The 115,343-nt window shown below is 40.2% G+C and carries 83 protein-coding genes and 3 pseudogenes (1 of these 86 cut by a window edge); 53 read left to right on the top strand and 33 right to left on the bottom strand.

What is annotated here, in order from left to right; translation table 11 throughout:
• The 8 genes from RMY64_RS03715 to RMY64_RS03680 form a co-directional block, all read left to right on the top strand.
• Window positions 1–173: the final stretch of a DUF3110 domain-containing protein gene (locus tag RMY64_RS03715; RefSeq protein ID WP_322672603.1), read on the top strand. It extends 274 nt beyond the left edge of the window; only the last 173 of its 447 coding nucleotides appear in the window; its start codon lies beyond the left edge, outside the window; it ends in the stop codon at window positions 171–173.
• Window positions 174–329: 156 nt separating this feature from the next.
• Window positions 330–1,256, top strand: coding sequence for an N-acetylmuramic acid 6-phosphate etherase (gene murQ / locus RMY64_RS03710; RefSeq protein WP_322672604.1), 927 nt, complete (start codon window positions 330–332; stop codon window positions 1,254–1,256).
• 606 nt (window positions 1,257–1,862) lie between these two features.
• Entirely contained in the window at window positions 1,863–3,062 is a 1,200-nt protein-coding gene (locus RMY64_RS03705) for a response regulator (protein WP_322672605.1), read from the top strand.
• A gap of 494 nt (window positions 3,063–3,556) precedes the next feature.
• Window positions 3,557–3,919: a response regulator transcription factor gene (locus RMY64_RS03700; protein WP_322664528.1), complete on the top strand. Its 363-nt coding sequence runs from the start codon at window positions 3,557–3,559 to the stop codon at window positions 3,917–3,919.
• Window positions 3,920–4,043: 124 nt separating this feature from the next.
• Window positions 4,044–4,517: a chemotaxis protein CheW gene (locus RMY64_RS03695; RefSeq protein WP_322685189.1), complete on the top strand. Its 474-nt coding sequence runs from the start codon at window positions 4,044–4,046 to the stop codon at window positions 4,515–4,517.
• 115 nt (window positions 4,518–4,632) lie between these two features.
• Window positions 4,633–7,941 carry a GAF domain-containing protein gene (locus tag RMY64_RS03690; RefSeq protein WP_322699332.1) on the top strand — a complete coding sequence of 1,103 codons (3,309 nt, stop codon included), beginning with the start codon at window positions 4,633–4,635 and terminating at the stop codon, window positions 7,939–7,941.
• Window positions 7,942–8,124: 183 nt separating this feature from the next.
• Window positions 8,125–8,493: a four helix bundle protein gene (locus tag RMY64_RS03685; RefSeq protein WP_322699331.1), complete on the top strand. Its 369-nt coding sequence runs from the start codon at window positions 8,125–8,127 to the stop codon at window positions 8,491–8,493.
• Window positions 8,494–8,531: 38 nt separating this feature from the next.
• The gene (locus RMY64_RS03680; protein ID WP_322699330.1) at window positions 8,532–12,152 is read left to right on the top strand and encodes a response regulator; all 3,621 of its coding nucleotides are present in this window, start codon (window positions 8,532–8,534) and stop codon (window positions 12,150–12,152) included.
• 54 nt (window positions 12,153–12,206) lie between these two features.
• On the opposite strand, the gene RMY64_RS03675 is transcribed toward RMY64_RS03680, so the two are convergent.
• From RMY64_RS03675 to RMY64_RS03665, 3 genes are read right to left on the bottom strand one after another with little or no spacing between them, the layout of a single operon-like run.
• A complete protein-coding gene (locus RMY64_RS03675; RefSeq protein ID WP_322672610.1) occupies window positions 12,207–12,935 on the bottom strand; it encodes a Uma2 family endonuclease in 729 nt (242 codons plus the stop codon).
• Window positions 12,936–12,989: 54 nt separating this feature from the next.
• Window positions 12,990–13,883 carry an ABC transporter permease gene (locus RMY64_RS03670; RefSeq protein ID WP_322672672.1) on the bottom strand — a complete coding sequence of 298 codons (894 nt, stop codon included), beginning with the start codon at window positions 13,881–13,883 and terminating at the stop codon, window positions 12,990–12,992.
• Between the two features lie 60 nt (window positions 13,884–13,943).
• The gene (locus RMY64_RS03665) at window positions 13,944–15,029 is read right to left on the bottom strand and encodes a spermidine/putrescine ABC transporter substrate-binding protein (protein WP_322672611.1); all 1,086 of its coding nucleotides are present in this window, start codon (window positions 15,027–15,029) and stop codon (window positions 13,944–13,946) included.
• 355 nt (window positions 15,030–15,384) lie between these two features.
• Between RMY64_RS03665 and RMY64_RS36760 the strand changes: the two are divergent.
• From RMY64_RS36760 to RMY64_RS03655, 4 genes and pseudogenes are all read left to right on the top strand, one after another.
• Window positions 15,385–15,678, top strand: a pseudogene (locus RMY64_RS36760) (extracellular solute-binding protein); the annotation flags it as partial.
• 199 nt (window positions 15,679–15,877) lie between these two features.
• The gene (locus RMY64_RS36755; RefSeq protein WP_416211820.1) at window positions 15,878–16,075 is read left to right on the top strand and encodes a PAS domain S-box protein; all 198 of its coding nucleotides are present in this window, start codon (window positions 15,878–15,880) and stop codon (window positions 16,073–16,075) included.
• The gene (locus RMY64_RS03660; RefSeq protein WP_416212132.1) at window positions 16,057–20,871 is read left to right on the top strand and encodes an AAA family ATPase; all 4,815 of its coding nucleotides are present in this window, start codon (window positions 16,057–16,059) and stop codon (window positions 20,869–20,871) included. Before RMY64_RS36755 ends, RMY64_RS03660 begins: the two co-directional genes overlap by 19 nt.
• Window positions 20,872–20,946: 75 nt before the next feature.
• A complete protein-coding gene (locus tag RMY64_RS03655; protein WP_322699329.1) occupies window positions 20,947–26,778 on the top strand; it encodes an AAA family ATPase in 5,832 nt (1,943 codons plus the stop codon).
• Between the two features lie 321 nt (window positions 26,779–27,099).
• Here RMY64_RS03655 and RMY64_RS03650 read toward each other — a convergent pair whose 3' ends face one another.
• Entirely contained in the window at window positions 27,100–27,540 is a 441-nt protein-coding gene (locus RMY64_RS03650; protein ID WP_322699328.1) for a hypothetical protein, read from the bottom strand.
• A gap of 93 nt (window positions 27,541–27,633) precedes the next feature.
• On the opposite strand from RMY64_RS03650, the pseudogene RMY64_RS36750 reads away from it, so the two are divergent.
• The 5 genes and pseudogenes from RMY64_RS36750 to RMY64_RS03625 form a co-directional block, all read left to right on the top strand.
• Window positions 27,634–27,738, top strand: a pseudogene (locus RMY64_RS36750) (hypothetical protein); the annotation flags it as partial.
• Window positions 27,739–27,797: 59 nt separating this feature from the next.
• Window positions 27,798–33,698: an AAA family ATPase gene (locus RMY64_RS03640; RefSeq protein WP_322699326.1), complete on the top strand. Its 5,901-nt coding sequence runs from the start codon at window positions 27,798–27,800 to the stop codon at window positions 33,696–33,698.
• Between the two features lie 158 nt (window positions 33,699–33,856).
• Window positions 33,857–39,796: an AAA family ATPase gene (locus tag RMY64_RS03635; RefSeq protein WP_322699325.1), complete on the top strand. Its 5,940-nt coding sequence runs from the start codon at window positions 33,857–33,859 to the stop codon at window positions 39,794–39,796.
• 73 nt (window positions 39,797–39,869) lie between these two features.
• Window positions 39,870–45,653 carry an AAA family ATPase gene (locus RMY64_RS03630; protein ID WP_322699324.1) on the top strand — a complete coding sequence of 1,928 codons (5,784 nt, stop codon included), beginning with the start codon at window positions 39,870–39,872 and terminating at the stop codon, window positions 45,651–45,653.
• Window positions 45,654–45,968: 315 nt separating this feature from the next.
• Window positions 45,969–47,867, top strand: coding sequence for a PAS domain S-box protein (locus RMY64_RS03625; RefSeq protein ID WP_322672616.1), 1,899 nt, complete (start codon window positions 45,969–45,971; stop codon window positions 47,865–47,867).
• Between the two features lie 98 nt (window positions 47,868–47,965).
• Here the strand turns inward: RMY64_RS03625 and RMY64_RS03620 are convergent, their stop codons facing one another.
• Window positions 47,966–49,093 (bottom strand): ABC transporter ATP-binding protein, encoded by a 1,128-nt coding sequence (locus RMY64_RS03620; RefSeq protein WP_322672617.1) that lies wholly within the window; start codon window positions 49,091–49,093, stop codon window positions 47,966–47,968.
• Between the two features lie 309 nt (window positions 49,094–49,402).
• Here RMY64_RS03620 and mrdA (RMY64_RS03615) point away from each other — a divergent pair, with 309 nt between their 5' ends.
• From mrdA (RMY64_RS03615) to RMY64_RS03605, 3 genes are all read left to right on the top strand, one after another.
• Window positions 49,403–51,250 carry a penicillin-binding protein 2 gene (mrdA, locus tag RMY64_RS03615; RefSeq protein WP_322699323.1) on the top strand — a complete coding sequence of 616 codons (1,848 nt, stop codon included), beginning with the start codon at window positions 49,403–49,405 and terminating at the stop codon, window positions 51,248–51,250.
• Between the two features lie 341 nt (window positions 51,251–51,591).
• Window positions 51,592–53,430, top strand: a complete 1,839-nt coding sequence (mrdA, locus tag RMY64_RS03610) for a penicillin-binding protein 2 (protein ID WP_322699322.1) — start codon at window positions 51,592–51,594, stop codon at window positions 53,428–53,430.
• A 31-nt stretch (window positions 53,431–53,461) separates the two neighbouring features.
• Window positions 53,462–53,800: a hypothetical protein gene (locus tag RMY64_RS03605; RefSeq protein ID WP_322699321.1), complete on the top strand. Its 339-nt coding sequence runs from the start codon at window positions 53,462–53,464 to the stop codon at window positions 53,798–53,800.
• A gap of 56 nt (window positions 53,801–53,856) precedes the next feature.
• Here the strand turns inward: RMY64_RS03605 and RMY64_RS03600 are convergent, their stop codons facing one another.
• The gene (locus RMY64_RS03600; RefSeq protein WP_322685204.1) at window positions 53,857–54,660 is read right to left on the bottom strand and encodes a M15 family metallopeptidase; all 804 of its coding nucleotides are present in this window, start codon (window positions 54,658–54,660) and stop codon (window positions 53,857–53,859) included.
• A gap of 102 nt (window positions 54,661–54,762) precedes the next feature.
• Here RMY64_RS03600 and RMY64_RS03595 point away from each other — a divergent pair, with 102 nt between their 5' ends.
• Window positions 54,763–55,680: an AEC family transporter gene (locus RMY64_RS03595; RefSeq protein WP_322699340.1), complete on the top strand. Its 918-nt coding sequence runs from the start codon at window positions 54,763–54,765 to the stop codon at window positions 55,678–55,680.
• Window positions 55,681–55,711: 31 nt separating this feature from the next.
• Here the strand turns inward: RMY64_RS03595 and tsaB are convergent, their stop codons facing one another.
• The gene (gene tsaB, locus RMY64_RS03590) at window positions 55,712–56,368 is read right to left on the bottom strand and encodes a tRNA (adenosine(37)-N6)-threonylcarbamoyltransferase complex dimerization subunit type 1 TsaB (RefSeq protein WP_322699320.1); all 657 of its coding nucleotides are present in this window, start codon (window positions 56,366–56,368) and stop codon (window positions 55,712–55,714) included.
• Between the two features lie 160 nt (window positions 56,369–56,528).
• Window positions 56,529–57,062, bottom strand: a complete 534-nt coding sequence (locus RMY64_RS03585) for a 6-aminohexanoate hydrolase (protein ID WP_322699319.1) — start codon at window positions 57,060–57,062, stop codon at window positions 56,529–56,531.
• A gap of 11 nt (window positions 57,063–57,073) precedes the next feature.
• Between RMY64_RS03585 and RMY64_RS03580 the strand changes: the two genes are divergently transcribed.
• The gene (locus tag RMY64_RS03580; RefSeq protein WP_322699318.1) at window positions 57,074–57,244 is read left to right on the top strand and encodes a hypothetical protein; all 171 of its coding nucleotides are present in this window, start codon (window positions 57,074–57,076) and stop codon (window positions 57,242–57,244) included.
• Between the two features lie 32 nt (window positions 57,245–57,276).
• Here RMY64_RS03580 and RMY64_RS03575 read toward each other — a convergent pair whose 3' ends face one another.
• Window positions 57,277–57,525: a Ycf34 family protein gene (locus RMY64_RS03575; protein WP_118167283.1), complete on the bottom strand. Its 249-nt coding sequence runs from the start codon at window positions 57,523–57,525 to the stop codon at window positions 57,277–57,279.
• A gap of 86 nt (window positions 57,526–57,611) precedes the next feature.
• Between RMY64_RS03575 and RMY64_RS03570 the strand changes: the two genes are divergently transcribed.
• Window positions 57,612–58,916 carry a CCA tRNA nucleotidyltransferase gene (locus RMY64_RS03570; protein WP_322699317.1) on the top strand — a complete coding sequence of 435 codons (1,305 nt, stop codon included), beginning with the start codon at window positions 57,612–57,614 and terminating at the stop codon, window positions 58,914–58,916.
• Between the two features lie 499 nt (window positions 58,917–59,415).
• Entirely contained in the window at window positions 59,416–59,799 is a 384-nt protein-coding gene (locus RMY64_RS03565) for a response regulator (protein WP_322672626.1), read from the top strand.
• On the opposite strand, the gene RMY64_RS03560 is transcribed toward RMY64_RS03565, so the two are convergent.
• A complete protein-coding gene (locus RMY64_RS03560) occupies window positions 59,780–60,184 on the bottom strand; it encodes a DUF2294 domain-containing protein (protein ID WP_322672627.1) in 405 nt (134 codons plus the stop codon). The two genes, RMY64_RS03565 and RMY64_RS03560, sit on opposite strands and share 20 nt — an antisense overlap.
• A 530-nt stretch (window positions 60,185–60,714) precedes the next feature.
• The gene (locus RMY64_RS03555) at window positions 60,715–60,870 is read right to left on the bottom strand and encodes a hypothetical protein (RefSeq protein ID WP_409882213.1); all 156 of its coding nucleotides are present in this window, start codon (window positions 60,868–60,870) and stop codon (window positions 60,715–60,717) included.
• A 241-nt stretch (window positions 60,871–61,111) separates the two neighbouring features.
• Between RMY64_RS03555 and RMY64_RS03550 the strand changes: the two genes are divergently transcribed.
• A complete protein-coding gene (locus tag RMY64_RS03550) occupies window positions 61,112–61,594 on the top strand; it encodes a tetratricopeptide repeat protein (RefSeq protein WP_322672628.1) in 483 nt (160 codons plus the stop codon).
• Window positions 61,595–62,150: 556 nt separating this feature from the next.
• Window positions 62,151–62,486: pseudogene (locus RMY64_RS03545) on the top strand (hypothetical protein); the annotation flags it as partial.
• Between the two features lie 97 nt (window positions 62,487–62,583).
• Here the strand turns inward: RMY64_RS03545 and RMY64_RS03540 are convergent.
• From RMY64_RS03540 to sufB, 6 genes are all read right to left on the bottom strand, one after another.
• Complete coding sequence (locus tag RMY64_RS03540; RefSeq protein ID WP_322699316.1) at window positions 62,584–63,327, bottom strand: hypothetical protein; 744 nt, start codon at window positions 63,325–63,327, stop codon at window positions 62,584–62,586.
• A 239-nt stretch (window positions 63,328–63,566) separates the two neighbouring features.
• Window positions 63,567–64,196 (bottom strand): Uma2 family endonuclease, encoded by a 630-nt coding sequence (locus RMY64_RS03535; RefSeq protein WP_322699315.1) that lies wholly within the window; start codon window positions 64,194–64,196, stop codon window positions 63,567–63,569.
• A 268-nt stretch (window positions 64,197–64,464) separates the two neighbouring features.
• Window positions 64,465–65,727: a cysteine desulfurase gene (locus tag RMY64_RS03530; RefSeq protein ID WP_322672632.1), complete on the bottom strand. Its 1,263-nt coding sequence runs from the start codon at window positions 65,725–65,727 to the stop codon at window positions 64,465–64,467.
• A gap of 15 nt (window positions 65,728–65,742) precedes the next feature.
• A complete protein-coding gene (sufD, locus tag RMY64_RS03525) occupies window positions 65,743–67,113 on the bottom strand; it encodes a Fe-S cluster assembly protein SufD (RefSeq protein ID WP_322672633.1) in 1,371 nt (456 codons plus the stop codon).
• Window positions 67,113–67,904 (bottom strand): Fe-S cluster assembly ATPase SufC, encoded by a 792-nt coding sequence (gene sufC / locus RMY64_RS03520; RefSeq protein ID WP_322672634.1) that lies wholly within the window; start codon window positions 67,902–67,904, stop codon window positions 67,113–67,115. The genes sufD and sufC overlap by 1 nt, the downstream gene beginning before the upstream one ends.
• Before the next feature lie 89 nt (window positions 67,905–67,993).
• Window positions 67,994–69,433 (bottom strand): Fe-S cluster assembly protein SufB, encoded by a 1,440-nt coding sequence (sufB, locus tag RMY64_RS03515; protein WP_229459601.1) that lies wholly within the window; start codon window positions 69,431–69,433, stop codon window positions 67,994–67,996.
• Window positions 69,434–69,843: 410 nt separating this feature from the next.
• Between sufB and sufR the strand changes: the two genes are divergently transcribed.
• Together sufR and RMY64_RS03505 are read left to right on the top strand one after the other, a co-directional pair.
• Window positions 69,844–70,527, top strand: coding sequence for an iron-sulfur cluster biosynthesis transcriptional regulator SufR (sufR, locus tag RMY64_RS03510; protein WP_322672635.1), 684 nt, complete (start codon window positions 69,844–69,846; stop codon window positions 70,525–70,527).
• Window positions 70,528–70,614: 87 nt separating this feature from the next.
• Window positions 70,615–70,875, top strand: coding sequence for a hypothetical protein (locus RMY64_RS03505; RefSeq protein WP_322672636.1), 261 nt, complete (start codon window positions 70,615–70,617; stop codon window positions 70,873–70,875).
• 231 nt (window positions 70,876–71,106) lie between these two features.
• Here RMY64_RS03505 and RMY64_RS03500 read toward each other — a convergent pair whose 3' ends face one another.
• Window positions 71,107–71,739, bottom strand: a complete 633-nt coding sequence (locus RMY64_RS03500; protein WP_322672637.1) for a hypothetical protein — start codon at window positions 71,737–71,739, stop codon at window positions 71,107–71,109.
• A 357-nt stretch (window positions 71,740–72,096) separates the two neighbouring features.
• A complete protein-coding gene (locus RMY64_RS03495) occupies window positions 72,097–72,423 on the bottom strand; it encodes a YbjQ family protein (RefSeq protein WP_196528493.1) in 327 nt (108 codons plus the stop codon).
• A gap of 650 nt (window positions 72,424–73,073) precedes the next feature.
• On the opposite strand from RMY64_RS03495, the gene RMY64_RS03490 reads away from it, so the two are divergent.
• Window positions 73,074–73,754, top strand: coding sequence for a tetratricopeptide repeat protein (locus tag RMY64_RS03490; protein ID WP_322672638.1), 681 nt, complete (start codon window positions 73,074–73,076; stop codon window positions 73,752–73,754).
• 2 nt (window positions 73,755–73,756) lie between these two features.
• Here the strand turns inward: RMY64_RS03490 and RMY64_RS03485 are convergent, their stop codons facing one another.
• A complete protein-coding gene (locus RMY64_RS03485) occupies window positions 73,757–74,659 on the bottom strand; it encodes an ABC transporter ATP-binding protein (RefSeq protein WP_322672639.1) in 903 nt (300 codons plus the stop codon).
• 259 nt (window positions 74,660–74,918) lie between these two features.
• Here RMY64_RS03485 and RMY64_RS03480 point away from each other — a divergent pair, with 259 nt between their 5' ends.
• From RMY64_RS03480 to RMY64_RS03460, 5 genes are all read left to right on the top strand, one after another.
• Window positions 74,919–76,520, top strand: coding sequence for an alkaline phosphatase (locus RMY64_RS03480; RefSeq protein ID WP_322672640.1), 1,602 nt, complete (start codon window positions 74,919–74,921; stop codon window positions 76,518–76,520).
• Between the two features lie 92 nt (window positions 76,521–76,612).
• A complete protein-coding gene (locus RMY64_RS03475; RefSeq protein WP_322672641.1) occupies window positions 76,613–76,957 on the top strand; it encodes a type II toxin-antitoxin system HicB family antitoxin in 345 nt (114 codons plus the stop codon).
• 2 nt (window positions 76,958–76,959) lie between these two features.
• Window positions 76,960–77,178: a type II toxin-antitoxin system HicA family toxin gene (locus RMY64_RS03470; RefSeq protein ID WP_099101175.1), complete on the top strand. Its 219-nt coding sequence runs from the start codon at window positions 76,960–76,962 to the stop codon at window positions 77,176–77,178.
• Window positions 77,179–77,271: 93 nt separating this feature from the next.
• Entirely contained in the window at window positions 77,272–78,459 is a 1,188-nt protein-coding gene (locus tag RMY64_RS03465) for an AAA family ATPase (RefSeq protein ID WP_322672642.1), read from the top strand.
• An 8-nt stretch (window positions 78,460–78,467) separates the two neighbouring features.
• Entirely contained in the window at window positions 78,468–78,992 is a 525-nt protein-coding gene (locus RMY64_RS03460; RefSeq protein ID WP_322699314.1) for a hypothetical protein, read from the top strand.
• 44 nt (window positions 78,993–79,036) lie between these two features.
• Here the strand turns inward: RMY64_RS03460 and RMY64_RS03455 are convergent, their stop codons facing one another.
• Together RMY64_RS03455 and RMY64_RS03450 are read right to left on the bottom strand one after the other, a co-directional pair.
• Entirely contained in the window at window positions 79,037–80,395 is a 1,359-nt protein-coding gene (locus RMY64_RS03455) for a sensor histidine kinase (protein ID WP_322672675.1), read from the bottom strand.
• 514 nt (window positions 80,396–80,909) lie between these two features.
• A complete protein-coding gene (locus tag RMY64_RS03450) occupies window positions 80,910–81,512 on the bottom strand; it encodes a hypothetical protein (protein ID WP_322672676.1) in 603 nt (200 codons plus the stop codon).
• Between the two features lie 213 nt (window positions 81,513–81,725).
• Here RMY64_RS03450 and dacB point away from each other — a divergent pair, with 213 nt between their 5' ends.
• From dacB to RMY64_RS03420, 6 genes are all read left to right on the top strand, one after another.
• Window positions 81,726–83,195: a D-alanyl-D-alanine carboxypeptidase/D-alanyl-D-alanine-endopeptidase gene (gene dacB / locus RMY64_RS03445; protein ID WP_322699313.1), complete on the top strand. Its 1,470-nt coding sequence runs from the start codon at window positions 81,726–81,728 to the stop codon at window positions 83,193–83,195.
• Window positions 83,196–83,224: 29 nt separating this feature from the next.
• The gene (locus RMY64_RS03440) at window positions 83,225–84,127 is read left to right on the top strand and encodes an LD-carboxypeptidase (RefSeq protein ID WP_322699312.1); all 903 of its coding nucleotides are present in this window, start codon (window positions 83,225–83,227) and stop codon (window positions 84,125–84,127) included.
• Between the two features lie 258 nt (window positions 84,128–84,385).
• Entirely contained in the window at window positions 84,386–85,045 is a 660-nt protein-coding gene (locus tag RMY64_RS03435; RefSeq protein ID WP_322691657.1) for a glycosyltransferase family A protein, read from the top strand.
• A 73-nt stretch (window positions 85,046–85,118) separates the two neighbouring features.
• On the top strand, window positions 85,119–85,490 hold the full coding sequence (locus RMY64_RS03430; RefSeq protein ID WP_322699311.1) for a glycosyltransferase family 4 protein: 372 nt from the start codon (window positions 85,119–85,121) through the stop codon (window positions 85,488–85,490).
• Window positions 85,462–85,764, top strand: coding sequence for a glycosyltransferase (locus RMY64_RS03425; protein WP_322699310.1), 303 nt, complete (start codon window positions 85,462–85,464; stop codon window positions 85,762–85,764). The genes RMY64_RS03430 and RMY64_RS03425 overlap by 29 nt, the downstream gene beginning before the upstream one ends.
• A gap of 52 nt (window positions 85,765–85,816) precedes the next feature.
• Window positions 85,817–87,136 (top strand): ABC transporter substrate-binding protein, encoded by a 1,320-nt coding sequence (locus tag RMY64_RS03420; protein ID WP_322699309.1) that lies wholly within the window; start codon window positions 85,817–85,819, stop codon window positions 87,134–87,136.
• A gap of 106 nt (window positions 87,137–87,242) precedes the next feature.
• On the opposite strand, the gene RMY64_RS03415 is transcribed toward RMY64_RS03420, so the two are convergent.
• Together RMY64_RS03415 and RMY64_RS03410 are read right to left on the bottom strand one after the other, a co-directional pair.
• Complete coding sequence (locus tag RMY64_RS03415; RefSeq protein WP_322699308.1) at window positions 87,243–87,866, bottom strand: hypothetical protein; 624 nt, start codon at window positions 87,864–87,866, stop codon at window positions 87,243–87,245.
• 33 nt (window positions 87,867–87,899) lie between these two features.
• Window positions 87,900–88,637, bottom strand: coding sequence for a hypothetical protein (locus RMY64_RS03410; protein WP_322672652.1), 738 nt, complete (start codon window positions 88,635–88,637; stop codon window positions 87,900–87,902).
• 807 nt (window positions 88,638–89,444) lie between these two features.
• Here RMY64_RS03410 and RMY64_RS03405 point away from each other — a divergent pair.
• The 3 genes from RMY64_RS03405 (at window position 89,445) to RMY64_RS03395 (ending at window position 92,683) form a co-directional block, all read left to right on the top strand.
• Window positions 89,445–90,128, top strand: coding sequence for a PEP-CTERM sorting domain-containing protein (locus tag RMY64_RS03405; RefSeq protein WP_322699307.1), 684 nt, complete (start codon window positions 89,445–89,447; stop codon window positions 90,126–90,128).
• 330 nt (window positions 90,129–90,458) lie between these two features.
• A complete protein-coding gene (gene hemE / locus RMY64_RS03400) occupies window positions 90,459–91,520 on the top strand; it encodes a uroporphyrinogen decarboxylase (protein WP_322672654.1) in 1,062 nt (353 codons plus the stop codon).
• A 209-nt stretch (window positions 91,521–91,729) separates the two neighbouring features.
• Window positions 91,730–92,683 carry an NAD(P)-dependent oxidoreductase gene (locus RMY64_RS03395; RefSeq protein ID WP_322685231.1) on the top strand — a complete coding sequence of 318 codons (954 nt, stop codon included), beginning with the start codon at window positions 91,730–91,732 and terminating at the stop codon, window positions 92,681–92,683.
• Between the two features lie 8 nt (window positions 92,684–92,691).
• Here the strand turns inward: RMY64_RS03395 and RMY64_RS03390 are convergent, their stop codons facing one another.
• The gene (locus RMY64_RS03390; RefSeq protein WP_322672656.1) at window positions 92,692–93,405 is read right to left on the bottom strand and encodes a hypothetical protein; all 714 of its coding nucleotides are present in this window, start codon (window positions 93,403–93,405) and stop codon (window positions 92,692–92,694) included.
• A gap of 328 nt (window positions 93,406–93,733) precedes the next feature.
• Here RMY64_RS03390 and RMY64_RS03385 point away from each other — a divergent pair, with 328 nt between their 5' ends.
• The 3 genes from RMY64_RS03385 (at window position 93,734) to RMY64_RS03375 (ending at window position 96,199) form a co-directional block, all read left to right on the top strand.
• Complete coding sequence (locus tag RMY64_RS03385) at window positions 93,734–95,332, top strand: B12-binding domain-containing radical SAM protein (protein ID WP_322691497.1); 1,599 nt, start codon at window positions 93,734–93,736, stop codon at window positions 95,330–95,332.
• Window positions 95,333–95,436: 104 nt separating this feature from the next.
• Complete coding sequence (locus tag RMY64_RS03380) at window positions 95,437–95,784, top strand: hypothetical protein (protein WP_322672658.1); 348 nt, start codon at window positions 95,437–95,439, stop codon at window positions 95,782–95,784.
• Between the two features lie 82 nt (window positions 95,785–95,866).
• Complete coding sequence (locus RMY64_RS03375) at window positions 95,867–96,199, top strand: hypothetical protein (RefSeq protein ID WP_322672659.1); 333 nt, start codon at window positions 95,867–95,869, stop codon at window positions 96,197–96,199.
• 74 nt (window positions 96,200–96,273) lie between these two features.
• Here RMY64_RS03375 and RMY64_RS03370 read toward each other — a convergent pair whose 3' ends face one another.
• The 6 genes from RMY64_RS03370 to RMY64_RS03345 form a co-directional block, all read right to left on the bottom strand.
• Entirely contained in the window at window positions 96,274–97,116 is an 843-nt protein-coding gene (locus RMY64_RS03370) for a 2-isopropylmalate synthase (protein ID WP_322699306.1), read from the bottom strand.
• A gap of 234 nt (window positions 97,117–97,350) precedes the next feature.
• Window positions 97,351–97,611: an alpha/beta fold hydrolase gene (locus tag RMY64_RS03365; RefSeq protein ID WP_322699305.1), complete on the bottom strand. Its 261-nt coding sequence runs from the start codon at window positions 97,609–97,611 to the stop codon at window positions 97,351–97,353.
• A 58-nt stretch (window positions 97,612–97,669) separates the two neighbouring features.
• Window positions 97,670–99,730 (bottom strand): ribonuclease R family protein, encoded by a 2,061-nt coding sequence (locus RMY64_RS03360; protein ID WP_322699304.1) that lies wholly within the window; start codon window positions 99,728–99,730, stop codon window positions 97,670–97,672.
• 159 nt (window positions 99,731–99,889) lie between these two features.
• The gene (gene rpsR / locus RMY64_RS03355) at window positions 99,890–100,105 is read right to left on the bottom strand and encodes a 30S ribosomal protein S18 (protein WP_012411240.1); all 216 of its coding nucleotides are present in this window, start codon (window positions 100,103–100,105) and stop codon (window positions 99,890–99,892) included.
• Window positions 100,106–100,107: 2 nt separating this feature from the next.
• Complete coding sequence (gene rpmG / locus RMY64_RS03350; RefSeq protein ID WP_094351774.1) at window positions 100,108–100,302, bottom strand: 50S ribosomal protein L33; 195 nt, start codon at window positions 100,300–100,302, stop codon at window positions 100,108–100,110.
• 43 nt (window positions 100,303–100,345) lie between these two features.
• Window positions 100,346–100,903, bottom strand: coding sequence for an RDD family protein (locus RMY64_RS03345; RefSeq protein ID WP_322685236.1), 558 nt, complete (start codon window positions 100,901–100,903; stop codon window positions 100,346–100,348).
• Window positions 100,904–101,211: 308 nt separating this feature from the next.
• On the opposite strand from RMY64_RS03345, the gene RMY64_RS03340 reads away from it, so the two are divergent.
• Both RMY64_RS03340 and glp read left to right on the top strand, forming a co-directional pair.
• Complete coding sequence (locus RMY64_RS03340) at window positions 101,212–101,853, top strand: PEP-CTERM sorting domain-containing protein (RefSeq protein ID WP_322699303.1); 642 nt, start codon at window positions 101,212–101,214, stop codon at window positions 101,851–101,853.
• Window positions 101,854–101,890: 37 nt separating this feature from the next.
• Window positions 101,891–103,156, top strand: coding sequence for a gephyrin-like molybdotransferase Glp (glp, locus tag RMY64_RS03335; RefSeq protein WP_322699302.1), 1,266 nt, complete (start codon window positions 101,891–101,893; stop codon window positions 103,154–103,156).
• A 234-nt stretch (window positions 103,157–103,390) separates the two neighbouring features.
• On the opposite strand, the gene RMY64_RS03330 is transcribed toward glp, so the two are convergent.
• Complete coding sequence (locus RMY64_RS03330; protein ID WP_322699301.1) at window positions 103,391–104,623, bottom strand: cysteine desulfurase-like protein; 1,233 nt, start codon at window positions 104,621–104,623, stop codon at window positions 103,391–103,393.
• Between the two features lie 166 nt (window positions 104,624–104,789).
• Between RMY64_RS03330 and RMY64_RS03325 the strand changes: the two genes are divergently transcribed.
• Entirely contained in the window at window positions 104,790–104,933 is a 144-nt protein-coding gene (locus RMY64_RS03325; protein WP_322699300.1) for a hypothetical protein, read from the top strand.
• A gap of 187 nt (window positions 104,934–105,120) precedes the next feature.
• Window positions 105,121–105,342, top strand: a complete 222-nt coding sequence (locus tag RMY64_RS03320; protein ID WP_322672668.1) for a DUF4327 family protein — start codon at window positions 105,121–105,123, stop codon at window positions 105,340–105,342.
• A 706-nt stretch (window positions 105,343–106,048) separates the two neighbouring features.
• On the opposite strand, the gene RMY64_RS03315 is transcribed toward RMY64_RS03320, so the two are convergent.
• Window positions 106,049–106,309 (bottom strand): hypothetical protein, encoded by a 261-nt coding sequence (locus RMY64_RS03315; protein ID WP_322691508.1) that lies wholly within the window; start codon window positions 106,307–106,309, stop codon window positions 106,049–106,051.
• Window positions 106,310–107,446: 1,137 nt separating this feature from the next.
• On the opposite strand from RMY64_RS03315, the gene RMY64_RS03310 reads away from it, so the two are divergent.
• The 3 genes from RMY64_RS03310 to RMY64_RS03300 all read left to right on the top strand — a co-directional run bounded on the left by RMY64_RS03310 (window position 107,447) and on the right by RMY64_RS03300 (window position 115,094).
• Window positions 107,447–111,346: a PAS domain S-box protein gene (locus RMY64_RS03310; protein WP_322699299.1), complete on the top strand. Its 3,900-nt coding sequence runs from the start codon at window positions 107,447–107,449 to the stop codon at window positions 111,344–111,346.
• Window positions 111,347–112,073: 727 nt separating this feature from the next.
• Window positions 112,074–112,466 carry a beta-lactamase hydrolase domain-containing protein gene (locus RMY64_RS03305; RefSeq protein WP_322672670.1) on the top strand — a complete coding sequence of 131 codons (393 nt, stop codon included), beginning with the start codon at window positions 112,074–112,076 and terminating at the stop codon, window positions 112,464–112,466.
• A gap of 204 nt (window positions 112,467–112,670) precedes the next feature.
• Entirely contained in the window at window positions 112,671–115,094 is a 2,424-nt protein-coding gene (locus RMY64_RS03300; RefSeq protein ID WP_322699298.1) for a sucrose synthase, read from the top strand.
• The last annotated feature ends 249 nt before the right edge of the window (window positions 115,095–115,343 follow it).

The raw sequence follows: 115,343 nt of genomic DNA, 5'->3' as shown, positions 1-115,343 counted from the left end.
TAGTTGTAACTCCCCCAGAACTTAACGTCGAAAAAACTGACTGGCAAGAAGATGCCCAGAAGGAGGATACTGTTGAAGACACTTTCCCTCTCAATCAACAGCCGCTAGAAGAACCAGAATTGTCTGATTCTGAATTAGAGAAGATGCGTCGCAAATTGGAAGGGTTGTTGTAAGTAGTCATTAGTCATTAGTCATTAGTCATTAGTCATTGGTGATTAGCCATTGGTCGCTAACTGACTAATGACAACGGACATAGATAGATGCCCAAAGAAAGGGCGGCGTAGGCTAGAACAAAAGACAAATGACAAATGACAAAGGACAAATGACAAATGACAAATTTGCAAGAACGCGGGCATCTTTTAACTGAGCTGGTCAATCCTAATAGTCTGAACTTAGACCAGCTTAGTTCCCTAGAATTGGTGGAGTTGTTTAATGACGAAGACCAAAAGGCTGTCGCAGCAGTTGCAGCAGCGAGAATTCAGTTAGCAGAGGCAATTGAGCGCACCGCAGAGCGTTTGCGTCACGGAGGACGCCTATTTTATATCGGTGCGGGTACAAGTGGCAGGTTAGGGGTGTTAGATGCTGCTGAGTGTCCACCTACTTTTTGTACACCCCCAGAGTTGGTACAGGGGATTATTGCTGGTGGTGCTGGCGCACTAGTACGCAGTTCTGAAGATTTAGAAGACAGTATTGAAGATGGTGAGGCTGCGATCGCTGGGCGGCACATTACCCAATTAGATGTCGTAGTTGGCATTACTGCTGGTGGGACAACGCCTTATGTCCACGGTGCGCTTCATGCTGCTCGTCAGCGAGGAGCCATAACTATTTTTATCGCCTGTGTTCCTGCTGAACAAGTTAGCTTTGATGCCGATATTGACATTCGCCTATTAACAGGCCCAGAAATAATCGCCGGTTCAACTCGCCTGAAAGCGGGTACAGCTACTAAATTAGCTTTAAATATCCTTTCTAGCGGCGTAATGGTTAAACTAGGCAAAGTTTATGGCAATCGCATGGTGGATGTAGCAGTAACAAATCAAAAATTACGCGATCGCGCTTTGCGAATTTTGCAAGACCTCACAGGTTTAAGTCGGGAAGCTGCTGGTTTTTTACTAGAACGTAGTGGTAAATGGGTTAAGCTGGCGTTATTGATGCACTGGACTGGTTTGGAAAAAGACGAGGGCGATCGCCTTCTTTCAGAACACCAAAGTAATCTCCGGGCAGCTATTATCAGCTATCAAAACCACAAGCAACCTTGAATAAGTTGTCTAAATAAATACTTTATAATCTGGCTGCTACTTGTTTTAGTAGCACGCCTTTTTTTAAGAATAATATTCACTAGAAAAACTGAAATTAATTAACATAATTAAGAATAGTAAATTTAAATAAATATTTTAACCTATGTTGCCAATGTGAATAACAAAAGTAAAACTCTTTAGAGACTGCTAGTATTTTGTAAACTAAAATTCAGAATTTATACGGATATGATTCAGTATGAAAATTCTTAAAATGATATATAAATACATCATAATCTCGACTATGGCAACCTACTTTAGTCATAAATATTAGCAGAAAAGTAAACTCTGCCAATAAAGACTCTATGCTAGATAAATTATTTACTAGCAATAGTTTTGTCATGTTAACATCTGTCTTGCTTTTAATAATCTTGATTTAGACTGCTATATACCAAATGCATTTGCACTTATTCACAGCTATATAGCTAGAAGACTGTGACGGAAGTGTTGCCTACCTTTGACAAGTGACTTAAGAAACTTGTCTGGTTAATTGACATGGTAGGTAGATTTACGCTGTGCTCTATTAGTATCGGTTTTTAATAGCTAGCTTTTTAATAAAAGGAACAAACTATGCCCCATCAAGAACTTATTTCAAATAACCTAGTAAATGAATTTAAAACTTGTACTCAGTTGCAATACAATGGCAAGTTAAATATTAAGAGTTCCAAGGGCAGCCAATGGACTTTTTACTATCGATTGGGACGGATAGTTTGGGCAACAGGCGGAACTCATCCCTTCCGACGTTGGCGTAGACATATAGCCCAGAATTGTCCCCAGATTGATGTTGATAAGTTGCAGTTACCGATGCAAGACCTATCAATTGATTACTGGGACTATAAACTGATAGAAGTATTTTATAAAAAACAGAAAATTCAGAGAGAACAGATTCAATCTATTGCGGAAAATACAATAGCAGAACTATTATTTGACCTAGCTTTGCAAGGAAACTTTGCTTCTCTAAGTTGCAATCGCAACCAAGAAGTTATCTTAGAAACCCCAATGAGCTTCACGAGTTCAGAAATGTCTGTAAAGCACATGCAAGACTCATGGAAAATTTGGTCAGAAGCAGGTTTAGCAAATTTTTCTCCTGACTTAGCACCAATTCTACGACGACCAGAACAACTTGAGCAGATGGTAAGTCCATCTGTCTACAAAAACTTTGTGAATTTAATCAATGGCAAATTCACTCTACGAGATTTAGCCATGAAAATGAAACAAAGTGTATTGCCACTGACCCGTTCATTGCTTCCTTATATCCTTAAAGGAATCATCGAATTGATAGAAGTACCTGATTTGCCTTTAAGAATTACTGAAGTTAATAATAACTCTACTACCACCCAAGCAAAAAAGCGAATTGCTCCACTAGTAGCTTGCGTCGATGATAGCCCTCAAGTATGCAAAATGGTAGAGGATATTGTCACTTCCAATGGATTGAGATTTATCAAAATTCAAGATGCTGTACAAGCTCTACCAACCCTGATTCAGGATAAACCAGACCTGATTTTCTTGGATTTGATTATGCCAGTTGCTAGTGGTTACGAAATTTGTACTCAGCTACGACGAATATCTACCTTTTCCAACACACCAATAATTATATTAACAGGCAGTGATGGCCTTTTAGATAGAGTTCGTGCCAAAGTAGTTGGTTCTACAGATTTTCTCACTAAACCTGTAGTGGCTGATAAGGTAATGAGTATAATACGTAAATATTTACCTACACAAAGCGTATCCAGCGATAAGAGAAAGTCTAGTTTAGAGGTTTGTAATTAGAGAGACTTAGAAGTAATTTTTGGTTTTGAATTATTCCTCAAAAGTTAGAGACTTTTATACCTCAGTAAGAATTAAGTTATTGAGGTTAAAAAACTTTAGATAAAGTCTATAGTTCCAATTATTTATTTGTCAACTAGGTTGGAATTTTATATATAAAATCACCTTTAATTTTTTCCTTATCAATCATGTTTCAAGTTTGAAAATTCAATCCAAGCTTGAAAGTTTAAATTAGTTTGTCAAACTATTTTATATTAAAAATTTTATCTAAGATAATGTTTATTACGTACTTTTTCGGAGGTTGATAAATAAAGATTGAATCAAAATTAAACAAATACAATTTTTTGTATTTATAGCAGTCCTATTTGATTTGTGAAATATTGGTTAGGGCAAAGGGGTTAGGGCTAGTCTCTAGTCCCTTCCATGTCTTTTTGAGGAATCATTGAGGATTTGTATATTTTGTTTACACTTTGAGAAAAAGTTAACGAGTAATTGCCATGAATACTGTTTTAGTTGTTGAAGATGGCTTAACAGATATGGAAATAATCAGCCGTTACTTGCAACAGGCAGGTTATTCTGTGATTAGCGCCACTAGTAGTGAAGAGGCTCAAGACAAAATAGATAAAAATAAGCCAGATTTAATATTTCTCGATGTAATTTTACCAGGGAAAAGTGGCTTTGAAATTTGCCGAGAACTAAAAAATAATCCCGATACTAGCAAGATACCTGTGGTTTTTTGCTCTACAAAGAATAGTGATGTAGATAAAATTTGGGGTAATATGTTGGGCGCTGATGGTTATCTATCAAAACCGATCGATCGCGACGAACTAGTGGTAATTTTAAAGCGATTACTTAATTAGTAAAAATCTCATAAGTCAACAAATCATAGAAGTTACTATTTTTTAGATAGAATATCTCCAAAAATCAACAATAAATGCAAATAGTGGCTAGAGATAAATCATCAAGGACAAAGGATCGATAGCTTTGGAAACCCAGCAAAAGTTTTTAAGTTTTAATTTGGGAGTAAGTGATACAGCCGTCATTTCTCTACAACACATCACAGAAGTTTTGCAAGTATCATTACCAGAAGTATGTGGTGTTCCTCAGATGCCAAGCAGCATTTTAGGTATTTATAACTGGCGTGGTGAGATGCTTTGGTTAGTTGATTTAGAGGCAATGTTAGGTTATCCTCCTATTTCGCAAGGGCCAAATTTACTTTCAAAAATGATGGCAATTGTTCTGGAAAATAAGGGTAAGTATTTGGGACTTTTGGTACGACAGCTAATAGATATTGAATGGCTAGATACTAAAGAAATGAAACCTGTAACTGCTGAATTATTTTATCCTAAACTATCACCTTTTTTACAGGGATACTTTATTAATGATTCAGAGAATATAATTTTTAATTTGGATGCGAAAACTATTCTTCAAGCTCCAGCATGGGGGATTCATAATTGAATATTTAGTAAGATGTAATTTTTGAAAACTCCTAATTCTTAATCAGCAAATACCAAATAAATATTGCTTGCCACATATCCATTTATTACCCATCACAATTTTGAGGTTTAATCAAATGACATTTTTGTATAACAACAGCCATGATAACGAGCATTTAATTTCTGAATTAGAAAATCAGAATGGTAGCGCTAATATAGCAAATATTGCTAGTAGTGAAATGTCTTTGTTAAGTGCGATCGCTCAAGAATTTAAAACTTGGCGGCGACAGATGAAAGATATCGCAACTCACATGCGCCAAGCCCCAAACATTGATACATTCCTTAAAATTACTGTAGCACAAATTAGAGAAAAGATTGGCTGCGATCGCGCCTTAATTTATCAGTTTACTTCGCGAGAATCAGGTAATGTTTTAGCCGAATCAAGAACATTAGGTTGGACTCCAACTTTAGGCGAAAATATTCCCGGAATTATTTTTGGTCTATATACCAATCAAGACTATGTAGAAGCTGTAGTTATTGACGATATCAATCAGATTCAACTTACCCCTTATCAAAAGCAACTGCTAGATAAATTTCAAATTAAAGCTAGTTTGAGTTTACCGATTGTAGTAGAAGGTAAAGTGTGGGGCTTACTAGCAGTCAATAATTGCTACTCAAAGCGGCAGTGGCAAGAAGTAGAAATTAGCCTACTATCTCAACTGACAACAGAACTGATTTACAAATTACAAAGCTTTGAATTCCAAAAAGAACAGCAACAGCGGCTACTAGCAAAAAAATCGGTAGCTAAAGTCATCGACAAAATTCTGCGGGTATCAAATGTTGATAAGCTTTTTCAAACAACTACTCAAGAAGTACGCCAATTACTAAAATGCGATCGCGTCGGTGTCTATCGCTTCAAACCTGACTGGAGTGGTGAGTTTGTTGCTGAGTCAGTGGGTAATGGCTGGATAAAAATGGTCGGCCCTGATTTTTACATGGTCTGGGAAGATACCCACTTACAAGATACTCAAGGAGGACGTTATGCCAAGGGTGAAAGCTTTGTAGTTAATGACATTTATCAAATGGGCCATTCTCAATGTCACATTGACATTTTAGAGCAGTATGAAATGAAGGCTTACATTATTGCACCCATATTTGCTGGAGAAAAATTATGGGGTTTGTTAGCAGCTTATCAAAATTCTGGGCCTCGTGATTGGCAACCTTGGGAAGAAACCTTTGTAACTCAAATTGGGTTGCAATTTGGTGTAGCTATCTCACAAGCGGAATATCTCGAACAAGTGCAGAAAAAATCTAACCAACTAGCTCAAATAGTTGAACAAGAGAAAGTTTTCACTAAGATAGTCAACCGCATCAGACAATCTTTAGACGTAGAAAGCGTCTTCAAAACAACCACTCAAGAAGTGCGTCAATCACTACAATGCGATCGCGTTGCTGTCTATCGTTTTAACCCTGACTGGGGTGGTGAATTTGTGGCTGAGTCTGTGAGTACTGGTTGGACAAAACTGGTAGGCCCTGATATTAAAACCGTTTTGGATGATACCTACTTGCAAGAAACTAAGGGAGGTCGGTATGTCAGAGGTGAAAACTTTGTCGTTAATGACATTTATGAAGTAGGGCTAGCTCCCTGCCATATTGAGATTTTAGAGCAGTTTGAAGCCAAAGCTTATATCATTGTTCCGATATTTTTTGGGGATAAATTGTGGGGATTGCTGGCAGCTTATCAAAACTCTAGCTCCCGTGAATGGCAAAGCTGGGAAGTGAACTTTTTGGTTCAGACTAGCTTGCAATTTAGTTTAGCTAAATCACAGATAGACTATTTGGAATTAGTGCGAGTTAAATCTGAGAAACTAGCTCAAATAGCAGAACAAGAGAAAGCTGTTACCAAGATCAGTAACCGCATCCGGCAATCTTTAGATGTAGAAGAAATCTTCAAAACAACTACTCAAGAAGTCAGACAATTACTGCGATGCGATCGCGTTGCCGTGTATCGCTTCAATCCTAACTGGAGTGGTGAATTTGTCGCCGAGTCAGCAGGTCATCTTTGGGTAAAACTGGTAGGCCCCGATATCAAAACCGTCTGGGAAGATACCCACTTACAAGAAACTCAAGGAGGTCGATATGCCCAAGGGGAAAACTTTGTTGTAAATGATATCTATCAGGTAGGTCATTCTCCTTGCCACATTGAAGTTTTAGAGCAATTTGAAGCCAAAGCTTATGTAATTGTTCCTGTATTTGCTGGCGAACAATTGTGGGGATTGCTGGCAGCTTATCAGAATTCGGGAACTCGTGATTGGGAAGAATCAGAAGTTACTTTGTTAGCACGTATTGGCAGCCAGTTAGGACTGGCATTACAACATACCGAATATTTGCAACAAGTACAAGCGCAGTCAGCAAAATTAGCAGAAGCAGCAACACGAGAAAAGGCAGCCAAGGAGTTACTACAACAACGATCTATTCAACTCTTAAAAGCCCTTAGACCCGCTCTCAACGGCGACTTAACAGTACGCGCGCCGATTACAGAAGACGAACTAGGCACGATCGCTGATGCTTACAATAATACTCTGCAAGCACTGCGGCAAATTGTTGTTCAAGTACAAGGGGCTGCTCAACAAGTTGCCCAAACTTCTAGCAATAGCGAGTCTTCATTAGCGGGACTAACCAATCTAGCACAACAACAGTCTGAGGACATTACCGCAGCTTTAGGTGACATTCAACAGATGGTGGACTCTACTCAAGCTGTAGTAGCGAATGCTGAGTTAGTACAACTAGCAGTGCAAAAAGCCAATCAAACTGTAGAGTCTGGCGATACTGCCATGAACCTGACTGTCAAAGCAATCCAAGGAATTCGTGAAACCGTTGCTCAAACCAGCAAAAAGATTAAACGCCTCAGCGAATCCTCACAAAAAATCTCCAAAGTGGTGAATTTGATTGGTAATTTTGCCACACAGACAAACGTACTCGCTTTGAATGCAGCCATTGAAGCTACTCGTGCTGGTGAATATGGCAAAGGCTTTGCAGTTGTGGCTGATGAAGTCCGTTCTTTATCTCGCCAATCAGCAGCAGCAACCATCGAAATTGAAAAATTAGTTCAGGAGATTCAAGCAGAAACCGGAGAAGTTGCAGTAGCGATGGAAACTGGTATTCAGCAAGTAGTAGAAGGTACAAATCTTGTTAGTGACACTCGCCAAAACTTAAATGCGATCGTTTCTGCAACTGCTGAAATTAGTCAGCTAATCGAGCGAATTACCGCAGCGACTCAAAAACAAATGGCGCAGTCTGTAACAGTAACTAAATCAATGCAAGATGTTGCAGAGATTGCCGATAAAACTTTTGCGGAATCTCAAGAGATTGCGACTGTGTTCCAAGATTTATCAGGCATGGCGCAAGAGCTATTAACAACTGCTAGTAAGTTTAAAGTGAAATGAAACATAGTTAGGAGTTAGGGTTAGGAGTTAGGAGTTAGGAGTTAGGAGTTAGGAGTTAGGAGTTAAGAGTTAGAAGTTATTAGGTCAAAGCATTAATTATATAAAACACTGTTTTATTGGCAAATATAAAATATTTTGACTTAATTATTTTTAATTTTTTAGTTAAACAGAGGAGAAGAGTAATTGGCAGAGAGCATTATTCAACAGAAAAGTTTTAAATTTGCTTTAGAAATTATTAACCTATATATTAAACTGCAAGAGCAACGGGAATATGTGCTTTCTAAGCAATTACTACGAAGTGGGACAAGTATTGGCGCTAATGTTGAAGAGGCTAGCGGTGGTCAGAGTAGAAAGGATTTCTTGGCAAAAATGTATATTGCATACAAAGAAGCTAGGGAAACCAAATACTGGCTACGTCTACTACAACAGTCCAAACTAGTAAAGATTGATTTAACTAATGAACTAATCTATGCAGACGAAATCATTCGGATTTTGAGTTCAATAGTCAAGACAACTGAAAAATCACTTGGTCGATCAACTCTTGACTCCTAACTCCTAACTTTTAACTTCCCACACCCCACTCCCTACTTATGATTACAGATAAGGAAATTCGCCAACAAGGTTACATCTACTTTCTAGCTGAAGCCCCAGAATTAGTCACAATTATTGAACAAGAACTATTTAGCTTGTCGGAAGATTACAGTATTGCTAAAATTCACAATCTAATGCGAGCTACTCATACACTGAAAGGTGGTGCAGCTAACGTTGGGCTAGAATTAATTAAGACGATCGCCCATTTTTTAGAAGATGTATTTAAGGCCTTGTACAACCCAAAAGTGGTAGTTGATGCAGAATTACAAACACTTTTATTACAAGCTTATGAGTGTTTGAGTATAGCATTAAATACTGAGCTAATAGGGAGTACTGTTAATGATGAAGAACTGCTTCATCGAGCAACTTCAGTGTTCGCGCAGTTGCAAGAAAAGCTGGGTGATGCATTTGGTGCTGAATCTCATATCCCCACTTCTGAAGAATTGGGATTTGATATTGTGCAATCTGTTTTTGAAGTAGGAGTAGAACAACGTCTAAACAGTATTGCTGACATTATTAACAATCCACCAAATAATGACAAATTTATCGAGTTTTTACACTCTCAAGCTGAAGTATTTCTGGGCTTGGCAGAATCTTTAAATTTACCTGGATTGGGAGAAATTTCCCAAACTATTCTCTCAGCATTGCAAGCAAATCCCAGCCAGGTACAGCAAATTGCAGAAATTGCCCTAGTAGATTTACAACAAGCAAAAAAATTAGTATTAGCAGGCGATCGCACATCTGGTGGAGAACCTTCATCAGGTTTACGAAAACTCGCAGTGGTGGAAAATAATGAGTTATCTGAAAAATTAGTAAATAATTCATTCACTGATAAATTTATCATTGATGAAGAACAATTTTATCAGTTTCTCACTACATTTGATAACAATAAGAGCGAATCTGTAAAACCAAAAACTGCCAAGTTTTATTTAAAAGTAATTCGCTACATTTATGGCTGGTTTAATCACCAGATGCAAAAACCAGAAGCGGAACTCAGTTTGACTTTACTAGTTCCCAACTTAGAAACAAAAAATCTGCTTAATTATATCGAAAACTGGCTGAAAGACTTTCTTGATTTTGTTCAGGATGAAGAAGATAGTCAAAGTCTTTGTATTTATCGACGTGGCATAATCTTAATTATTCTATTTGCAGTTGCAAAATTTCAATATTCTCTGAAAGCATCTGATAGCCACCTTTCAGCAATTAAATTATTACAAAACCAAATTCACAAATTAGCAAAAGAATATAAAAATTATCCTCCTGTTACTAGCGAAGAGAAAAATTGGCTTGATAGTCCCAAGTTACAAAACCTGTTAGTGATTAAAGAGATTGTATCTTCTCAATCAACTGATAACTTGCTAGAAGCAATATGGGGAGAAGAAACTAGACAAAATCTTGCTTTTGAAATCGTAACAACCCAGACTGATAATTATTCAGTAAAGCTTGATTCATTAACTGTCAGCGAGCAGATAATTATAGACGTTTCGGAAACAGCTATTGAAGTCATGCCTGAGATAGCTACACAAATCAACAAAGAAATAGAAGAGAAATCACAGTACGATCAAACTAAAAACTTTCGCCAACCTTCATTTATTCGGGTAGATACAGAGAGACTGCAACACCTCAATTATCTAGCAGGAGAATTGCTGATTTCCCAAAAACGGCGTAGTTTACAAGATGAACAAGTCAAAGAAATAATTGAGCAATTAGTACAGCAACTTACTAGACACCAAACAACTTTAAATGAGTTACGCGATTTACCTTTACAAATACAAAATATTACATCAGGACAAACGCAAAGTTTTGCAGTGGATTTTGACTCTTTAGAAATGGATGTATATACAGAATTTCACATGACATTGCATGAAGCAATAGAAGAAACACTGCAACTACAAGAAACCACAGAATCTCTTGACTTGCTTTTGACACAAGCTACCCAAATTAGCGATCAAAAAGAGAATTTAACTCTTAATATTATAGATAGCTTAGTCGAAGCACGAATGTCGCCTTTGGGCAATATTCTGAATCGTTTCCCCCACATGGTAAATAAATTGGGGAATGTTCATGCCAAACTTGTTGAATTGAAACTTACCGGTAGCGAAGTATTGGTAGATAAAGCGATCGCCCAAAAGCTCTACGATCCTTTGTTACACTTAGTGCGTAATGCTTTTGACCACGGTATTGAAGCTCCGCAAGTTCGCCGAGAGCTTGGTAAACCAGAAGAAGGTTTAATCGAAATCTGCGCTTATCATCAGGGTAGCCAAACTATTATCGAAGTTCGAGATGATGGTCAGGGATTGAATTTAGATAGAATTCGCAGAAAAGCTGCCGAACTTTATCCCATACAAACTGAAGAAAAAACTAGAAACTATGCTTCTAGTCTGGCTGAACCTGAACTTTTAGATTTGATATTTTCGCCTGGATTTACTACTGCAAAGAAAGTAAGTGAAATTTCTGGGCGCGGTATGGGTTTAGATATTGTGCGTACTCAAATGCACGCGCTCAACGGCTCGATTTCAGTTCAATCCTTACCCAACCAAGGAACAATATTCATCCTCAAAATTCCTTTTTCTATGACTACAGAGAAGTTAATGCTAGTTCAAGCCAAAGGTGTTGTTTATGGTCTGATGTTGGACAGTATCGAAAAAATATTGATTCCCTCTGAACAACAGATTAAAGAAATTGAAGGTAAAAAAGTCTTATATTTGAATATAGATAATGATGAGACTATGGTCAGTCTTCGTCACCTTTCAAAGTTGATTAATTATAATAGTTCATTCACTAATAATGAGACTTCATACAATATTTCAAATAATCAAAACCAAAACATAGCAAAGAATCCGGTGCTTTTGCTACAGCGAAATCAGGGAAAGGTTGCTTTAGAAGTTGACCAAATAATCGGCGAACAAGAACTGGTAATCAGACCTTTAGGAAATGCGATCGCACCGCCAAAATACATTTATGGTTGTAGTAGTTTAGCTAATGGTAATCTCATCTTAGTAATTGATGCTTTGTTGTTGATCAAATCTAGCGAAATCCAACAAACAACACTTGATATCAGGGCGCTACCAGTAGCTTCTCCGTCAAATATAAAAGCTTTACCAATATCAGGGCATACTTTTTCATCTACACCATTACTTGCGGCATCGACTTCTACAACAACTATAGAAACCCAACTCAGTTATTCCCAAGAGCCAGATTATAAATCACCAAAAGTTGTTTTAGTAGTAGATGATGCAATTAGTCTCCGGCAAACTCTCTCTCTAACTCTCCAAAAATCTGGCTATCAAGTAATACAAGCTCAAAATGGTGTAGAAGCTCTAGAAAAATTGCAGTTACATCCTGAAATTCAAGTTGTCGTCTCTGATTTAGAGATGCCACGAATGAACGGTTTTGAGTTATTGAGCAATTTCCGCCAATACCCAAATTTAGCAAAAATACCTGTAGTTATTCTCACATCTCGCAGCGCTGAAAAACATCGCCAGCTTGCTAAAGAATTAGGTGCAAAAGCTTACTTAACTAAACCTTTTTTAGAGCATGAGTTTATCTCTAAAATTAAGGAGTTAATTAACAATAATATAGATGCTTTAGATCATTTACTTATAGTGAAAAATAATTAACAATTTTTAATTACGAATTACGTTAGCGTAGCGGTAGCGAGTCCACGAGCGTCATTACGAATTATCAGGTAAATTATTTGGATCTACACCCAGAGAACGTAAATATTGCGCTAATTGTTCAGCCCTTTGCCGTTCTTGTTCAGCCCGCGATCGCTCTTGTTGTGCCTGTTCTGCATCTGTCAAATAGCGCTTTCCTTGCTCGTCATACCAACATAAAAACTCCTGTTGTATGCCGCCAATTACAGTTTGGTGTCGCCCAATACCTAAACCCACCTCTGGCATCAAATAAGGTTCACCTATTTGTAATTGGTAGTTTCCATTGAGCAACTTATACACTTCCAAGGGTTGATGTTGGTCGCGTCGCCAAAACTCAGGGTTATAAATTACGTAGTACAATACACCGAGTTTTCTATATATGTCTAGCTTTTCGTCGTATTCACCTCCTGGAGTATGGGATACCATTTCTAATGTGAATATTGGAACTATCCCATTTTCTTCCCAAACTGCGTAACTTTTGCGTGATTTACCACCCTTTTTCCGTTCTACTCCCAGACTTAAAAAAGCATCTGGGACTACAGGTACTCTGGGATTTACTCCTGTGGTGTGATACACTCCCATATCTACTCCGAAGTACCAATCCATGCGATTTGCCCAAATGGAGTTAAGTAAGAAGAGTAAAATATTGGGCAAAAAGTTTTGATCTTCGTTATCCACTGGGGTATCGTCTGAACAGGGAAGTTCATCGGTAGTTGGTAACGCATTTTTGAGATCGGGTGAGAGCATAACCGTTGTCTCGCTGGCGTTTGATGCCTTTATTATAAATGAGTGACCAAAATTTTAACGTTTGGGTGTAGCTTCCCCAAACTTAATTAAAAGTGCGATCGCAATACTAACAAGCAAAATTAACGTCATACTCAAGGCTGAACCAAATCCCCAATTTTGGGTTGCTCCAAGAAACTGATTATAAACTAATCGCGCCGCCGTCATACTAGAAGCACCACCGAGTAATTCTGGATCGACAAAATCCCCCAATCCTGTGATAAATACAAGCATGGAAGCAGCCGCAATTCCCGAAAAAATTTGCGGTACGGTTACTTGGAAAAAAGTTTCCACCGGATTTGCACCTAAATCAGCCGCAGCTTCTAGCAACCGCTTGTCTAGCTTTTCGAGAGAAGCATATAAAATTAAAACCATATAAGGTAATAAGCTGTAACTCATACCAATAAATACAGCTTGACTCTGATTAAGTAATTGCAAAGTAGGCAAGCCTAAATTGCTAAGTAAACTGTTTAATAAACCAGAAGGACGAAGAATTGTAATCCAAGCATAAGAACGAAGTAAGGAAGAAGTCCACAAAGGTAGAACAAAGCCTAATAGCAGTAAATTTCGCCAACGCTGCGGTGCTATCTGAGCAATCCAATAGGCGACGGGGAAACCCAAAATTAAACAAATTATCGTAGTGCCAAACGCAAAAAATAGCGATCGCCAAATTACTTGCACGTAAAGGGAGTCAAATATTCGGATGTAGTTTTTGAATCCGTTGGGATTAACCAAATCTCCCGGTCGGATATCTGCAACTAAACTTAACTCGAAAATAATCAAAGCTGGCAGCACCAACAAAAGTAATAACCAAATCCCAGATGGTGCAAGCAATACCAAGGGTTGCAACCAATTTCTAACGGGATGCTGCAATTTTTCTATTTGAGAAATATCATTTTTTTCCAAATTAATCACTCCTAACTCCTGTACAGACGCGATTAATCGCGTCTCTACTCTTAACTCCTAACTCTTTTAACTGCTAGTTAATTGAGTCCAATAACGATCGTAAACCTCTTCAAATTCTCCTACAGGTGTAACACGTTCACAATTTTTTAACAGTGACTCTGGCGGAAACAAATTAGTGTTGTTTTGGATTGTTTTTGGTAATTGCTCAAATCCGGCGCTATTCGGCGTAGAAATATTCAGGCGTTGAGTGATTTGGGCTGCGATTTCTGGTTGCAAAATCATGTTAATCCAAGCATAGGCTCCAGCTTGGTTGGGGGCTGTTTTGGGAATTACAATAGTGTCTGTCCATAATGAAGAACCACTACGAGGAATCACATATTTGAGTTTAGGGTTTTCTTGAGAGATTTTCACTGCATCTGCCGAATAACACATTGCCAATAGCAAATCTCCGGCCAGAATTTGATTTTGCCAAGCGTCGGTGTCAAAACGGGCGATCGCAGGTTTTAGAACTTTCAATTTTTCATAAGCTTGTTTGATTTCTTGTTCATTTTTTGAGTTATAAGAATAACCGAGCATTCGTAACGTTGCACCCATCACTTCTCGAACATCATTGAGCAAGGTCATCCGCTGATTAAGTTGCTCTTGATTTTGCCAAAGGTAATCCCAGTCTTGTGGTGCATCTTTTATTTTTTCGGAATTGTAAAGTAAACCTGTTGTCCCCCAGTTAAAAGGGATACTGTAGCGGTTATTGGGATCGTAACTAGGATTTTGAAAGCGAGGAAATAAATTCTCTAGACCGATTAAGCGATCGTGATTTATTTCTGTTAGCAAACCTTTGTCTACCATCTTCTGCACCATATAATCAGATGGATTGATGATGCTGTAAGTGCCACCGCCTCCAGCTTGCAATTTAGCCAGCATGACATCATTGGAATCATAGACATCTGCCAGCACTTTTATGCCAGTTTGGGCGCTAAAAGTTTTTAGTAATTGATTGTCAGTATATTGCGTCCAGGTAAAGATATAAAGTTGGTCGCGCTGACTATTGGTATTAGAATTAGCACGTACTTCAGCCAGCCTCCAGCCACAACCACCTAAAGATAAGCTAGAAAGTGCTGCCACCCCTTTCAAAAATTGACGTCTGTTAGTCATTAAGTTAATAGTTAATCATCTTTTGTATTGTTGTCGATTGATTCTAAATATGGCTTTAATTGGAGTGCCCATAGGTAGTTTAAAGATTAACTTAAGTGTATCTACCTGTGCAACTGTTAATAAGTTACTGCTATTAGCTAGTTTTAGGTATGGTTTTTAATCAAGCTTGAGTTATAAAAATTAACAAAGCGAGCGATACCTTCTCTACGAGACGCTACGCGAACGGTGAGCTTCGCTAACGCCAAATTATCAAGGAAACTCGGTGTGGCAAGCTGAACTACACTTCTGTACTAGCAAAAATCACAGGGTTTGTCCTTACCTTACCAGTTAAAACTGTGACAGGAGTTTTGGATTCATAACTGTAAGGAGGAATCATCCAAATGTCTACGATCTAGAAGATTTAACTAATCGTGTTCAGTCTGACTCAGCCTTGCAATGGCAGGATATTGCTCCTATTTTTCGAGATGTGAGTGCAAGGTATAAACAGCGGATTTACGCGATACCGTTGGATGGTGATTTTCACATGGTTTACTATCGCAGCGATCTCCTTAAAACCGCTGGATTAGAGCCTCCGACAACTTGGGACGATTATCTGGCGATCGCCAAACAGTTTCATGGCAAAGACTTAAATAATGATGGTACACCAGACTACGGCTCTTGTATGGCAAAAGGCCCTCGCTTTGCCGGTTACTTGCTGTTTACCTCAATTACTAGTTCCTGGCTGCAATCTCAGGGAACAACCCAAGGAGGATTTTTTGACCTGGAAACCATGAAACCTTTGGTTCGCAATCCAGCGTTTGCTAAGGCGCTGGATATCTATAAAAAAACGATGGACTTTGGCTTGCCTAATGAAGCAAACTTGGATGGATACGAGCAAGATGCCTTTACGCGATGCCAAGGGAAATATCTTCGGCATTTTATCAGTGACAGAAGACATTACCGAACGTCACCAAGCACAAGAAGAACTCAAACAACAAAAACAAAATCTAGAAGAAGCACTAGCAGAACTTCAAGGCGCCCAAGTGCAATTGGTGCAACAGAAATGATGCTAGTTGCTGGATTTTCCGGCATTGGCAAAACCGCAGTTGTCAACGAAGTGCATAAACCAATTGTGCGCCAACGCGGCTACTTTATCAAAGGCAAATATGACCAGTTCAACCGCAATATACCCTTCAGTGCCTTTGTGCAAGCATTCCGCGATTTAATAGAGCAATTATTAACCGAAAGTGATGTCCAACTAGGGCAATGGAAAAATAAGATTTTAGAGGCGGTTGGTGAAAATGGGCAAGTCATTATTGAAGTAATTCCCGAACTATCAAGAATTATTGGCGAACAACCACCAGCAGCAGAACTATCAGGAACAGCAGCCCAAAATCGTTTTAACTTACTCTTTCAAAAATTTACTCAAGTCTTTACCAGTGCATCACATCCCTTAGTAATATTTTTAGATGATTTGCAATGGGCAGATTCAGCATCGCTGAATTTAATGCAGTTATTAATGGCTGATACAGGTCATCTTTTCATTATTGGTGCGTACCGCGATAACGAAGTCAATCCAGCACATCCATTAGTATTGACTTTGAATGAAATTGCTAAATTACAAGCAACAATTAATACAATTATTTTAACACCATTAAATCAAGCCACAGTCAATCAGTTAGTTGCTGACACACTCAAATGTTCAGAAAATCTAGCATGGCATCTTTCTGTATTGATTTATCAAAAAACTAAAGGAAATCCATTTTTTGCAACACAGTTTCTCAAAGCATTGTATCAAGATGGATTAATCCAATTTGACTTTGAGTTAAGCTGTTGGCAATGCAATATATCAGAAGTGACGGCTCAAGCCGTTACAGATGACGTTGTAACTTTTATGAGTTTGCAACTGCAAAAATTCCCACACTCGACTCAAGATGTCTTGCAGTTAGCAGCTTGTATTGGTAACTCTTTTGATTTAGCAACTTTGGCAATTGTTTCGCAGCAATCGGAAATTGACACGGCTGCGGCTTTGTGGAAAGCTTTGCAAGAAGGGTTGATTTTACCAATTGGTGATGTTTATAAATTTTATGTCTGGCAAAAAACCCTTGCTGATACATCAGAAAATCAACTGATTGTTACATACAAATTCTTACATGACCGAGTACAGCAAGCAGCCTATTCCCTGATTCCTGATGACCAAAAACAGACGACTCATTACCAAATCGGACAACTGCTGCTGCAACAGATTTCCGCACAAGCTAGAGTTGACCGCATTTTTGAAATCGTCAATCAATTAAATTACGGCACGGCTTTAATTAGCGAACAAACTCAACGCTCGGAACTAGCACAACTTAATTTGATTGCATCTCGCAAAGCCAAAAATTCAACCGCCTATCAAGCAGCGCGTGAATATGTCACAGTGGGATTGTCTTTGTTGGGAGGAAATACTTGGCAGCAACAGTATGAAATGACCCTTGCCTTGCATGAATTAGCGGCGGAAGTGGCAATGCTAAATGGTAACTTTGAGGCGATGGAACAGTTCATTGATACTGTCATTCAACAGGCAGATTCCTTACTAGAAAAGGTTAATGTCTACTGCATTAGAATTCAATCTCATATTTCCCAAAGTAAATTGACTTGTGCGATCGCGATCGCCCAGCCAGTCTTACAACAGCTTGGTGTCAGCTTTCCCCAAACACCGACACCATCAAATCTTCAACAGGAAATCCAAGAGATTGAGGAACTGATTGGAGATAGGCAAATTGCCGATTTGGTTCACTTGCCACAGATGAGGGATGCAGAAAAACTCGCTACTCTGAAGATTGTCAATATCATAATCCCAGCAGCTTACCTCTCTGGCTCTGCGCTGTACCCATTGTTGAATAGTTTGTCCGTTAAACTCTCAATTCAGTACGGTAACACATCGACTTCTGCTTTAGGCTATGCGACCTATGGCAGTATTCTCTGCAATTTCTTACAAGCCGTAGATACAGGATCGCAATTTGGTTCCCTAGGACTCCAGATTATTTCAAAACTCGATGCCAAAGCAAGTAAAACAGATGTTTTGATGATCTTGGGGATATTTGTTGTACACCGCAAATCTCACATTAAAGAAACACTACCCCTCTTGCAAGAGGGTTATACCAGTGCCTTAGAATTTGGAAACCTGATACTTGCTGGATATAATGGGCACACTTTTTGTCTCAATTCTTTTTGGTGCAGTCAACCCCTGGCTACCTTAGAGCAGGATATTTGCGCCTACTGCCATAGTTTGATGCAAATAAATCAATTGACAACCGCAAATTATTGTCGGATTTATTGGCAACCGGTTTTAAATCTGCTAGGAGTTGCAGAACATACCACCTTTTTGTCTGGAAAAGCCCTTGAAGAAACAGAATTTCTCCAGCAGCTACAGTCTACCAATGATGGATATGGATTGTATATTTTCCATTTGTATAAACTAATGCTTTGTTTCTTGTTTGGAGAAATTGAGCCAGCGAAAAATCATGCTATTGAAGTCAGGCGCTATTTTATGGCTGGTGCGGGATTAGTCAGCGAACCAGTATTTTATCTTTACGATTCGCTGCTGACTTTGGCACAATTGAATCCACAGTTAGATGCAACATCAGCAGCATTGCAGAGTGTAACAGAAAACCAAACCCACTTACAGCAATGGGCGCATCATGCACCCATGAATTACCAGCATAAGGTGGATTTGGTAGAGGCAGAAAAATACCGAGTATTAGGCAAGAATTATGAAGCAGGGGATTATTACGATCGCGCTATTTCTTTTGCTAAAGCCAACGGCTACCTCCAAGAAGAAGCCTTAGCTAACGAACTGACAGCTAAATTTTACCTGGCTTGGGGTAAAGCAAAAGTTGCCGCAGGCTATATGCAAGAAGCTTACTATTGTTACGCCAAATGGGGTGCAAAAGCCAAAGTTGCCGATTTAGAAAAACGCTATCCGCAACTACTTGCCCCCATATTACAGCAAACTCGTTCGGCCTTTTCAATTAACGAAACCATCTTCGCTTTGGGAACTGTCACCTCCACTTCTACGAGTTCTAGCAGTAGTGTCTCAGATATCCTAGATTTAAAAGCGATTCTCAAAGCCTCTCACACTATCTCCAGTGAAATCGAACTGGAGAAACTGCTTGCATCGTTACTGAGAATCGTCATCGAAAATGCCGGGGCTGATAAATGCGTGTTAATGCTGTTGCGAGACAGTCGCCTGTTGATTAAAGGGTCAATGACTTTGGGAACAGAACCAGTAGTGTTGCAGAAAATTCCTGTGGAGGAGAGTCAGGATATTCCCCACAAGCTCATTTACAAAGTCTTGCACAACAGTCAGACTATTGTCCTGCTGGATGCAACAGCAGATTCCACCTTAGCCAACGACCCCTATATCATACGCCAGCAGCCCAAGAGTATTTTGTGTAGCCCGATTTTGCATCAAGGCAAGTTGAGAGGCATTTTATATCTAGAAAATAACTTAGCAACGGGGGCATTCACCAGCGAACGCATCGAACTACTCAATTTACTATGCGCTCAAGCTGCAATTTCCTTGGAAAATGCCCAACTTTACGAACGTTCCTTAGAATATGCCCAACAGCTAAAACAGTCATTCGCCGAATTGAGTGCCGCCCAGTCTCGCTTCCACAACTTAGTAGACAACGTGCCTGGGGTGGTTTTTCAATACCAGATGAGTGCTGATGGAATCCTATCGTTAAACTACATCAGTGCTGACTGTTACAATTTGTACGAAATTACGCCAGAGCAAGCTGCTGCCGATGCGAAGTTTTTTGACAAAATGGTACATCCTGATGATGTGGCTTCTTACCAGGAATCAAGTACTGACACCGTTCAAACTGTATCTCACTGGCGCTGGGAGGGGCGAATCGTCACTCCATCAGGAATCGTCAAGTGGATTCACGGCGAATCTAGAATTGAACGGCGTGTGGATGGAACGCTAGTTTGGGATGGATTGTTTTTGGATATTAGCGATCGCAAGCAAGCAGAACTGGCATTGCAACAAGCTCAATTACAAATTGTTCAAAGTGAGAAAATGTCTGCGTTGGGTAACTTAGTTGCTGGTGTCGCCCATGAAATGAATAATCCTCTCGGTTTTATTGCTGCCAGTCTCAAACAAGCTAAACCAACGTTTACTGATATTATCGAACACTTAAAACTCTATCAAGAAACTTTACCAAACAAGAGCGAAGAAATTCTCGACCATGAGTCAGAAATTGATTTGGAATATAGCTTATCAGACTTGCCCAAAATGCTTGATTCCATGACTATGGCATGTGACAGGCTCAAAAACATCAGCACTTCACTCCGCACTTTCTCTCGTGCTGACAAAGACTACAAAGTACCGTTTAATATTCACGAAGGTATTGATAGTACCATTCTCATTCTCAAACATCGTCTGAAAGCCAACCCTGAACGTCCGACGATTGAAGTTGTCACTAACTACGGTAATTTACCTCAAGTTGAATGCTTTCCTGGGCAATTGAATCAGGTATTTATGAATATCTTAGCGAATGCTATTGATGCATTAGAAGAATCGAATCATGGACGTAATTTTGAGGAAATCAAAGCCAATTCCAACCGAATTACAATTACCACTTCAATAGTAGAGAAGCTCGTGAAAATTGCCATTGCAGATAACGGTAAGGGGATGAGTGAAGAAATCAAACAAAAGATTTTTGACCATTTATTTACTACGAAATCTGTGGGGAAAGGTACGGGGTTAGGGTTGGCGATCGCCCGACAAATCGTCGAATCAACCCACGGTGGCAAATTGAGTTGCAATTCTGTTCTGGGTCATGGTACAGAATTTCTCATTGAAATTGCAATGTAAATCTTTGCTGTTGTTTATCAAACACTTAATCTATCTGGGAACACTATATCTGTAAATCTCACTCTTTGAGCAGTTATGGTCAGCACTCTTGTTAGGATTCCCGGATATCACATAACTGAAGAACTCTACAATGGTTCGAGAACGCTGGTTTATCGAGGGTATCGAGAGAGTGACTCTTTACCAGTAACGATCAAACTGCTGAAAAATCCCTATCCGAGTTTTGGCGAACTCTTGTCGTTTCGCAATCAATACACCATTGCTAAAAATCTCAACTCACCGCTAATCGTCCAAAGCTATAGCCTTCAAGCCTATGAGAATGGCTATGCGCTGGTAATGGAAGATTTTGGCGGGATTTCTCTCAAAGAATGGGAACTCACAGGGAATCTACAATCTCTACAGGAGTTTCTAGAAATTGCGATCGCTCTGTGCGACACCTTAAATTTACTCTACCACGAGCGCATCATCCACAAAGACATTAAACCCAGCAATATATTAATTAATCCCGCAACCAAACAAGTTAAATTAATTGACTTTAGTATTGCATCTTTACTACCACAAGAAACGCAGACAGTAATCAATCCTAATGTATTAGAAGGGACACTTGCTTATATTTCCCCCGAACAAACAGGCAGAATGAATCGGGGGATTGACTATCGCACAGACTTATATTCACTCGGCGTAACTTTCTACGAATTACTCACGGGAGAATTACCTTTTGCATCAAACGATCCGATGGAGTTAGTGCATTGTCATATTGCAAAACTTCCACTGCTAGTATATGACATTAACCGACAAATCCCATTTGTACTCTCGGAGATTGTCAATAAATTAATGGCGAAAAACGCCGAAAATCGATATCAGAGTGCGTTGGGATTAAAGTTTGATTTAGAAAATTGTTTAACTCAGTTACAAGTTTCGGGTAAGATTGAGAGCTTTGAAATAGCGAGTAGGGATGTGTGCGATCGCTTCATCATCCCCGATAAACTTTATGGCAGAGACATGGAGGTTCAAACTCTCCTGCAAGCATTTGAGCGAGTCAGCCTTGGCACAACAGAAATGATGCTGGTTGCTGGGTTTTCGGGGATTGGCAAAACTGCTATTGTCAACGAAGTGCATAAGCCGATTGTCAGACAACGCGGCTACTTTATCAAAGGCAAATTTGACCAGTTTAACCGCAATATCCCGTTGAGTGCCTTTGTACAGGCATTCCGAGATTTAATGGAACAATTGTTAAGCGAAACTGATGAGCAACTAGCGCAGTGGAAAGAGAAAATCCTCTGTGCTTTAGGTGAAAATGGGCAAGTCCTAATTGAAGTCATTCCCGAACTAGAGCAGATTATCGGCAAACAACCAGCAGCCCCAGAACTCAATGGTAGTGCCGCCCAGAACCGCTTCAACTTGGTATTTGTAAAATTCATTGCCGCGTTCGCTACACTAGAACATCCGTTAGTGATATTCTTCGATGACTTGCAGTGGGCAGATTCAGCTTCACTGAGTTTAATGCAAGTGTTGATGAGTCAAAGCGAAGTGGATTCCCTGCTAACAATCGGGGCATACCGAGATAACGAAGTCTTTCCCAGCCATCCGCTAATGCTGATACTGGAGGAGATGAAGAAAGCTGAGGCAACTATCAGTACCCTTACCCTCACCCCGTTAAGTCAATCTCAGATCGATTGTTTGGTTGCCGACACCCTCAGTTGTTCCACAGTTCTAGCACAACCCCTGGCAGAGTTAGTTTATCAAAAAACCAAAGGCAATCCCTTCTTTGCTACCCAATTTCTCAGAGCTTTACATCAGGAGAACTACATTACATATAACCTGCAAGTTGGACACTGGCAATGCGATATGGTGTCGGTGAAATTGCTCTCGCTTACTGATGATGTGGTTGAATTCATGGCGCAGCAATTACAAAAGTTGCCACAAACCACTCAAGAGATACTGAAGCTGGCTGCTTGTGTGGGGGCACAGTTCGATCTGGAAACATTGGCGATCGTTTCAGAACGATCGCCAACCGATGCAGCCACAGCATTGTGGAAAGCTTTGCAGGAAGGCTTGATTTTACCCACAAGTCAGATTTACAAGTTTTTTCAGGATGCCCAAAAGTCCCAAGGGGAGACAGTTAATCCGACCTATCGGTTCCTGCACGATCGCGTCCAACAAGCTGCTTATTCTCTGATTCCTGACGACCAAAAGCAAGCGACTCATCTCAAAATTGGGCAATTGCTGTTGCAAAATACTGCACCTGAAGCCATAGAACTGAATGTTTTTGATATTGTTAATCAGTTGAACAATGGAATTGCTCTGATAAATCGGATCGCCGATCGCTATGAGTTAGCGCAGTTGAATCTGATTGCTGGCAAAAAAGCAAAAGTTTCCACAGCTTATAAAGCAGCCATTAAATACTGTGCGATCGGTATGGAAATGCTTCCCGAAGATAGTTGGCAAACTGCCTACGACCTCACGTTTAAGCTTTATCGGGAATGTGCAGAATGCGAATACATCACAGGACGCTTTGACGAGGCAGAACGACTCTTCCATCAGGCATTACAGTACGTCGAGAATAAATTCGAGCTAGCAGACATTTATGGGCTGCAACTAGCTCTGAGATCCAATCAGGGAGAGAATTTACTCGCCGCTTATGAAGCTGCACTGAGTGGCTTGAGTGTTATGGGTATGAGCATTCCGGCAACCGATGCAGGTCAGCAAGCGCTAATTGCAACTACACTCCAGGAAATTCATTCCAAACTGGCAACTGTGCAACCCGCAGATTTATTCGATCTGCCTGCGATGACCGATCCGGCGAAGAAAGTATGTATGTCAATCCTCCCCGATTTATGGGGAGCTGCTTATGTTGGTGGCAATCAAGCGCTGACAATTCTCAGCATCCTGTTAATGGTTCAGACTTCATTCACCTATGGCAATGCCGAAAGTTCGGGTTGCGCTTATTGTTTGTATGGGATGATGCTCACAATTCAGGGAGACTATCGAAGTGCTTATGAGTTCGCTACTTTAGGGCAAAAGCTCGATCGCCAATTCAATAGCACCAAGTTCATTCCTAAAACCAATAACGTTTTTGGTCATACAATCAATCCCTACAACAGACCACTGGTGGAAAACATCGCAGTTTACCAACAATCTGTTCAGATTAGTTATGAAACAGGTGACATTGGGTTTGGCATTTGGGCAGTAATATGTCTGATTTGGACAATGCTGCTGAAGGGCGATTGCTTATCAGAGGTGTATGCCGAAACCGAGAAATACTTGAGCTATGTGCAACAAGTAAATAATGCGAACATGACGCTGACATTTAATCTCCAACAGCAATTTCTTTTGCACCTGCAAGGTTTATTAGAAGAACCCGATCTGCTAGTCGATCGCGGCGATCGCCAGATTGTCTGTCTTGATGCTTGGCAAAAGAATAATTTTGAAGCTGGGATCAATTGGTATTGCTTCTTGAAACTCCAGCTATTGTACTTGTACGGTCGCTATGCCGATGCCCTGGAAGTTGCTGCAATTGCTGAAAAAACCCTGGCTTCTAATCTTGGTCTGTTTCCGATCGTTTTATTCCACTTCTATTACCCACTTAGTTTAGCCGCGCTTTATCCCCAAGCAACACCAGAGAATCAACAACACTACTGGAATGTGATGCAGCAGCACCGCCAGCTTCTAGAAACCTGGGCCGAGACTTGTCCAGAGAACTTTTTGCATCAATCGCTGTTGCTTGGGGCTGAAATGGCAAAAGTTTCTGGTAATTACGCAGATGCGATCGCCTGTTACGATCGCGCCATTACCGCAGCCAAAGAAAATCACTTTAGCCAAATTGAAGCACTCGCCAACGAACTAGCAGCAAAGTTTTACCTGGAATGGGATAAGGAGCGGATTGCTCAGGAGTATATGATTCAAGCTTACTATGGCTATGTTCGTTGGGGAGCCAAAGCCAAGGTTGCTGATTTAGAAAAACGCTATCCTCAACTACTTGCTGCGATATTACAGCAAACCCGTTCTCCCCTTTCCATTAACGAAACCATCTTCGCTTTGGGGAGCGTTACATACACCAGTTCGGCCACTTCTAGCAGCAGTTCTGATTCCCTAGATTTAGCAGCTGTTCTCAAAGCTTCCCAAACTCTTTCAGAGCAAATCGAACTTGAAAAACTGCTTTCATCGTTGCTTAGAATCGTCATCGAAGATGCAGGGGCGGATAAATGCGTGTTGATGTTGTTGCGAGACGATCGCTTGTTGGTCAAAGGGTTAATTGTTGAGGGGTCACAACCAATTGTATTGCAGCGCATTCCCATTGAAGAGAGCCAAGATATTCCCCTGAAGCTGATTTACAAAGTCAAGCACAACAGGCAGACTGTTGTCCTGGTGGATGCGACAGCAGATCCCACCTTAGCCAACGATCCATATATTGTTCGTCAACAGCCCAAGAGTATCTTGTGCAGTCCGATTTTGCGTCAAGGCAAGTTGATGGGCATTTTATATCTAGAAAATAATTTAGCAATGGGAGCGTTCACCAGCGATCGCGTCGAACTGCTGAATTTAATCTGCGCTCAAGCTACCATTTCCCTAGAAAATGCCCGACTCTACGAACGTTCCTTAGAATATGCCCAACAGTTAGAGCGATCGCTTGCCGAATTGAGTGCGAGTAACTCTCGCTTTGAGAAACTTGTAGATAATGTTCCTGGGGTTGTTTATCAGTATCAGATATTTGCTGATGGTGCAATGTCTCTCACCTATATGAGTAGAGAATGTTATGAACTATACGAAATTACAGCCGAACAAGCGATCGCTAATGTGCAGCTGCTCCTGGAGAGAATGCATCCAGATGATGTCGCAAGTTACCAGCAGTCTGTTATTGACTCAATGCAAACCTTAACTTCTTTTGACTGGTCAGGGCGAATTATTACACCATCTGGGATGATTAAATGGATTCACTCCCAAGCCCGAATAGAACAAAAAGCCGATGGAACTATAGTTTGGGATGGATTCTTGTTGGATATTAGCGAACGCCGAAAAGTAGAACTTGCTTTAGAGGAAAAATCGCTCTTATTACAACAGGCGCTAACCGATTTGCAAAACGCCCAATTACAAACGATCCAAAGTGAGAAAATGTCTGCTTTGGGTAACTTAGTTGCTGGTGTTGCTCACGAAATGAATAATCCTTTGGGCTTTATTGCTGCTAGTCTGCAACAAACTCAACCCATCATTGCCGATCTTACCGAACACCTGAAACTCTATCAAACAACTTTCCCAAATAGCAGTGAGGAAATTATTGACCATGCCGAGCAAATTGATTTGGAATATAGCTTAGAAGACGTATCTAAGGTAATTGAATCTATGACGATGGCGTGCAACAGGCTGAAAAAAATCAGCACTTCACTCTGCACTTTTTCTCGTGCCGATCAAGATTATAAAGTGCTATTTAATATTCACGAAGGTATTGATAGCACCCTTCTGATTCTCAAACATCGCCTCAAAGCTAACCAACAACGTCCAGCTATTGAAGTGATAACTAACTATGGGAATTTACCGCCAATTGAATGTTTTCCTGGTCAATTAAATCAGGTGTTTATGAATATTCTTGCTAATGCTATTGATGCAATAGATGAGTCGAATATTGGACGCAGTTTTCAGGAAATTCAAACAAATATTAATTGCATTACAATTAATACTTCACTAGCAAATAGTGTTGTAAAAATTACCATTGCTGATAATGGCAAAGGAATAAGCGAATCAGTTAAACAAAAGATTTTTGAGCATTTATTTACTACAAAAGCTGTGGGAAAAGGTACGGGGTTGGGGTTGGCGATCGCTCGACAAATCGTTGAATCAACCCACGGCGGTAAATTGAGTTGCAACTCTGTTCTTGGTGAAGGAACAGAATTTCTCATTGAAATTCCGGTGTAAATTTTTATTCTTGTTTCTAAATAACTTGAAATATCTGGGAACACTATATCTGTAAATCATCACTCCTTGAGCAGTATGGTCAGCACTTTTGTTAGGATTCCTGGATATCGCATAACTGAAGAACTTTACAATGGTTCGAGAACACTCGTTTATCGAGCAGTTCGAAAAACCTACTCAGTACCAGTAGCGATTAAACTACTGAAAAATCCTTTGAGCAAATCATAGGATGTGTTCCTAACGTATCAAGAACTGCTATTCTATTTTCAAGAATTGGTATTAATTGGGAGTTTTTAGCATCAGTTGAGGGATTAAAAATTAGAGTTACTCCTTGATGGCATCATTGATGACATTAAATGCTCCTGAGGGATCATTGGGATTAATAAATATTCCTCTTAAAGGATAACCGTCTTTGACGACAGTAATTCCTGGTAAAGGTGGGTATATAGGAGGTGCAATAACACTCCTGTAGAGGAATCCATTTTCTTCAACGCTGCCTACAGCAAGTTTGTATTTATCACCATAAGCCTTTTCAACTTCTAATTTTAACTTGGCTTTGACATTTTCAGCGTCAGGGGACTTATTTGAAACCAAAACTACAACAGTAATCTTGTCAGATACTAATACTTGACTTTCAAGATTATCCGGATTAACGGTTACCCAAGTAGCCGCCATTGCTGGAGATGTCAAAAACATCAAGGTACTTACAACTACAACCAAGAACACTGATATTAATCGTCGTCCGATTTTAGTAATAGTTTTCATGATTTCCTCTATGCGAGTGAAAAACTTCGTCAATAATTTAATATGACTGAAAGACAAAGGCAAGGACAGTTAAGACAGTTAAGACACTTAAGCAAATCTTTAGAAAAATTTAATAATTGCGTTGTGGGACAAGTTCTTAAGAAAACGGGAGGCCGGGTAGATCCTAAATTAACGAATCAATTGATTGATAAAAAGTTGGGTAAACAACTTCAGACATCTGGGAATACTAAATCCGGAAGTCTTAAAGATTTAGCAGTATGGTTAGCACTCTTGTCAATATTCCTGGATACAAGGTTAGCGAAGAACTCTACAATGGTTCTAGAACCATTGTTTATCGAGGGTATCGAGAGACTGACTCATTACCTATAGTTATTAAACTGCTGAAAAATCCTCATCCGAGTTTTGGCGAACTCTTGTCGTTTCGGAATCAGTACACCATCGCTAAAAATCTCAACTCACCCCTAATAGTCCAAACTTATAGCCTAGAACCCTATCAAAATGGCTATGCGCTAGTGATGGAAGACTTTGGGGGGATTTCCCTCAAGGAATGGGGAATCAAGGGAAGGGGAAAATCTCTACAGGAGTTTCTAGAAATTGCGATCGCACTATGCAATACCTTAGATATACTCTACCACGAACGGATTATTCACAAAGACATTAAACCTAGCAATATTCTGATTAATCCCGAAACCAAACAAGTTAAATTAATCGACTTTAGTATTGCATCTTTACTACCACGAGAAACCCAAACGCTAGTCAATCCCAATATCTTAGAAGGAACACTCGCTTATATTTCCCCAGAACAAACAGGAAGAATGAATCGGGGGATTGACTACCGAACTGATTTTTATTCTTTGGGTGTGACATTTTACGAGTTACTTACAGGAAATTTACCTTTTGCATCAAACGAGCCAATGGAATTGGTGCATTGTCATATTGCTAAACTTCCACAAATTTTAAAAAATAGAGAAGATATTCCCCAAGTTATTTGCGATATTGTGATGAAATTGATGGCAAAAAATGCCGAAGATCGATATCAAAGTGCCTTGGGACTGAAGTTTGATTTAGAAAAATGTTTGTCTCAGCTACAAGTTTATGGTAAGATTGAAGCTTTTGAAATTGCACAGCGTGATGTGTGCGATCGCTTCATCATTCCTGATAAACTTTATGGACGAGAAACCGAAATATTAACTTTACTCCAAGCTTTTGAGAGAGTCAGTCTTGGTGCAACAGAAATGATGCTGGTAGCAGGTTTTTCAGGAATTGGAAAAACTGCGGTTGTCAATGAAGTTCATAAACCGATTGTTCGCCAACGCGGTTATTTTATCAAAGGCAAATATGACCAATTTCAACGGAATATTCCCTTTAGTGCATTTGTACAAGCATTCCGGGATTTAATGGGGCAATTGTTAACCGAAAGTGATGCACAGATTCAGGAATGGAAAAGCAAGATTTTAGATGTTGTTGGGGAAAATGGACAGGTAATTATTGAAGTCATTCCCGAATTATCAAGAATTATTGGCGAACAACCACCCGCCATACAATTATCAGGAACAGCAGCACAAAATAGATTTAATTTATTATTTCAACAATTTACCCAAGTTTTTACCAGTGTCGAACATCCATTAGTGATGTTTTTAGATGACTTGCAATGGGCAGATTCGGCATCATTGAAGTTAATGCAGCTATTAATGGCTGATACAAAACATCTTTTGTTAATTGGTGCGTACCGTGATAACGAAGTAAATCCAGCACATTCATTAATGTTGGCTTTGAGTGAAATTAAAAAAAACAAAGCGACGATTAATACAATTACTTTAGTACCACTGAGTCAACTCAAAGTTAATCAATTAGTTGGTGACACACTTAAATGTGCAGAAACTTCGGCATGGACTCTTTCTCAATTAATCTATCAGAAAACTCAAGGAAATCCGTTTTTTGCAATCCAGTTTCTCAAAGCATTGCATCAAGAAAATCTGATTCAATTTGATATTGAGTTAGGCTGTTGGCAATGTGACATTACCCAAGTGATGACTCAAGCCGTTACAGATGATGTTGTTGCCTTTATGGGTTTTCAATTACGAAAACTAGCGCTATCAACTCAACAGATGTTACAGCTAGCTGCTTGTATTGGGAATCAGTTTGATTTAGCAAGTTTGGCAATTGTTTCTAAACAATCTCAAATCGAAACGGCTGCGGCTTTGTGGAAAGCATTACAAGAAGGGTTGATTTTACCTAATGGTGATGTTTATAAATTTTATCAACAAGAGTCATTAGTCATTGGTCATTTGTCATTAGACAAAAGCGAACAAATGACCAATGACCAAGGACAAATGACAGTTTCTTACAGATTTTTACACGATCGCGTCCAACAAGCCGCTTATTCTCTGATTCCCGATGACCAAAAACAACTGACGCACTTAAAAATTGGACAATTGCTTTTAAGTGTAATGAGCGAGACAGAAAAAGAGGAAAAAATCTTTGAAATTGTCAATCAATTAAATAAAGGAGCCGATTTAATTGTTGTAGAAACTGAACGTGAGGAATTAGCAAAGCTAAATCTAGTTGCTGCCCAAAGAGCTAAATCTGCAACCGCTTACGTTGCAGCAATTGAATACGCCACTAAAGGTATACAACTTCTTCCAACAAGTTGTTGGCAGCAATGCTATGAACTAACGTTAGCTCTGCATGATTTAGCCGCAGAAGTAGCCTGTCTGAGCGGTGATTTTAGGCAAATGGAGCAGATAGCTGACGAAGTAGTGCAAAATGCTCGTCAATTACTAGACAAAGTGAAGGTCTATGAAGTGAGAATTTTGGCCGAGGTAGCCCAGAGTCAACAGCCCAAAGCTATTAAAACCGCTCTTTCGATTTTGGAATTATTTGGAGTATTGTTTCCAGAGCCGACTGACGCAGATATTACTGAAAGTTTGCAACAGACTCAAGATGTATTAAAAGGACAACATTTAGAAGATTTCTTGGAACTGCCGGAAATGACAGACTTCCAAGCCCTGGCAACAATCCGAATTTTAGCGGCGGTGACAGCAGCAGTCTATCAAGCGGTTCCAGAATTACTGCCATTAATCGTGTGTAAGCAGATTAGGTTATCAGTAGAATACGGTAATGCTGCGGTATCAGCACAGGCTTATGCTTGGTATGGAGTAATTTTGTGTGTTATTGGAGAAATAGACTTAGGCGATCGCATTGGTGAACTGGCAATGGGACTACTATCACGCTTCCAAAGCAAAGAATTTAAAGCCAGCACGATTAACATGGTTTATCCCTTCGTGAAGCCTTGGAAACATCATATTCAAAATTCACTTGCTCCTTTACTCGACGGATACCATAGCGGTCTGGAGATGGGTACTTTAGAATATGCTGCCTACTGTGCCTACAATTACTGTTCGCTTTCCTTTTTTCTCGGAAAAGATTTATCAATCCTAGAACCAGAGATGAAGGTTTACAATCAGGCATTGGCTCAACTCAAACAGGAAGTTGCTCATAATTATCTGAGAGTCTTTTACCAATCCGTCTTAAATTTACTCGCCGAGAGCAAGTGTCCTTGGGAAATTCAAGGTGTAATCTATGACGAACAAATCATGTTGCCCTTGCATCAGCAGGCAAACGATCTTTACGCAATGGGAACACTGTATATCAATAAATTAATTCTTTGTTACTTGTTTAATGAGTGGGAACAAGCTATCAAAGTGGCGGCTGATGCCAAACAATATTTAAGTGGAGTATCCGGCTGTTTTATGGTTCCGGTGTTTCACTTTTACGATTCATTGACTCACCTGGCGATGTTACCCAACGCTCAAGGTAAAGAATGCCTCCCCCAGCAAGTTGTTGACAACCAGAAGAAGCTGGAACAATGGGCAAACCATGCACCCACAAACCATTTACACAAATTTTATTTGGTTGAAGCAGAGCAGTATCGGGTATTGGGGCGGATGTATGAAGCAATGGATTACTACGATCGCGCGATCGCCTCTGCAAAAGAAAACGCATATATCCAAGAAGAAGCACTAGCGAATGAACTTGCTGGCAAATTTTACCTCAACTGGGGCAAAGAAAAACTCGCCCAAGCATATATGCAAGAAGCATATTACTCTTACGCACGTTGGGGGGCAAAAGCCAAGGTTGCCGATCTGGAAAGACGCTATCCGCAACTGCTAGCCCCTATCCTCCAGCAAACCCATTCTCCTTTCTCCACTAGCGAAACAATCTTCTCGTTAGCAAGTGTTACACCCACGAATTCCGGCACTTCCCACAGTAGTAGTGTTTCTGTTGCTTTAGATTTAGCTGCTATTCTCAAAGCCTCTCACACTCTTTCCGGCGAAATCGAATTTGAAAAACTGCTTTCATCGTTGCTTGAAATCGTCATTGAAAATGCTGGGGCTGATAAATGCGTGTTTATGCTGTTGCGAAACGATTCGCTAGGCGATACCAAAGGCGAACGTCTGCTAATTAAAGGGTCAATTACCGTGGGGATGCAGCCAGTAGTGTTACAACGCCTTCCCGTTGAGGACAGTCAAGACATTCCCCTGAAGCTGATTTACAAAGTGAAGCACGATAGACAGACTGCTGTGATAGTTGATGCGATCGCCGATCCGACTTTAGCCAACGACCCCTATATCATACGTCAGCAGCCGAAAAGTATCTTGTGTAGCCCGATTTTGCATCAAGGTAAATTGATGGGCATTTTATATCTAGAAAATAATTTAGCAACAGGGGCGTTCACAAAAGATCGCGTCGAACTGCTCAACTTGCTGTGTACTCAGGCGGCAATTTCTTTAGAAAATGCCCGACTTTATGAACGTTCCTTAGAAAATGCCCAACAGCTAGAGCGATCGCTTGAGGAGTTAAGCGCCGCCCAGTCTGTCTTGCAAGCATCCCAGCAAAAACTCCAGTTATTGGTTCAGCAAACTCCATTAGCAGTTATAGAGTGGGATACCAATTTTCAGGTTACTGACTGGAACCCAGGCGCAGAAAGAATCTTTGGCTACAGCAAACAAGAGGCTTTGGGTTGTGACTTCAAATTCATCATTCCTGAAATAATTCAAGTAGAAATGGAGCGAGTCAGCGTCGAAATTATATCGCAGGAGGGCGGCAATTACAGTATCAATGAAAATATGACAAAGGATGGTAAAATTATCATTTGTGCTTGGTATAATAATCCGCTTGTAAATGCAGATGGCGAGTCAATCGGAGTTGCTTCCCTAGCAGATGATATTACAGAACAACAAGTTGCGCTACGCGATCGCAAAGTTGCTGAAGTCCAACTTCAACAAAAAGCACAAGAGCTAGAAACTGCTTTACAAAACCTGCAACAAGCACAATTACAAATGGTGCAAACTGAGAAAATGTCTGCACTAGGTAATCTTGTGGCAGGTGTAGCTCACGAAATGAATAATCCCCTTGGTTTTATTGCTGCTAGTCTCAAACAAGCGAAACCTACTATCGCTGATATTGTTGAACATCTCAGACTATATCAAGAAAGTTTACCCAACAAAAGCGATGAAATCGAAGACCACGCCGAAGAAATCGACTTGGATTATAGCTTAGAAGACTTACCCAAGATGATTGATTCTATGTCTATGGCGTGTGACAGGCTAAAGAACATCAGCACCAGTTTGAGAACTTTCTCTCGTGCCGATCAAGACTACAAAGTACCTTTCAATATCCACGAAGGCATTGATAGCACAATTTTAATTCTCAAACATCGTCTCAAGGCCAATGAACAACGTCCGGCGATTCAAGTTGTTGCAAACTACGGTAATTTACCTCAAGTAGAATGTTTCCCCGGTCAATTAAATCAGGTATTTATGAATATTTTCGCTAATGCTATTGATGCATTAGATGAATCTAATCATGGACTCAGCTTTGAAGAAATTAAAGCCAATCCTAACTGCATTACAATTACAACCTCAGTCGAAAATAATCTAATTAAAGTTTCCATTACTGATAATGGCAAAGGGATGAACGAATCAGTTAAACAAAAAATATTTGACCATTTATTTACGACAAAAGCTGTTGGTAAAGGGACGGGTTTAGGGTTGGCGATCGCTCGTCAAATCGTTGAAGAAACCCACGGTGGCAAATTAAGTTTTAATTCGGTTCTGAGTCAGGGTACAGAATTTACGATTGAAATTCCGGTATGAATCTCGGATACTCCTTGTTCGCGCCGCGTTTCGTAAAGAATGGATGGGATTAGCGCCAATTTTCTTTGAGTCTAAATCCTGAAAATTTCAAGTCGTGGAGCGACGGGTTCGCTTGATATCTGGGAACACTATATCTGGAGTCTTAAAGATTTAGCAGTATGGTTAGTACGAGAGTCAATATTCCCGGATATCAGGTTAGCGAAGAACTCTACAATGGTTCTAGAACCATCGTTTATCGAGGGTATCGAGAGACTGACTCATTACCCGTAACGATCAAACTGCTGAAAAATCCTTATCCGAGTTTTGGCGAACTTTTGTCGTTTCGCAATCAGTACACCATAGCGAAAAATCTCAACTCACCTCTAATCGTCCAAACTTATAGCCTAGAACCGTATCAAAATGGTTATGCGTTGGTAATGGAAGATTTTGGGGGGATTTCTCTCAAGGATTGGGGAGTGGGGAGAAACTTAGAATCTTTGATAGAGTTTTTAGAAATAGCGATCGCACTGTGCAACACCTTAGATATATTGTATCGCGGCCGGATTATTCATAAAGATATCAAACCCGCCAATGTTTTAATTAATCCAGACACAAAACAAGTTAAATTAATTGACTTTAGTATTGCATCCCTACTACCACGGGAAACTCAAACACTGATGAATCCCAATGTCTTGGAAGGGACACTTGGTTATATTTCTCCCGAACAAACAGGAAGAATGAATCGGGGGATTGATTACCGGACTGATTTCTATTCTTTAGGTGTCACTTTTTATGAACTACTTACGGGTGAGTTACCGTTCCATTCAAACGATCCGATGGAGTTGGTACATTGTCATCTAGCAAAACTTCCACCATCTCTTCAGGAAGTTAAAAATGAACAGATTCCGCAAGTGTTGTCAGATATTGTCATGAAATTAATGGCAAAAAATGCTGAAGACCGCTATCAGAGTGCATTGGGATTGAAATTTGATTTAGAAACTTGTTTATCTCAACTCCAAGAAACTGGTGAAATTAAAAGTTTTCCAATTGCTCAACGGGATCTGTGCGATCGCTTTATTATCCCTGATAAACTTTATGGACGAGAAACAGAAGTAGAAACTCTCCTGCAAGCATTTGAGCGCGTTAGTACAGGTGCGACAGAAATGATGCTGGTGGCTGGTTTTTCGGGTATTGGGAAAACCGTTGTAGTTAACGAAGTTCATAAACCAATCGTCAAAAAACGCGGTTATTTTATCAAAGGGAAATATGACCAATTTCAACGAAATATTCCCTTTAGCGCTTTTGTGCAAGCCTTCCGCGATTTAATCGGGCAATTATTAACCGAAAGCGATGCTCAAATTCAGCAATTTAAAACCAATATTTTAGCGGCTGTAGGTGATAATGGACAGGTAATTATTGAAGTTATCCCGGAATTAGAAAGAATTATTGGTCAGCAACCACCTGCTACAGAATTATCAGGAACTGCCGCCCAGAATCGGTTTAATTTATTATTTCAGAAATTTACCCAAGTCTTTACCAGTGAAAAACATCCATTGGTGATGTTTTTAGATGATTTACAATGGGTAGATTCAGCATCGTTGATGTTAATACAGTTATTAATGGCTGATACCAAACATCTTTTCTTAATTGGTGCTTATCGTGATAACGAAATCAACCCAGCACATCCATTAATGTTGACTTTGAATGATATCCAAAAAACAGCAGCCACAATTAATACGATTACTTTAGCGCCTCTGAGTCAATCGCAAGTAAATCAATTAGTTGTAGATACACTGAAATGTACAAAAGATTCGGCATTACCTGTTTCTCAATTGGTATTTCAGAAAACTCAAGGTAATCCGTTTTTTGCCATCCAGTTTCTCAAGGCACTACACCAAGATGGGTTAATTGAATTTAACTTTGAATCAGGATATTGGCAATGTGATATTACCCAAATCAATCAGCAAGCAGTTACAGATGATGTTGTGAATTTCATGATATTTCAATTACAAAGACTGCCTAAATCAACTCAAAAAGTGTTGCAGTTAGCTGCTTGTATTGGCAACCAATTTGATTTAGCAACTTTGGCAATTGTTTCGCAAGAATCAGAAATTGAAACGGCTGCTAGTTTATGGAAAGCTTTACAAGAAGGGTTGATTTTACCGATTAGTGATGTTTATAAGTTTTATCAAGATTCGTCATTGGTCATCCCTTCTCTACGAGACGCTACGCGTAGCTTGCTTCCCCGTAGGGGTACGGCTCCGCTCAGGGCGAGTGGTCAGTCGTCATTAGAAAAAAGCGAACGAATGACAAAGGATAAAGGACAAAGGACAGCTTATTATAGATTTTTACATGACAGAGTACAACAAGCTGCCTATTCTCTAATTCCCGATCGTCAAAAACAAGCAACTCATCTCAAAATTGGTCAATTACTTCTCCAAAATTCCTCTCAAATAGAACAAGAAGAAAAACTGTTTGATATTGTTGGACATTTGAATTTAGGGCAAGAGTTAATCACTCAATTAAGCGAACGAGAAGCCTTGGCTCGGCTTAACTTAGCAGCAGGAGATAAAGCCAAAAATTCTACCGCTTACGCTGCTGCTAGAGCCTATTTACAAACTGGAATTGAGCTACTTACAGCGAATTGCTGGCAAGAACAATATGAATTGACCCTGAGTCTCTACGTTGCCGCCACCGAAGCCGCCTACTTGAATGCTGACTTTGATGGCATGGAACAGATCGCAGTACAGGTGTTGAAATCAGCCCAGACGATTTTAGACAAAGTTAAAATTTACGAAATTCAAATTGCTGCCCAGACTGCCCAGACCAGAATATTAGAAGCGATCGCAGTTGGCAGAGATGCACTCTTTCAATTGGGGATTGAACTCCCCACTGCACCTGACGAAGCCAAAATTGGCAAAGTACTACAGACTGTAGCCAGCCTTCAAAGCGGCAGAGGGATTGAAGAATTAGTCGATCTACCTATCATGAGCGACCGCCAAACTCAGGCAGCTATGCAACTCTTAGGAATATTATTTTCACCGATTCTACAGGCAATGCCCGGATTACTGCCCATACTGAGCGCAACGATGGTGAGTTTATCACTCCAGTTTGGGAATGCACCTGCATCAACGGTGGGGTATATGATTCACGGTATGGTGTTGTGTGCCTTTTTGTCAGAAGTGAAAACAGGCTATAGCTTTGGGCGATTAGCAATGAATTTGCTTGACCGATTTAATGTCGGGGAATTCAAGTGTAAGATTCTACTTCTGTTTGCGGCCTGGATTCAACATCATCAGGAATCTCTCAGGGCAACGATGCTGACGATGAAAGATGGCTATGCGACTGGTATGGAAACTGGTGATTTTCTCAACGCTGGCTATAACTCGCTCAATTACTTCATTGCCAAACTTTTTGCTGGGGTAGAACTGGACATTTGGGAACCCGAAATAGCAGGTTACAGGGCTGTCTTAGTGCAGGTAAAACAACATTCTGCCCTGACTTATTTGGATATGATGCAGCAGACTGTGGAGAACTTGAGGGAAGCCCGTATTCTGTCGGATTGCTTAATTGGCACTGCCTACAATGAAACAGCAATGCTTCCTAAGCACCATCAAGACAAGGATCTCTCGGCGATCGCTATTGCTTATATTTACAAACTGATACTTGCCTACTTTTTTGGTAACTACACGGCTGCCCTAGACTATAACGCCCAAGCCAAACAGTATTTGATGGCAGTATCAGGCATGATTTTTATTCCCATTTTTCATTTCTATGCAGCCCTGACGCATTTAGCGCTCTTGCTGGCACAGCCAGAGCCAAAGCAAGCCGAATTTCTCGCTTTGGTAGAAACCCATCAAACCACTTTGCAGCAATGGGCGCAAAATGCTCCCATGAATCATCTACATAAATGGCATTTAGTTGAGGCTGAAAAACAACGAGTGTTGGGCAATAAAGCAGAAGCACTTGAACATTACGATCGCGCCATCTCCCTCGCCAAAGAAAACGAATACATTAACGAAGAAGCACTTGGCAACGAACTAGCAGCAAAATTTTATCTCGATTGGGGTAAAGAAAGAGTTGCCCAAGCATATATGCAAGAAGCATACTACTGCTACGCTCGTTGGGGTGCAAAAGCCAAAATAGAAGACTTAGAAAAACGCTATCCCCAACTACTCCAATCGATTCTGCAACAGCAACGAATCAACTTCAATACCTTAGAAACTATTAGCTTTCGCGGCACTTCCTCATCTACTCGCACTTCTACCACTGGCAGTACTGGTATTTCCCAGACATTAGATTTTACCTCTGTTCTTAAAGCCGCTCAAGCTATCTCCGGTTCTCTGGAATTAGATCGACTCATTGCCAGCTTGACCCACATTATCCTAGAAAACTCTGGCGCGAAGAAAGTTGTACTAATTCTTCCCCAAGATGAGGACACTGCCGTGCGGGGAGAACCCTTATTGAAGAAAGTATCTGGTGATAATTGGCAAATTAGGGCAATTACCTTTATCAATCATGACCAAATACAAACCATTTTGGATCCACAATCACTCGCTAATTGTCAAGAGATTCCTGCAAAAATTATCAATTACGTCAAAAATACCCAACAAACAGTTGTTATAGACAATTGCAAAACAGATACCATTGGGTTGATTGGGGAATATATGCAGCGAACACAACCCCAGAGTGTATTATGTACCCCGATTCTTAATCAAGGGCGTTTAGTAGGGATTCTTTACCTAGAAAATCAACTGACTCAAGGCGTATTTACTAGCGATCGCCTTTCCATTGTAAATTTCCTCTGCACTCAAGCCGCAATTTCTTTGGAGAATGCCCAGTTATATAATCATCTCCAAGAGCGAGAAAAGTTCCTCAATAGTATTTACGAAGGTGTTGGCTGTCTTATTTTTGTGACTGATATCCGGGATAATGGTAGGTATGAGTACACAGGATGGAGTAAATCATGCGAAATAGTGATTGGTATACCTGCTTCTCAAGTACTGGGTAAAACTCCGCAAGAATTAATGGCTCCTAATGAAGTTGCAGCAATCGAGCAAAAATATCTGCATTGTTTCCAAATTGGAACACCGATCACCTATGAAGAATGTTTAACATTTAATGACCAGAAAATTTGGTTTTTAACCACACTCAGCCCTTTAAAAGATGAGACGGGCAAAGTTTATCGCGTAGTTGGGACAACGATTAATATTAGCGATCGCAAACAAGCTGAATCAGCAGTTACAGAAAAATCTCAAGCACTCGGAACAGCTTTAGAAGATTTACAACAAGCGCAATTACAAATTGTTCAAAATGAGAAAATGTCTGCACTGGGTAATTTAGTTGCTGGTGTAGCCCATGAAATGAATAATCCTTTGGGCTTTATTGCTGCAAGTCTCAAACAAACTAAACCCACTATTGCCGATGTTGTGCAACATTTGAAACTTTATCAAGAAAGTTTACCTAATCCGGGTGCTGAAATTATTGACCATGCAGAAGAAATTGATTTAGATTATAGTTTAGAAGATTTACCAAAAGTAATAGATTCAATGGTGATGGCGTGCGATCGCCTGAAAAATATCAGTACTAGTTTAAGAACTTTCTCCCGCGCTGATAAAGATTACAAAGTGGCATTTAAAATTCATGAAGGGATTGAAAGTACAATTTTAATTCTCAAACATCGCCTCAAAGCCAACGATCAACGTCCAGCAATTGAAGTAATAACCGATTATGGCAATTTGCCTCAAGTTGAATGTTTTCCTGGACAATTAAACCAGGTGTTTATGAATATCCTCGCTAATGCCATTGATGCCTTAGATGAGTCGAATAATGGGCAAAGTTTTGCAGAAATCCAAAAAAATCCTAACAAGATTACAATTAAAACCTCATTGCAAGACGATCGAGTTACAATAACGATTGCTGATAATGCTAATGGCATGAATGAAACAGTCAAACAAAAGATATTTGACCATTTGTTTACAACGAAATCTGTGGGAAAAGGAACGGGTTTAGGATTAGCGATCGCCCGTCAAATTGTGGAATCAACCCACGGCGGTAAATTGAGTTGTAACTCTGTTGTTGGTCAGGGTAGTGAATTTATCATCGAAATTAAGGTGTAAATATTTACTTTTATATAAATCACTTGATATATCTGGGAACACTATATCTGTAAATCATCACTTCTTCAGCAGTATGGTAGCCACTTTTGTGAGGATTCCCGGATATAACGTTACCTCAGAAATCTACAACGGTTCGAGAACCCTGGTTTATCGAGCAGTTCGAGAAACTGACTCCTTAAGAGTAGCAATCAAACTGCTGAAAAATCCTTATCCAAATTTCAGCGAACTCTTGTCGTTTCGCAATCAGTATGTCATTGCGAAAAATCTCAACTCACCTCTAATTGTCCAAACTTATAGCCTAGAACCGTACCAAAATGGCTATGCTTTGGTCATGGAAGATTTTGGCGGAATTTCTCTCAGTGAGTGGAAAATAAGAGGAAATCTCCAATCTCTACAAGAATTTTTAGAAATAGCGATCGCTCTGTGCGACACCTTAGATTTACTTTACCAAGAGCGCATTATCCATAAAGATATCAAACCTAGCAATATATTAATTAATCCCGAAACAAAACAAGTTAAATTAATTGACTTTAGTATTGCATCTTTATTACCAAGAGAAACCCAAACCCTCGTAAATCCTAATGTGTTAGAAGGGACACTTGCTTATGTTTCCCCCAAACAAACAGGCAGAATGAATCGGGGGATTGACTATCGCACAGACTTCTACTCACTCGGTGTAACTTTCTACGAATTACTCACGGGAGAGTTACCTTTTGCCTCCAACTACCCAATGGAGTTGGTACATTCCCATATTGCAAAAATCGCACCATTAGTACACGAAATTAATTCAGACATTTCATCTGTACTATCAAAAATTGTCAGTAAATTGATGGCGAAGAATGCTGAAGAGAGATATCAGAATGCCTTAGGACTAAAATTTGATTTAGAAAATTGTCTGCATCAGTTACAAGTTTCGGGTAAGATTGAAAGTTTTGAAATTGCACAGCATGATGTGTGCGATCGCTTCATTATCCCCGATAAACTCTACGGACGGAAAAATGAAGTTCAGTTTTTACTCAAAGCCTTCGAGCGTGTTGCTAGCGGTAGTTCTGAACTGATGCTGGTGGCTGGTTTCTCTGGTATTGGCAAAACTGCGGTGGTGAATGAAGTCCACAAACCCATCACCCGACAGTGCGGCTATTTCATCAAAGGAAAGTACGATCAGTTCAATCGCAATATCCCGTTTTCAGCCTTTGTCCAAGCTTTTCGCAGTTTGATGGGACAAATCCTCAGCGCATCCGATATAGAACTAGCTTGCTGGAAGGAGCAAATCCTTGCTGCTGTTGGTGAAAACGGACAAGTTCTGATTGAAGTCATTCCTGAACTAGAATGCATTATTGGTTCCCAGCCCCCGATAATCGAGTTGGTTGGTAGTGCATCTCAGAATCGGTTTAATCTGCTCTTTGGCAAATTTATTCAGGTATTTACGAAAAAAGAACATCCCTTAGTGATTTTCCTCGATGATTTGCAGTGGGCCGATTCTGCTTCTTTGAACCTTTTGAAATTGTTGATGAGCGAGTCAGAAGCAGGCTATCTACTCGTACTCGGAGCTTATCGGGATAATGAAGTTTTTTCAGCCCACCCGTTGATGCTAACCCTGAATGAGATTAGAAAACAAGGTGTCAATCTCAATACTCTGATGTTGGCTGCTTTGAACGAATTAGATATTACCAGTTTGGTTGCCGATACATTGCAGTGTTCAAATAATATCGCTGCGCCGCTTTCGCATTTAGTCTACCAAAAAACTCAAGGAAATCCATTTTTCACCATTCAGTTTTTGTACGGACTGCACGAGGAAGAATGTATTACTTTCAATCGTTCCTCCGGCTATTGGCAGTGTAAATTAACCCAGGTGACACAGTTAGCTCTGACGGATGATGTTGTAGAATTTACGATCCGACGATTGCAGAGGCTACCAGAAGCAACACAGCAAGTATTAAAGCTAGCGGCGTGCATTGGTAATCGATTTGATTTAGAAACATTAGCAGTAGTTTGTGAAGCTACTCAAGATAGTGTAGCAGCAGACTTGTGGCGATCGCTTCAAGATGGGTTAGTGATTCCAGAAAACTCAACCTACAAGTTTTTCCAAGGAAAGGGACATGATGTAGAAGCGGTTGATAACGTTACTGTTAATTATCTGTTTCTCCACGATCGAGTGCAGCAAGCCGCTTACTCTCTCATTCCTGAGACTTTGAGACAAGCAACCCATTTCCAAATTGGCAAACTTCTGCTTGCTAATGTTTCGCCAGAAGAACAAGGCAGCAAAATTTTTGCGATCGTCAATCACTTAAATGAGGGCTTTGTACTTCATCAAACCCAGGAAGAACGTTCAGAACTTTTACAGCTAAACTGTATTGCCGGGAGAAAGGCTAAAGAGTCTACTGCCTATGGAGTTGCTGTTAACTACTTTACGGTAGCTGAGAGCTTGTTACCTCCAGATAGTTGGCAGCAATATTATGAAAAGTCCTTAGATGTTTATTTCAATCTCGCAGAAGTTAAGTATTTGTCTGGGGATTTTCAATCTTCTCTAGCCATTATTGAAACGATCTCTAACTTTGCAAGACAACAAATTGAAAGAGCTGAAGCCTTTAACCTAGCAATTTTGATGTTCACATTGCAAGGTCAATACCTCCAAGCACTTCACTATGGACAAAAGGCATTGTCTTGCTTGAATTTTGATTTATCAGAAATAGACTTACCAGAAAAACTTGAATCTTACCAACGTGAGATTCAATTGAAATTAGGCGATCGCACAATAGAGCAGCTCGTTGATGAACCAGAGGCCACCGATCCAGAAAAACGCCTGATTATTAAAATCTTGAATAATTTAATCGTACCCGTTTATGTTCTCCAAAAAGGAGAGCTATACTTTGTCGTCGCGTTATCGATGGTTTCAGTATCTCTCAATTTTGGCGTAATCGCTGAATCAGGAAACGGATTTTCCGCCTATGGAATGTATCTCGGATATCAGAGCAACTATCAATCTGGCTATGAATTTGGAGTACTTGCAGAAAGTTTAGCCAAACGATTTAAGCAAGCAGATAATCTATGCAAAGCTTGTTATATGCTGGGGAATAATTTGCTTTCCTGGGTGCATCCTTTGCGTTGCTCAGGGCCGATTTTCGATCGCGGATTAGTGGCTGGGCTACAGTCTGGGGAGATGGTTTTCTCAGGTAATCTTTTGATGTACAAGCTGCTCAATCCATTTTATGCAGGAGAAAATCTATTAGAAATTCAGCAAAATCTTCCTGAATATTTAGAATTTTGTGCCAAGAAACTTAACTATCAGCTTTCTGTGGATACGCTCTCTGGATTAAACATTGCGCTTGCTGAACTTACAGCTAGTCCTGCTCTTGATATCCCGACTGAACAGCAGCATCTTGAAACATGTAGGATAAACAACAGTGATTATGCAATTTGTCACTATTTGCTCCTAAAAACTAAAATTCTCTGTTTTTACGGGCGCTATGAGGAGGCATTGGCATCGGCTCAGGGGGCTGAAGACCTCGTTGGTACAATTACTGGAAAATATCAGGTTGCAGCGATCAATTTTTATCAATCTATTGCGATCGCTGAATACTGCCGGAGTCATTGTCTAGGTTTAAACAATAGTTACATCCAAAAAGTTAAATCAAACCAAGCGCAACTGAGTCTATGGGCAGCTAGTTGTCCTGAAAACTTCGCTCATAAGTACGATCTCGTGAATGCAGTTTTAAGCGTTTTATCAGGACAAAAAACAGAAGCAATTGAACTGTTCGATCGCGCTATTTCTGGTGCTGAAGTCAATGGCTACCTCCAAGAAAAAGCCTTAGCAAACGAACTTGCAGCCAAATTCTGCCTCGAATGGGGCAAAGAAAAATTCGCCGCAGGCTATATACAAGAAGCTTACTATTGTTACGCCAAATGGGGTGCAAAAGCCAAAATTGCCGATCTGGAAAGACACTATCCGCAACTGCTAGCCCCTATCCTCCAGCAAATCCATACTCCCTTCTCCACTAGAGACACAATGTTCTCATTGGCAAATGTTACATCCATCAGTTCCAGCATTTCCGACAGTAGTAATGCATCTGTTGCTTTAGATTTAGCTGCCATTCTCAAAGCTTCTCATAGTATCTCAGGTGAAATCGAATTTGAAAAACTGCTTTCATCATTGCTTGAGATCGTCATTGAAAATGCTGGGGCTGATAAATGCGTGTTTATGCTGTTGCGAGAGGAGCGCTTGTTAATTAAAGGATCGATTACCACAGGTTCAAAGCCAGTTGTCTTGCAGCGTATTCCCATTGAAGATAGTCAGGACATTCCCCACAGACTGATTTACAAAGTCTTGCATGATAGGCAAACTGTTGTGCTAATGAATGCAACTGCCGATCCGACTTTAGCCAACGATCCTTATATCGTGCGTCAGCAGCCGAAAAGTATCTTGTGCAGCCCGATTTTGCATCAAGGCAAGTTGATGGGCATTTTGTATCTAGAAAATAACTTAGCAACGGGGGCATTTACAAGCGATCGCGTCGAACTTCTCAACTTACTTTGCGCTCAAGCTGCCATTTCCTTGGAAAATGCCCGACTTTACGAACGTTCCTTAGAATATACCCAACAATTAGAGCGCTCGTTTGCCGAATTGAGTGCGAGTAACTCTCGTTTTGAAAAACTTGTAGACAACGTGCCTGGGGTGGTTTTTCAATACCAGATGAGTGCTGATGGAATCCTATCGTTAAACTACATCAGTGCTGACTGTTACAATTTGTACGAAATTACGCCAGAGCAAGCTGCTGCCGATGCGAAGTTTTTTGACAAAATGGTACATCCTGATGATGTGGCTTCTTACCAGGAATCAAGTACTGACACCGTTCAAACTGTATCTCACTGGCGCTGGGAGGGGCGAATCGTCACTCCATCAGGAATCGTCAAGTGGATTCACGGCGAATCTAGAATTGAACGGCGTGTGGATGGAACGCTAGTTTGGGATGGATTGTTTTTGGATATTAGCGATCGCAAGCAAGCAGAACTGGCATTGCAACAAGCTCAATTACAAATTGTTCAAAGTGAGAAAATGTCTGCGTTGGGTAACTTAGTTGCTGGTGTCGCCCATGAAATGAATAATCCTCTCGGTTTTATTGCTGCCAGTCTCAAACAAGCTAAACCAACGTTTACTGATATTATCGAACACTTAAAACTCTATCAAGAAACTTTACCCGATAAGAGCGAACAAATCCTCGACCATGCCGAAGAAATTGACTTGGAATATACCTTAGAAGACTTGCCCAAAATGCTCGATTCGATGACAATGGCGTGCGACAGACTCAAAAATATTAGCACCAGTTTACGCACTTTCTCTCGTGCCGATCGCGATTACAAAGTGCCGTTTAATATCCACGAAGGTATCGATAGCACTATTCTCATTCTCAAGCATCGTCTCAAAGCAAATGAACTACGTCCCGCAATTGAAGTTGTCACTAACTACGGTAATCTACCTCAAGTTGAATGCTTCCCTGGGCAATTAAATCAGGTATTTATGAATATCTTAGCCAATGCCATTGATGCGTTAGATGAATCGAATACCGGGCGCAATCTTCAAGATATCAAAGCTAATCCCAACCAAATTACTATTACAAATTCAATCGAAAATAACTATGTAAAAATTGCCATTGCTGATAATGGCAAGGGAATGAGTGAAGAGATAAAACAAAAGATTTTTGACAATTTATTTACTACGAAATCCGTGGGGAAAGGTACGGGTTTGGGGTTGGCGATCGCCCGTCAAATTGTTGTGGAAAAACACGGGGGTTCAATACACTGTAACTCCTTGCCAGGAAAAGGTACAGAGTTTGCGATCACAATTCCAGTGCGGCAATAAACAGTACTGAGTAGACCAACTTTAGCTAAGAAGATTCTGTCACCCTACTTGCAGGCGATCGCGTAGCGTTCATGCAGAAAAGGCATTTTCTGAGACGCTTTACCTTAGCGGAAGCCTCTGGAAGAAAAGGCAGTTGGATAAATTAAGCTTTTAGCAATTTTTACGGAATATCAATTCACAAAAAATATGATACAGATGCAAATCATAAAACCTATGCTAATTTTCACTTTCTTAATTTTGAATTTTGAATTTTGAATTGGTATAAGTCCTGCCTAACTCAGGACTGGCTCTAAGTAAACTGAATCGGAGTTGAATATGTGTACTGAAAAAATCAATGAAGAGATATTGCTTTTACGTCAGCAAAATACCCAATTACTGCAACAGCTAGAAGCATTGCAAAACCTTTCTTCAACTACACTGTTAGCAGAACAACATCAAATTTGGGAATTAGTTACTAATGAAGTCCCACAGGATTTACAACTGATAGAATTACAGTCGAAATTGGCAGATAATTCTACCTTTGTAGAATCAGCAAATAAAATTAGCGGACGGCATCATCAAGCGGCGGCAACTGCTTTGGCTGAGAGTGAGGCTAAGTATCGCCAACTCGTGGAAAATATCAGCGACCTGATTTTTTCTATGTCAGTGGAAGGTCTTTTTACTTATGTCTCACCACAATATAAAAATGTTTTAGGATGGGAACCTTCAGACCTACTAGGTCAACCCTTTGCCCCCCTGCTTCATCCTGATGATTTCCCCCTAGCCCAGAGAAAAATCCAAGAAATGGTGGAAACCAAGGGGCAGCGAATCGCAATAGAATTTCGCCACCAAAAAAAGGATGGAAATTGGTGCTGGATGAGGTCAGTGGCTTCGCCAATTTTCGATTCAGATGGTGAAATTATTGGTCTTCATGGCGCTATTAGCGATATCAGCAGTCGCAAACAAGCTGAAGAATTAATCAAAGCCTCGCAAGCAGAATTGCTCGCTTTGTTCAACGCTATGCAGGATGTAATTCTTGTCTTGGATGCCGAAGGAAGATACTTAAAAATCGCTCCTAGTGGTGCGCCCTTACTCTACCAACCTCCTGCGGAACTGCTGGGCACAAAAATATATGAGGTTTTACCCTCTGCTTGTGCAGATTCTTTTCTCAACTCTATTCAACAAGCACTCTTAACTCAAAAAACTGTGAAGGTAGAATATAGCTTGCCTATAGGCGAGCAAGAGGTTTGGTTTGAGGCGAATATTGCCAGAATGACTGAAAACACCGTTGTTTGTGTCGCCAGGGATATCAGTGAACGCAAACAGATGGAAGACCAACTGCGACAACAAACGGAAAATTTAGCACAAACTCTTCAAGAACTCAGACAAACTCAAGCACAAATGATTCAAGCAGAAAAAATGTCTAGTTTGGGTCAACTTGTGGCTGGAGTTGCCCACGAAATCAACAACCCCGTTAATTTTATTCACGGTAATCTCACCTATATAGAGGAATATACTCAAGACCTGTTGCGAATAATTCACCATCAGCAGCAATCTGGTAATAAGTCGGAATTTCAGGCTTTGTGTGAGGAAATTGACCTAGAGTACATCCAAAAAGATTTACCAAGAATATTGAGTTCGATGAAAGTTGGTACTCAGCGCATCCGTCAGATTGTGCTGTCGTTACGAACCTTCTCACGCATAGATGAAGCCGAGTTTAAAGCAGTAGACATTCACGAAAGCATTGACAGTACTTTAATGGTATTGCAACATCGCTTGCAAGAAACAACAAAGCTTCCAGCCATTCAAGTCATCAAAGACTACGGCACATTACCTTTAGTGGAATGCTATGGTCGACAACTCAATCAGGTATTTATGAATATATTAGCGAATGCCATTGATGCTTTAGAAGAATGGACAATTGAGAATGCACAATTAAGAATAGACAATTTCACATCTGGGTTGTTAACTCCCACGATCGCCATTCGGACATCAGTGATAGATTCCAGTTGGGTAAGAATTGCGATCGCTGATAATGGAATAGGTATGTCAGAACAGATTCAACAACAAGTTTTTAATCCGTTTTTCACCACCAAGCCTGTGGGTAAGGGCACAGGTATGGGAATGTCTATCAGTTATCAAATCATTACAGAAACACATGGTGGCAAACTGGAATGTCATTCATCACCAGCAGCAGGAACGGAGTTTGTAATTACAATTCCAATTCAGCATTAAGGTTTTTTTTGCAACTGTAAGGTTATATCCCTTGTGGGGCGGTTGTACTCCTTTTCCATAAGGTTGACTGACTTGCCACCGCTTTCTATGACCACTAACTATTGACTAATAGCTAAACAATCAGTTTCTGCCCACCAGGCGTAGATAAGTGTGTCGCGGTCTGGTAAAGTACCCAAAGTATTAGGTTGCAACACATTAATCCTAATGCCATTTGTTAATTCCATAACATAATTAACGTGTGTGCCCAAATACATAACGTTAACAAGCCGTCCTTCAAAGCAGTTAACTGGCAAATTAGGTGGATAAAGCGAAAGCTGTATTTTTTCTGGACGCACACTCACTACTACAGCTTGTGATAATTCAGTTGGTGTATTCTCAGCGCGGCTAATAACAATTGATAGTCCCATTTTTGTGGAAATTTTAATATTAGAGGAGTCTACCGCGACGATTTCACCACTGAATAAATTAGTATCACCAATAAAATCAGCAACAAAAGATGTACAGGGACGTTCGTAAATTTGGCTGGGAGTGCCAACTTGTTCAATTTTGCCTTGATTCATCACGGCAATGCGATCGCTCAATGACAATGCTTCTTCTTGGTCGTGTGTCACCATCACAAAGGTTAACCCCAAGTCTTTGTGTAAATTTGATAACTCAACCTGCATTTCTTTACGTAGTTTGAAATCTAACGCCCCTAAAGGTTCATCCAGTAGTACCACGGTGGGACGGTTGACTAGGGCCCTTGCTAAAGCGACTCGCTGCTGTTGACCACCAGAAAGTTGATTGGGAAAGCGCGATCGCAAACTTTCCATTTTCACCAGTTTTAAAGCTTCTTGGACTCTAGCTTCAATTTTCGATTTGGGTATTTTTTTTAGCCGCAGTCCAAAAGCGATGTTATTCCAGACATTCAGGTGGTTAAATAAAGCGTAACTTTGAAATACAGTATTGACGGGTCGGCGGTAAGGGGGCACATTAGTCATGGACTGACCCTGAATAAACACCTTGCCAGCGTCAGCAATTTCAAACCCAGCAATTAAGCGCAGTGTTGTTGTTTTACCACAACCGGAGGGACCTAAAATACTAAAAAATTCTCCTTGTCTGACATCCAAATCAATGCCATTTACTGCTGGTTCTTGGTTAAAAAACTTGAAGACGTTACGCAGTTCAACATCAAGTGGCTGAAAAGTTGTTATCCCCCTCTGATTTTGCATGACGATTTGAGCCATAATCCTCAGTAGAATGCCGCGATCTTACGTTATTTTGTCAATTGCTCTAGTCTTTTGGGCAGACTATATTTGACACTTTGGTTTATTGTATCCGCCAAAAACAATTGTTCAAGAATATACTCGCCCGATTATTTCGCACTCAGTAATAAAATCAAGCCAATGGTAAACTTATATACTAAATTTCTAATTTAAATAATCTGTAATTAAGTTAACAAGTCTTAAAATTGCATCTTAGCAATTGCTAAAAGGCTGGCTAGAATTGCATTTATTCATTTTGAATTTTGAATTTTGAATTTTGAATTAATACTTATGTCCTTATTCCCATCACTTGGTAGTAAAAAAGATACACGTACAGTTGGACGTGGTTTCCAATCAATATTTTTAATCGTATTTACCCTATTAATGACCAGTGGGATTGAGGCTCGTTTGGCTTACTTGCAAATAGTTGATGGGCCAAAACTCCGAGAACGAGCTGAAGCAAACCGAATTCGGATGATTCCCAAACAACCAGAACGGGGCAATATTTTTGACCGGAATGGCAAACTTTTAGCTAGCACTCGCTATCCTAGCTCTGTATATTTGTGGCCGATGGCGCATACTAAGCCTTCCTGGTCTGTAGTCGGCCCGCGTCTAGCGCAAATTCTTAACATCCCCCAAGATGAGATGGAAAAAAAATTAGAACAAGCTGGTGCTAATTCTTCTTCACTCATCCGGGTTGCTCGCGATTTAAATGAAGCAGAAATTACGGCATTAAAGGAGTATAAAAATGAACTCCCAGAAGTGGAAATTAATACAGATTCTGTACGTTATTATCCCCACGGCAAGGAATTAGCGCACGTACTAGGTTATACACGAGAGTTGACCGCCGACCAGTTAAAAGGCAAGAAGGAGTTAGGCTATCGACTGGGAGATGTCATCGGTCAGATGGGTGTGGAAAAGGCTTATGAGAAAGCTCTACGGGGTGAATGGGGCGGTCAGCAAGTGGAAGTGGATGGTGCGGGTAGACCAATCCGGGTTATCGGGGAGAAACAGGCAAAAGCTGGTAATGATTTGCACCTAACCATAGATTTGGATGTGCAAAAGGCAGCCGAAAAAGCTTTGGGAAATCACCGAGGTGCGATCGCAGCACTCGATCCAAATAATGGTGCTGTTTTAGCGTTGGTATCTTACCCCACCTTTGACCCAAATATCTTTTCCAAACAAAAACTTTCTCAAAAAGATTGGGAAAGTGTCCAAGGTAAAGATCATCCCTTGGTTAATCGCGCTCTGAGCGCCTTTCCACCCGCCAGTACTTTTAAAGTTGTGACTACGACAGCTGGACTCGAATCAGGTGAATTTTCTCCTGACTCAATACTACAAACCTTTGGTTCTCTTACCGTGGGTGGGGTGACATTTGGTGAGTGGAACCACGCCGGATTCGGGCCATTGGGATTTCCCAGAGCGATCGCTATGAGTAGCGATACTTTCTTCTATCAAGTTGGCAGAAAAGTTGGCGGCCCAACTCTAATCAAATGGAGCCGTAAATACGGGTTTGGTCAAAGAACTGGTATTGAATTTCGTGATGAAGAATCAGTAGGCTTAGTTCCAGATGAAACATGGAAGCGGAAAGTTTTCAAAATGCCTTGGACTGTTGGCGACACCATTAATATGTCAATTGGTCAAGGCGCTTTGCAAGTCACACCTCTACAATCGGCGATTATGTTTTCTGTCCCTGCTAACGGTGGGTATCGAGTTCAACCGCATTTGCTTAAAGATAACGAAGAAGCAAAAAGTTGGCGAGAATCTTTAAATATGAAGCCGACAACTATTAAAGTTCTCCGCGACGGACTGCGAAAGGTGGTGAGTGAAGGCACTGGTAAGCGCTTAGACGTGCCGACAATTGCCCCAGCGTCTGGGAAGAGTGGCACAGCTGAAGCTGGTGTTGGTCGCCCAAATCATACATGGTTTGGTGCTTATGCGCCCAGTAATAAGCCAGAAATTGTGGTTGTGGCCTTTGGGGAAAATACTGGCGAACATGGTGGTACTATTTGCGGCCCGATGGTTTTACAAGTACTAGAAGCTTATTTTCAGCACAAATATCCAGGTAAGTATCAAAAACATCAGCCTGACCCATCAGAAGCTAAAACTCAAAGTTCAGGACATAGCACTGGAGATTAGTTCTGCAAAGCAAAAGTCAAACAGGTATACAGCGTCAGATTTTCTAGTCTATCCCATTAGTTTTGAAGGGCGAACAAGTTCGTAGTAACGACTTTAACTTTAGTCATAGATTTTTAAGCACGCTTTGTGCTTACTACAAACTCATCAAAATTAATGCGATAGACCACTAGTGTGCAAAGTTCAAAATTTAAGAAGCTTTTGGTCGAGACAATAGAAGAGATGAGCTTATGGTATCAATTTAAAACAATTAATTACTGCCAATTAGTTAGCCCTTAAATACCTGCTAAGAATTTAGCAGAGTTATTTACAAATAATCTTAATTTTGCAATCCTCTTTTCCTTATGACTTACCTTAAACCATCTCCACTTGGCGGACAAAAAAATACACGTACTGTTGGACAAAGTTTCCAGCCGATATTTTTAATTATATTTACTCTATTGATGCTGACGGGAATCAGCATTCGCTTGGCATATTTGCAAATTACTGAAGGAGCAAGCCATCGAAAACGAGCCGAGTCAAATCGAATTCGGATGATCCCCAAACAACCAGAACGAGGCAATATCTTTGACCGCAACGGCAAACTTTTAGCCAGTACTCGCTATCCTCGCTCTGTATATTTGTGGCCGATGGCACATACCAAGCCAGCGTGGTCATTAGTGGGAGCGCGTCTATCTCAAATTCTCGACGTTCCCCAAGAAGAGATGGAAAAGAAACTAGAAGAGGCAGGTGCTAACTCTTCTTCACTGATCCGAATTGCTCGTGACTTGAACGAAGCGCAAATCACAGCATTGAAAGAGTATCAAACTGAACTTAAAGACGTAGAAATTCATACAGAAGCCGTTCGTTATTACCCCCACGCCAAAGAATTAGCCCATGTATTAGGTTATACGCGAGAACTGACCGGCAATCAGTTAAAAGAAAAGAAGCAAGAAGGCTACAGATTAGGTGATGTAATTGGTCAAATGGGAGTTGAAAAAGCTTATGAGAAAACTCTGCGGGGCGAATGGGGCGGTCAGCAAGTAGAAGTGGATGGTGCAGGTCGCCCGCTCCGGGTTTTGGGAGAGAAACAGGCGAAAGCTGGTAACGATTTGCACTTGACTATAGATTTAAATATGCAAAAGACAGCAGAAAAAGCTTTAGGCGATCGCGACGGTGCGATCGTTGCCCTTGACCCCAAGAACGGTGCCGTTTTAGCAATGGTATCTCACCCCACCTTTGACCCAAATATTTTCTCAAAGCAGAAACTCACCCAAAAAGATTGGGAATTTGTCCAAGGTGCCGATCATCCCTTGGTGAATCGCGCCCTCAGCGCCTTTCCACCCGCTAGCACCTTCAAAATTGTCACCACTACAGCCGGTCTAGAATCTGGTAAATTTTCTCCTAGCACAGTCCTGCAAACTTACGGTTCTTTGAGTTTTGGCGGCACCCGATTTGGCGAATGGAATCACGCCGGATTCGGGCCATTGGGTTTTGTCGGAGCATTACAGTGGAGTAGTGATACCTTCTTTTATCAAATTGGTCGCGGAGTCGGCGGCCCAACTTTAATTGAGTGGACTCGCAAGTATGGATTTGGTAAAAAAACTGGTTTTGAGTTTGCCAACGAAGAAGCAAAGGGTTTAGTGCCAGATGAGGCGTGGAAGCAGAAAACTTGGAAGATACCTTGGACTGTAGGCGATAGCATTAATATGTCAATTGGTCAAGGTGCTTTACAAACGACACCTTTACAAGTCGCCATCATGTTTGCCGTGCCCGCTAATGGTGGCTATCGAGTCCAGCCACATTTGCTTAAAGACAATGAACAAGCAAAAAGCTGGCGAGCATCTTTAAATATGAAGCCGACAACTATAAGTGTTCTCCGTCAGGGACTACGGAAAGTAGTAGCTGAAGGTACGGGTAAAGCTTTGAAGCAGCCAACAGTTCCCGCAGTGGCTGGTAAGAGTGGCACTGCTGAAGCGTGGAAAGGCCGTGTTAAGCAAAATCACGCTTGGTTTGGAGCGTATGCACCTGCTGAACAGCCAGAAGTTGCGATCGTAGCATTTGCTGAACATTCCGGTGGTGGCGGTGGTAGCATTGCTGCGCCCATGATCTTACAAATTATGGAGGAATACTTTCAGCGCAAGTATCCAGGTAAGTATCAAAAACCTCAGCCTGAGAACCCAGGAAATAGCCGACGAAATTAAACGTAGGGTATGGGGCATTGGGCATTGGGCATTGGGCATTGGGCATTGGGCATTGGGAATTAGGAAGAATTTCTGCCCCTCTGCTCCCCTGCTCCCCTGCTTTCCTGCTCCCTCATCTCCACATCGCCAAACAAAAATCATTGCAGGTTTAGGTTGGTGGGTATTTAATTATGGCGATCGCCGAGTAGTTGGTCATAATGGGTCAATTTTAGGATTTGCAAGTAACATTACCCGCTTTATTGATGACAAAATTACCGTAATTTTACTTTGCAATCTAGATAAAATTTCCCGACCAGATGCGATCGCTAAAGAAATCGCCGGATATTATTGTCCAGCCCTTGAGAAAGTAGTACTTCAGCCTCCATTATGAGAAACAGAGGTAATAATTACGAATTACGAATTACGAATTACGAATTATTTTGGCTCCTATTGTGATAACTTAGCGGGTTTCAAGTTTCTGGCTTTGTAGAACATTTCTAAACTATTACGATCGCCCACAAAACGCCAGTGCCAAGGCTCATAACTTACACCTTGAGCATTATCTTTGGGAAATGACATTTCAAAACCAAAACGCGCTGCATTTGCTTGTAGCCACCGATAAGCCTTGGTATTGTCAAAGTTAGTTTGAAGATTAGTTGCTGGTACCGATCCGTCTCCAACATCCACTGCATAACCTGTGTGATGTTCGCTATGACCAGGAGGAGCGCTGAGGGCGGCTCGTTCTGCTGGCGTTTGATTTCGCTGGGCACCGACAGCAAAAAACAACTGCTCTTGGTCTTTGACTGAGCGAAAGCCAGAAATTGGCACTACAATTACACCTGAACTCCGGGCTGCTGCTACCATCTCCTCAAATTTTTGGGCAGCAGTTTTTCGCATTCTAATGCCCCTATTTGCGGAGATGGTTACTAGTTCTGACTCAGGGGCTTCTGGGTATGGAAAATGCCCTAACACAGTATCGCTAGAATTATTAGATGTTGCGGTTGTCGCCGGAGCAGAAGTAGCTGGTAAAGGTTGAGAATCGGCGGTTTTTTTGGGTGCAGTCACGAAAAACCACAAACCGCTAATTAAAGATAGCAAGACAAATCCCGTTACTCCCCCAATCAAAATAATTCGGGGTTGCAACCAAATTTTAGGTGTTGCAACAGGGGTATCGCGTACAGCCACTGGAATATCATCACCAAAGTCATTCGATGAGTTTTGCGGTTTTCCAGAAAACCCTGCCTTATTCAAGGGTAAACTCCTGTTTTTGTGGAATAGCCATAACAGATTTTGCACTGGACAAAAGTAGACGTAACAGGTAGCATTTTACATCTGTGGTTCTTAGGCGCAATCTTGACAAACCTTTTAGAACTATACGTCAAGCTGGGAGGATTAGTCCTGGTAGGTTTTATCCTGGGACGCAAACTACCTGTAACAGTTCCTACACGTTTAGGACTGTTTCTTTTTTGGGTGGGAGTACCCATAAGCATAGTATCGTTTTTGCGTCAATCTAGTTTATCAGGGCAAATTTGGATTGCACCTGCGATCGCTTACCTAGCTATTTTACTAGGAGCATTTTTTGCTTGGTTAGGGATAAAAGGCCAAGCCTATTTTAAAAAGACTGTTTCCCAACCATCAACTCAGGCTAGCTTGATATTAGCCGCAATGTTGGGTAATACTGGTTATCTTGGTTTTCCCATTACCTTGGCAATGGTAGGCAAGCAATACTTTGCTTGGGCGTTATTTTACGATTTACTAGGTACATTCCCAGGAACTTATGCTCTGGGTGTGTTGCTAGCAGCTAGTTTTGGTGGTAGCGTCCAGAATCATTGGCAGATTACTAGGGCGATTTTAATTAATCCTGCTCTGTGGGGTTTCGGATTTGGCTTGCTGTTTCGGCAGGTGACAATTCCCACAGTTGCAGAATTCTGGTTAGAAAAATTTGCTTGGAGTAGTGTAGCTTTATCCCTGGTATTAATTGGAATGCGTCTGGCGTTGCTCAAATCTTGGCGTAGTTTACCACAAGCAGGGATGAGCTTAGGAATCAAAATGTTGCTAGTTCCTTTGATATTGGGTAGCATTTTACCCCTATTTGGATTAACTGGGGCGATCGCAAAGATAATCGTGCTACAAATGGCTATGCCTCCAGCTTTTGCCACACTGGTAATTGCTGAGACATTCAATCTCGATCGCGATCTGGCAGTTACTGCCTTAGCTGCTGGGGCTATAGTATTACTGGTTACTCTCCCTGTTTGGCTGTGGCTGTTTTGATTTTGGATTTATGCACTGCGATACATATCAGTTAAAGTTCTACAGGATGCTGCCCATAATATGGCAAAGCCTCTGACCAATGAGGACACTTGCCCTCTTGCCAATCGAGATTAGCTAATTCCAAAATACTTGTCACCGTTGCTGCTAACCCAGATTGGGCTTGAATTAGCTGATAATTAGTGTTCCAATTCGCTAAAGTTTCCTGCCATGCTTCTGGTGTCAACACTCTATCTGACAAACACACGTTTAGTTTAGAAGTATCTGATTGAAACTGATAAATAGCAGCAAAAATTTGACCTCGTTGTGCTGGCATTTCCACAGCAATAGTTTTTGGATTTTGACTTTTGCTTGCTTGTGACCAAGCTACCGCAGCCAAAGTTGAAATCGCAAATACAGGAATATCTAACTGTTGCCCTAAAGTCCGAGCAGTAACAACGCCAATGCGAGTTCCCGTAAAGCCACCAGGGCCTTTGGCAACTGCGATAAAAGACAAATCTGCCCAAGTTTGCGGTTTGATAAATTCAATTAAATATTGATGCACTAAGCTAGATAAATCGCGCCCCAAATTCCAAATTTGAGAGCGAGTTTCACCTGCAAAATTACTAATTGCCAAACCCAATTCGGGAGTGGTGGTGTGTAGTGCTAAAGCGTATTTATTTATTGCAAGGTTTTCTAGTTCCGTTGTCAAAGTTACTTAAAATATCTATTTTTATAGAGTTAACGTGATTTATTTAAGCATATAACATAGCGGTTCTTAATTGAAAAACTACTGAGTAATAATCAGTCAAACAGTCTTGTTACAAGGTTTGTGAGAGCCAATGCTGTTGACTTTCTAATAGCGATCGCGGCTAGGATGGGGGATTTAGATTACCGCCTTGCTGTCTCAATAGATAGTCCAAAACTCGGTCAATTCGCTCTAAGGCAGCACCTGTAGTCAGTTGAAACTCCTGAAACTGAGATTTTTGTTCCTCAAAATTGCGGTCAAGCTTTAGCATGAGTGCTTCTAATCGCTCAGTTCGTGCCTTTGTTTCCTCTATTTCACTGCCTGCCTTTGTAAATAGGCGTTGCGTGTAAGTGATAAAACTATCAACCCGCTCGGAAAGTTGGTCAACCTTTGCCCCTACCCGGTCAATACGTACCTCTAGTTGATCGAGGTGAGATTGAGTACGGTCTTGTTTTATGGTCAACTCATCAAGGTGAGATTGAGTACGGTCTTGTTTTATGGTCAATTCATCAAGGTGAGATTGAGTACGGTCTTGTTTTATGGTCAATTCATCAAGCCGCCTGTTTGCTGATTCTGCGTAGCTAGCAGTAGATATTAGCAATCGCTTAACAGTTTCGAGTTCATCTTCTACATGGTCTAGTCGCTGTGCGTTGGTCATGCTGGTTTCTCTTGGCTAGCTTCTTTATCTTCTACGATCGCTTTCCTGACATCTCGTTTCTGTATCATGAATTCGCGATCGCTGATGGACAAAATCTCATTACAGCAAAAATCATGTATTTAACCATATATGTTGTAGGGGCGCAAAGTCTTGCGCCCCTACCGCGTGGTCTATTTAGCTGAAAATAGCTGTAACATACACCAATCATTTTCTATCAAGTCGGCACTAATTCACCAGGACGCAATTTCGACCACTTACCTGTTTCCCGTTTAAAGCTCAGACAACCAACAACATCCCATTCCATTTCAATCACATCATCTTTTGTCCGAATGTTGACATTGATAGAAGGTTCATTCGGATCAAAATTTGGTGTTTCAGTCAAGTGAGGCTGTTGGTGCTGCCCTTCTACGGCATGATAGGTAACACAGCTGTCTACATAGTGGCAGTTCACGCAAATACACATAATAGAACCAACTCCAGGGGCCTTTATTGTTAATCTAACTTAAGCCCAACTGTTATTCATGAGTTGCTGGGTTGATTTTTATTACAATGCACGAATCAATTCCTTCTACCCTCGCTCCCGAAAATTGGCCTTTTAGCTTGGAATTCTTGCCACAACCCGCTTACATGGTAGGTGGCGCTGTCCGAGATGCGATCCTGGGCAGAACTCGTGAATATCTGGATCTAGATTTTGTTATACCATTTAAGGCGGTAAAGGTAGCCAGAGCGATCGCTCATCATTACAAAGCTGGTTTTGTGTTACTCGATGCCGAACGACAAATTGCGCGTGTGGTTTTTCCCCACGCTACAGCTGACTTTGCCCAACAGGAAGGAAATAGTTTAGAAGTTGATTTGCACAGACGGGACTTTACGGTAAATGCGATCGCTTATAATCCTCATACGCAAGAAATTATCGATCCTCTGCAAGGTTATCTAGACTTACAACAGGGCATTTTGCGAATGGTATCACCTGCGAACCTAAAAGATGACCCTTTGCGGTTAATGCGGGGTTATCGCCAAGCCGCCCAACTAGGTTTTACTATTGAGCCAGCTACCCAAGCCGCAATTCGTTCTTTGGCATCACATCTTAGCAAAGTTGCAGCCGAAAGAGTTAGGGTAGAAATTGGCTATCTACTGGCAAATTCTCAAGGTACTCCTTGGATTACAATGGCTTGGGAAGATGGTTTACTTGCCCCTTTCTTCAAAAATGCCACCCGTGAAAGCTTGCTCAAACTAGCAGCAGTTGACACAGCTGCCGCCTTACTCACAGAAAATTGGCAACAACTAGGCGTACAACTGCAAGAATATGTTCGCGATAGTATTAAAACTACTTGGCTAGGTATTGCCAAACTTGCTTGTCTGGTCAATCCAGATCCAGAATTAGCAGAAATAGAGCTACAGGAACTAACTTATAGTCGTGCCGAAATCCGAGGTGTAACTACTGCTTTGAAACTGTTACCGCAATTTCAAGTAGTTGATATGTCGTTGCGAGAACAATACTTTTTGTTTCATGATGCTGATATTGTGTTCCCTACTACGGCAGTGCTAGCTGTAGCAATTAATTATTTGCTAGAGGCAATATCTGGTGACAAGCCACTACAGACAGCAGTGGAAACTAAAGCAATGAGCTACCAAATCTTAGCACCTTTGATCGACCGCTACCTTAACCCTGATGATGCGATCGCTCATCCCACTCCCCTAGTAAGCGGGAAGGAGTTGATTACAACATTAGATATTCCAGCTTCGCCAATTATCGGTCAACTGCTAACTGAAATTGGCGTAGCACAAGCTGAAGGGAAACTTTCAACTCCAACAGAGGCGATCGCTTATGCACGTCAGTTACTTGATGGTTAAATATACTTAATTAATTTGAGGCTCAAAGGTTGACTCAATCAAAGTTTCAAAATCTTGCTTCGATTATTGTTTTCCAAGAGTGACAAAACAGGGTTAAAATACCGATCTTTAGAGCTAATTTGTAAACTCAAGTAAAGTACTTGTTTAATAAGGGTTTCAGTAATTTTAGTTAATACAGCACTTATTTGCTGAAACTCAGACCTAGCAAGGATTTGAGTACTCTTCAGATTCTCTTTACGAATCAGTTCTTATGGTCAATCCTTGCAATTACATACATCAATTATGCTAATATTTGCTTGATGTTATAACTGCTTTACGATGTTATTTCCTAATTAGCACTGATGGACAACTGAATGAACTTATATTAAGCTATTGATTTTTATGCTTTAGTTGGTCGTTCGTACATTCAATTAAACACTTGCTATAAACAAAGACTTTCAGGTTTTCCTGATGGGTGGAGTTTTGATGAATAGCTTTTCTTAGACAGGACTAACTGCTTATGAATGAACAGCGTTTAATTTTGGTTGTAGAACAGAGTTTACATGATTTAGAGCTACTTAATTCTCATCTAGGAATATTAAATTTTTCATGTATTTGTACCAAACAAGGGGTGAGGGCTGTGATGTTGGCACAAACTCATCAACCAGATTTAATTCTGCTAGATATGAAGCTATCTAATTTGAGTGCGAACCGAGTCATTGACAATCTCAAAGATGACTCAAAAACTGCTACCATTCCAATCATTGCAGTCACACCTATAACAACAGTACAAAACGAGCGCTTCACAATGCTCACAGCATTTGATGATTGCATTACTAAACCTTATGATTTTAATCAATTAGAAGTGGTAATCAGTCGCCACATCAGTCAGCTAAATTCCTAATATTTATCTTGGGAATAGGTTCGGGATTACGAAGTTCGGGTAATTCTTTGAGAATTACAACAATCCCAGTACGACCTGTTATTAAATTTGTATTTGTCATCAGGTAAAGGACAGGTTGACCAATAATTTCTTCAATCAAATTTTTTAAATCTGGTTTAATTATTTTTTCTAAATATAATCGTACTTGTTCAGCTAAAGTATCATAACCTCCTTTCAGTAAAGTTTGTTCAGCTTGAGTAACCGAGTTTTCTATAGAAATTACGATTTCAGTATCAAAAAAATGACAAATGATTTGGCTAGGAGACTTTCCTAATCTTTCATTATATAATTTTATGATTTGCTTTGATATTTCTGTTTCTAATTGTGCGATAGTCGGTTGTATCATTAGTACCTACTATGTAATATTTATCGTTTTAATCGAAAAATTAATTAAATTATCCAACATTATAGATGATTATGGAATAACTCAGAAAAATAATCACCATTTTATATAAAGTTACTGTATCAATGTGATGTATTTAGTATGTATTTATTTAAGAATATTGCCATATTTAATGAAGTAAAATTTGTTAACTTACGATTTGTGCAGTGTTAGGTTAATAACTGGATTTGAGCGTCATTCGATTGAGCTAATCAGCTTATTTTGTGTTATATAAGCTTAGGTGTAGCCCACCGTGCCTGTATCTCATAACCCAGTACTTAATTAGCGATGTTTATCCAAATGGTCATCAATGACAGAGGCATATAATATTACATCGGAATGTAATGTATATCACAAGACTCTCTATACCTTCCGGTGCAGCTAGTAAGCAGATAAATTTAGGTTCTATTAAAGAGTATATTAGCTACTAAGATAATTTGTGAAAAACTAATACAACATATTCGGCATTAATTTTTAGAAGCTCATCACATTCTTTACGGGCAAAGCAACTGTGATTGTGTAATTTCATAGCGCTTAGTAATTCCTGGTAAATACCAAACTGGCTCAACTGCGGCTTTGGTAATAACCAAATTACCGCCTGGTTTCATAATCTTGCCATCTACCTGCAAACAACCTTTATCTAACTGCATATTGCAGTTCTAGTATATTGATGTCGCCAAAGAAAGCTGCTAGCTACCTAAGTCAGTTTTTATTTTTATGACTCTAAATATCTAGTATGGTATTAGTCATATTGTTGAACACAATAAATCACACATAAATTTCATAATTAGCAATTAATCAAGATTAATTTAAAGATGACTTTAAAAATGATTTAATCGATGTATTTTGTGAGAAAGTTAATACAAAGGTATATTCACTGATCTCAAATTCATGGATTCTTTATTTATCAATTCCTTACTTGAAGAGTTGAAAAACCCGGATGCCACAGTGCGCGACAAGGCAACCAGAAAAATCTGGCGGATCTGGTTTCAGCAAAAGGGAATCTATGGGCTGGAAATAATTGACCGCAGTCAAAAGTTACTGGATGCAGGTGAAATTGCTGAAGCTGAAATAGCGCTGACAGCATTAATTAAAGACCAGCCAGATTTTGCCGAAGCTTGGAATCGTCGAGCTTTCCTCTATTACAGTATTGGCGATTATCAAAAATCTCTGGCTGATTGTCAGATGGTTGTACAGATAAATCCAATACATTTTGGGGCGCTTCATGGTATGGGCTTATGCTATGCAGCAATAGGAGAGTATAGTCAAGCTATCCGAGCTTTTCAACGTGCTTTAGAAATTCAGCCCTATTCCCTAGTGAATCAAAAGTTGATTCTAGAATGTACATTTAGATTCAGCTACAACGGCAGATAGGAGAGAGCATCATACTGTCTTACGAATCTGTTATCATCCTCATCAACAACAATTCATCGCCTTACTCGCCATAGTTTTATTCAATACGCTTCTAGCTGAATTAATAGCAGCGTTATTGCTGCTTGTACTAACAGTAATCAACTGTCAACTAACAATTCTCGGTTGAATAAAGTTAACTTAAGTACAAACTAGATAGCACAAGCAAAACATGGTGGATTTTACTAAACGATGTCTAGGACGGGCTGCGCCTTTGCCACTGGTATTTACAAAGACTACAGTTTAGATGTAACTATCAAGGAGGAGTGGTCTCTAGGTTATCGGCGGTACTCAATTGTTGATGAGGGTTCGGTAGAATTTCTTTATGATTTATGGTATTTACACCGTGAATGCCATAGCCACAGTTACAGCAATTTTCAAGAAAGACCCCTGGTGTCTTATTGCACATCCCAACACAGCAATTCAAATTCTTACTGAGCTTATCTTTTGCTCTGTTAAGCTAAAGGTTTTTCTAACTATAGCAATCCTAAATGAGTTGTCAAAATCGAGAGACTAAGAGGATATAGAGGTTTTGTATTATGTTGTTTACAATCGCCAACGCCGGAGAAAACCAGCTTTAGAAGTTTATCGCTTTGTAAATAGTGAATATGTATTGCAACCAGGAAATTTCGTTTGATTATCAGAGATAGGTTTACCAATTGGTTATGAATGGGGAACCTATCAGGGAATTACGCGGGATTGGTTGTATTGGTATGACAAAGAAGGAGTCAAATATTTAACACCAGAAGAACGAGCGATCGCTGCCGAACAACGCGCTACCACTGCTGAACAACGCACTCAAAGTTTGGCAGAAGAATTACGAAAGTTGGGGATAGATCCAGATTCTTTGAGTTAATTTTGTGGGATGCGATCGTACTTAAGTTTAGGATATGGTTGTAAGAATACGATAGCTTATTGAGAGGTTACTCAAGATTAATAAACTAAATTCACTATTAACTTGACCGTACAGCAATATCATTTTGGATAGCCTGTTCATCATAAATAGTTACTTTACCAGACCTTAATTTTCCAAAATGCCATCTACCAACATCTAAAACAAACTTTTTAGCAGTTATATTATCTGGATTTTTTTCTAATATTTCTAGCGCCTTGGTATAAGCTATTTGACTTAGATTATTACCTGCCAATATTATTTTATTTATTCCTTGTATAAATACTGTATGTACCCGTGGATCTGTAGGATATTTGTCTAAATATTTAAGAATTGGCTCAAAAATCACAATTGTTAAAATTTGCGAACTATTAATACATTGTGCAAATCTCTCATTTGCTGAAGGATCATCATAATTTCTTTCTAGATGTTGAATTAATAATTTAAATCCAGGTTCACTTATCTGATTTGATCTCTCCACAATACTCATAAAACGCTCATGTGCCAATGTGTCTGTGGGATACTTATCTAAATGCTTGATAAGTAATCCTAAAATATTTTCACTTGGTGAATATACAAGCTTACTTTCTTTAAATTTATCTAACTTCGCATCTATCTTTTCCAATTTAAATAAAAATTCTTTATGCTGTGAGGCAATTTTGGGATTATTGTATAGATTTTCAAGAATTGGTTTTAAGTGTTCATTTTCTATTGTATTAATTTCTTTGCCTTGTGTAACTTGTACTGCAAATGTATATATAATTACAATAAATATACACCCAAAAAAGATAAATATTATTTCCATAGTTAGTTTTGACTAAAATTTAATAAAAATTAAATAGCGTAAGTAGATATTTGTAAACACTATTTCTAGCAATTACAAATCAATTTTAATCAATAACTAAATTTTAAAATCAGTAAATTTTAGGAATTAATACTCAATTGTTAAAAAAATATAAATTTATTCAGTAAAAATACTGTTGTATTTTGAAATTTAGAGTTTCCATAATAACTGTAAGATAGTAGCATTCGAGCATTAAGTATCTATCTTTTATTCCTCACCCAAGCACGAAATGATTTCAGCAAAGCAATTTCACCCATACTGTTACTTTGCTCAATAAAACTGCTTATCTCACTCACTGAAACTATAGGAAAAGCAATACTAAACTTACACTCGACATATTGCCCATCTCTCAACTGATAAAATTTTAAATTTTGCCCATCATATCTCCAAAGTTCAGTTACACCCAACGCTGAATAAATTCTCAATTTGTTAACTAAACTGCTAGTAATGTCAATCTCAATTGCTAAGTCAGGCGGCGGATCATTTTCTAAATCTAAAGTTTGCTTACCCCTAACAGCTAGTTCATTCTGGATATAGTAGCAAGTATCTGGTTCTATTCCCCGCTTTGATATTTTCCGCTTCAATGTTGTAGAACCAGCACTTCTCACTTCAATTCCTAATTCTTCAGCTAAAGCAATAATAAAATTACCAAAATTACTTTTGGGGTTTTCATGTTCAAAAAGTGGAGTCATAATTTCTAAAACACCACAGTCGTAAGCAAACCGAGAACCTCTATCTTCACCTGTATCTCTCAACAAGGCTTCAAAGGTTTCCCAACTAATGTTATATAGCACTGTTCTTTGTTCACCAACTGTTGACTTGACAATCATATTAAAATAATTCGTAATTTGTAATTCGTAATTAATTCATGATTTTAAGCTATCTTTTCCCGCACCCAAGTGCTAAAGGATTCCAGCAAATTAATTTTATCTATAGTTTTACTTTGCTGAATAAATTTCTTCATATCATGAACACAAATTAAAGTAAAGTCACTGTATGACAGTTTAGTTGCTCCTACAAATAATCGAAACAGCAAAATTGTGCCAACTATTGTTAGTTAATAACTGGCACAATCAGCATCTAAAATTTTGTCTACTTTTAACTAGAGAAATCAGCAAAAAAATCAATAGTTTCTTTCAGTGCTTTGATGAAAATATCAATTTCCTCACGGGTATTGTAGAAAGATAGACTTGCTCGTGCGGTTGCAGCAAGACCTAAGTAACGGTGTAATGGTTGTGTACAGTGATGTCCAGAACGGATGGCAACGCCTTCTTGATCTAATAATGTAGATAAGTCGTTAGCGTGAACTTCCCCGGCTGTGAACGACGCAAGAGCGGCTCTCCCTTCACCTTTTGCATTTGGTTTGGGGCCGTAAATTCTAATTTGGGGAATTTGCTCTAATTGTTGGAACAAATAAGCGGTTAATTCTGCTTCGTAGGCGTGGATTTTATCCATGCCGATAGTGCTAAGATAATCGATCGCAGCACCAAGTGCGATCGCTTCTCCAATTGCAGGTGTACCAGCTTCAAATTTATGCGGTAATTCTGCATAAGTTGAATGGTCTAAATACACCTCTGCAATCATCTCACCACCACCAAAAAATGGTGGCATTGATTCTAACAATTCCAACTTGCCATACAAAAATCCTATCCCAGTTGGAGCGCACATTTTATGACCAGATGCTACCAACCAATCACAATCTATCTTCTGCACATCTACAGGATAGTGGGGAACACTTTGGCAAGCATCAACTAAGAATTTAGCACCATATTGGTGAGCGATCGCAGCAATTTCTTCCACTGGATTAATGCAACCCAAAGTATTAGAAATATGCACCACTGACACCAGCTTAGTTTTCTCAGAAATCAGCTTTTTAAACTGTTCCAAATCAAAAGTTTCTTCTGATGTTAATTCTACAAATTTCAGTACTGCACCCGTTTTTTGTGCCACCAATTGCCAAGGCACAATATTACTGTGGTGTTCCATCACCGAGAGAATAATTTCATCTCCCGGCTGCAAATTATTCATTCCCCAGCTATAAGCTACTAGGTTAATCGCCTCACTTGCGTTGCGGGTGTAGACAATTTCCTGACGCGATGCAGCATTGATGAATTTGGCAACTTTATCTCTAGCACCTTCATAAGCATCAGTAGCTTTAGCACTTAAAGAATGGGCACCTCGATGCACGTTAGCATTATATTGCTCGTAATAATCCCGTAGGGTATTTAATACGAATAAAGGCTTTTGCGATGTCGCAGCATTATCGAGATAAACCAGGGGTTTCTCGTTTACTTCCTGATGCAATATCGGGAAGTCAGCGCGAACTTTATCAGCAAGGGTTTTGGTAGGAGTAAAAGTCATTGGTAGATTACGTTATTACTCATTAGTCAGGGACTTGAGATTATTCACTGTGTTTAAAAGGATTTCTCGCAGAGAAGGAACTGGTATTTTGTTGATAACTTCAGCAGCGAAGGCGTTAATTAACAACTTCCGAGCATCGTTTTCATCAATTCCCCGACTTTGCAGATAGAATATTTCGTCATCTTCTAATTGGCTAACAGTAGCACCGTGAGCACATTTAACATTATCCGCCGTAATTTCCAATTGGGGTTTGGTATCAACTCTGGCTTTAGAGGATAGCAGCAAATTGCGATTCAACTGGGATGCATTTGTTAACTGCGCTGGTTTGGGTACAAAAACTTTACCATTGAACACTGCATGAGCGCGATCGCCTACAATACATTTATGCAATTGGTCACTTGTACCGTGGGGATAGTTAAGTGCGATCGCACTGTGAGTATCAGACAACTGCTTACCAGTAATCACCGTCAAACCATTGAGAGTAGTTTGTGTCTGCTCACCAGTTTGCAAAATCTCCAAATTGTGCCGTGACAACTTTGCGCCTAAAGTTATGGCCTGACTTGTATATCGACTATCACGAGCTTGGGTTACAGCAGTTTTCCCAATATGAAAAGCCTCTGCACCTTCTTGCTCAACCCTTGTATGACTCACTTGGGCATTGTCACCAACCCAAACTTCCGTAACCGCGTTAGTTAAGTAAACTTCTTCCTCTTGTGGGGTAGGCATCTTGCCTGCCACATACTCTTCAACCAACGTCACCTGCGAACCACTTTCCGCCACCACTAGACAACGCGGCTGCGAAATCGTCGCCGTCTCCCCCGCAACTGAAATAAACACCAAATGAATTGGTGTCTCAACCACCACATTCTTCTTCACCCACACCACAGCAGCATCACTTATTCCAGCCGTATTGAGAGCAGTAAAAACCTCCTGCGCTCCCTCAGCTTGAGCTAAATACTGCTCTACCCCTTCCTGCTCAACAGCAGACAAACCAGCCAAATTACTCACCACAATTCCAGATGGCAAATCTGTAACTGCGGATAACTCCGGTGCAAAAACGCCATTAACAAATACCAAACGACTATTAGCCGCCTCTGGCAAAATATTAAATTCTAAAGACGCAAAATTTCCCGCCTCTACATTAAATTGCACCTTTCGTAGAGACGACAAATCAGTAAATCGCCATTCTTCCTCGCGGGTAGTCGGGAGAATCGAGTGACGTACCCAATTTACAGCGCCTTGGCGTAATTCCTGCAACCAACCTTCTGTTTTCGTTGCCGTTACTTGATTTAACAACCCACTTAGATAATCATCTCTATCTAACATCGATGTCAAACTGACTGCATTTGAATTAGGTATTGCACTAGGAGATACTTGAATATTCATTACACACCCACCTCAGCAGCTGCAAATTCTTCCAGCACCCAGTCATAACCGCGAGACTCTAATTGCAGCGCCAGTTCTTTACCACCACTCGTAATAATCTGCCCTTGTGCCATCACATGCACAAAATCAGGCACAATATAATCGAGTAATCGTTGGTAGTGAGTAATCAAAATTGTAGAATTTTCTGAAGTTGCCAGTTGATTTACCCCATTCGCCACAATTCGGAGCGCGTCAATATCCAAACCCGAATCAGTTTCATCCAAAATTCCCAACTTTGGTTCTAGCAACGCCATTTGCAGAATTTCATTCCGCTTCTTCTCACCACCAGAAAACCCTTCATTCAAACTCCGACTGAGAAAACTGGCATTCATCTTCACCACATCCAGCTTTTCCTCAATCAAATCGTCAAAATCAAAAGCGTCTATTTCCTCTAAACCTTGCGCCTTCCGCCGGGAATTGTACGCCACCCGCAAGAAATCCAAATTGCTCACACCTGGAATTTCTAACGGATACTGAAACGCCAAAAATACACCACTTCTAGCGCGTTCCTCCGGCTCCAACTCCAGTAAATTCTGTCCCTGGAAAATCACCTCACCGCCAGTCACCTCATACGCCGGATGTCCAGCCAACACCTTAGAAAAAGTACTCTTACCAGAACCATTCGGCCCCATGATCGCATGAATCTCACCCGATCGCACCTCAAGATTCACACCTTTCAAAATCGGTGTCCCATCAACATTAGCCGTCAGATTCCGTACCGACAGCACAACTTCACTATTTTCAATAATCATCTTCTCTCCCTTCTCTGCGCCTCTGCGGTTCGTTATTCCAAAAGATAAACACAGAACGCCGATGTCCCTGTGTTTATCCTTGCTTCCATTTATCCAACACTGCCTTCCAACTTCAAACTCAACAACTTATCAGCTTCCACAGCAAACTCCATCGGTAGCTGATTAAAAACATCCTTACAGAAGCCACTAACCATCATCGAAATAGCATCTTCTGCTGAAATGCCCCGTTGAGCAAAGTAGAATAATTGATCTTCCCCAATCTTAGAAGTAGAAGCTTCATGCTCCACTTTCCCAGTATTATTTTGCACTTGGATATAAGGGAAAGTATTAGCATGAGCATTATCCCCAATCAGCATCGAGTCGCACTGGGAATAGTTTCTCGCGCCTTTAGCCGTCGGATTAACTTTCACCAAACCCCGGTAACTATTACTAGAATTACCTGCGGAGATTCCTTTAGAAATAATTGTACTGCGGGTATTCTTACCTACGTGAATCATCTTTGTACCCGTATCAGCTTGCTGCATATTATTTGTCAGCGCCACCGAGTAAAACTCACCCACAGAGTTATCACCCACCAACACGCAGCTAGGATATTTCCAAGTAATTGCCGAACCTGTTTCTACTTGAGTCCAGGAAATCTTAGAATTTACGCCCTGACACAAACCGCGCTTGGTGACAAAGTTGTAAATACCGCCTTTACCGTTGGCATCTCCAGCGTACCAGTTTTGCACAGTGGAATATTTAATTTCAGCGTTGTCGAGGGCGACGAGTTCCACAACGGCAGCGTGTAACTGGTTGCTGTCATACATCGGTGCGGTGCAACCTTCCAGGTAAGAAACATAACTACCTTCTTCGGCGACAATCAAAGTCCGCTCAAATTGTCCCGTATCACCAGAGTTGATGCGGAAGTAGGTAGACAGTTCCATTGGGCATTTTACGCCTTTAGGAATGTAGACAAAAGAGCCATCGCTAAATACGGCAGCGTTCAAGGCGGCAAAATAATTGTCAGCGATGGGAACAACGCTACCCAAATATTTTTTGATCAGTTCTGGGTGTTCTTGCAAAGCTTCCGAAAACGAACAGAAAATAACGCCATCTTCCGCTAGCTTTTCTTTAAATGTAGTGGCGACAGAAACGCTATCGAAAATTGCATCAACGGCGACGTTTGCCAGCCGCTTCTGTTCAGATAGGGAAATGCCTAACTTCTCGAAGGTTTCTAAAAGGGTTGGATCAACTTCATCCAAGCTGTTTAGTTTTTCTTTCTTGCGTTTTGGCGCTGAGTAGTAAATGATATCCTGATAATTGATTGGCGGGTACTTGACATTAGGCCAAGTTGGTTCCGTCATTTTTTGCCACTGGCGATAAGCTCTGAGGCGAAAGTCCAGCATGAATTGCGGCTCGTTCTTCTTAGAGGAGATCAAGCGGATAACGTCCTCGTCTAGTCCACGCGGAATAGTGTCGGCCTCAATGTCCGTGACAAAGCCGTACTTGTAGGGTTGGTTGACTAAGGTTTTGACAGTGGCACTCATCAGTAATAATCTCTCGTGTTCGGAACTTGAATCTCTCTATAAGGATGGGAGACGGTTTTCTTTAGCCGATTCCCATCTACCGTTACGGAATGGTTACACGGCTGCTAGAATAGTGGTGGAGAGTAAAACAACAGCTATGTTGTTTAATCTATCTTCATTTTACGCTAAATTAACAACAACAATGTTGTCTAAGTCAAACAATTTTGGATTTTAGATTTGCAATTTTAGATTGAAACAGACCACAAGGGTGCTTGGCTCAAGGATTTTAGATTGACGATCGCGTAGCGGGCTATATACCAGAAAACTTTTTTAATCCAAAATCCAAAATCCAAAATCCAAAATCGGCACGGTCAAATTTTCAAAGAAATTAATTTTTGGGGCGTTCGCTGAACGTCTCGCACTACATGAAGATGGCGACTACCCACCAGTCCTCAACCAAGCAAGATATCCTAGAGTATCTGCACAAACACGAAAAAGCAACGGCTTTGGAGCTAGCTGAAGTTTTAGACGTTACCCCTCAAGCTATTCGTCGCCATCTCAAAGATTTGGAGACGGAGGAGCTAGTTTTGTACTCGACATCAGTGCAGGCGGCGGGGATGGGGCGTCCGCAGCATCTTTATGAGCTGAGTCGTCAAGGACGCGATCGCTTGCATCGAACAATGAGCGATCGCTTTGGTGATGCAAGCGGAAATTTTGCGGTTTCGCTGCTAGACACCTTAGCCGAAACGGTAGGACACGATCAATTTAAGTCGATTTTAGAGAAACAGTGGCAGCGCAAAGCTAAAGAATACCGCGATCGCGTTGGTAACGGTTCACTGCGAGAACGTGTAGCCAACTTAGTAAAGTTGAGAAAAGCGGAAGGCTTCATGGCAGAGTATCACCCGGTTGATGTGAATGACTCCTTGGAGAGCGATCGCTTTATCTTAATGGAGCATAACTGCGCCATTTCTAACGTTGCCGAGTCTTTTCCTAGCATCTGTGGTCACGAATTAGAAATGTTTGCAGCCGTCTTACCAGATTGTAACGTAGAGCGCACCCACTGGATTATTGATGGCGAACATCGTTGTGGTTATTTAGTACAAATTCGTCATTAGTCATTAGTCCTTTGTCATTTGTCATTTGTCATTTTTTTAATAACTAATACCTAACTAACTTTGAGATAGCATTTCATTTTTTCATTTATGGATGTATCACCACAGCAACCATCAACACAATTTTTAACCCTGGAAGAGTCAGCAAAAGTAGATGCGGCGTTGTTGTCTTCCCCAGAAAAGTTTTTAACAAGATTGACAATTTCATCACTGAAGCTTTTGAAGCATATTGCCCAAGAGTACGGTGTTGCTATTGAAGATTTGACAGCGCAGCAAGTAATTGCCTGGTTTGAAAAAGATGGAAAAATTCGTCGCGAACAGGGAATTGAAGGTTCATATCTAAAATGGTGAACTGTGGTAGTAAAGTTTGCATTTTATGTTCAGTTAAGAAAATTGTAGGTTGGGTAGAACGAAGTAAAACTCAACAAAGTTAAGGAAATGTTGGGTTTCGTTCCTCAATCCAACCTACGTAGAAGTTGAGTTTTAGGTTTAACAACTGTATTGTGCTATAAACAAAAAGCACCTTTGTAAAGGTGCTTTTATTTATAAATAACATTTGATTTTTCAAACAATTATTTAAGTTTAAGTATTGTAAGTGTTAGTCCGAGGACTACGAGCGCCAGTTACGGCTCCAATCATTGAGGCTATTAAACCCAACAAAGAACCAAACACAAACCACCACAATCCTGAACGTAAATTAGCTGCCGTTTCACGAGCTTGTTGGGCACTTATGTTTGCTTGTGGTACATTAACACCACCTTGCTGTTGTACCTGGTTTATGACTTCTCCTGCGTTAGAAGCAGCAACACCAAAAGCACCAGATACTCCACTTGCTAAAAGCCATGAGCTAACTGCCAAAGTCGTTGCCCAAAGAATTGCACCGTTCAGAAGCGCTGTATTGCGGTTCATGGGCCCACAAGCACGGGCTGTAACCCAACCACCAGTAAATAGGGAAATTAGTAAAGCGATAGTTGACCAAAGCCCCGCATTACCCGCAGCGTTAGGGGCAATTGTTCTGGGCGCACCTGAACCTTCAACTGTGCCTGCTGCAAACGCACCAATGATAGCGCTCAAAATTAATTGGGTAGCTAAGGAAACCAACAAACCAGAGATAATCGGCCCCCAGCGAACAAGATCGTGATATTCGGCTACTCGGCCCGCTACCGCAGGCTCAGTATGAATAGCGTCATTACCTGTCCGATTTACGTATGACATAGCTTATGTTCTCCAGTGCTGTTTCAGCAAACTTGCTGCTTAGGTATATTCATGTTTATGCTTAAAATTAAATAACTAAACGAGCTGTTTTAATCTCTATCGATAGAAAGATTTAATAGGTGTATCTTTAGTGAGAAAAATAGATTTGCTTTCACAATTTTTAATATAATTTAGTAATTATTTATGCATTAAGAATTTTTTCTAAATTTTCAAATAAAAATTATTAACTTAAAATGCAAATATTAGCTAGCTATCATGTATTAGATAGCTATCATAGAGCAGCTTTAGCTATGTATGAACTAGACTTAATCTAATTAAAACTTTGTAATGATTGTCAAAAATAAAAATCATCAAAAACTAACGCATCCTCACAGCAGTGCCTGTGGCAGTAATCAGCAAAAGCACTCCTGACTGGTCAATATTTATTGTGCCGGTATCAATTTCAATCCCGATTACAGCATTTGCTCCTAAACGTTGTGCGCGTTGTTCTAATTCTTCTAGTGCCTTGCGTTGACCCTGCTCAAATAAACGCTCGTAGCTACCAGTGCGTCCACCGATAATATCTCGAATACCAGCCAAAAAATCCCGTAAGAAATTGCTGCCGTAGACGACTTCTGCTGTCACAATGCCTAAATATGATTCAATCACGGCTCCTTGAATGACATCAGTGGTAGTTATAATCATAAATTAACCTCCAATATGGGATATATCTTAATATTTATTATTAAAGTAATTATCAAAATACTTTAATAAATTGTAACTATTTTTACAGAAGACAAGTGTGATAAACATCCTCTCATACAATTTTAGATTGCACTTTGGGGTTAGTGTTGTCCTAAACAGGTTAATCCTACATTTGACAGTTTAAATTTATCTTATCTTTGAATGACCAAAAAAGGATGTAAATGCCTAAATTAAAACTTCTCAAAGGGTAGTATCAAGGATTAAAAATGTCAGAAAATTGGATACAGAGTCAGCAAGCTTTTAAATTCAATAAAAATAGGAATAAATGTCAAAGCCTATAAGCTTGCTGTATCAGAATTTAGGATTAAGTCAAATTCCTGGTGAGTTGTTCTGGGTAACACGTAGAACTACTGATTAAAAAATGTGTAGTTTTGCTATAGTACTGGTTTATATGTATGGTATCTTCACCTGCTTTCGATCGCTTGCACTTCATCCTTCAGTAAAAACTCTGTTATGTAGTGCTAAATGTAAACGAAAAGAAAATGAACTATTAACATCTGAATCACTACGAATAAATACAGTTTTCAAAAACCCATATTTTTGTTTTAATGTACAAGAAAAAAGTCCTCTAAAATTTCAGGAAATTTACTGTGTACAAACCAACATCATTCGTGTTTAGTGTGGTGTTACTAGGATGTTTTGCTTTCACCATACCTTCAGTAGCTCAAGCTCAGGTATTAGTGGCGCAAGCCAAAAACCCAGAATTAAAGCAATTACTGGAGGAAGGACGGAGGTTAGTCAATGCTGGGGATTATGGTGGTGCGATCGCTGTTTATCAGCAAGCAGCTAGTTTAGATCCGAAGAATGCTAAAATCCATTCAGGTATTGGGTATTTATACGCTCAACAGGGAAATTACCAGGCAGCATTAGCAGCTTATCGTAAAGCGATCGGCATCAGTCCTAACAATAGTGATTTTTACTACGCTGTGGGTTACATCAAAGCCAATTTGGGCGACACACGTGGGGCAAAGGAAGGTTATCGTCGTGCAATACAACTCAACCGTAACAACGTCAACGCCTATTTAGGATTGGCTGTAACCCAATCGCGTATGGGAGACTATAATGCTGCTACCTGGGCATACCAACAAGCAATCGACTTGGATAAAAACAACGCCCAGACTTATGAGTTGATGGGTTCGATGTATAAACAGCGACGACAAGCCAAACAAGCAAACAGCTTGCTTCAGAAAGCCCGTGACTTGTACAAACGGCGCAATGACTCAGATGGCGTAGAAAGGGTAGAAGCCATGCTGCGGCAGTTAGGAGGATGAGGTTAATCTAACTGGCGTCCCGTTAATTCCACAAAAATATCTTCCAGATTAGAGGGACGCACCATCATTCCAGTTTTATCTGGCTGTTCATTCAAATAGATATTTGCTGCTTCCAAGGATGGGAAAAACAGATATTCCCAATTACGAGCGCTATCACTTCCGACATTAGATACACCTAATTGTTTCATCACCAAACCTTCACCATGAGCAAAACGTAGTTGTTGTAAAGTTCCCAAAGAAATCAGCTTACCGCTATCCATAATACCGATGCGTCCTGGCTTGGTAGAACCAAAGGCATCGCATAAAAATTCGACCTCATCCATATAATGGGTCGTCAGTAGCATCGTCATCCCTTGTTTATTTAAATCCCGAATGATTTCCCAGAGGCGTCGCCTAGTCTGGGGGTCTAGTCCTACCGTTGGTTCATCTAAAAACAAAATTTGCGGTTGATGCAATAAAGCTCTCGCAATCTGCAACCGTCGTTTCATACCCCCAGACAAGGTTTTTACCAAATCATTACGTTTTTCTGCTAGCTCAACATACTCTAGCCATTGATTAATCAATTTTTGTCGCTGCGGGTTACTAATGTGATGTAGTCTCCCGTGCAGTTCCATATTTTCCCAGACGGTTAAATCGTTATCCACACTGACTTGTTGCAAGACAACGCCAATACTCTGTTTTGCCAACGTTGCTTGGCGTGTCACATCATATCCACCTACTTCTATCCGTCCTTGGGACGGTTTCGTGAGTGTAGTCAGCATCCGAATTGTGGTTGATTTACCCGCACCGTTCGGGCCAAGTAAAGCAAATATCTCCCCCGCTTCAATTTGGAATGATAGGTCATTGACTACAGGTACATTGTTGTAAAACTTGTAGACATTTTCTAGAAAGACAGCAGCAGTCACGTCGCTTCGCTCCGAATTAAAAATTAAAAATTAAAAATTAATCAATTGATAAATAAATTTAGTTGCTCTGTATCCTTTTCTGTTCGATCATGGATAAATTTGCTTACAGTAGTTCTTAAATCAAGACTACCACTCAGATTACATCAAACTAAATATATTTTATTAACCCTTAGATAACTCAATCTTTACTTGTTGACATAACAAGGTGTGGTAAACACTTATCCTGTAATACTTTAGTTTAAGGTTGCTGTTATTTAGTATGGAATCTCATCACCCATTGAAGCTAAATCGGCGTCAGTTTTTGCTACATTCAGCTATCACTGCTGGTGGAATTATTTCCACAAACTTTGTCGCTAAATCACCAGTTTTTGGCGAAGCACCTGCAATTATCACCTCTGATAAAATGCGTCCTGGCATACCTTATGGTGTAGCTAGCGGAGATATATCTAACGATAGTATCGTGATTTGGAGCCGGAGCGATCGCCCCGCCAAAATGATTGTAGAATATTCTACCAGCGAATCTTTTCGCAACGTGCAGCGAGTTGTGGGGCCCAATGCTTTAAAAAATAGCGACTTTACAGCACGACTTTATCTGAAGAATCTACCACCAGACCAAAAATTATTTTATCGGGTGATTTTCCAAGATTTAGATTATCAACGGACTTGCAGCGCTCCTTTTTATGGTACTTTCCGAACACCCCCCAAATCTGGGCGAGATGTATTCTTTGTGTGGGGTGGCGACACCGCCGGTCAAGGATGGGGAATTAATCCTGAGTTTGGTGGAATGAAAATTTACGAAACTATGCGCCAACTTCATCCCGACTTTTTCATTCATTCTGGCGATAATATTTATGCTGATGGCCCCATCCAATCAGAAGTAACTTTAGACGACGGCACTATTTGGAAAAACATCACGACACCAGAAAAATCAAAAGTAGCAGAAACTCTCACAGAATATCGTGGTAACTATATCTACAATTTGCTAGATAAAAATATCAAGCGTTTCAATGCTGAAGTTCCCATATTGGCACAGTGGGACGACCACGAAACAAGAAACAATTGGTATCCTGGGCAAATTATCCTCAACGATGACCGTTATACAGTTAAGGATGTTAACTTACTAGCTCAAAGGGCAAGACAAGCATTTTTAGAATATCTGCCTATTGGATATGAAAGCAATAATCCAGATAAAGCGAAAATTTATCGCTCTTTCAACTATGGCCCATTATTAGACATTTTCATGCTGGATGAGCGCACCTACCGAGGGCCAAATTCCCCGAATAATCAGCCAGTACCAAGTAAAAAAACAGATTTCTTGAGCAAAACCCAAGTGGAATGGTTGAAAAGGCAACTGCTGTCATCAAAAGCGACATGGAAAGTGATTGCTAGTGATATGCCTTTGGGACTGATAGTTAAAGACGGTAGCACTGATTTTGAAGCTTGGGCTAATGGAGATGGCCCAGCTTTAGGAAGAGAATTAGAACTTGCCGATTTACTACGATTTATCAAAAACAAGAATATCAAGAATGTTGTTTGGTTAACTGCTGATGTACATTACGCAGCAGCTCACTATTACAACCCCGCCAAAGCAAAGTTTACCGACTTTAAGCCTTTTTGGGAGTTCGTTGCTGGGCCGCTTAACTCTGGCACATTTGGGCCAAACGAATTAGAAAATACTTTTGGGCCACAATTGATATTTCAAAGCCTCCCTCCAGGTACAAAAGCAAATCGACCGCCAAGTGAAGGTTTGCAATTCTTTGGAGGAGTCAAAATTAATGGAAATACAAAGGTAATGACGGTAACATTGCGTAACTTGGCTGGAAAGACTGTTTACAGTGTAGATTTACCGCCAGAAAAATAAATCACCAAAATCACAATGAGAGGTAGCCAGTTAGATAGAGTAATTAAGCAATTTTTTACTTTTTCTGCTGGCTTTGCTGTTTTTTGAGTGAGATGTTGAAGGATGAAAAAATTGTGCGATGCCTGCGGTGGGCTTTGCCTACGCTACTGTTAGGAGCTAAATTTAGAGAAGTATTAGATTTTTTAATTGCTATGCTGGCAAGCTACATTGACCAAGCAATGGAACTAGCGCTTTATGAGATCATTGAAGACGATCAAACTTATTGGGGTGAAATTCCAAGTTTACAAGGAGTCTGGGCAAATCATCAAACTCTAGAAGGATGTAGGCGGGAGTTAAGAGAAGCTTTAAGTGACTGGCTGGCGCTACGGTTACATTTGGGGTTAACGATTCCTGTAATTGCTGGTATCAACCTCAATGAACTGACCAAACCTGTATAAAAATGTCTAGATTAACCCCTATTTCTTGGCGTAATTTAGTAAAACGTATGCAAGAGCTAGGTTTTGAAGGCCCGTATGCGGGAGGAAAGCACCCACAAATGCGGCGAGGTGATGTTACTGTAATTATTACCAATCCTCATGAGGGTGATATTAGTGTGGGTCTATTATCGCGGCTATTGCGACAAGCTGGAGTTTCTCGTGAAGAATGGTTAGGTGAGTGAAATTTTAAAGGTGTATTAAACTCTGCAATTTGCATCTAAGTTGCTATCAAGAGTAATAGTAAAAATATAATTTTAGAATTTTTGGAGTTGGTCATGCTTAAGCAACTCATCCTAGAAAACTGGAAAAGTTTCCGTTATGCGGAGCTTCCACTTGACCCCTTAACCGTTCTGATTGGTACAAATGCAAGTGGTAAATCTAATGTAGTTGAGGCTTTGGAATTTTTGAAGAGAATAATACAAGGTGAAAAGGTTGAAGTAGCTTTAGCAGGAGACAAAAGACTACCATCCATTCGAGGTGGTATTGAGTGGGCAGCATATCAAACTGAAACAAAATTTACACTAAAGGTAGTGCTTCAGTTTGAAAACGATAGTAGTGATTATATTCATAGTATCACAGTAGGGACAAAACCTTTTCCTCATATTTTGGAAAATTCTACACTTGCTAGAGAAGACACAGAATACGATCAAAACAATGTTACCAGTTATTTTTTACATAAGCATATTTATGAATATAATTTATTACAAAAAAAGTTAGATGTTATTAATTTTTCTTTTTTAGATGATGGAGAAGATCAAGTAGAAATAACACTTAATCAAATTTTAAAATCTATTGAAAATATTTTTATTTTAAATCCTATTCCATCTAAAATGCGTGATTATGTGAAAGTTTCTGAAATATATGAAAGTGATGCATCCAATATGGCAGGAGTACTAGCAACATTACCTGAAAAAAATAAAGCCGAGATAGAAGCAACTCTGTCTAGATATATCAAAGATTTGCCGGAAGGAGATATTCAGAAAGTATGGGCAGAAAAAGTTGGTAGATTCGGTACTGATGCCATGCTTTACTGTCAGGAAGAATGGAAACCTGGTCATATTACAGAAATTGATGCTAGAACTATGTCAGATGGAACTCTTCGCTTTCTAGCAATTCTTACAGCACTACTTACACGACCCGAAGGTAGTCAAATAGTAATTGAAGAAATAGACAACGGACTTCATCCATCGCGGGCAGAATTGCTAGTCAGAATACTACGGGAAATTGGCAGCAAAAGAAAAATTGATATTTTACTAACTACCCATAATCCGGCTTTACTTGATGCTTTAGGCCCAGAGATAGTACCTTTTGTGGTTGTCGCACACCGCGATAAAGAAACTGGAGAAAGCAAACTTACGCTTTTAGAAGATATTGAAAACCTTCCTCTTTTGTTAGCATCGGGTACTTTAGGCAAACTAGCAACTAAAGGTGCAATTGAAAAGAGCCTTTCTGATAATAAATAAAGTTAAATATGAGAAAGGTTTTGATTATTGACACATCCATACTTTGCGTCTACTTAGGTGTACCTGGTAAAGAGACTTGTGGTTCTGATAACGATAAATGGGATAAGAAAAGAGTTGAAGCCCGTTTTCAGGCAGAAGAAAAACAAGGTGCAAAGTTTATACTACCAATAGCAACAATTATAGAAACTGGTAATCATATTGCACAAGCTAACTCTAAGCGATATGAAATTGCTCAAGCTTTCGGTAATATTTTAGTGAAAGTAGCAGATGGAGTTATACCTTGGGGAGTTTTTGAAACTCAAGTAGGTGAACTTTGGAACTCAGAGCAATTGAAACAACTGGCTACTGAATGGCCTACTCTGGCATCAAGAAAAATTTCTATCGGAGATGCGACAATTAAGACTGTGGCTGAATATTACGCCAAAACCAGTAGCACTTTTCAAGTGGAAATTTTTACGGGCGATGGTGGACTCAAGGCTTATGAACCAGCTATCCCAGCACCTACGCGTCGAAGTACTCGCAAAAAAGCCTAGAGCGATTAATATTTACCCAAAATAGAGATTTTTTAACTAACTTATTAGGAATTAAGTTCGACAGGAATTGTAATAATAAATTCTGTTCCTTCTTTTACGCTAGATATACATTGCAGTTGACCACAATGTTTTTCTACAACAATTTGATAGCTAATGGATAGTCCCAATCCAGTACCTTTACCGACGGGTTTAGTGGTGAAAAAGGGGTCAAATAATCGCTTTTGTATATCCTTGGGAATTCCACTACCATTATCGGCAATGCGAATAACTACTTGCCGATCATTTGTGACTTCAGTACGAATACGAATTACAGGTGATTTTAGAGTTGAATAAACTGATTCAAAACTTTCGAGTATCGCATCAATCGCATTTGATAAAATATTCATAAATACTTGATTTATTAACCCAGCATAGCATTCTACTAGAGGAAGATTTCCATATTGTTTATCAATAGTAATTATCTGACCTGTTTCTTGATTTATGAGACGGCTTTGTAATATTATTAGAGTACTATCAATACCTTCATGAATATCAACTATCTTTTTATCAGATTCATCAAGGCGAGAGAAGTTGCGTAAAGAAAGAACTATCTCTTGGATACGCTCAGTACCAAACTTCATAGAATCAAGAAGCTTGAGGAAATCAGCAGTTAAAAACTCTAGTTCCATTTCTGCGATCGCAGCTTTAATTTCTGCTACTGGTGCAGGATAATGGTGTTGGTATAAGCTAATTAATTGTAGTAAATTTTGAGTGTAGTTGAGTGCATAAACAATGTTGCCAGCGATAAAGTTCACAGGGTTATTGATTTCGTGTGCAATGCCAGCAACGAGTTGTCCTAAAGCAGCCATTTTTTCATTTTGAATTAATCGCGCATAGTTATTCTTCAGGGTACGAAAACCTACTTTAGCAATTCTAGATTGTTCTTCTACTTTCTCTAGTTGAGCTAATGTTAAAATATGAATTTGGGAATAAGCTAAAAGTAAATGATGGAAATCGAGTAGCTTATAACTACCTAACTGAGTTTCTATTAAAATCGGCTCATATACAAATTGAGGTTCTCGCTGCAATGCTAGCTTATTTGCTTCTACAATGAGCGTATCCTCAGAAATTATACACACCTCTGGCTGAAGAAAGTTAATCAGATTGATCGCAGGTCGTTTAGAAAATAACGGAAAACTATAGGGACGACTCATGTGTTCAAAAAATCTTTGTCGAGAAATCATCCCCAGATAATCATGATTTTTCACCAGAATAATACCTGGTAGTAAAGGCTCTTGCTTAAAGAGTGTATTCAAATCATTTGCTGGACTATCTGCTTCGACGTAAACAGACCAAAGTGGTAATTCTTGCAAAGTAGACTCTAATTGCAAGTTCAAATTATTAGCATTTGTCATGCTATGCATTGCCAACATAGTTTAAATCCTTAACCTTGAGTTAACATTTCTGATAACACCCCGAATCAGCATTGCGATAATTGCAAAGTTAATCAAACTTATATTTCCCTGATTACTGCTGAAAATTACAGTTATGCTGCAAAACTGCTGATGTTAGTGCATCCAGTTCTTTTCTATGCTGGACAATTGATATTAATTAGAATCTTTTGTTACCTACTTGCTAACCTTGTGATGTTAAAATTATTATTTATTTAAACTTATTTTGGAATACGCTTTTAGCAAGAGTTAATAAAGGAACTTCAAACACAGTTATAAATAACACTAAAACTGCATCAATAGCAGTCAGCGAAATTGCTCTTGGAGTGAAAGAGAAAGTAATTAAAAAGGGTTTTAAAAATTTGGTTATCTTTCAGACTGCTGCTTAGAGTTACAGGCTACTGTTTAGAGAAGTAAAGCATTATCTTGTACAATCAACGACAAATAGCTCCCCTAGATGGGGAGTTATTTGATATCAGTTAGCTAGCTAAGATGAAATTGGTACATTTTTAAATGCGGCTGTATCTGGCACAAAAATGTCCAAATTATTGATACCATCGGGAACTCTTAGCCAGATATAAGCATCTGCGGAGGCTTGTGGACGTACTTGGAACAAAGAAACGGTTCCTGTTGAGCGATTAAGAGCAACTCCTTTGTAGGTTACGCTAGTCTCAGGATTGCGGGCTGTTGTACTAGCTACCGAGATAATATCGCTACCAACAACTCCGTCTGTGGCAAGGCGACGAATCCGCATTTGCAGATTTACCACATCACGGTTTCCAGTTTCTGGATCTTTAATTCGTTTTGCTGAAAGTAACTCAACTTCTGCCTTTTTGCCAAAAGCAGGCTGCACAAATTGGCCAGGGCTAATAATTGCTGAAGTTGTAGCACTAGCTGGCGATGGTGAGACTGTTGCTTGTGGAGAAATTGTAGTTGTAGGACTTGGGACTTGAGTGGGAATGGTGTTACTGGCTGTACTAGTAGTATTTAGTGTCTGCCGTAACGTAAAAACTTCATAAGCTACATAGCCGCTACATCCCAAAGCCAAAGTAGAGAGTAATACAGCTACACCAGATAAAAATGTACTCACACCATTGCCTCGATTTCGTATTTCTGTATATGCAGGTTGACTTGGGTTTCGATTTTGTAGTCCCATAAATTATGTTAGTGCGATCGCCTATGTATGAAACATGTGAACATCTTCCCTATACTAATTAAGTAACTTTACTGAGCCAATTCTTCTCTCTCCGGAAAGAAATTGTTTGCAAAGTAAAAATATCTGTCTTTGGGATAAGGAAAATTGGTGAGACTTAAGACTTTAAATCAACCACTGGGTGTTTTATTAATATTTTTGACTAGCCAGACAGGATTTAGTTCTATTGCGAAAGCACAAACCCCAGTTGCACCAACAACTACCACAAAATCAATTTGCTCTAGCCAACTGGGAACAGCGATAGATGCTGTAATCAATCGTCCCTTATTTAGTCGGGGACGCTGGGGAATTTTGATACAACCTCTGTCAACGGGGCCAACTCTTTACAGTCGAGATGCTCAAAAATATTTTACTCCTGCGTCTAACCTCAAATTGCTGACAACAGCAGCCGCCTTGCAGGAATTGGGTGCTAATTTTCGGATTCGCACCTCTATTTATCAGAATGGCAATGGTGTTTTACGTGTTGTCGGCAGGGGAGATCCTAGTTTAAGTGATACAGAACTGCAAAAATTGGCACAGCAGTTAAAACAGAAAGGTATTACTCAAATTCAGCAGTTGAGTGCTGATGATAGTTATATTCAAGGTGATATTGTTAACCCCACCTGGCAATGGGAAGATGTGCAATCAAGTGATGGCGTACCAGTCAGCAGCTTTATTCTGAATCAAAATATTTTTAGCTTTAAACTTGTACCACAGGCTGTAGGTAAATCTTTGCAAGTGCTGTGGCTCGATCCTGGCGAAGCAAAACAGTGGCGGATAATTAATCAGTCAATAACCGTCCCTCAAAATCAACCGAGCTACGTCAATGTCACCCGCGAATTATCAGGAACAGTATTACGAATTCAAGGACAACTGACAACGAATTCTGAAGAATCTTTAATAGATTTGCCTGTAGTTGACCCTAATTATTACTTCTTACGACGTTTTCGTACTGCCTTAGCAACAGCAAAAATTACTTTGGTACAGACATTAGTAGTAAATGGTGGTGTGAATCAAAGGGAAATAGCATTTGTAGAGTCGCCACCTTTAGCTGAATTATTAGCAGAAACTAATTTAAATAGTAATAATCTTTATGCTGAAGCATTGCTGAGAGCATTAGCTGTGAAAAAAACCAGACTGAAAAATCAGACTAGTGCTAATGTCGGTTTAGAAGTTGTCAAAGCAAGTTTAACTAAATTGGGGGTCGATCCAGCTAATTACATTTTGGTCGATGGTTCAGGTTTATCACGTCGTGACTTAGTAACACCAGAAGCTTTTGTCCAAACTCTGCGGGGAATGGCAAAAACCCCAACTGCATATATATATCGCGCATCTTTACCCGTGGCTGGTAAAAGTGGAACTCTGAAAGGCCGCTTTCAAGGTACACCTGCTGAGGGCATTGTGCAAGCAAAAACAGGTACGTTAACGGGTGTAGTTTCTCTATCTGGATATATGAATGCGCCGAAATATGAGCCGCTAGTTTTTAGTATTATCGTCAATCAGTCAAATCAGTCTGCAACAGTTATACGGCAGGCAATTGATGAAGTTGTTGTCTTGTTAACACAATTGCAGCATTGTTAATATTATACTTTTCACTCCTAACTTGTTTCATGCCAGCCAAAATCTTACCACCGCCCCTAAAACCTGGAGACTTACTACGAGTAATTGCCCCTAGTGGTGCTTTGCGAGAGTTCGAGGAATTTAAACAGAGTCTAGAAATTTGGCGATCGCGTGGCTACAAATTAGAAATCAGTCCCCAGATAGATGACAAATGGGGTTATCTGGCTGGAACAGACGAAAACCGCCGTCACCAGCTAGCAGCAGCATGGCAAGATCCTGATTGTCGTGGTATTCTCTGTGCCAGAGGTGGTTTTGGCAGCACCCGCATCTTAGAAAATTGGAATTGGCCAAACTCAGGGCTTCCCAAGTGGCTTATAGGCTTTTCTGATATCACAGCTTTATTATGGAGCCTTTATACAGCAGGAATTTCCGGCGTTCACGGCCCTGTAATGACAACTTTGGTAGATGAGCCGGATTGGTCAATTAAGCGATTATTTGATTGGATAGAAGGTGGTTCTTTTACCCCTCTCAAAGGTTGCGGTTGGGGTGGTGGTGTGGTTACTGGTACTTTATTACCAGGGAATCTCACGGTGGCTACTCACCTTTTAGGTACACCAATCTTGCCACATCTGGATGGTGTAATTTTGGCTTTTGAGGATGTTACGGAAGCACCTTATCGCATCGACAGGATGCTGACACAGTGGCGCTTGAGCGGTGCTTTGTCTCAAGTCTGCGGTATTGCGTTGGGCGGTTTTACTCGTTGCGAAGCGCCACCAACTATATCTAGTTTTAGTGTAGAAGAAGTATTGCGCGATCGCTTGGGTGATTTAGGGATTCCCATTGTCTCCGATTTGCCTTTTGGCCACGATAATCCCAATGCAGCCTTACCAGTGGGTGTAGAGGTAACTTTAGATGGAGATGCGGGAATATTAGCGATCGCGCATCCACATTAAGTTAAAATCAGAACTCAAATAAATTGAATATCAGTGAATAAATTACAAATAGTATCATTATTTGATTGTGATGCTATGTTGTTAGTAAGTAGGTAGACATAATTGAATATAAAATAAACTTCTAGTTTGCAATGAGCGATTTATCGCTCAGAGCAAGGATTATCAAGACTAAAGCCCTTACTACAAACTTTAAATTTATTTATGCCTAGATACTTACGAAAAATTTTCAACTAGTTACAAATTAAACATCTAACTCTTATGAGTCCCATTGTCTTTGACTTTAGTCCCGAAATTTCAGTTATACTTTGTACCTACAACCGAGAAAAATATTTGAATATTTGCATCAATAGTGTCCTCGCTCAAACTTTTAAAGATTGGGAACTGTTGGTAGTTGATGATGGTAGCCAAGATAATACTTTTGAAATTGTCAATCCATATTTGCAAAAATTTAATAATATACGTTATTTAAAACACCAAAATAAAAAATTGGGGTACTCTAAAAACGCCGGAGTTCAAGCATCCTTTGGCAAATACATTACATTTATTGACAGCGATGATACATATAAATCCAATCATCTAGAGTCGCGACTTAAATACATGCAAGCTAATCCAGAAATTGACTTGATTGAAGGAGGATTTTTCTCTGAAGAAGAGATTTTTGTAGCCGATTATTTTCAACCAGGTCAAATAATTAATTTACGCGAATGTGTTTTAGGCCCGACATTTTTTGGTAAGAGGCGAGTATTTTTTGAATTGCAGGGATTTAATAATATTCCCTATGGAGAAGATACAGATTTTTGGAAACGGGCAGACAAAATTTTTAAAACTCAAAAAGTTACAGAACCACAAACCTACGTTTATACGAGAGCAGAAACAAGCATTACCAAGGATGTTTTAGAACAGCGCTCATTAACCTAAAAACTTTAATTCAGTTTGTCTCGATCCACTCAATATAACGTTACCTGCTACTATGCATATTTGTCATATAGTTTTGAATAACATTGGTGGAGCGCCAAAAGTTGCTGATTCGCTAATTTCTTCTCAATCCAAAGCTGGCTACCAAGTCTCTACTATGGTGCTCACTATTTTAGAGCCACAATGGATAGTATCTTTTAAAGCGGCTAAAACTGTGATTGTTATGAAAGTTGCAGGTACTCTATTTATTATTGGGGGGATAATACACCAAATATGGGTAGCGATAAAATTAAGCAGGGTTATTGCTGAACAAAAACCGGATATTATTGTTTGTCATACTGCATTTATTACTAAACTATTTTATCTATCTAAATTCATCCCTGGCAGTTTCTCTGTTCCATACATTAGCTATATTCACAGTGATTGTTATACTTGCTTCCCATTTTGAAGGCTTACCACTGGTTCTTGTAGAAGCTGTAGCTAGTGGTGTAACGTTTATTGCCACTGATTGCCCAGTTGGCCCACGTGAGATTTCTGAAGTACTTAAATGTGGGAAAATAATATCACCAAGTAATGTAGATGCGTTAGCAGAAGCTATTATTGACCATATAAAAACTCCTCAACAGAAGATTGAATGCTCTGAAAAAATTGCACAATTATTTAGTGCGGCTAGCTGTGCTGAAAGATTAGAAGTTTTGAGAGAGCAAATTATTTCAAAATGAGTATAATTGAATAATATACTATTTTACTAATGTTTATATCTAAAAAATTTGTATGAATACTAACTTTTTAGCTACCAGAACTAGAGATTTATGGTGTTACTTGATAAATTCGGCTCGGCAGTTTTTTATTTTAGGAATCATTCTAAGTTTGTGTCTGATATTCTTATCTAGTTGTCAGGGGATAAGACAAAAGGAAGATGGGGTAATTCATCTGACACTATGGCAAGCTATTAATCCCCCTGCAAATCGAGATATATTTCAAAAACTAGTAGATAAATTTAATCAAACTCATCCTGATATTCAGGTACAATCTATCTTTGAGAGTGAACCTCAATTACCAAAAATATTGACATCAGTGGTTGCCAATGTACCACCAGACCTGCTGTCATTCCATCCTGAATATACAGGTCAATTTGTGGAATTAGGGGCACTTCGACCTTTAGAAGATTGGTTGGATAAATCGCCCCTCAACTCAGACATTAGACCTAACTTATTGCCAGAAATGCAGTTAGATGGTCACATTTGGTCAGTGCCAATGCACACCAGTAATATTGGTATTTTTTACCGTCCTAAACTTTTTGAAGCTGCGGGAATTACAGAATTACCCAAGACTTGGGATGAATTGAGACAAGTTGCCAAAAAATTAACTATAGACCGCAATGGGGATGGGCGCCCCGAACAGTATGGTATGTTACTGCCTTTAGGAAAAGGAGGATGGACTGTATTTAGTTGGTTCCCGTTTTTATTTGGTGCAGAGGGAGAGGTTGTAACTAATAATCGCCCCAATTTAACGAATGCGGGTGCGATCGCGGCCTTACAATTCTGGCAAGACCTGATAAAAGATGGTTCAGTAATGCTTTCTGCCCCAGAACGAGGTTATGAAGAGGAAGCTTTTCTTACAGGTCGTGTTGCAATGCAAATCACAGGCCCTTGGACGTTAATTATGAAATCTGAGGTCGATCATCAGGTATTACCCATACCAGCAGGTGTCAAAGCTGCTACAGTCACAGGTACTGGAAATTTTTTTGTGATGAAGACCACACCAGTAAGAGAGCAAGCAGCATTCAAATTTTTAGAGTATGTTTTGAGTGAGGAATTCCAAACCGAATGGAGTATAGGGACGGGTTTTTTGCCAGTTACCCTTACATCGGCTCAAAGCAAAGCTTATCAGCAATTCATTAATGAAAAACCAGTATTAAAAGTGTTTTTTGACCAGTTACCTGTGGCACATTCTCAACCAATAATTGCTGGATATAGCCGTCTTTCTGAGAGTCTTGGTCGAGCTATAGAAGCGACGGTACTAGGAGAGTCTGCTGAAAAAGCCCTCAAGAAAGCACAAGAGCGTTTAGATTTGATTTGGGATGACAAATAAATAGAACTAGTGGTGAGTGCTGTTTTTTAACTAGAAGTCCTATAGGGGCTGCCTTCTGCCTCCAAACCTGTAGCTTTGTACTTCATAGAAAAGAAAACTATTGTAATTAACTACCAGCATTGGTAAGAATTCCTACAAGCACTCGCACTAATTCTTCCAAACCTTCTGGAACGCGATAAAGTTTGATATCTTGCATGACCCGTTTATCTTGCCGATAAAATATTCCAAATCGCCAATCTTCTCCATTTGTTACAGCACCGTACAAAGTTGGTGTTTGCGAATCTGTCCATTGGTCGAGTGCTATCAATTCAATTGCAAGTTGAGTAAATCCCCAGCTTAAATCGGATTGCTTGGCTTCGACTACTAACAGGGAATTGGAAGATGAAATATAGTAATCAAAACTCCCTTTGAGTTGTTTGCTAATATTAATGGGGTACTCAATGTTTAGTTGAGTTTGCGTTTGGTCGCAAATTTCCAACAAAATAGGAGCAATTAAAACTTCACGTTTTGCAGCTTCACTGATAGGATTTACGCGCATGATATTGCGCCGTAAGTAACGCTGCAAAAATTCTAAATAGTCAATTACGCCTGAATATTGTGGTAGTTGTAGCGATGCGCGTTCGTAACTACATCCCAGTTCCGCCAAGATATCTGCTGGAGTATATGGTAATTCAAAATACTTACTAAATGTATAACTTTGATCGGGTTGGAGAATGCGCGGGCGAGTCATAAATATTAAGGTTATAGAATATATCGATAAAAGTCAGGAAGAAACTCCAGTTTTGGGATGTAAATTTCTTTTTAATGTACACAAACCAATTGCTGGTATGGCTCCTAAAATCGCTGCTGTCAGTCCTTGTCCACTCCAATATAGTATGGGAGTACGGTAGGTTTCTGGAATCAAATTTTGCATAATAAAAAGCAACCAAACCAAAATAGTAATCCAGAAAAAAGAGATTGAGGGTAAAAAATTCCACCACCAAATGCCTGCTGTATATCGCCTCAACACCAGCCATTGGCAAATCCCTAGCCAAATTCCAGAAATTATATATGCGATCGCAGACAAAAATCCAAAAATCAAAGTATCTTCAGAAGATGATGAGGCAATGGTTGAAATGTAGTTAATCCAGGCTGTAGAAACGCCGTTGGCAATTAGCCAACCGACACTAGTAGCAAATAGCCACTGCCAACCCGGTAAATATCGGTAAAGCACAAGAGCTTGGTCAGCAGCGAAAATCACGGCAAATACAACGTTACTAAGACTTCTAACCAAAATGCTCCATGTTTGTGGTTGATTAGCAACGTTAGATGAGAGACTTTGGAGAATAATTTTCTCTAAAGCGATACTGGCAACGCCACCGACAACCCATCCGATGAGGGTCATTACGGTAAACTGAATAAAGAACCTCTGTCGCTGCGATCGCGGAATCAAATACTTTCCTGGATTAGGCTCATTATTAGCAGATGCAACACGATCGGAACTGTTAGAGTCAGTTTGCATAAGAAGTTAGGGGAGTGAGGGAAAAGGGAGATCGCAAAGATAGGGAAGCAGGGGGAGAATTAACTAATGCCCTGTTTGGCCAATCCTCAATTAAATATTGATTCTTGTTTTACTCTATTTCTCAATCACAGTCTTTATTTTCCATTCCCCACTCGCCACTCCCCACTTCCCCAAGGCGAGAATCTTATGTCAATAATAACGGTCTATTCTCAATAGAATCTCATTAACCTATTCTTACTGCTAAAGATTTAGGGGTAGCTCACAATACGGTTCGGATAAGCTCTTGAGACCGGGGAGGCTGGCGTTGCAGAGGAGGAAAAAAGTTAATTCTTCCTCCCCTGCCTCTCTTCTCCCCCTGCCTCAAAAGCTTACCTCAACAGATAAATTTGTTAACCGAACCGTATTGGGGTAGCCCATCGTAGACATCGCTTTGAGCCTGAGAAACTAAACCAAATGGTAAATAGTGATTTTTTGTTGGTTTTTAACCTTGGTTGCGATCGAGAGTAATTTAGATGTGTTTGTACTGCCTACTACAATTGCACAATAACCTTCACTTAATCTTTAAAAATATTTTAGTATATACACCGTATCTTTTGCGAGTTATAAAAATCAAAATAGGATTACAAAGTATCAAGCTCAACTTATATATTCGAGCTTGTTTTACCCAACAAAAGTCATATATAAAGGCCTAATAATCTTTGTGATTTTTTCTAATTTGTTGGAGTAATGAACCCAGTTTTTCATAGCTAGGTTTCAAGAAAAGTTCAATCTTAATTCTCTTTGTCTTTTTCAAGGTTTATTACTAGAATGCTGAAAAAAATCTCTTTGGCTTTACTCGGAATGACTGCTGTGGTTATGAGTGCGAATCCAGCTAGTGCGGTAACTCTGCAAGTCAATAGTGGACCATTTTCTAGCTACGCTGATGCCAAAACTGTCACCTTTGACGATGGCACAGCAAATGATCCTAATGGATTTGTTACTTACTCTAATATTACTAGTAACATTGTTCAAGGTAGCGTATCTAGTCAATACGCCTCACCTTATGGGGATAACACCAAATTTCTAACAATTGCTCCAGTAGGTAGTAATGTTGCAGGCGACAGTGGTTTGGTCAATATTAAGTTCAAAGAAGCTGTTAATTACTTCGGTTTTTATGCAGGTTCATTAGATGATTATAACTTTGTTGACATTTACAAAGGCGATCAGTTATTAAAGACTTTTAGTGGTGCAGATGTGCCAACTGCTATAGCTAATGGTAGTTGGACTAGCTCTCAAGCTAATATGTTTATCAATCTTGTAGGTGATACAGGAGAATCATTTGACCGAGTTGTGATGCGCTCAAATGGTGTTGCCTTTGAAACAGATAACCACGCCTATAGGCTAGCCAGCGTTCCTGAACCTAGTGCGATGTTAGGTGTGTTAGCAATAGGTGCTTGTGGTATGATGTCAGTCTTCAAACGCTCACAACATAAAGCGATAGTGAAAGCATAAATTTATCCAGATCCCTGTTGAAAATCCTTAAGGATGTGTCTCTATGCATGACATAGAGACACATTTTTTTATGCAGTTTTCCTCACACATTCCCCTGATGCAGAAGTGAGAGGTGTATTGCTACGTGGACTAGCCAAAAAAACAATAAATTGTAGCGCTTGCTGGCATTAATACTGTAGTCAAGCCAACCGAGCGCTTATATCCAATAATCAAAATATTATAAAATATTACTATTATGCCCTGCTATTCACCTTTTCCTGAAAACCTGCTGGAAAAGCGTAATCCCAGAATGATAAGCTAAACAGTGGCATAAATAGGATGAAGTAATAAATGGGTGTTTATTCAACGACTCCTCATCTCTTACGGGCTGCTCGTGGTGAAGTAGTAGATCGTCCCCCTGTATGGATGATGCGACAAGCGGGACGATATATGAAAGCATATCGAGACTTAAGAGAAAAGTATCCTTCGTTTCGCGATCGCTCCGAAATTCCAGATGTAGCAATTGAAGTTTCCTTGCAACCCTGGAGAGCTTTCCAACCAGACGGAGTAATTTTATTTTCTGATATTGTCACCCCATTACCTGGTTTGGGGATTGACATGGATATTGCCGAAGGTAAAGGGCCAATCATTCACTCGCCCCTCCGCACTCAAGAACAAATTGAACGTCTGCATCCTTTAGAACCAGAAGCAGCTCTACCATTTATCAAGACAATTTTGCAAGCGTTGCGTTCGGAAGTAGGCGACAAATCAACGGTGTTAGGCTTTGTGGGTGCGCCGTGGACATTAGCAGCTTATGCAGTTGAAGGAAAAGGTTCTAAAACCTACTCCATCATCAAAAACATGGCATTTTCAGACCCGGTGATACTGCATCAATTATTAGCTAAATTAGCAGATGCGATCGCCATCTATGCCCGCTACCAAATTGACTCTGGCGCTCAAGTTGTGCAAATGTTCGATTCTTGGGCGGGTCAATTGAGTCCTCAAGATTATGACACCTTTGCTCTCCCCTATCAGCAGCGAGTTTTCCAGCAAGTCAAGCAAACCCATCCCGATACACCTTTGATTTTGCTAGTTAGCGGTAGTGCGGGTGTGTTGGAAAGAATGGGACAATCTGGCGCTGATATTGTCAGTGTAGACTGGGCAGTGGATATGGCAGATGCAAGAGCCAGATTGGGTAAGCAAATGAAAGTTCAAGGAAATCTTGACCCAGGCGTGTTATTCGGCTCTAAACAGTTTATTCGCGATCGCATCCTCGATACGGTTCGCAAAGCCGGTAATTGGGGTCATATTCTCAATCTTGGTCACGGTGTTTTACCAGAAACTCCAGAAGAAAATGTCGCTTTCTTTTTTGAAACTGCAAAGGAATTGAATCTTGCAGGAGTTAAGGGTTAGGAGTTATGAGTTATGAGTTATGAGTTATGAGTTATGAGTTATGAGTTATGAGTTATGAGTTGCAAGTTATGAGTTGCGAGGTACAAAGTTATCTTTTATTCTTAACTCCTCACTTCTTACTCCTAACTTTATAAATAACTCCTGATAGGGAACTTTTAACTTAATTCTTAACTCTTAACTCCTAACTCCTAACTTATTAAAATCTTATTATGAGCCAGAAACGGATTTTAGTGACTGGTGCAAGTGGTTGTGTAGGTCATTATTTAACAGAAGCCTTAATTAAAGAAACAAATCACGAACTGTATCTATTAGTTAGGAACCCAAGCAAACTGCAAGTTGATACCAAGGCACGTTCAGGTATCAACGTTTTACAAGGTGATATGCAAAATATTCGCCAGTTTGCCGATTTGCTATCCACAATTGATACAGCCGTACTCACAGCCACAGCTTGGGGTGGCGAGCAAACATTTGATATTAATGTCGTCAAGACTATAGAGTTACTCGAACTGCTAGATCCAGAACGTTGTCAACAGGTAATTTATTTTTCGACAGCTAGCGTTTTGGATCGCTACAATCAACCATTAAAAGAAGCCGGGGAAATTGGGACAGATTATATCCGTTCTAAATATGAGTGCTTAGAGAAAAAAGAAAAATTAGCGATCGCACCCAAAATTACCACAGTTTTTCCCACTGTAGTATTTGGCGGTGATGCGAATAAACCTGATTCTGCTGTCACATCTGGTATTGCAGAAGTGACAAAATATATCAATTTGATTCGCTTTTTAGAAGCAGATGGCAGTTTTCACTTTATCCACGGACGAGACATTGCCACTGTTGTGCGATATCTGATCGATCGTCCTGCTAAAGATAATCAACCACGTAGGCTTGTTTTAGGTCAAGCACCATTAACTGCTAATCAAGCAGTGGAAGAAGTTTGTGCTTATCTGGGCAAAAAGATTTACTTTCGCATTCCCATATCTATAGCATTGGCTAATTTGATTATTGTTCTGTTCCGCATTCGCATGGCCGCTTGGGATCGGTTTTGTATGAACTATCGACATTTTACTTATGAAAAATTCATCAATCCCGATAGTTTCGGCTTGCCAAATTATTGTGCAACCATGAGTGATGTTTTGAAAATTAGCGGTGTTAAACGTGTATGAAATATCTATTATTTGCTAATGATAGCGGTCATTTCTTGCGAAGATAAGCCGACACAAGCTGCCAATTCTTCCAATGTCAATCGTTCGCGTGTGTTTGCTTCTAACAAAGACGTTGCAGCTGCAACGTAATCAGGATTAGCAAGATGATTGACATTCTTAGGAAAACTTGTTTGGGAATAAAGATTGGCAATGTCAGAACTTCCAGTAATTTTTTGTATTTGATAAGTGGCAATTAAAGCTGCTTGACGGGCTTGGAGATAGGCAACATAATATTGCACGATAGCTAATCTTTTTTGCTGTCTAGCTTCCTTCCAACGAGCTTGCAAAACAGGAAGCTGCCCAAAAGTACTAATGAATTTAATCGGGTCAACTGTAACGGTTAAGGAAAAACTGTTTGAGCGCTCAGATGGGGAATCCGGTGATGTTGAGATCGTACTTAGAGCCGGAGATAATTCGATAGCTAAGACATCTCTAAAAGCATTCAATCCCATTGCAGCTTTTGTTTCCAGCACTTGGGCTGAGTTGCGTTCAGCAATAGCTACTAATCGATCGATGATTTTGAGATCCTGCTGTGTAATCTCAGTTTGAAGGAGATTACGTTGATTACTAGAACTAGATTTATCTTCGGATGCAACCACAGGAAATGTAGTACTGACAAATGTAACGGCAAGGAGAATCCTGAAACTTTGTGCAAAAGCTTTTGAGAGCCATTGTGCGATCATCTGATTGATTTATTCGGAAGCCTACACTTGTTTTCTAATTTGCTTCTCTTTTCACGATACAGCTAAATGACAATAATTCTTATATATGTGGGAGTCTTTTTAAGGAAATCCTAGTAAACTGTGGCGAAAGTTTACCTACCTTTAACCAGTTGCTCAGAGCAACTTGTCTGGTTAATTGAGATGGTGGTTGGATTTACGCTGTGCTGTACTAGTCGTCCATTTGAGTTAAAAATATGAATGGTAAAATAAAACAACTTTAATAAAAAGTCAATAACTCTTTATTTTCGTTAGAGTGGGATAACAATCAAAGTGTGAGGATTGATACTACATGCGAATCTTGTTAGTGTATCCAATATTTCCCAAAACCTTTTGGTCTTATGAAAAAATCCTAGAGTTAGTCGATCGCAAGGTTTTATTACCACCTCTGGGTTTAGTAACAGTAGCCGCGATTTTGCCCCAAGAATGGGAATTCAAGCTGGTCGATCGCAACATCCGTGCAGCAACAGAAGCAGAATGGGCATGGGCAGATATAGTAATCCTCTCTGCGATGATTGTCCAGAAGCAAGATTTACTTGAACAAATCCAGGAAGCAAAAAAACGTGGCAAGTTAGTCGCAGTTGGCGGCCCCTACCCCACCTCTGTACCTCACGAAGTTGAAAATGTTGGCGCAGATTTTCTGATTCTGGATGAAGGGGAAATCACGCTGCCCATGTTTATTGAGGCAATAAAAAGGGGAGACACATCTGGCACTTTCCGCGCCACAGAAAAGCCTGATGTCACCAGCACACCAATACCCCGCTTTGACTTATTAGAATTGAATGCTTACGACATGATGTCGGTGCAATTTTCGCGCGGGTGTCCCTTCCAGTGCGAATTTTGCGACATTATTGTTCTCTACGGGCGCAAACCACGCACCAAAACCCCAGCCCAACTTTTAGCAGAGTTAGATTACCTCTATGAATTGGGTTGGCGGCGGGGTGTGTTCATGGTGGATGACAACTTTATTGGCAACAAGCGAAATGTAAAGTTGTTGCTGAAAGAGTTAAAAGTCTGGATGGCAGAACACAAATATCCCTTCCGATTTGATACGGAAGCTTCAGTTGACTTAGCACAAGATCCAGAAATGTTGGAGTTGATGGTTGAGTGCGGTTTCTCGGCGGTGTTTTTGGGAATCGAAACACCGGATGAGGATAGTTTGCAAATGACTAAGAAGTTTCAAAATACTCGTAGTTCTCTAACTGAGGCAGTGCAAACTATTACTAAAGCGGGATTGCGCCCAATGGCTGGGTTTATTATCGGGTTTGATGGCGAAAAAGCAGGCGCAGGCGATCGCATTGTCCGCTTTGCTGAACAAGCAGCAATTCCCTCAACTACCTTTGCCATGTTGCAAGCGTTACCTAACACTGCGCTTTGGCATCGCCTGAAAAAAGAAGGAAGATTACGGGAAAATCAAGATGGAAACATCAACCAAACAACATTGATGAACTTCCTGCCCACTCGTCCCCTGGAAGAACTAGCCAGAGAATATATTGAGGCATTCTGTACTTTATACGACCCAGTACAATATTTGGATCGTACCTATCGCTGCTTCTTGATGATGGGCTTGCCGAGTTGGAAAGCGCCAGCGAAAATGCCAGAGTGGGTAGTTATAAAAGCGTTGCTGATTGTGATTTGGCGACAAGGAATCAAACGGGAAACCCGTTGGAAATTCTGGCATCATTTATTTAGCATTCTCAAACGTAACCCTGGAGTTATTGAACATTACATCGCCGTTTGTGCCCATAACGAACATTTTCTAGAGTATCGCCAAATTGTCCGCGATCAAATTGAAAGTCAGTTAGCTGAGTATTTGGCACAAGGTGCAGAAACGCCTTATGTGCTAGTTAAGGAAAAAGCTGAGGAAAAAGCTGAAGCAGTAGTTAGTTAAATGTAGTAACGGTTAATAGGTAAAAGTGAAAAAATTACTTATTAGCCGTTATTAAAACCAGTATGCTATTCAAAGTATGATAGTCATAAATTGACACTTACTGAATGGCAAAAACACCAATCGCACTCTATCGGCAAGGTAATGCTAATTCTCCTAGAATGGAGAATGTTAGACCTAATAAAGATATTGCCACCTATAATAAAGATGGTCAAGTCTGGGTCATGACTACTTTACCAGACGGGACATCGCCCGGAGGGGTATCAACATTTACCACTCAAGGATATGGCAAAAACTGGTGGAAATTAGAATCCAATACTGAAATTCCAGAGCAAATAGAATTGGTAAATGACCACGATAACCACTGGTTATGGAAACCTTCTAGAGCGATGTTGATAGATGAATACAAAGCAGCCTTGAAATTGGTAGATGAATTATTTTATAAAATAAGTTAATGCTAACAAAATTATAAATTTTTTATTTTGAATTTAGTTGAATTTTTTGTGGCATAAAGCTATTTTATGTAGGTAAATTACAATGAATCTGTCGTTTAAGGACATAAAGTTTATCATTGAAGCCATCGATGGCCTGATTGAGAAATATCAAGAACGACTCAATCAAATCGAAGATATCGATGAGGACGAAGCTTCCGATCTTGGTAATGATACTATGTTTTTAGAGTCACTTCGTAGAAAACTAGTGAATAGTTTGAATAACAGTACTAATACCAATATCTTGGTAGGTAATGAAGTTGTCCAACCATCATCTCATGCTATAAGACAAGCTTCAAGAGGAGCAGAGGCAGTAGACCCAGGTAATGAAGTTGTCCAACCATCATCTCATCCTATGCCAGAAAAGCCGCGATCATAGCAAAGATAAACATCAATAATTCTTAATTCAGTCAAGTGGTGCATTAGCCTTTGGCGTAACACACCCTATAAAAACTATTTTGCTTTTGCAATCCCAGTTATTTCAAAAATTAGCTCTGCTGCTTTACTGATTAACAAAGTGTTAATTTCAAGTTGATACTTGTCTTGTTTTAAAACCTCTGTTACAACTTTCGCTAAATCTGCATTACCTTTCCTCGCACCCAAACCATTAATTGCACATTCAATTTGCCTCGCGCCGCAACTTAAAGCAATGAGTGAATTATCTATCGACATGCCCAAATCATCATGACAGTGTACTGAAACTACAACTTCGTTAATATTGGGCACTCGATTAAAAATCATTTGCAGAAGTTGCAAAAACTCTTCTGGCGATGCCAAACCTAAGCTATCAGGAATACTAACAGTAGTAGCACCACTATTGATTGCAGTTTCAATAGATTTACACAAAAAATCTGGCTCACTTCTGGGAGCATCAAAAGCGCTCCATTCTACATCATCACAGTAATTGCGTGCTAGAGAAACACTCTCTTTGATTGTTGCTAATACTTCTTGTTTGGTTAATTTAGACTGATTTTTCAGATTTACCGGAGTATAAGTGTGAATTCTACCTCTGATTGCTGGTTTAATTGCTTCAGCAAGAGTGATTATTTCATTAGAATTAGAACTAGCTAGCCCACAAATAGTAGAATTTTTAATTATTTTAGAAATATTAAATACTTCATCAAAATCTTTTTGAGAACTTGCTGGATAACCAACTTCAATAATATCTACTCCCATTTCTTCAAGCAGTTGGGAGATGATGATTTTTTGTTGCAAATTCATTTTTACCCCAGGCGTCAATTCTCCATCACGCATGGTGGTATCAAAAATAATTATTTTGTGATTATTTTCTGACATATTAGCTAGAGATAGCGATCGCTTTTTTCAAATGCAATTCTGCTAGACATCATAACTAGTACCTCATTCAATGTACCCGATATCGTAACCGACAGGAATTGGAGCAAGGTTAAAATAATTCGTAATTGATAATACTAGCTTCTGGCAAGTATTACGAATGACAAATGACAAAGTAGTTAACCTCAGTTCGGGTTAAGACGATTTTACTGCTAGTTATACGAAGGAATAGGAGTTTCAGCCAACGATATCGCCAGTTAGCTCCAATATATTATATGCCTCAACTGACTCTGGTTGGTCTGTCTGCCCGTAACCACGTATATCGGGCGCAACAACATGGAATCCACCTTCTGCAAGGGCTACAAGCTGATGTCGCCAAGAGTACCAGCATTCTGGAAAGCCATGACATAGGATTACAAGGTTTCCTTGACCTTGTTCAGCAATATGCATTTTGATGCCGTTAGTCTCAATCAAGCGATGATTTATTGCTTGCATCATTCCTCTTGTTTGATGACGGGTGCAGTGGTTGGAGTTTTTTATAGCGTAGCTTATGTAGTTAATTCGCCGCTGTTTGAGCTTCTTGATAAATTATTTCTTGAAACTGGATCATATCTTTTTGTGGATCGGCGTGGCTAACTTTCACCACTATCTGTTCGCCCAACTTCACAGAACGTTTGAAAGCCATTGGCAACTGCAAGCCCAAATCTTCTAATAAAATTAGGGCTAAGTTGCTGTCTTCTCGCAACCACATCAACACTGTCACATCCCAAGTTTCCTCTGGATGACGGCGTAAATACTCTAAAGCATAATATCTATTAGTTTGTCGTTCCACCATCGTCACCTCTTGGGTGATGCTGGTGACAGTCATCATTACTTCTTTAAGTTGATCTGCGGAAAATGGCAGAACTTCACCCCGCAAATGGGCTTTAATTTGAAAGTGGGTGAGTAAGTCACTGTAGCGGCGGATGGGAGAGGTTGCTTGAGTGTAAGTATCCAAGCCCAAACCGGCATGACGCAAAGGTGTAATGCTCATTTCACTCTTGGGCATACAACGACGCATAGCGCAAGCGCGAACGAATCCGGCTGGAAGTAGCAGCAATTCCTCATCTGGAGGTAATTCTGGTTGCGGTTGACCGCGAAAGGGCAAAGGTATGTTATGAGTTTTACCATAACGAGCCGCAACTTCACCGGCAACAATCATCATTTCTGCTACCAGTTGCCGTGATGGGGAATCGTCCAAAATATCAATGTGGATTTCCTCGCCTTTGACTTTGATCGTTGCTTCGGGCATAGTGATGCTAATTGCTCCTTGAGCGTAACGCCAAGCTTTGCGTTTTTGTGCCCAAGTTGCGATCGCAGCAATTTCTGGTTCTGCTTGTACCCGTAATTGCAGCATTTCATCTACATCTTCGTAGGTGAGGCGATAAGTCGGCTTAATTAAGCTGGTATGAATGCTGTAATCTTCTACTCCCCCAGTTGTCCCTAAAATAATCCCGAAACTCAGGGCGCAACAAACCTTTCCCTGGATCAGACTCATTGGCCCAGTTGCCAACACTTCTGGGAACATGGGAATCATTCCCGTCGGCAAGTAGACTGTACTACCGCGCTTTCTGGCTTCCAAATCTAATTCATCTTCCGGCACTAACCATCTAGTGGGATCGGCGATATGCACCCACAGGCGTTCCCGTCCATCGGGGAGTACTTCCCAACTTAGACCATCGTCGATCTCTGTGGTAGTTTCATCATCAATGGTGTAAACCTTCAGGTGAGTCAGATCAAGGCGGTTTGTATCTGAGTCAATCGGCGGGAAATCCAAACGCTGTTGCGCCACTTCTAATACCTTATGAGGAAATTGGATCGGAATTGAAGAACGCCGCAGGAACAAGTTTTCATTAGGACTCCAGCAACCCAAATCTACCAATAGTTGAAAGGCTCCTTGGGGTGTCGTGGGCCGTCCCAGCATGGTCATAGTTTCTAATACTGGAGCGCTGGGCGGATAAGCGCGAGCCAACGAGTCATAATTAACCCCCGTCCGCACGGTGTCAGCTATTAGCGCTGCGTATTTTTCTAGTCCTTCTAAACGCTGGCGATCGTGGCGCTGCCATTCTACTGCTTCACCTTTGAGCGCCTGCTCTACACGAGTTAAAAATTCCTGCTGTCCTTTAGCTTTTAGTGCCTCTACTTCTAGTTGGTGCTTGCGTTCTGCCACTTGAGCAGCAGTTCTCGGCTCGTAAGCGTCTCCTTTTTGCTTGAAATAAAGTTTGTCGTCTGATAACAAGCAATAGGCGGCGTAACAAGCAGGCGCGGCTGATTCTGAAAATAGCAGATTCGCCATTTGGTCTGGGGTAACTGTTTCCCCATCTTCAACCAGTAATTCCCAAGCCACTTCTAAACTAGATGGGTCTAAATAAGGCTCGATCTGCTCCAAAAAGCTGGCAATTTCAGAAGCCTTATAAGTCTCTTTGGTAACTGTATAGGTTATTTGTCTAGGCGCGAGGCTGTGGGATTGACCGCGTTCGTCTACCACAAACCAGCGGGTTTTACCGTCTGGACGTTCTACGATGCCCAGACGGCGATCGCCTTGAACCCTAAATTCAACTAGCGTCCCCTTCTCCACAACTCTCGCACTCTAATTTGGTGAACAGTTTAAATAGTTAGGAGTGAGTAGTTAAGAGTGAGCAGTGAGGAGTGAGGAGTGAAAAGTTAATTGATAACTCATAACTCATAACTCATAACTCATAACTCATAACTCATAACTTCTGACTCATCACTCTTTTTAGCCTTCTGCATTGATAAATGGCAACAAAGCCACAATCCGCGAACGTTTAATTGCTAATGTCAACTCTCGCTGTTGCTGAGACGTAAGCCCAGTAATCCGACGTGGCAGTATCTTTCCCCGCTCGGTGACAAACTTACGCAATAAATCAACATCTTTATAATCAATTGGTTCTCCTGGCTTGATCGGAGAAAGGCGACGACGGAAATAACTCATCTCTACTTAATTTCCTTGTGAACGGTATGTTTGTTGCAGTGGGTGCAGAACTTTTTCAGTTCTAGCCTGTTGGTGGTGTTGCGGCGATTCTTGGTACTGGTATAACGGTTAACACCAGCAGAACGCTTATCTGAATTTGTCCGGCACTCAGTACACTCTAGTGTGATAATAATGCGGGCACCTTTACTCTTAGCCATAATCTTACAAACAGTGAAGCCTGAAGAGAATTAACACAAATGACTATCTTCTCACATTCCGCCGTATATTTTCAACTAATCTTTTAATTTTTATATCGAGCGAGTAGCCACGACGCGACGAAACAATGAAAGTTCCACAATAGCGATCGTGTAAAGCCTGCCGCATCTGGGTATCAGAGAAAGCAGTTCCACAATCAATTGCTAGGGGAATTACTAGCAGTATAGCAGTGGGATTGGCTCTAATATTGCTCAGGGCAATTGACACTAATAAAGCACCCAAGCCGATAATCGCCTCTCGCTTCACTAGTGAGAGCAAATCGGGAATTCTGCCCACTACTTCCCCATCTTCGACTTCCAATACCTTTAAATCGAACGCCCAACGCCCTAAACTTTGCCCTTGATTGTTGTATACCACCACTACTCGCAAAACCAGCCAAAGTATTACAAAAACTAAGATTTCAAGAAATTGAATCCCGATATCGCCGCCTCCCAGTAGGGAACTGACTAACCAGACACCAAGGAAATCAAGTCCCAATGCCATACCTCGCCGCCCAATCTCAGCTTTGGGATAGTGTTTTTGGGGAAGTCGTTCGATAGTCATACAAAATAAGTATTTTATTTAGGGGTTGGGAAATAGCGATCGCTCCTGTTTTTAATATTAAGATGATGACTTGGCTAGTTGCTGCGCTGTAAAGGAACAAAAATCAGCCAACAAAAATTTGTACAACTACCAACTGCACGACTCAAAAATAAGAGCGGGTATATAAGTAAGTTTTGATACCTTTGGATACTTGGTTAACATCTCATAGAGTAGCCGCTACACGTCATGGATGCAACATACAGTAGGGTTGTACATCTATATTGTATTGTTGTAGAAACTTCATTTTAATTAATTTGGAAGTTATATCTATGACACATCTGTTTACTAAAACAGCTATTAGTCTGGTGACGACTACTACTTTAGCGTTAGCGATCGCCATAACCACCAACAACCTGGCTCATGCTGCTGAGTTTAACTTTAACTGGAAAGGAGACACAGGTTATTCAGCGAAAGGTTCATTTAACTACGATACAACAACTGCTCCCAGCGTCATTTCTGAAGCTGGTTTGGGAACTACGAAGAACTTGCAATCTCTCTCAATTTCCTTCTTTGATCCCTTGAGTAATCTGATAAATAGTTTTACTCCAGTGCTTAGTGGGATATCTAACTACGGCTTTTTAAGATTCAACTTTGATAGCACTACCGAGCAAATCTTTGGCCCTTTTGATGTTGGCAAGGATGATGAGTTTCCTGGCGACACTTGGCTTAATAATAATCTCGCACTTATAGATGAAGGTTTTAGTGATGAGGTTCTAACAAAAGAATTTGGTTTTAATAATAGAGATGCAGCAGGCACAAAGCAAATCCTAGATTTAAGCAACAATTCGGTTCAGGTATCCAAAGTCCCCGAAGGAAGCATAATTATCGGTTTACTAGCAGTGTGTAGTTTAGGATTTACTCTCAAGCAGAAATCAATCCAAAATCCAAAATCTAAAATTGGTCAGTGTTAGTTTACAGGGATAAAGAAAAAAGTCGGAGGCGATCGCTATGTTATCAGTCAGCGATGCACAAGCAATTATTTTAAATTTGGTGCAGCCGTTGGATCGTCAACGGGATACAGAAGTTGTAGATTTATTGACAGCAGATAGTCGCATTTTGGCAACTCCTGTCACCAGTCCGCTAGATTTTCCCCATTGGGATAATTCGGCAATGGATGGCTACGCAGTCCGCTACGAAGATGTACAGGACTCTAACGCCGAACAACCAGCTATTTTAGAAATTGTTGAAGAAATTCCGGCTGGGTATCAGCCCAAGTCTACGATTCAACCAGGGCAAGCCGCACGGATTTTTACAGGTGCGGTAATCCCAGCAGGTGCGGATACTGTAGTCATGCAAGAGAAAACACGCCGCGAGGAAAACCGCGTATTTATACTGGATGCACCAAAATCGCAAGAATTTGTTAGACACAAAGCATCTTTTTATCAAGCTGGAACAGAACTACTACCAGCAGGAATTAAGTTAAATGCCTCAGAAATTGCCGTATTGGCAGCAGCACAGTGTCCGCAATTAACTGTTTACCGCCGTCCACGTGTGGCAATTTTTTCCACTGGTGATGAGCTGGTGACAGCTGATAAACCGTTGCAATCGGGGCAAATTGTGGATTCTAATCAGTATGCACTGGCAGCATTGGTGAGACAAAGTGGCGCAGAACCGTTAATTTTAGGCATTGTGAAAGACGATCCAGTTGCTTTGGAGAAAGTTATTACTCACGCTGTGGCGATCGCTGATATAGTTCTCTCTTCTGGTGGTGTCTCAGTGGGAGATTATGACTATATTGACAAAATTCTAGAGTCACTAAAAGCAAAAATCCACATTCGGGCTGTGCAAATTAGTCCAGGAAAACCCCTGACTGTCGCCACTTTCCCCAGTACAGACGCGATTAATCGCGTCTCTCCACACTCAGCACTATACTTTGGTTTACCAGGAAACCCTGCTGCTGTGTTGGTGACATTTTGGCGATTTGTGCTACCAGCAATCAAGAAACTTTCGGGAATAACTGAAAGTTGGGAACCAGTATTTTTGAAAGTGCGATCGCATGATGAATTGCGATCGAACGGCAAACGTGAAACTTACCTTTGGGGTAAATTACATTTAATTGATGGAGTTTATGAATTTCACAAAGCTGGTGGTAGTCACAGTTCCGGCAATTTAATTAATTTAGCTCAAACCAATGCCTTAGCTGTTCTACCTGTGGGTCAAACATTAATTTCGCCACAAGAAGAAGTGCAAGTTTTACAGCTTAGTAATTCGTAATTCGTAATTCGTAATTCGTAATTAAAAACAGTTGCATAAAGGGATTTAAACACTATGTGAAAGAAAACCACGTATAGACAAGCGCGTAGCATCTTTGTAGGAAAGGGAGAATTCAACTTCAATTGCTTGGCTTTAAGACAAGTAGGGAGAGCAGGAGATGAAAAAAAGGTTTAACCCAAGCATCTTGAATTAAACCCAATAATTACGAATTACGAATTACGAATTACGAATTAGTTAAAATATCTGCTCCAAAGCCTCAATCAAGCTGTTAACTTCCTCAAGGGTGTTGTAATGCACCATACTTACCCGGACTATTCCACCTTGAGACGCTAAACCCAGGTATTCAATCAGCCGTTTAGCATAAAAGTCCCCATAGCGAATCCCAATAGAATGTTGGTCAACTTTTTCCGGAATAGTTGAGCTATTTATTCCATCGACGACAAAAGATATAGTTGGTACACGGAATTTACGGTCAGCCTTTGATTGACCAATCACTCGCACATTCGGTTTACTGTTGAGATAATTTAGGAGGCGATCGCTAATATGTTCTTCATGTATGCTAATTAAATCAAATGCTTGCACCATTTGATTTCTCAAATCAGGTGCAGTTTCATTCCCATAGTGCAGTTGTGCTAATTCACTTAAATAATCACATAGACCTAACATTCCATAACTTAATTCAAAATTGACATTCCCTAATTGAAATTTATAAGGTATATCTGTCTGGTCAATAAAATAATGGTTCAGACCAGGCAATCTTAATAAATGTTCTTCTTTGCCATAAAGTAAGGCATGGTGCGGCCCATAAACTTTATAAAAACTCAAAGTATAGAAATCAACATCTAAATCTCGGACATCAACTAATCTGTGAGGTGCATAAGCTACACCATCTACACAAATCATAGCGTTGCGATCGTGTACAAATGCAGCAATTTCTTTGATCGGGTTGATGGTTCCCAGAACATTAGAAGCATGAGTCAAGGCTACCAGTTTTGTGCGCTGACTCATCAATGGTTCTAAATCTGCTAAATGAAGTTCTAAAGTATCTGGGCGAACTTTCCACACTTTAACCTTTATTCCTTGTTTTTCAAGAGCGACCCAAGCACCAATATTAGCTTCATGGTCACAATTAGTAACAATAACTTCATCACCAGATGTGAAGGTTTTACCCAGACAAATTGAAAGAACTTTCAACATCATTGTAGTCGATGGCCCCATGACTACTTCTTTATAAGAATTGGCATTAATGAAAGTAGCCATTTCCCTAGTTGCTAAAGCCAATCGTTCTCCAGCCAGTTGAGAGATTCCATAAGAAGCTCCCAACTGGACATCAGAACTTAAGAGAAATTCGCTAATTCTATCTACTACTTTTTTCAAGGTTTGTGACCCACCAGCATTATCAAAAAAAGTCCACTCCCCAGCTAGAGCCGGAAAATATTGACGAACTTTATCAAGATTCAGGAGCATAATATAAGTTTTCTAGAGAATGTTCTTTACCCTAGCCTACCTTCTGACAAGTCGCCCAGAGAACATCTACATTAGACTTCTTGCATAAATCAAAAATAAAGAACCCCACCCCGCATTTGAGTAAAGCAAACGCTCCCCTATGCTTTGGGGAGAAGTTGGGGGTGAGGTGTTAGAGACTTTTGCAAGAGACTCCACTTGGTTTCATAACGGGAAGGTTAAGAGCGAACAAGTCAGTCGGGACGACCAACGTAGTGACAACCCTTATAAATGGGAAAGTGGTTGGGTGTTTGTGTATCTCATGTTAGCGTAGCCTCTGCCTCCAACACACTGTTCGCGATCGCACGAGAAGTTGAAATCTCCTGTATTTAACTTCCAGCAACTATTAATGTCTTGATTCTTCACAATTCTCGCCAATTTTATTTGATAAGTTTAAGGGAGAGTCAAAGCAACTATTGTTTTGAGTCTTAATTCCTTGATTGAAAATAAAGGAACGGCTTATGAATACTACGGTAAAATATGACATCCAAGTTATCAAAGAAGAAGCACTTCAACTTGTTAAAAAGAGACTTGTTAACCGTCAGCAGCCAATTTATACCCTTTGTAAATATATTCCTCATCGTGAGTGGATTAATTTTGAACTTGAGTTAGAAAAAAATGAATTTCTACTCAGAGATAGAATTATCGATTTACTGAATCACGAATCTTGGGAAGATGATTGAGGCTACATAAGGCTAAACCCTATTAGCTGCATCCCATAAAATAAAAATTATAAATTTATTTTTCAACATGAAAAACTCCCAAATTAATCGGGGGCTATAAGCAAGAGATTATTAAAGTAAGCAATAAATCTTGATGGATAGCTTTGGTTTTAAAAGATAAGAGAACCATTGCTAGCGTCATAATTCTCTGTTAAATAAGTTGGCACAATAAAAACAAACTGTGTGAAGAAAAGTAAACAAGATTCAAACCCTTTTTCTACCTTCTTTATCTCAACAATAATTATTTACACCGAGCTACGGTGTACACGCAAGTTTTTGAGAGTTGTCCTACAAACTTATACCAATTTGAAAAATGATTGCGACAGATAGAAAACTGAAACACTTATCTAATGGATGTTTCACAATCTAAAATCTAAAATCGTTCGACTGAGCGTAGCCGAAGTCTAAAATCCAAAATGGTATTACCATTGTCCTCTCGTTTGCCTACTCTGCATAGGAATGGTTAATTAGGGGTTGCTACCTCCAGTCAGACATAGCCTAACCTCAGAAGCAACCTCACCTCTTTGGCTGTGGGTTTGAGAAATTTTTTGTTTTTAATAAATGTGTCAATTAATACCTAAAAAATAGGCTATAGTCTCACATTATTGAGCAATTAATTACTGAAATCAAGAAAAGCAATTAGACTAATCGGTTTCAGTAAATTGGATTAGGTAGATAACTCTTCTAGCCCAATCCATTCGGTAATCGATTGCCATTGGCTTGCGTAAACAATAGTACTTCTACGTTTTTCTTTCTGAGGCTTTCTAGGTAGTTTTCCCATGACAACATCAGCGAACGAACTGGATTCGTTCCGATTATGCCTATTATAAATAGGCATTTCCTGCCAGCAGTGACGACAAAACCAGTAAGTCTCTGCACCGCGTACATGTTCTAAAAGTAAACTTGAGCAGCAAGGACAGTAATTCATATTTTTCTCAAATCCTGTTCATAAAAGTGTTATTGCGATTCAGGGCAGCTATTTGAGAAGCCCGTAGATATTAAAAAGAAACTGTCTATATTTTGACTATAGTCTTTAAATATGAGGAAGTTGTGAGGATAGTCAAAATACTTAATGTTTTAGAAAAACTTATACACAATTATTAAGTAATACTTTCCGGCTAATTTAGCGGTTTTTTCACAAGTTCCTCAAATTATCTTCGTATAAATTCTTATAACTATAAATGTGGGGCTTCAGAGCGGCGTTACTGCTAGCGTGCCACCTACTTATGAATAGAATAAAGAATAAACCAGTCAAATTCTTTTTCCTTCTGATTTATTGGCAGTTGATGCTGAGTTCGCAAAGTTCCAGTAGGGAAGATTACAAGTTGGGTATTGCTCGCTCAATGCAGTGGCTCTTGAAGTTGCGAAACTTTCCCACATGACTGTCTCCTCTATGTTAAAGTGTTCCAAAAAATAAACGATCCAAAACCTGTCATTGTGAGCGTAACGTAGTGAAGCGAAGCAATCTCAAGTACTTTGCGATTGCTTCATTCTGCTTTGCTCCCGCAATGACAATTGGGCATTTTTTTAATTGGAGTACTTTTAGGGAAACCGTCTCCGGCAATGGCTCATTTTTTGTATTGTTTATTAAAAGTCTTGATAAAGTTTATTAAAAAAGCCTAAATTATGAACCTCTGTCAATGTTTGAGACCAAGGGTTTAATATTTGCACTCATCAATTAATTTCAAATATTTCACAGTAATAAGACTATCAAAACTATCAATTAAGGTAATATCTTAAGATAGCAAATCATCTATCTATAAATTTGACAATAGAATGAGTTTGACGACTCTAAAATTTTATTTACTTTCTAATTTAGTTACTAACTTGTATTGTATTGTATGTATCAGGCATTCTAATAGTTAAAGCCTGTATTTATCAATACAATTAATTTATAGTTGCTTTATAGTTAATTTATGACTACATTTAGCCGCCTGCTAGTTGCTTGATAATTAGTACGCCACAATAATTTCTGATGTTCAACAGCTGACTTCTTTTGCTTGTTGTTGACTTCTGCTAATTTGTCCTGAATATCAAAAAGCTTATTAGGATTGATAAATTAACTATGCAATTTAACGATCGACTGATTAACTTACCTAGTTTAAATCATGTTATAAATTATTCACCATTAAAGATTAACCCTGATAGTTTTGTAATCGAAGCTATTTTATTGATGAGTCAACAAGGATGTATTAATTATGCATCTAGCAACTTAAATTATTCGCTGAACTTAACTCTTGGAAATCAACCAATATCCGGTTGTGTCTTGGTTATGGATGGAGGAAAATTATTAGGCATTTTTACTGAAAAAGATGTAGTTAGACTTATAGCTTCGAGAATAGATTTATCTGGGGTGACAATGGCTGAAGTGATGACGCAGTCAGTAATTACCCTTACACAATCAGATTCTCAGGATATTTTCATCGCTTTATCTTTATTGCGTGAGCATCAGACTGGCTATTTGCCCGTTTTAGACGATCGCGGACAATTGGTAGGAGTGATTAACGAGACTAGCTTGCTACAAGCCTTTGACTTGGTAAAAATGGTAGGGGTCGTTGAAGGCTTGCAGCAATATTTACAAAAACCCAGAGATGAATTTAGCCAGGTTAATCAGTACACAGAGATACAGCAAGTGTGCTGCCAGACTCAAAATAACTTAAAGCTATGGGTTGAGGCACAATCGGCTGAAATTATGCAAGTTAATCAGGAGCTTCAGCAAGCCCTCGAAGAACTCCAGGTTATGGAAGAAGAACTGCGCGAACAAAATGAAGAGTTGGCCGTTGCCCGCGAGCTAGTAGAATTGGAGCGTCAACGTTACCAGAATTTGTTTGAGTTCGCTCCAGATGCTTATTTGGTAACTGATACAGCAGGTATTATCCAAGAGGCTAACCGAGCAGCAGCAATCTTGCTGGCTGTACGCCAAAAATATTTGGTAAACAAACCATTAATTTTATTTATTCCTTACCAAGACCGCCAAACTTTTAACACTCGACTAATTAATAAACAGCAGGAACAGAAGTGGGAAGCTTACTTAAAACCACGGGGAGGTAGAGCTTTTCCGGCTAGTATTAAAGCCGCCGCCATGTACGATTCAAAGGGTAAGCAAGTTGGCTGGCGCTGGTTATTCAGCGATATTAGCGAACGCCACCAGGCAAAGGAATCACTGCGCCAAGCTTACGAGGAGTTAGAACAACGAGTGGCAGAACGGACAGCAGAACTTGTGATGTCCAATGTGCTGTTGCAGCAAGAAATTGCTGTTAGCGAAGCTGCCCGAAGGGATCGCCAACGCGCAGAAGTTGCATTACACCAGAGTGAAAATCTCTATCGCCAACTCGTGGAAAGCCAAACTGACATAATTATCCGCATTGATTTGCAAGGGCAGATTACCTTTGCCAATGCAGCTGCTTGTCAAATTTTCGGTTGGAAACAAGATGAGTTTCGCGATCGGTCAATTTTCCAATTTCTTCATCCAGATGACTTGCCTGAAGCGATGGAAGATATGGCAGCTTTAGGATCTTCATTCCATCCCTTGATTAATCGTGAGCGACGTGCATTGACAGTCAATGGTATCCGTTGGTTTCAATGGAATGCGATCGCAATTCGTAACGACAAAGGAGAGGTTCTTGAAATCCAAAAGGTAGGCAGAGATATTACCGAACAGCAAGCTACGCTACACGAATGCCAAGTTGCCGAAGCAGCACTGCGCCAAAGTGAAGAGAAATTTCGCAAATTTGCGGAAAACACCCACGCAGTTATCTGGATTGCCAGCACAGATTCATTCCGAACTTTGTATGTTAGTCCTGCCTATGAAAAAATTTGGGGTCGCTCTTGCCAAAGTCTATTAGAGCGGCCTGAGTCTTGGATAGACTTTGCTCATCCAGACGATCGCGATCGCTTAACCATTGCAGCAAAGCAACAGCTTATTAATGAGTCGGTTTCAATAGAATATCGAATTTTGCGACCTGATGGATCGATGCGCTGGATATGGGATCGAGGCTTTGCTATCTATGATGACCAAGGAAAAGTTCAATACTATGGTGGCATCGCCGAAGATATCACCGAACGCAAACTAGTCGAAGAGTCACTGCAAGAAAGTGAAGCGCGATTGAGTTTAGCTACCGAAGCAGCCCAAATTGGCATCTGGGAGCGGAACCCGATCGCTAATACTGGTATTTGGTCTGCCAATATGGGGCCACTTTATGGTCTACCGAGCAATACCTTATGTCCAACCTATGAAGATTATCTCAATTTAATCTATCCCGAAGACCGCGAATCAGTGGCTGCGAGTATAGCGCGGATGATTGAGCAAGGAAAGGGATCTATAGAGTATCGAATTGTCTGGCCCGACGGCAGCTTACACTGGTTAAACTGCAAAGGTCAGGTCTACTATAACGAAATCGGTCAGCCGATCCGGATCGTCGGCATAAATAGGGATGTCACTGAGCGCAAGTTGGCAGAACAAAAAATCTCTGAACAAGCCGCTTTACTTGATATTGCCACCGATGCCATATTAGTTCGAGATTTCCAGTCTCAAATCTTATTCTGGAATCAAGGTGCAGAGCGGATGTACGGTTGGCTTTCTACAGAGGCGATCGGAAAAAACCTCCAGGAGATTTGTTACACAGCAGGAACTCAGCAGCAATTGGAAGTACCCCTGAAAAGGGTAATTGAGAGTGGTTCGTGGCAAGGTGAGTTAAATAAAGTTACAAAATCTGGTCAGAAAATTATTGTGGAAAGCCGCTGGACATTGATGCGCGATTCTGCGGGAAAACCCAAATCCATCCTGACTGTTGACACTGACATCACCGAAAAGAAACAACTCGAAGAACAGTTTTTTCGCACCCAGCGATTGGAAAGCCTTGGCACTCTTGCAGGTGGAATTGCCCACGACTTGAACAATATATTGACACCAATTTTGGCAGCGGCTCAATTGTTACAGAGAGCATTGTTACAAGATGAGGAGCGTTCTGGGCAACTGTTGGCACTTGTAGAAACCAACGCCAAACGCGGAGCAGCTTTAGTAAAGCAAATCTTGTCCTTTGCACGAGGATATAAAGGAGAGCGGACAATTATCCAAATCCAATATCTGATTTCAGAAATTGTCCAAATTGCCAAACAGACATTTCCCAAATCTATTGAACTTTCCACGTTTATCCCAAAAGAAATTTGGGCTGTAAATGGAGACATCACGCAACTGCATCAAGTATTGATCAATTTGGTAGTAAATGCCCGCGATGCTTTACCGGATGGCGGTAATATCAATATTTCTGTAGAAAATAAGTTTATTGATGAAGCTTATACGCGAATGAATCTTGATGCCAAGGTTGGGCATTATATTGTGATTACCGTTGCCGATAACGGAATTGGCATACCGCCAGACATAATAGATAGAATTTTTGAGCCATTTTTTACTACAAAAGAGGTCAATGCAGGTACCGGACTTGGACTTTCAACAGTGCTGGGAATCATCAGAAACCACGACGGTTTTATCAAAGTGTCTAGCAATGTTGGTAGAGGCAGCAAATTTGACCTGTTTTTACCAGCAGTGGAAGCAACCCAAGCGTTCAACATAGAAGACCTGGATTTGCTTTCAGGAGAGGGAGAATTGATTTTGGTTGTGGATGATGAACCCCAAATTCGGGAGATCGCCACAATCATCTTGGAAAACCATAACTATAAGATACTAACTGCCAGTAATGGCATTGAGGCGATCGCGCTTTACGCCCAATACGAGCATCAAATCAATGCCGTATTGATGGATTTAATAATGCCAGAAATGGATGGAATCATTGCTATTCGCACCTTGCGAAGAATGAATATGCAGGTTCAAATTATTGCCTGTAGCGGACTCAACTCAATGGAAATCTTTGCTCAATCTGCTGAGGCTAATGTACAAGCAGTTTTATTAAAACCCTATACGGCCAGAGAATTATTAAAAACCTTACATAATTTATTCAGAGACTAGTACCGCAAGGCGGAATTAACAATTAAAAATTAAAAATTAAAAATTAAAAATGTATACAGCATAAGGGTTTCGTTGATTTGGAATGATTGGTTTATTTCCGCCTTGTATAGCAGTTGCCAGGTAGATTAGGACATAATGACAAGCGTAAATATCAGGAATAGCAAGGTTTTTACCTCCTGCCTGGTTGTTGAGCGTAGTCGAAACACTGCCTCCTGCCTCCTGCTATATTAGGAGCGCAAGGCAAAAGTCAAAGGTCGCGTATGCTTTAATTTTGGGCTTTCTAGCTGTAATGAAATAGCGCGATCGCTTTTTCCAAACTATTGAGAACGAAATCAAACGTTTATCACAACTGATTCATGACCTGCTCGATCTCGGAGGCTTAGAGGATATTTGAAAAGTGGTATGTTGTGATTTTAATCGAATTATTACCCCCCTTAATCCCCCCGATGTATTGGGGGAAACAAGAAAATCCGGTTCCCTCCCAATATATCGGGGAGGGTTAGGGTGGGGTAAAAAATATTTGATACATTAATCACGACTTTTCAAACATCTTCTTAGAAGCAGGAATTACTCAACTCGAACAGCAAACTTTCTCACTGCGCGATCTGATTCACCATGCTCAATGCTCCAATTCTCTAGACTTTGATGATTTCCTCACAAGTTCCTCAAATTTCTTTGCTAGGGTTAAAGCTAGGGCAATGTCGGCAAAATGGAGTTAATCCGGCTGATGAACATTATTAGAGAAATTAATCGTGAGTTAGCGATCGCAGGACAAATTACACTAGCTCAGCTGCAACAAGTAGCTGATGAGGGTTATAAGTGTGTAGTTAATCTACGTTTGGCTGACGAAACAGGCTGGCTGGCTAATGAACGGGAAAAAACTGAACTTTTGGGATTGTATTATGTTAATTTCCCAACTGAATGTGAAGACATTAATCATCAAAGTACGCTCCAGATGTATCAGACTATCACTGAATTACCCAAACCGATTCTGATACATTGTGATAATTCAATTCGTTCAGCTGCAATAGTATTTTTGTATATAGCCCTAAAACAAGGTATAGACTTTGAAAAAGCACTGCAAAAAGTTATTAGTTTAGGTTTGATATCTAGAGTTTAGACCTTAACGCAAAAGATACTCTTTTGCCCTTTTCTCCCACTTCCTCATCCCATAGATTTGAAGTTCTTACAGTCTTTCATCCCAGAGCTAGACGCAAAGATTTTTATAGTAATTTACGATCGTTTGGGGAATATACCTCAGCAAACCGAAAACTGGAAAGAAAAATGAGGTTATTACCTAACTAAATTTCTGGAATTCGTCATCATGTATGAACTAGTTCAAGCTCTCTCCAACGGTGATGAGAAAACTGCTCTACATCAGTTGATTTATACGTTGAGTGCTTCAGGTAAGAATTACTTCCTAAGAAATGAGATTTTGCTCTTCTTTGCTGATTACTGTCATCAATCCCAAAAGCCAGCCTATTTTTATCACTCTTCTTCTGTTGGCAAACTAATACAATATACCCACGAAATCATTCTCGAAGAGGGAAGAACTTGGTTCGTGATTCGACCGAGGATTGCTAATCAACAAGTTTGGCAACTGACAGCCGATTTTAGTAAGTTCGAGCAGATGACGCCTCAAGCGCTGTTAGATGTGAGAGATCGTTTAGTCAACCGTTACCAACCTCATATCCTTGAAATCGACCTCCACCCCTTCTATGAGAGTTCTCCAAGAATTGACGATGCGAGAAATATTGGTCAAGGTTTAGCCTTCCTCAACCGTTACCTGTGCAATCAATTGTTGACTGACTCTGAATATTGGGTAGAAATGTTATTTAAAGCATTACATAGGCTGCAATGCAATGATATTCGCCTGTTGTTGAGCGATCGCATTGACTCCGGTATTCAGTTAGCCAAACAAATTAAGCTAGCGCTGAAATTCCTGAGCGAGCGATCGCCTGATGAACCTTATGAAAAATTCCGCTTCGATCTCCAAGAACTCGGCTTTGAGCCGGGTTGGGGTAACACTGCGGCGCGAGTTTCTGAAACTTTAGAACTCCTCGACCGACTCATTTACTCTCCAGAACCTGCCATTTTAGAAGCTTTTGTGGCCCGCGTCCCCGCCATCTTTCGCGTTGTCCTCGTTTCTGTCCACGGCTGGGTTGGACAGGAGGATGTTTTGGGAAGAGATGAAACACTCGGTCAAGTTATCTACGTCCTCGAACAAGCTCGCAGCCTAGAAAACGAACTGCGCGAACAAATCAAACTCGCTGGACTCGACCAGCTAGGCATTAAACCCCATGTAATTATTCTGACTCGATTAATTCCTAACTGTGAAGGCACATTTTGTAACTTGCCCTTAGAAAAAGTCCAAGATACTGAAAATGCTTGGATATTGCGCATTCCTTTTGGTGAATTCAATCCAGAGATTACGAATAATTGGATTTCTAAATTCGATATTTGGCCTTATTTAGAACAATTTGCTGTAGATGCAGAAAGAGAATTACTAGCTCAATTCCAAGGCAAACCTAATCTAGTTGTTGGCAATTACAGCGATGGTAATTTAGTCGCCTTTCTCCTATCTCGCCGGATGAAAGTCACTCAGTGTAACATTGCCCACTCCTTAGAAAAACCTAAATATCTATTTAGCAATTTATATTGGCAAGATTTAGAAGATAAATATCATTTTTCGGCACAATTCACCGCCGATTTGATTAGCATGAATGCAGCTGACTTTATCATCACATCGTCCTATCAAGAAATTGTCGGCACGCCTGATACCATCGGTCAATACGAGTCATACAAGTGGTTTACGATGCCGCAGTTGTATCATGTAGTTGATGGCATTGATTTGTTTAGTCCTAAATTTAACTTCGTGCCGCCGGGAGTAAATGAAAATCTTTTCTTTCCCTACAGCCAAAAAGAAAAGCGAGATCCTAAAGTTTGCACAGAAGTTCACGACTTACTCTTTAGCCGCGAAGATCCACAAATTCTTGGTTATTTAGAACGCCCCAATAATCGACCAATCTTTGCCCTTGATACCATCAATTCAATCAAAAATTTCACTGGTTTAGCTGAATGTTTTGGTAAAAGTCAGGCGTTGCAAGAGCGTTGTAACCTGATTCTGTTAACTACTAAACTACATTTACACGAAGCTAGCAATCCAGAAGAAGCAGAAGAAATTCAAAAACTCCACGACATTATCGACCAATATCAACTCCAAGGCAAGATTCGCTGGGTAGGAATGCGTATTCCTAGCCGCGACATCGGCGAAGCCTACCGAGTAGTTGCAGATTCTCAAGGAATTTATGTCCATTTTGCCCGTTTTGAATCCTTCGGTCGGAGTATTTTGGAAGCGATGATTTCTGGCTTGCCAACTTTTGCTACTCAATTTGGCGGTTCTTTAGAAATTATCGAGAACAAAGAAAACCAATTTAATGTTAATCCTACAGACTTAGAGGGAACAGCAACGAAAATTTTAGACTTCCTTGAACAATGCGATACTCATCCTGAATACTGGCACGAAGTTTCAGAATGGATGAGTCAGCGAATTCATCACAAATATAATTGGCATTTACATAGCAATCAATTACTACTGCTTGCGAAAATGTTTAGTTTTTGGAACTTTGTTGCTCCCGAAAATAACGAAGCTAGAGATCGCTACATGGAAACCTTATTTCATCTCATTTATAAACCTAGAGTCGAAAAGATTTTGGAAAAACATCAGGGAGTGGGGAGTGGGGGATGAGGGGATGAGGCAATACGGTGCGGGTTTTGATCCCCCCGCCTACGGCGACCCCCTTAAAAAGGGGGTAAATAGGAGGAAAAGCCCCCTTTTTTAAGGGGGGTTGGGGGGATCTCCGAGAGCCAAATATACTAACCGAACCGTATTGGGGGATGAGGGGGATTAGAGACTTGTTCATCCACCTCTGAACTCCGTTAATCCACCTCTGAACTCCGTTAATCCACCTCTGAACTCCGTTAATCCACCTCTGAA

The sequence above is a fragment of the Nostoc sp. DedQUE08 genome, assembly GCF_034530895.1.
Classification (GTDB): domain Bacteria; phylum Cyanobacteriota; class Cyanobacteriia; order Cyanobacteriales; family Nostocaceae; genus Nostoc.
This window is presented reverse-complemented; position numbering and strand designations above follow the sequence as displayed.

What these genes read in the sequence shown, in the direction of transcription:
- RMY64_RS03495 (WP_196528493.1), bottom strand. Translation starts at nt 72,423, where the DNA reads ATGATTATAACTACCACTGATGTCATTCAAGGAGCCGTGATTGAATCA.
- RMY64_RS03705 (WP_322672605.1), top strand. Translation starts at nt 1,863, where the DNA reads ATGCCCCATCAAGAACTTATTTCAAATAACCTAGTAAATGAATTTAAA.
- RMY64_RS03470 (WP_099101175.1), top strand. Translation starts at nt 76,960, where the DNA reads ATGTCTAGATTAACCCCTATTTCTTGGCGTAATTTAGTAAAACGTATG.
- RMY64_RS03500 (WP_322672637.1), bottom strand. Translation starts at nt 71,739, where the DNA reads ATGTCATACGTAAATCGGACAGGTAATGACGCTATTCATACTGAGCCT.
- RMY64_RS03640 (WP_322699326.1), top strand. Translation starts at nt 27,798, where the DNA reads ATGGTTAGCACTCTTGTCAATATTCCTGGATACAAGGTTAGCGAAGAA.
- RMY64_RS03370 (WP_322699306.1), bottom strand. Translation starts at nt 97,116, where the DNA reads ATGTCAGAAAATAATCACAAAATAATTATTTTTGATACCACCATGCGT.
- RMY64_RS03635 (WP_322699325.1), top strand. Translation starts at nt 33,857, where the DNA reads ATGGTTAGTACGAGAGTCAATATTCCCGGATATCAGGTTAGCGAAGAA.
- RMY64_RS03630 (WP_322699324.1), top strand. Translation starts at nt 39,870, where the DNA reads ATGGTAGCCACTTTTGTGAGGATTCCCGGATATAACGTTACCTCAGAA.
- RMY64_RS03460 (WP_322699314.1), top strand. Translation starts at nt 78,468, where the DNA reads ATGAGAAAGGTTTTGATTATTGACACATCCATACTTTGCGTCTACTTA.
- RMY64_RS03385 (WP_322691497.1), top strand. Translation starts at nt 93,734, where the DNA reads ATGCGAATCTTGTTAGTGTATCCAATATTTCCCAAAACCTTTTGGTCT.
- RMY64_RS03650 (WP_322699328.1), bottom strand. Translation starts at nt 27,540, where the DNA reads ATGAAAACTATTACTAAAATCGGACGACGATTAATATCAGTGTTCTTG.
- hemE (WP_322672654.1), top strand. Translation starts at nt 90,459, where the DNA reads ATGGGTGTTTATTCAACGACTCCTCATCTCTTACGGGCTGCTCGTGGT.
- RMY64_RS03315 (WP_322691508.1), bottom strand. Translation starts at nt 106,309, where the DNA reads ATGAATTACTGTCCTTGCTGCTCAAGTTTACTTTTAGAACATGTACGC.
- RMY64_RS03665 (WP_322672611.1), bottom strand. Translation starts at nt 15,029, where the DNA reads ATGACTAACAGACGTCAATTTTTGAAAGGGGTGGCAGCACTTTCTAGC.
- RMY64_RS03480 (WP_322672640.1), top strand. Translation starts at nt 74,919, where the DNA reads ATGGAATCTCATCACCCATTGAAGCTAAATCGGCGTCAGTTTTTGCTA.
- RMY64_RS03345 (WP_322685236.1), bottom strand. Translation starts at nt 100,903, where the DNA reads ATGACTATCGAACGACTTCCCCAAAAACACTATCCCAAAGCTGAGATT.
- mrdA (WP_322699323.1), top strand. Translation starts at nt 49,403, where the DNA reads ATGTCCTTATTCCCATCACTTGGTAGTAAAAAAGATACACGTACAGTT.
- RMY64_RS03655 (WP_322699329.1), top strand. Translation starts at nt 20,947, where the DNA reads ATGGTCAGCACTCTTGTTAGGATTCCCGGATATCACATAACTGAAGAA.
- RMY64_RS03565 (WP_322672626.1), top strand. Translation starts at nt 59,416, where the DNA reads ATGAATGAACAGCGTTTAATTTTGGTTGTAGAACAGAGTTTACATGAT.
- RMY64_RS03475 (WP_322672641.1), top strand. Translation starts at nt 76,613, where the DNA reads ATGTTGAAGGATGAAAAAATTGTGCGATGCCTGCGGTGGGCTTTGCCT.
- RMY64_RS03365 (WP_322699305.1), bottom strand. Translation starts at nt 97,611, where the DNA reads ATGATGCAAGCAATAAATCATCGCTTGATTGAGACTAACGGCATCAAA.
- RMY64_RS03310 (WP_322699299.1), top strand. Translation starts at nt 107,447, where the DNA reads ATGCAATTTAACGATCGACTGATTAACTTACCTAGTTTAAATCATGTT.
- rpsR (WP_012411240.1), bottom strand. Translation starts at nt 100,105, where the DNA reads ATGAGTTATTTCCGTCGTCGCCTTTCTCCGATCAAGCCAGGAGAACCA.
- RMY64_RS03575 (WP_118167283.1), bottom strand. Translation starts at nt 57,525, where the DNA reads ATGTGTATTTGCGTGAACTGCCACTATGTAGACAGCTGTGTTACCTAT.
- sufC (WP_322672634.1), bottom strand. Translation starts at nt 67,904, where the DNA reads ATGATTATTGAAAATAGTGAAGTTGTGCTGTCGGTACGGAATCTGACG.
- RMY64_RS03375 (WP_322672659.1), top strand. Translation starts at nt 95,867, where the DNA reads ATGAATCTGTCGTTTAAGGACATAAAGTTTATCATTGAAGCCATCGAT.
- murQ (WP_322672604.1), top strand. Translation starts at nt 330, where the DNA reads ATGACAAATTTGCAAGAACGCGGGCATCTTTTAACTGAGCTGGTCAAT.
- RMY64_RS03440 (WP_322699312.1), top strand. Translation starts at nt 83,225, where the DNA reads ATGCCAGCCAAAATCTTACCACCGCCCCTAAAACCTGGAGACTTACTA.
- RMY64_RS03390 (WP_322672656.1), bottom strand. Translation starts at nt 93,405, where the DNA reads ATGATCGCACAATGGCTCTCAAAAGCTTTTGCACAAAGTTTCAGGATT.
- RMY64_RS03530 (WP_322672632.1), bottom strand. Translation starts at nt 65,727, where the DNA reads ATGACTTTTACTCCTACCAAAACCCTTGCTGATAAAGTTCGCGCTGAC.
- RMY64_RS03330 (WP_322699301.1), bottom strand. Translation starts at nt 104,623, where the DNA reads ATGCTCCTGAATCTTGATAAAGTTCGTCAATATTTTCCGGCTCTAGCT.
- sufR (WP_322672635.1), top strand. Translation starts at nt 69,844, where the DNA reads ATGGCGACTACCCACCAGTCCTCAACCAAGCAAGATATCCTAGAGTAT.
- RMY64_RS03550 (WP_322672628.1), top strand. Translation starts at nt 61,112, where the DNA reads ATGGATTCTTTATTTATCAATTCCTTACTTGAAGAGTTGAAAAACCCG.
- RMY64_RS03410 (WP_322672652.1), bottom strand. Translation starts at nt 88,637, where the DNA reads ATGCAAACTGACTCTAACAGTTCCGATCGTGTTGCATCTGCTAATAAT.
- RMY64_RS03560 (WP_322672627.1), bottom strand. Translation starts at nt 60,184, where the DNA reads ATGATACAACCGACTATCGCACAATTAGAAACAGAAATATCAAAGCAA.
- RMY64_RS03620 (WP_322672617.1), bottom strand. Translation starts at nt 49,093, where the DNA reads ATGGCTCAAATCGTCATGCAAAATCAGAGGGGGATAACAACTTTTCAG.
- RMY64_RS03405 (WP_322699307.1), top strand. Translation starts at nt 89,445, where the DNA reads ATGCTGAAAAAAATCTCTTTGGCTTTACTCGGAATGACTGCTGTGGTT.
- RMY64_RS03420 (WP_322699309.1), top strand. Translation starts at nt 85,817, where the DNA reads ATGAATACTAACTTTTTAGCTACCAGAACTAGAGATTTATGGTGTTAC.
- RMY64_RS03300 (WP_322699298.1), top strand. Translation starts at nt 112,671, where the DNA reads ATGTATGAACTAGTTCAAGCTCTCTCCAACGGTGATGAGAAAACTGCT.
- rpmG (WP_094351774.1), bottom strand. Translation starts at nt 100,302, where the DNA reads ATGGCTAAGAGTAAAGGTGCCCGCATTATTATCACACTAGAGTGTACT.
- RMY64_RS03680 (WP_322699330.1), top strand. Translation starts at nt 8,532, where the DNA reads ATGATTACAGATAAGGAAATTCGCCAACAAGGTTACATCTACTTTCTA.
- RMY64_RS03585 (WP_322699319.1), bottom strand. Translation starts at nt 57,062, where the DNA reads ATGACCAACGCACAGCGACTAGACCATGTAGAAGATGAACTCGAAACT.
- RMY64_RS03675 (WP_322672610.1), bottom strand. Translation starts at nt 12,935, where the DNA reads ATGCTCTCACCCGATCTCAAAAATGCGTTACCAACTACCGATGAACTT.
- RMY64_RS03690 (WP_322699332.1), top strand. Translation starts at nt 4,633, where the DNA reads ATGACATTTTTGTATAACAACAGCCATGATAACGAGCATTTAATTTCT.
- mrdA (WP_322699322.1), top strand. Translation starts at nt 51,592, where the DNA reads ATGACTTACCTTAAACCATCTCCACTTGGCGGACAAAAAAATACACGT.
- RMY64_RS03340 (WP_322699303.1), top strand. Translation starts at nt 101,212, where the DNA reads ATGACACATCTGTTTACTAAAACAGCTATTAGTCTGGTGACGACTACT.
- RMY64_RS03505 (WP_322672636.1), top strand. Translation starts at nt 70,615, where the DNA reads ATGGATGTATCACCACAGCAACCATCAACACAATTTTTAACCCTGGAA.
- sufB (WP_229459601.1), bottom strand. Translation starts at nt 69,433, where the DNA reads ATGAGTGCCACTGTCAAAACCTTAGTCAACCAACCCTACAAGTACGGC.
- RMY64_RS03625 (WP_322672616.1), top strand. Translation starts at nt 45,969, where the DNA reads ATGTGTACTGAAAAAATCAATGAAGAGATATTGCTTTTACGTCAGCAA.
- glp (WP_322699302.1), top strand. Translation starts at nt 101,891, where the DNA reads ATGTTATCAGTCAGCGATGCACAAGCAATTATTTTAAATTTGGTGCAG.
- RMY64_RS03380 (WP_322672658.1), top strand. Translation starts at nt 95,437, where the DNA reads ATGGCAAAAACACCAATCGCACTCTATCGGCAAGGTAATGCTAATTCT.
- RMY64_RS03435 (WP_322691657.1), top strand. Translation starts at nt 84,386, where the DNA reads ATGAGTCCCATTGTCTTTGACTTTAGTCCCGAAATTTCAGTTATACTT.
- RMY64_RS03455 (WP_322672675.1), bottom strand. Translation starts at nt 80,395, where the DNA reads ATGCATAGCATGACAAATGCTAATAATTTGAACTTGCAATTAGAGTCT.
- RMY64_RS03535 (WP_322699315.1), bottom strand. Translation starts at nt 64,196, where the DNA reads ATGATTGTCAAGTCAACAGTTGGTGAACAAAGAACAGTGCTATATAAC.
- RMY64_RS03540 (WP_322699316.1), bottom strand. Translation starts at nt 63,327, where the DNA reads ATGGAAATAATATTTATCTTTTTTGGGTGTATATTTATTGTAATTATA.
- RMY64_RS03395 (WP_322685231.1), top strand. Translation starts at nt 91,730, where the DNA reads ATGAGCCAGAAACGGATTTTAGTGACTGGTGCAAGTGGTTGTGTAGGT.
- RMY64_RS03320 (WP_322672668.1), top strand. Translation starts at nt 105,121, where the DNA reads ATGAATACTACGGTAAAATATGACATCCAAGTTATCAAAGAAGAAGCA.
- RMY64_RS03555 (WP_409882213.1), bottom strand. Translation starts at nt 60,870, where the DNA reads ATGCAGTTAGATAAAGGTTGTTTGCAGGTAGATGGCAAGATTATGAAA.
- sufD (WP_322672633.1), bottom strand. Translation starts at nt 67,113, where the DNA reads ATGAATATTCAAGTATCTCCTAGTGCAATACCTAATTCAAATGCAGTC.
- RMY64_RS36755 (WP_416211820.1), top strand. Translation starts at nt 15,878, where the DNA reads ATGAAGCAAACTTGGATGGATACGAGCAAGATGCCTTTACGCGATGCC.
- RMY64_RS03700 (WP_322664528.1), top strand. Translation starts at nt 3,557, where the DNA reads ATGAATACTGTTTTAGTTGTTGAAGATGGCTTAACAGATATGGAAATA.
- RMY64_RS03465 (WP_322672642.1), top strand. Translation starts at nt 77,272, where the DNA reads ATGCTTAAGCAACTCATCCTAGAAAACTGGAAAAGTTTCCGTTATGCG.
- RMY64_RS03415 (WP_322699308.1), bottom strand. Translation starts at nt 87,866, where the DNA reads ATGACTCGCCCGCGCATTCTCCAACCCGATCAAAGTTATACATTTAGT.
- RMY64_RS03570 (WP_322699317.1), top strand. Translation starts at nt 57,612, where the DNA reads ATGCACGAATCAATTCCTTCTACCCTCGCTCCCGAAAATTGGCCTTTT.
- RMY64_RS03305 (WP_322672670.1), top strand. Translation starts at nt 112,074, where the DNA reads ATGAACATTATTAGAGAAATTAATCGTGAGTTAGCGATCGCAGGACAA.